Annotated in this window: 88 protein-coding genes and 1 tRNA gene (2 of these 89 cut by a window edge); 40 read left to right on the top strand and 49 right to left on the bottom strand. The window is 56.1% G+C overall.

The features are described from left to right. Nucleotides 1-726, top strand: partial view of an RNA-guided endonuclease InsQ/TnpB family protein gene (locus tag ACZA91_RS09305; protein ID WP_463186415.1) — the 3' portion only. 453 nt of this gene lie to the left of the window's left edge; only the last 726 of its 1179 coding nucleotides appear in the window; its start codon lies off the left edge, out of view; its stop codon occupies nt 724-726. Nucleotides 727-855: 129 nt separating this feature from the next. Here ACZA91_RS09305 and ACZA91_RS09300 read toward each other — a convergent pair. Then, nucleotides 856-928: transfer RNA gene (locus ACZA91_RS09300), tRNA-His, on the bottom strand. 181 nt (nt 929-1109) lie between these two features. Between ACZA91_RS09300 and ACZA91_RS09295 the strand changes: the two genes are divergently transcribed. Continuing rightward, nucleotides 1110-1529: a DUF4359 domain-containing protein gene (locus ACZA91_RS09295; protein ID WP_190534051.1), complete on the top strand. Its 420-nt coding sequence runs from the start codon at nt 1110-1112 to the stop codon at nt 1527-1529. Nucleotides 1530-1620: 91 nt separating this feature from the next. Here the strand turns inward: ACZA91_RS09295 and cobS are convergent, their stop codons facing one another. Further along, the gene (cobS, locus tag ACZA91_RS09290; protein WP_099531652.1) at nt 1621-2508 is read right to left on the bottom strand and encodes an adenosylcobinamide-GDP ribazoletransferase; all 888 of its coding nucleotides are present in this window, start codon (nt 2506-2508) and stop codon (nt 1621-1623) included. 558 nt (nt 2509-3066) lie between these two features. Between cobS and ACZA91_RS09285 the strand changes: the two genes are divergently transcribed. Continuing rightward, nucleotides 3067-3519: a hypothetical protein gene (locus ACZA91_RS09285; RefSeq protein ID WP_099531653.1), complete on the top strand. Its 453-nt coding sequence runs from the start codon at nt 3067-3069 to the stop codon at nt 3517-3519. A gap of 308 nt (nt 3520-3827) precedes the next feature. Here the strand turns inward: ACZA91_RS09285 and ACZA91_RS09280 are convergent, their stop codons facing one another. The 8 genes from ACZA91_RS09280 to ACZA91_RS09245 form a co-directional block, all read right to left on the bottom strand. Further along, entirely contained in the window at nt 3828-4598 is a 771-nt protein-coding gene (locus tag ACZA91_RS09280; RefSeq protein ID WP_242028009.1) for a response regulator transcription factor, read from the bottom strand. Nucleotides 4599-5298: 700 nt separating this feature from the next. Beyond that, nucleotides 5299-6201, bottom strand: coding sequence for a Tab2/Atab2 family RNA-binding protein (locus ACZA91_RS09275; RefSeq protein ID WP_099531654.1), 903 nt, complete (start codon nt 6199-6201; stop codon nt 5299-5301). A 223-nt stretch (nt 6202-6424) separates the two neighbouring features. Further along, on the bottom strand, nt 6425-7288 hold the full coding sequence (locus ACZA91_RS09270; RefSeq protein ID WP_463186262.1) for a carbohydrate ABC transporter permease: 864 nt from the start codon (nt 7286-7288) through the stop codon (nt 6425-6427). A 16-nt stretch (nt 7289-7304) separates the two neighbouring features. Next, nucleotides 7305-8156 (bottom strand): heme ABC exporter ATP-binding protein CcmA, encoded by an 852-nt coding sequence (gene ccmA / locus ACZA91_RS09265; protein ID WP_463186414.1) that lies wholly within the window; start codon nt 8154-8156, stop codon nt 7305-7307. A 143-nt stretch (nt 8157-8299) separates the two neighbouring features. Continuing rightward, on the bottom strand, nt 8300-8806 hold the full coding sequence (locus tag ACZA91_RS09260) for a cupin domain-containing protein (protein WP_463186260.1): 507 nt from the start codon (nt 8804-8806) through the stop codon (nt 8300-8302). A 113-nt stretch (nt 8807-8919) separates the two neighbouring features. Next, nucleotides 8920-10413 carry a glycosyltransferase family 39 protein gene (locus ACZA91_RS09255; protein WP_463186258.1) on the bottom strand — a complete coding sequence of 498 codons (1494 nt, stop codon included), beginning with the start codon at nt 10411-10413 and terminating at the stop codon, nt 8920-8922. Nucleotides 10414-10745: 332 nt separating this feature from the next. Continuing rightward, nucleotides 10746-12422 (bottom strand): glycosyltransferase family 39 protein, encoded by a 1677-nt coding sequence (locus tag ACZA91_RS09250; protein WP_463186256.1) that lies wholly within the window; start codon nt 12420-12422, stop codon nt 10746-10748. Between the two features lie 102 nt (nt 12423-12524). Further along, on the bottom strand, nt 12525-13349 hold the full coding sequence (locus ACZA91_RS09245; RefSeq protein ID WP_463186254.1) for a hypothetical protein: 825 nt from the start codon (nt 13347-13349) through the stop codon (nt 12525-12527). A gap of 491 nt (nt 13350-13840) precedes the next feature. On the opposite strand from ACZA91_RS09245, the gene ACZA91_RS09240 reads away from it, so the two are divergent. Continuing rightward, a complete protein-coding gene (locus ACZA91_RS09240; RefSeq protein WP_099531661.1) occupies nt 13841-16252 on the top strand; it encodes a ribonuclease R family protein in 2412 nt (803 codons plus the stop codon). Nucleotides 16253-16287: 35 nt separating this feature from the next. Further along, nucleotides 16288-17187, top strand: a complete 900-nt coding sequence (locus ACZA91_RS09235; RefSeq protein WP_463186251.1) for a carbonic anhydrase — start codon at nt 16288-16290, stop codon at nt 17185-17187. Between the two features lie 10 nt (nt 17188-17197). Here the strand turns inward: ACZA91_RS09235 and ACZA91_RS09230 are convergent, their stop codons facing one another. The 12 genes from ACZA91_RS09230 to ACZA91_RS09175 all read right to left on the bottom strand — a co-directional run bounded on the left by ACZA91_RS09230 (nt 17198) and on the right by ACZA91_RS09175 (nt 32039). Then, nucleotides 17198-18619 (bottom strand): PAS domain-containing sensor histidine kinase, encoded by a 1422-nt coding sequence (locus tag ACZA91_RS09230; protein ID WP_463186249.1) that lies wholly within the window; start codon nt 18617-18619, stop codon nt 17198-17200. Nucleotides 18620-18752: 133 nt separating this feature from the next. Next, nucleotides 18753-19355: a cysteine hydrolase family protein gene (locus ACZA91_RS09225; protein WP_463186247.1), complete on the bottom strand. Its 603-nt coding sequence runs from the start codon at nt 19353-19355 to the stop codon at nt 18753-18755. A 295-nt stretch (nt 19356-19650) separates the two neighbouring features. Next, nucleotides 19651-20838, bottom strand: a complete 1188-nt coding sequence (locus ACZA91_RS09220) for an AI-2E family transporter (RefSeq protein ID WP_463186245.1) — start codon at nt 20836-20838, stop codon at nt 19651-19653. Nucleotides 20839-20960: 122 nt separating this feature from the next. Next, nucleotides 20961-22091: a PepSY-associated TM helix domain-containing protein gene (locus ACZA91_RS09215; RefSeq protein ID WP_463186243.1), complete on the bottom strand. Its 1131-nt coding sequence runs from the start codon at nt 22089-22091 to the stop codon at nt 20961-20963. Between the two features lie 45 nt (nt 22092-22136). Beyond that, nucleotides 22137-22874 carry a hypothetical protein gene (locus ACZA91_RS09210; RefSeq protein ID WP_463186241.1) on the bottom strand — a complete coding sequence of 246 codons (738 nt, stop codon included), beginning with the start codon at nt 22872-22874 and terminating at the stop codon, nt 22137-22139. Between the two features lie 121 nt (nt 22875-22995). Beyond that, complete coding sequence (locus ACZA91_RS09205) at nt 22996-25521, bottom strand: TonB-dependent siderophore receptor (RefSeq protein ID WP_463186239.1); 2526 nt, start codon at nt 25519-25521, stop codon at nt 22996-22998. Nucleotides 25522-25635: 114 nt separating this feature from the next. Continuing rightward, on the bottom strand, nt 25636-28158 hold the full coding sequence (locus ACZA91_RS09200; RefSeq protein WP_463186237.1) for a TonB-dependent siderophore receptor: 2523 nt from the start codon (nt 28156-28158) through the stop codon (nt 25636-25638). Nucleotides 28159-28324: 166 nt separating this feature from the next. Further along, nucleotides 28325-29725: an energy transducer TonB family protein gene (locus ACZA91_RS09195; RefSeq protein WP_463186235.1), complete on the bottom strand. Its 1401-nt coding sequence runs from the start codon at nt 29723-29725 to the stop codon at nt 28325-28327. Nucleotides 29726-29775: 50 nt separating this feature from the next. Beyond that, complete coding sequence (locus ACZA91_RS09190) at nt 29776-30192, bottom strand: ExbD/TolR family protein (protein ID WP_463186233.1); 417 nt, start codon at nt 30190-30192, stop codon at nt 29776-29778. Beyond that, nucleotides 30173-30847, bottom strand: a complete 675-nt coding sequence (locus ACZA91_RS09185) for a MotA/TolQ/ExbB proton channel family protein (RefSeq protein WP_463186231.1) — start codon at nt 30845-30847, stop codon at nt 30173-30175. Before ACZA91_RS09185 ends, ACZA91_RS09190 begins: the two co-directional genes overlap by 20 nt. Before the next feature lie 236 nt (nt 30848-31083). Continuing rightward, complete coding sequence (locus ACZA91_RS09180; RefSeq protein ID WP_463186229.1) at nt 31084-31206, bottom strand: hypothetical protein; 123 nt, start codon at nt 31204-31206, stop codon at nt 31084-31086. A 200-nt stretch (nt 31207-31406) separates the two neighbouring features. Continuing rightward, on the bottom strand, nt 31407-32039 hold the full coding sequence (locus ACZA91_RS09175; protein WP_463186227.1) for a helix-turn-helix transcriptional regulator: 633 nt from the start codon (nt 32037-32039) through the stop codon (nt 31407-31409). Nucleotides 32040-32128: 89 nt separating this feature from the next. On the opposite strand from ACZA91_RS09175, the gene ACZA91_RS09170 reads away from it, so the two are divergent. Continuing rightward, complete coding sequence (locus ACZA91_RS09170) at nt 32129-32251, top strand: hypothetical protein (RefSeq protein WP_463186225.1); 123 nt, start codon at nt 32129-32131, stop codon at nt 32249-32251. Nucleotides 32252-32276: 25 nt separating this feature from the next. Here the strand turns inward: ACZA91_RS09170 and ACZA91_RS09165 are convergent, their stop codons facing one another. Continuing rightward, nucleotides 32277-33980, bottom strand: coding sequence for a glycosyltransferase family 61 protein (locus ACZA91_RS09165; RefSeq protein ID WP_463186223.1), 1704 nt, complete (start codon nt 33978-33980; stop codon nt 32277-32279). An 813-nt stretch (nt 33981-34793) separates the two neighbouring features. Here ACZA91_RS09165 and ACZA91_RS09160 point away from each other — a divergent pair. Together ACZA91_RS09160 and ACZA91_RS09155 are read left to right on the top strand one after the other, a co-directional pair. Continuing rightward, on the top strand, nt 34794-36008 hold the full coding sequence (locus tag ACZA91_RS09160) for an ABC transporter substrate-binding protein (RefSeq protein WP_463186221.1): 1215 nt from the start codon (nt 34794-34796) through the stop codon (nt 36006-36008). A gap of 97 nt (nt 36009-36105) precedes the next feature. Beyond that, on the top strand, nt 36106-38169 hold the full coding sequence (locus ACZA91_RS09155) for a sensor histidine kinase (protein ID WP_463186220.1): 2064 nt from the start codon (nt 36106-36108) through the stop codon (nt 38167-38169). Nucleotides 38170-38227: 58 nt separating this feature from the next. Here ACZA91_RS09155 and ACZA91_RS09150 read toward each other — a convergent pair whose 3' ends face one another. Continuing rightward, a complete protein-coding gene (locus ACZA91_RS09150) occupies nt 38228-38407 on the bottom strand; it encodes a hypothetical protein (RefSeq protein ID WP_190355843.1) in 180 nt (59 codons plus the stop codon). 121 nt (nt 38408-38528) lie between these two features. Between ACZA91_RS09150 and ACZA91_RS09145 the strand changes: the two genes are divergently transcribed. From ACZA91_RS09145 to lptC, 4 genes are all read left to right on the top strand, one after another. Beyond that, nucleotides 38529-38996, top strand: coding sequence for a hypothetical protein (locus ACZA91_RS09145; protein ID WP_099535313.1), 468 nt, complete (start codon nt 38529-38531; stop codon nt 38994-38996). 303 nt (nt 38997-39299) lie between these two features. Then, nucleotides 39300-40913 carry a methionine--tRNA ligase gene (metG, locus tag ACZA91_RS09140; protein WP_463186216.1) on the top strand — a complete coding sequence of 538 codons (1614 nt, stop codon included), beginning with the start codon at nt 39300-39302 and terminating at the stop codon, nt 40911-40913. 205 nt (nt 40914-41118) lie between these two features. Continuing rightward, nucleotides 41119-41724: a LabA-like NYN domain-containing protein gene (locus ACZA91_RS09135; protein ID WP_190533997.1), complete on the top strand. Its 606-nt coding sequence runs from the start codon at nt 41119-41121 to the stop codon at nt 41722-41724. 279 nt (nt 41725-42003) lie between these two features. After that, nucleotides 42004-43719: an LPS export ABC transporter periplasmic protein LptC gene (gene lptC, locus ACZA91_RS09130; RefSeq protein ID WP_158234545.1), complete on the top strand. Its 1716-nt coding sequence runs from the start codon at nt 42004-42006 to the stop codon at nt 43717-43719. A 59-nt stretch (nt 43720-43778) separates the two neighbouring features. Here lptC and ACZA91_RS09125 read toward each other — a convergent pair whose 3' ends face one another. Continuing rightward, the gene (locus tag ACZA91_RS09125; protein WP_190533992.1) at nt 43779-44048 is read right to left on the bottom strand and encodes a hypothetical protein; all 270 of its coding nucleotides are present in this window, start codon (nt 44046-44048) and stop codon (nt 43779-43781) included. A 208-nt stretch (nt 44049-44256) separates the two neighbouring features. Then, the gene (locus tag ACZA91_RS09120; RefSeq protein ID WP_099535303.1) at nt 44257-45420 is read right to left on the bottom strand and encodes a pyridoxal phosphate-dependent aminotransferase; all 1164 of its coding nucleotides are present in this window, start codon (nt 45418-45420) and stop codon (nt 44257-44259) included. A gap of 458 nt (nt 45421-45878) precedes the next feature. Here ACZA91_RS09120 and ACZA91_RS09115 point away from each other — a divergent pair, with 458 nt between their 5' ends. The 4 genes from ACZA91_RS09115 (at nt 45879) to ACZA91_RS09100 (ending at nt 52598) form a co-directional block, all read left to right on the top strand. Then, nucleotides 45879-47018, top strand: a complete 1140-nt coding sequence (locus ACZA91_RS09115; protein WP_370567183.1) for a pentapeptide repeat-containing protein — start codon at nt 45879-45881, stop codon at nt 47016-47018. 91 nt (nt 47019-47109) lie between these two features. Then, complete coding sequence (locus tag ACZA91_RS09110; RefSeq protein WP_463186210.1) at nt 47110-48072, top strand: OmpA family protein; 963 nt, start codon at nt 47110-47112, stop codon at nt 48070-48072. A gap of 94 nt (nt 48073-48166) precedes the next feature. After that, complete coding sequence (gene fmt, locus ACZA91_RS09105; protein ID WP_099535296.1) at nt 48167-49180, top strand: methionyl-tRNA formyltransferase; 1014 nt, start codon at nt 48167-48169, stop codon at nt 49178-49180. Nucleotides 49181-49322: 142 nt separating this feature from the next. Further along, a complete protein-coding gene (locus tag ACZA91_RS09100) occupies nt 49323-52598 on the top strand; it encodes an ATP-binding protein (RefSeq protein ID WP_463186207.1) in 3276 nt (1091 codons plus the stop codon). 21 nt (nt 52599-52619) lie between these two features. On the opposite strand, the gene ACZA91_RS09095 is transcribed toward ACZA91_RS09100, so the two are convergent. Continuing rightward, complete coding sequence (locus tag ACZA91_RS09095; protein ID WP_190355827.1) at nt 52620-52967, bottom strand: hypothetical protein; 348 nt, start codon at nt 52965-52967, stop codon at nt 52620-52622. 174 nt (nt 52968-53141) lie between these two features. Between ACZA91_RS09095 and tmk the strand changes: the two genes are divergently transcribed. The 5 genes from tmk (at nt 53142) to ACZA91_RS09070 (ending at nt 57941) form a co-directional block, all read left to right on the top strand. After that, complete coding sequence (tmk, locus tag ACZA91_RS09090; protein ID WP_463186204.1) at nt 53142-53873, top strand: dTMP kinase; 732 nt, start codon at nt 53142-53144, stop codon at nt 53871-53873. Between the two features lie 95 nt (nt 53874-53968). Then, nucleotides 53969-54955 (top strand): DNA polymerase III subunit delta', encoded by a 987-nt coding sequence (locus tag ACZA91_RS09085; RefSeq protein ID WP_190529480.1) that lies wholly within the window; start codon nt 53969-53971, stop codon nt 54953-54955. A gap of 246 nt (nt 54956-55201) precedes the next feature. Then, a complete protein-coding gene (locus ACZA91_RS09080) occupies nt 55202-55888 on the top strand; it encodes a GerMN domain-containing protein (protein WP_190355825.1) in 687 nt (228 codons plus the stop codon). Nucleotides 55889-55931: 43 nt separating this feature from the next. Then, nucleotides 55932-56378: a GFA family protein gene (locus ACZA91_RS09075; RefSeq protein WP_099532875.1), complete on the top strand. Its 447-nt coding sequence runs from the start codon at nt 55932-55934 to the stop codon at nt 56376-56378. 210 nt (nt 56379-56588) lie between these two features. Continuing rightward, nucleotides 56589-57941: an MFS transporter gene (locus ACZA91_RS09070; RefSeq protein ID WP_463186201.1), complete on the top strand. Its 1353-nt coding sequence runs from the start codon at nt 56589-56591 to the stop codon at nt 57939-57941. Here ACZA91_RS09070 and modB read toward each other — a convergent pair. The 3 genes from modB to ACZA91_RS09055 all read right to left on the bottom strand — a co-directional run bounded on the left by modB (nt 57913) and on the right by ACZA91_RS09055 (nt 61155). Then, nucleotides 57913-58596 (bottom strand): molybdate ABC transporter permease subunit, encoded by a 684-nt coding sequence (gene modB / locus ACZA91_RS09065; protein ID WP_099533838.1) that lies wholly within the window; start codon nt 58594-58596, stop codon nt 57913-57915. The two genes, ACZA91_RS09070 and modB, sit on opposite strands and share 29 nt — an antisense overlap. Further along, the gene (gene modA, locus ACZA91_RS09060; RefSeq protein WP_463186199.1) at nt 58593-59456 is read right to left on the bottom strand and encodes a molybdate ABC transporter substrate-binding protein; all 864 of its coding nucleotides are present in this window, start codon (nt 59454-59456) and stop codon (nt 58593-58595) included. The genes modB and modA overlap by 4 nt, the downstream gene beginning before the upstream one ends. Nucleotides 59457-59658: 202 nt before the next feature. Continuing rightward, the gene (locus tag ACZA91_RS09055; RefSeq protein WP_463186197.1) at nt 59659-61155 is read right to left on the bottom strand and encodes a glycosyltransferase family 2 protein; all 1497 of its coding nucleotides are present in this window, start codon (nt 61153-61155) and stop codon (nt 59659-59661) included. A 334-nt stretch (nt 61156-61489) separates the two neighbouring features. Between ACZA91_RS09055 and ebsA the strand changes: the two genes are divergently transcribed. The 3 genes from ebsA (at nt 61490) to ACZA91_RS09040 (ending at nt 64737) form a co-directional block, all read left to right on the top strand. Then, nucleotides 61490-61864 (top strand): type IV pilus biogenesis protein EbsA, encoded by a 375-nt coding sequence (gene ebsA / locus ACZA91_RS09050; RefSeq protein ID WP_099533831.1) that lies wholly within the window; start codon nt 61490-61492, stop codon nt 61862-61864. Between the two features lie 970 nt (nt 61865-62834). Continuing rightward, a complete protein-coding gene (locus ACZA91_RS09045) occupies nt 62835-63911 on the top strand; it encodes a DRTGG domain-containing protein (protein WP_190355818.1) in 1077 nt (358 codons plus the stop codon). Between the two features lie 85 nt (nt 63912-63996). Beyond that, entirely contained in the window at nt 63997-64737 is a 741-nt protein-coding gene (locus tag ACZA91_RS09040) for a uracil-DNA glycosylase (RefSeq protein ID WP_463186194.1), read from the top strand. 50 nt (nt 64738-64787) lie between these two features. Here ACZA91_RS09040 and ACZA91_RS09035 read toward each other — a convergent pair whose 3' ends face one another. From ACZA91_RS09035 to ACZA91_RS09020, 4 genes are all read right to left on the bottom strand, one after another. Further along, on the bottom strand, nt 64788-65300 hold the full coding sequence (locus tag ACZA91_RS09035; protein ID WP_463186193.1) for an N-acetyltransferase family protein: 513 nt from the start codon (nt 65298-65300) through the stop codon (nt 64788-64790). Between the two features lie 104 nt (nt 65301-65404). Next, on the bottom strand, nt 65405-65869 hold the full coding sequence (locus ACZA91_RS09030; RefSeq protein WP_190405020.1) for a GNAT family N-acetyltransferase: 465 nt from the start codon (nt 65867-65869) through the stop codon (nt 65405-65407). A 644-nt stretch (nt 65870-66513) separates the two neighbouring features. Further along, complete coding sequence (locus tag ACZA91_RS09025; protein WP_099533826.1) at nt 66514-66759, bottom strand: DUF6761 family protein; 246 nt, start codon at nt 66757-66759, stop codon at nt 66514-66516. A gap of 280 nt (nt 66760-67039) precedes the next feature. Then, nucleotides 67040-68077: a hypothetical protein gene (locus ACZA91_RS09020; protein ID WP_463186191.1), complete on the bottom strand. Its 1038-nt coding sequence runs from the start codon at nt 68075-68077 to the stop codon at nt 67040-67042. Between ACZA91_RS09020 and ACZA91_RS09015 the strand changes: the two genes are divergently transcribed. From ACZA91_RS09015 to ACZA91_RS09005, 3 genes are all read left to right on the top strand, one after another. Next, nucleotides 68067-68246: a hypothetical protein gene (locus ACZA91_RS09015; protein ID WP_099533823.1), complete on the top strand. Its 180-nt coding sequence runs from the start codon at nt 68067-68069 to the stop codon at nt 68244-68246. The two genes, ACZA91_RS09020 and ACZA91_RS09015, sit on opposite strands and share 11 nt — an antisense overlap. A gap of 46 nt (nt 68247-68292) precedes the next feature. Beyond that, nucleotides 68293-69369, top strand: a complete 1077-nt coding sequence (gene bchI, locus ACZA91_RS09010) for a magnesium chelatase ATPase subunit I (protein WP_099533822.1) — start codon at nt 68293-68295, stop codon at nt 69367-69369. Nucleotides 69370-69582: 213 nt separating this feature from the next. Beyond that, nucleotides 69583-70632: a glucokinase gene (locus ACZA91_RS09005; RefSeq protein ID WP_463186188.1), complete on the top strand. Its 1050-nt coding sequence runs from the start codon at nt 69583-69585 to the stop codon at nt 70630-70632. A 451-nt stretch (nt 70633-71083) separates the two neighbouring features. Here the strand turns inward: ACZA91_RS09005 and ACZA91_RS09000 are convergent, their stop codons facing one another. Both ACZA91_RS09000 and ACZA91_RS08995 read right to left on the bottom strand, forming a co-directional pair. Further along, nucleotides 71084-71518, bottom strand: a complete 435-nt coding sequence (locus ACZA91_RS09000; protein WP_099533819.1) for an FHA domain-containing protein — start codon at nt 71516-71518, stop codon at nt 71084-71086. A gap of 71 nt (nt 71519-71589) precedes the next feature. After that, nucleotides 71590-73995, bottom strand: a complete 2406-nt coding sequence (locus ACZA91_RS08995) for a heavy metal translocating P-type ATPase (RefSeq protein WP_463186186.1) — start codon at nt 73993-73995, stop codon at nt 71590-71592. Nucleotides 73996-74192: 197 nt separating this feature from the next. Here ACZA91_RS08995 and murJ point away from each other — a divergent pair, with 197 nt between their 5' ends. Continuing rightward, complete coding sequence (murJ, locus tag ACZA91_RS08990; RefSeq protein WP_347343157.1) at nt 74193-75890, top strand: murein biosynthesis integral membrane protein MurJ; 1698 nt, start codon at nt 74193-74195, stop codon at nt 75888-75890. Between the two features lie 42 nt (nt 75891-75932). Continuing rightward, nucleotides 75933-77315, top strand: a complete 1383-nt coding sequence (locus tag ACZA91_RS08985) for a D-alanyl-D-alanine carboxypeptidase (RefSeq protein ID WP_463186183.1) — start codon at nt 75933-75935, stop codon at nt 77313-77315. Between the two features lie 24 nt (nt 77316-77339). Here ACZA91_RS08985 and ACZA91_RS08980 read toward each other — a convergent pair whose 3' ends face one another. Further along, entirely contained in the window at nt 77340-77876 is a 537-nt protein-coding gene (locus ACZA91_RS08980) for a DUF4112 domain-containing protein (protein ID WP_463186181.1), read from the bottom strand. Nucleotides 77877-78030: 154 nt separating this feature from the next. Here ACZA91_RS08980 and ACZA91_RS08975 point away from each other — a divergent pair, with 154 nt between their 5' ends. From ACZA91_RS08975 to ACZA91_RS08965, 3 genes are all read left to right on the top strand, one after another. Then, nucleotides 78031-79101 carry a glycosyltransferase family 2 protein gene (locus ACZA91_RS08975; protein WP_463186179.1) on the top strand — a complete coding sequence of 357 codons (1071 nt, stop codon included), beginning with the start codon at nt 78031-78033 and terminating at the stop codon, nt 79099-79101. Nucleotides 79102-79578: 477 nt separating this feature from the next. Continuing rightward, complete coding sequence (locus tag ACZA91_RS08970) at nt 79579-82386, top strand: bifunctional acetate--CoA ligase family protein/GNAT family N-acetyltransferase (RefSeq protein WP_190355813.1); 2808 nt, start codon at nt 79579-79581, stop codon at nt 82384-82386. 103 nt (nt 82387-82489) lie between these two features. Next, entirely contained in the window at nt 82490-83527 is a 1038-nt protein-coding gene (locus ACZA91_RS08965) for an ADP-ribosylglycohydrolase family protein (RefSeq protein WP_190533942.1), read from the top strand. 55 nt (nt 83528-83582) lie between these two features. Here the strand turns inward: ACZA91_RS08965 and ACZA91_RS08960 are convergent, their stop codons facing one another. Together ACZA91_RS08960 and gloB are read right to left on the bottom strand one after the other, a co-directional pair. Then, complete coding sequence (locus tag ACZA91_RS08960; protein WP_190533939.1) at nt 83583-84386, bottom strand: winged helix-turn-helix domain-containing protein; 804 nt, start codon at nt 84384-84386, stop codon at nt 83583-83585. 365 nt (nt 84387-84751) lie between these two features. Continuing rightward, nucleotides 84752-85534 carry a hydroxyacylglutathione hydrolase gene (gene gloB / locus ACZA91_RS08955; protein ID WP_463186175.1) on the bottom strand — a complete coding sequence of 261 codons (783 nt, stop codon included), beginning with the start codon at nt 85532-85534 and terminating at the stop codon, nt 84752-84754. Between the two features lie 106 nt (nt 85535-85640). Here gloB and ACZA91_RS08950 point away from each other — a divergent pair, with 106 nt between their 5' ends. The 3 genes from ACZA91_RS08950 to ACZA91_RS08940 all read left to right on the top strand — a co-directional run bounded on the left by ACZA91_RS08950 (nt 85641) and on the right by ACZA91_RS08940 (nt 89632). Next, complete coding sequence (locus tag ACZA91_RS08950; RefSeq protein WP_099532592.1) at nt 85641-85841, top strand: hypothetical protein; 201 nt, start codon at nt 85641-85643, stop codon at nt 85839-85841. Between the two features lie 117 nt (nt 85842-85958). After that, nucleotides 85959-87167 (top strand): glycosyltransferase family 4 protein, encoded by a 1209-nt coding sequence (locus ACZA91_RS08945; RefSeq protein ID WP_463186173.1) that lies wholly within the window; start codon nt 85959-85961, stop codon nt 87165-87167. Between the two features lie 221 nt (nt 87168-87388). Then, nucleotides 87389-89632: an ABC transporter ATP-binding protein gene (locus ACZA91_RS08940; RefSeq protein ID WP_099532593.1), complete on the top strand. Its 2244-nt coding sequence runs from the start codon at nt 87389-87391 to the stop codon at nt 89630-89632. A 96-nt stretch (nt 89633-89728) separates the two neighbouring features. Here ACZA91_RS08940 and ACZA91_RS08935 read toward each other — a convergent pair whose 3' ends face one another. Then, nucleotides 89729-90130: a response regulator gene (locus ACZA91_RS08935; protein WP_099532594.1), complete on the bottom strand. Its 402-nt coding sequence runs from the start codon at nt 90128-90130 to the stop codon at nt 89729-89731. Nucleotides 90131-90280: 150 nt separating this feature from the next. Between ACZA91_RS08935 and ACZA91_RS08930 the strand changes: the two genes are divergently transcribed. Continuing rightward, on the top strand, nt 90281-92791 hold the full coding sequence (locus ACZA91_RS08930) for a DNA gyrase/topoisomerase IV subunit A (RefSeq protein WP_463186169.1): 2511 nt from the start codon (nt 90281-90283) through the stop codon (nt 92789-92791). A gap of 192 nt (nt 92792-92983) precedes the next feature. Here the strand turns inward: ACZA91_RS08930 and ACZA91_RS08925 are convergent, their stop codons facing one another. The 3 genes from ACZA91_RS08925 to infC all read right to left on the bottom strand — a co-directional run bounded on the left by ACZA91_RS08925 (nt 92984) and on the right by infC (nt 97427). Then, nucleotides 92984-93472 (bottom strand): Crp/Fnr family transcriptional regulator, encoded by a 489-nt coding sequence (locus tag ACZA91_RS08925; RefSeq protein WP_099532595.1) that lies wholly within the window; start codon nt 93470-93472, stop codon nt 92984-92986. A gap of 209 nt (nt 93473-93681) precedes the next feature. Next, nucleotides 93682-96819, bottom strand: a complete 3138-nt coding sequence (locus ACZA91_RS08920; RefSeq protein WP_463186167.1) for an Npt1/Npt2 family nucleotide transporter — start codon at nt 96817-96819, stop codon at nt 93682-93684. A 65-nt stretch (nt 96820-96884) separates the two neighbouring features. Next, entirely contained in the window at nt 96885-97427 is a 543-nt protein-coding gene (infC, locus tag ACZA91_RS08915; protein ID WP_099532596.1) for a translation initiation factor IF-3, read from the bottom strand. 468 nt (nt 97428-97895) lie between these two features. Here infC and ACZA91_RS08910 point away from each other — a divergent pair, with 468 nt between their 5' ends. Both ACZA91_RS08910 and ACZA91_RS08905 read left to right on the top strand, forming a co-directional pair. Then, entirely contained in the window at nt 97896-98873 is a 978-nt protein-coding gene (locus tag ACZA91_RS08910; RefSeq protein WP_463186165.1) for an alpha/beta fold hydrolase, read from the top strand. A gap of 117 nt (nt 98874-98990) precedes the next feature. Then, nucleotides 98991-100007 (top strand): sulfate/molybdate ABC transporter ATP-binding protein, encoded by a 1017-nt coding sequence (locus ACZA91_RS08905; RefSeq protein WP_463186413.1) that lies wholly within the window; start codon nt 98991-98993, stop codon nt 100005-100007. A gap of 125 nt (nt 100008-100132) precedes the next feature. Here the strand turns inward: ACZA91_RS08905 and efeB are convergent, their stop codons facing one another. Both efeB and efeO read right to left on the bottom strand, forming a co-directional pair. Then, nucleotides 100133-101380: an iron uptake transporter deferrochelatase/peroxidase subunit gene (gene efeB, locus ACZA91_RS08900; RefSeq protein WP_463186163.1), complete on the bottom strand. Its 1248-nt coding sequence runs from the start codon at nt 101378-101380 to the stop codon at nt 100133-100135. Between the two features lie 78 nt (nt 101381-101458). Further along, complete coding sequence (efeO, locus tag ACZA91_RS08895) at nt 101459-102508, bottom strand: iron uptake system protein EfeO (protein WP_463186161.1); 1050 nt, start codon at nt 102506-102508, stop codon at nt 101459-101461. Between the two features lie 310 nt (nt 102509-102818). Between efeO and ACZA91_RS08890 the strand changes: the two genes are divergently transcribed. Continuing rightward, nucleotides 102819-103490, top strand: coding sequence for a Fe2+-dependent dioxygenase (locus ACZA91_RS08890; RefSeq protein ID WP_463186159.1), 672 nt, complete (start codon nt 102819-102821; stop codon nt 103488-103490). Between the two features lie 846 nt (nt 103491-104336). After that, nucleotides 104337-106331 (top strand): MASE1 domain-containing protein, encoded by a 1995-nt coding sequence (locus tag ACZA91_RS08885; protein ID WP_463186156.1) that lies wholly within the window; start codon nt 104337-104339, stop codon nt 106329-106331. A gap of 89 nt (nt 106332-106420) precedes the next feature. On the opposite strand, the gene ureG is transcribed toward ACZA91_RS08885, so the two are convergent. The 4 genes from ureG to ACZA91_RS08865 all read right to left on the bottom strand — a co-directional run. Further along, nucleotides 106421-107041 carry an urease accessory protein UreG gene (gene ureG / locus ACZA91_RS08880; RefSeq protein ID WP_190533918.1) on the bottom strand — a complete coding sequence of 207 codons (621 nt, stop codon included), beginning with the start codon at nt 107039-107041 and terminating at the stop codon, nt 106421-106423. 114 nt (nt 107042-107155) lie between these two features. After that, nucleotides 107156-112546 carry a trifunctional serine/threonine-protein kinase/ATP-binding protein/sensor histidine kinase gene (locus ACZA91_RS08875; RefSeq protein WP_463186153.1) on the bottom strand — a complete coding sequence of 1797 codons (5391 nt, stop codon included), beginning with the start codon at nt 112544-112546 and terminating at the stop codon, nt 107156-107158. A gap of 359 nt (nt 112547-112905) precedes the next feature. Beyond that, the gene (locus ACZA91_RS08870) at nt 112906-115011 is read right to left on the bottom strand and encodes a hydroxysqualene dehydroxylase (protein WP_190355801.1); all 2106 of its coding nucleotides are present in this window, start codon (nt 115009-115011) and stop codon (nt 112906-112908) included. A gap of 137 nt (nt 115012-115148) precedes the next feature. Beyond that, nucleotides 115149-115343 carry the final stretch of a hypothetical protein gene (locus ACZA91_RS08865; protein WP_463186151.1) on the bottom strand. The gene runs 201 nt beyond the window's last position, so only the last 195 of its 396 coding nucleotides appear in the window; its start codon lies off the right edge, out of view; it ends in the stop codon at nt 115149-115151.

Here is a 115343-nt window from a genome sequence, read left to right as displayed (position 1 = left end):
TCAATTCCTGATGGCTTCAGTGATGGTCGGTTGACACTTGCCTATGGTGAGTATTACCTGATTACCTCAACAGAAGTGCAACCCATTCAGTCCGAAAACCAAGGGCGAGTGGTTGCCTTAGATCCCGGTGTCCGCACATTCATGACCTTCTTTGCTGAGTCATCCTACGGATGGATTGGCAATGACTCGAACTTGCTGATTCAAAAGCTGTGCTTCAAGCTGGATCGCCTGATTTCCAAAATTACCAAGGCTCAATCAGCTCAAAAGCGCCGCTTCAAAAAAGCCGCCGATCGCCTGCGCTCCAAGGTGCAACATCTGGTGAAAGAACTTCACCACAAAACCGCACGGTTCCTGACTGAAAACTTTGATGTGATTTTGTTGCCCAGCTTTGAATCCTCTCAAATGGTGAGCAAATCACGTCGCAAGATCAAGTCGAAAACCGTGCGACAGATGTTGACCCTATCGCATTACCAGTTCAAGAAACATCTAGAGTGGAAAGCTTGGGAGTTGGGCAAAATTGCTTTGACCAACATTAACGAAGCCTACACATCTAAAACTGTTTCGTGGACAGGTGAAATCGTGAAGATTGGCGGCTCTCGGGTCATCAAGTCGAAGGTTGATGGGCGATCAATGAATCGGGATCTAAATGGTGCTCGTGGGATTTTCCTGCGGGCATTGGTTGATACGCCTTGGTTGAGAGACCATCTCAACTTATGTATTTGTTAGCATCCGTTAGCAAAAAAGTATCGGTACAAAATGGAATGTACCCCTTTGTTTTCAATGCCTCCAGACTCTCAGGATCCGGCTTTCCGGGAATTTGAGAGTTTGGGACATTGGATATTGAGTTTTGAAGAGGGCGAACGATGGGACTTGAACCCACGAATGGCGGAACCACAATCCGCTGCCTTAACCCCTTGGCTACGCTCGCCACTGTAGTGGGTCATTATAACAACTTTGCGCTGAAAAGCATACCCGCTATAGACAAATTTCTTGGGAGCCTGATTTTGGCGGGGGCGATCGCACCGACAACGGCCGCTCGATAGGATGGAAGCCAAGGGCCAAGATCATCCAGATTGACGGATCGAATTCAAAAGCGGAATTCAAGATCGGTGGCCGTCGAATTGTTCTTCAAGGTGGCGGATGTGAAAGCGATTGTGGTGGTTAGCGGTGTGATTGTGGCGATCGGGGCGGGTCTGGCCGTCACCAATCCCAACCCCGATCGCTATGCGGATTTTGCTGCGGACTACATCAGTCGAGAGGTACAGGAGAGCACTTGCCAGGACGCTCCCGGCTTTTTGCAGGTGGCTTGCCAGGGAACCGTGGGCCAACTGCGGCCCGCCATTCGCCAGGTGGTTTTGCAAAACACCGATCGCCAGAATTTTTGGCTCTTCAGTCTGTACCGCACCGAGCTGAGCCTTCAGGAGTTAGTTCCTGCTCCCTTTGGCGACAAGCTCCCCAGCTACGAGGCTGAAAGCTTGGCGATCGGGACGCGCATTTTGCCCTATCGCACCGAAACCCGCAAACCTTGATCGCATCGATCATTCAAACTTTGAACCCATTGAACCTTTGAACCATTAGCCATTGGGCATCAGTCGCTGGATATCTATCACCCATTGGGTATCAACCATTGGGGGGCTGTTGCAGTGTGGCCATCAAACACAGCAGCAGCGCTTCAGTCCATTCCACGATCGCCCCGTAGGTGTCGCCCGTTTGGCCGCCCAATTGCCGGTTAAACCAAGCACCCGTCAGCAGGGCGATCGCCCCGCCTCCCAAGGCCAGCCCCACCGCTGGCAACCAACTGCCCGGAAACAACACCCCATACAGCGCACTGAAACTGAGGGCCAGCACCCAACCGGGCAACAAATTCCAGGGCGATCGAATCGCATCCTTGTGCATTCGCCCCTTCCCCCTGGGTCGTAGGTAGGGATAAGACAAAATGGCCACCACCTGCCCCCAGCGGGCCCAGGCCGCCACCGCCGCAATCACCAACCAGCGGGCCTGCGCCAAATCCGCCAGGGCCACCGTTTTTAACAACAGAATTGCGGCCGCAGCCATGGCCCCAAAGGCTCCGGTGGTGCTGTCGGCCATCACGGTCAAACGGCGTTGGGGATCTTGCACCGCCAGCCCATCGGCCGTGTCGATCGCCCCATCGAGGTGCAACCCTCCCGTCAAAGCCAGCCACCCCAACACCGCGATCGCACTGCGCGTCAGAATTGGTACTCCAACCCAGCCCAACACACCATCTCCCAACCCCACCAACAGACCCAAAAACGCCCCAATCAACGGCGCAAGGCGAGCAATGCCCCGAAAGTCCAAGGATCCTTGCCAGGGAACAGGCAACACCGTATAAAACGCCAACCCCGCCAGCAGGTGCAAGCCGGCCGATCGCCAGGGCTGCCACCAGGGGTCACGGGGCGATCGGGGCGGTGATGGCTTAGAAGAAGACTTAGGCACAGGGTTAGACGAAGAATTAGCTGCCGATTTAGCCGATCGTCGGGGTTCCGTCATAGGGAGCAATCTCCATTTATTTCAACTCCGTTGCGGCTCTGGGAGCCAACTTTGAGCCATCGACAGTCAGGCTGGGGAGTGGGCCATTTCCCCGGTTCGTCCATCAGGTTACGCGCTCGGTAAGTGGTAAGGGCCCGTTGGTAGTTGTTACCCTGGAAATTACTGAGTGTTTTTGCCCCTTTCTCTCTCCGTAGAACTACGGTTCCATTTTGATTGAAACTGTCGAAATGGATGAATCATCATTCCGATTTGGTTTGAGATTGGGTTCGATCGGTTCCAATCGCTTTCGATGGGCTTTCGATCAGTGCGGGTCACATATTTCTTTGGGGGGGCATCATTCTTGGGCATCAATTTTGCTGCTGCTTCTCGCGGGAGAGCAATGCTGAGATCGGCCCATCGATCGGTTCAATCATCCTGATTTTTTGCCAGTTGGCGATCGCTCTCGATCTGAGTTAATCTCAAGCCAACAACTTCAGTAATTTTCTCAGCGCACAAGTGAAGACCTTCCGATAAGATCGAGCAAGATATCTTTAGGCGTGCGCCTCAGCTTGGGTTGTCATGAACAAACGTCCATCTACAACGCAATTACCGGCTCCCTGCATTGTCGATCGTGGCATCATTGCCAACAAGCAGGATATGCAAAAACTGCTCGCTGGGCTGAATCGGGTGCGCTACACGCATATCCAGGACGGCACAACCACGAGCACCGGAGAAGGTCTCGTCCTTGATGTCTTTGCCGATGAGCATCAGGCAACGTTGGTTGCGAACCGAACGCTCTACCTGAATGTTTGTAGCTTTGACTATTTAGAAATTGGCCAAACAACGGATTTGGAACCCTATTTCTATTTAGTTCAAGACCGTAGACAACTACAGCTCTATCCCCTATCGAATCCGTTGCAAGAGCAGCGATCAACGGACTTTGACGATGCGGCCCTTGATGCTGTCTTCGATCGAGTCTTGCTGCGAAACTTTGAAGCGGTTGATGACGATGAAGAGCGTTTTTATCTGTAAGGTTGATCCATCAAGAAGATCAGCCTTTCAGTAAACGCTTTTGCACCGATTGTCGATTTTTTTCGAACTACGTCTTCATCATGTCTTCATAATTGATGAGCCTCCAACCCACTGACCGATTGAGTTAGTGTGCGAGCCATGGCCTCGGAGCGTCAATCGCTTCACGACCAACGTCTCCGAGTTGAGCCGCTCAATTGTTGAATCAGAGCACCAATCCCCGGGACGAGGGGGGCTTTTGTCCCGGGCTTGGTAGCTTGCCCGCAAAATTGACTGGTAACGAGCTGGCTGCAAAATGGGCTGGTTGGGTTTTAGGGGTCGCCGGTCGTGAGGCCGAATCGATAGCCCTTGCCATAGACACTGTGAATCACTGGGGGTTCGCCCACGGCTTCGATCTTGCGTCGCAGCAGGCGAATTTGGGCCGCCAGGGCATTGCTGCTGGGGCGATCGCCCGTGGGCCACAAATGGCCATAGATCTGGTCATGGGTCAGCACTTGCCCCGGATGGCGCATCAGGTATTCCAATAGACAGGTTTCCTTGTCAGAGAGTTCAATGAGCCGATCGCCCCGATAGGCCAACTGGTTATCGCAATCGAGGCCGAGATCCTGCCACTGCAATCGGCCGGGGCGATCGGTTCCCGTGGGGGTTTCTGGGGCCTCGTCCGGGGTGCTTCGGGGCCGTCGCAACAGGGCCCGCACCCGCGCCAGCAACTCCCGCAACTCAAAGGGTTTCACCAGGTAGTCATCGGCTCCGGCATCCAACCCCGCCACCCGATCGTCGATCGTGTCCTTCGCCGTCAAAAACAACACCGGCACACCCTGACCCATTTGGCGCAGGCGTTGGCAAATTTCCACCCCGCTGATTTCTGGCAACATCCAATCCAAAATCAGCAAATCGTAGGTGTTTTGGCTGGCCAGTTGATAGCCCGCTTGCCCATCACTGGCCACATCAACGCTGTAGCCCTCGCGGGTCAAAAGCCGACTGAGCGGATCGGCCAACGCTTGCTCATCGTCCACCAGCAAAATTGTGGCAATTTCCGCCTTCGGATCGCTGGTTGGGGGCATGGGGGTGATGCGTTCCATGGTTGTTGCCAGTTAATGCTTGCCAGTTGATACTTGCCGATTAATGCTTGCCGATTAATACTTGCCAGTTAATGCTCGATTAATACTTGCCAGTTGAAAATCACTGCCTGAAGAAGGCCAGTGGCCAACGCTTGCTAGGTTAATCGGCTCTGCCAGGTTGCTGCCTTCCTGAAAAACGTGCTAGCTTGAATGGCAATCAGGCCTAGTCCGCCATTTAACGCGAAACAGCGGGCATTCAGCCTTCGGGCAATGTCCAAGTTTTAGCAGTTGGCTCAAGGTGATTGAGGCCCTTTGAATAAAGCAGGAGGTGATGCCCATGGGTAGTAGCAGTAGTATGTCTCAGGGTTTTCAAGTTGGAGGATACTGGCTGTGTACCGGGCTGGTTGCCTAGGTAAGCCCTCCCTCTTCAAAAAGGGTCACGTCACTCGACGGGGCGGTTAAAGCTTTCGCAATACCCGGCAGTTGAGTTTCAAGTTGATAACCCGCTAGACCGCTCCTATCCGTTGTTTCGGGTAGGAGCGGATAGTTTTTGGGGGGTTTGAGCGTGTTTTTTTGAGCGTGTTTTGATGGAGGGCTGCGGGGCGATCGCGCTGGGCGGATTCCCAGTTGCCTTGGATTCTTGCGTTGTTGAGGTTGAGCTTGAGATTTAGTTTGAAGTTGAGCGTTTGAGGTTTAGCGTTTGGGGTTTAGCGTTTGGGGTTTAGCTGTCGCGGCGATCGCGCATGAGCCAAAAGCCCGCAAAGCGCTCCTCATCGGGGTTCGTTTGCACCGCCAGAAAATGCACTCCTTGGGCCCCTTGCTTTTGGGCTTCAAAGGTTTGTCCCTCGGCTTTTTGGGCCGCATTGGGCAAGGTCGAGAGCACCCAAGCATCACCAATGCCGGTTTCCAAAATCACCCGATCGGGAAATTCCTCCCGATCGCTCGACAGGCTGGAAGGCTTCACCTGTTGTTCAATCCGCACAAAACCCATTTCCAAACCCGACATCCAAGCGGAGATGGCCATGGCCCGAGGCGAAAAAATCAGCAACCCGGGAATTGGCGTATCGGGCGCTAAGTTGACCATGGACAAGGGAAACGCCTCGCCAAAGTCGATCGCCCATTCATGCAGCTCGCCAAAGGCCGACGCTTCCAGGGAAACAAAGGCCCACTTTTGCCCCAACAGCGCATCGGGCAAGGGCTGGGCGGCCGGTGGCGGCATGAACACGCCTGCCGTTTGGGCAGTGGCTTGGTAGCCCGGTTCTTGGGGATAGACCGTTTCGAGCCGATCGGCAATCCAATCCTTGATGGCGTGGGTGCGGTGGCTGAGGGCGCAGGGCAACTCCGCATCCTGGCAGGCTTTGACGATCATGTTCTTCATGGCCTGCCGGAAAAAACGAATCCGGCTGGGGGCCTGGCCTGCCTTGACGATCGCCTCTTCGATCGCCTGCATCAGGGTCACGGAATTGACCTCGCTGTTGGAGCAATATTTGCTGTAGCGAAACAGGGATTGCCAATCGGCCCGCGAGTCAGTGGGACTCTCACAAATCAAGATTTCCCAAACCTTTTTTTGGTCTGCATCTAAAATCGGACGCGAGTAAAAATCCAGTTCCCAGATAACGGCCATTGCTAAAAAATTTGCCGGACGGCTAAGTTGAGGCTTGCGGTTGGGCAGCGACCCGGGCAGAAGCTGGGCGATCGAGCGATCGGCCCCATGCCAAACCCCAGGACACTAAAATTCCAAACCGTCTCAACTGTACCGTTCCGTTGAAACGGGCGATCGCTCAAAAACCGGTGAAATCATCCATTGCGGCATGGGCTGAACCCAAGACAACAGCCCTAACCGTTGACTAACCCTTCACGCCACTGCCCGTTTCGCTGGGCACAATGTAGTTTTGCATCACCAAAAAGAAAGCCAAAATTGGGGCGATCGAAATGACCGAACCCGCCGCAATCAAGCGCCAATCTAGGGAAAACGTACCCGACAACCGCGCCACCCCCAGCGGCAATGTGTAGTAATTCGGGTCATCCAAAATCAGCAGCGGCCAGAGAAAATCGCTCCAAGCCCCAATAAACACAAAAATTGCCAGGGTAATCAGCGCCGGCCGCACCGATGGCAACATCACATGCCACCAAATTCCCAACTCAGAACAGCCATCAATTCGGGCCGCTTCTTCCAAGTCCTTCGGCACGCCCCTGAAGGCCTGGCGCATCAAAAAAATGCCAAAGGCCGAGGCGATCGCCGGGAAAATTAAGCCAATAAAACTATTTCGTAGCCCTAAATTCACCGCCAAAATATAGAGCGGAATCATCACAATTTGGAAGGGAATGGCAATGGTGGCCACGATCGCGCTAAAAATCCATTCCCGTCCCTTAAACGACAACCGCGCCAAAGGATAGGCCGCCAAGGAACAGATCAATAAATTCAACGCCACGGTTAACCCCGCCACCAGGGTGCTGTTGAGCAAATATTGCGCAAAGGGGGCGCTCGTCCAGGCTTTGACAAAATTTTCCAAGGTCGGCGCGGCGGGAATCAGCCGAGGCGGAAAGGAAAAAATATCTTCCGTGGGCGACTTCAAAGATGTGCCCATCAGCCAGAGCAAGGGCAACAACATCACCAGGGCGATCGCCCCCAAAAGCACATATTGAGCCAGGGTTTTCCAGGGCGATGCTTTGGAGCCGAAAGTCTGGTGAGTGGTTTGATCAATTTCCATGCGCGGTTGCCCCCAGTTAATCCAGTTGGCGGCCTGTCAGCTCCACAAAGATATCCTCTAGGTTCGATGGACGCACCATCAACCCGGTTTTTACCGCCTGGGAATCTAGATATTGATTCGCTTCCAAAAGGGTGGGGAAGAATTTGTAATCCCAGCGATCGGCCGTTTGTTTCATGACCAATCCTTCCCCATGTTTGGTGCGCAAATCTTGCAGCGTTCCCAGCTCAATCAGTTGGCCCGCGTCCATAATGCCGATGCGATCGCACAGATACTCCACTTCGTCCATGTAGTGCGTCGTCAGCAGCATCGTCATACCACCACGATTGAGGTCGCGAATAATTTCCCACAGGCGGCGGCGCGTTTGCGGATCCAACCCCACCGTTGGCTCATCCAAAAATAAAATTTCCGGCTCATGCAACAGGGCGCGGGCAATTTGCAACCGACGCTTCATCCCGCCCGACAGGGTTTTCACGAGACTATCGCGGCGATCGCCCAGTTCCACATAGTCCAACCAGCGATCGATCCGCCCTTGGCGCTCTTTGGCGGGAATGTGGTGCAGCCGGCCGTGGAATTCCAAATTTTCCCAAACGGTTAAATCGCCATCCACGCTGGTTTGTTGCAACACCACGCCAATTTGTTGCCGCACCTGCTGCATTTGGCGAGCCACATCAAACCCAGCCACCTGAATTTGTCCAGCGGTGGGGCGAGTGAGGGTGGTGATCATCCGAATGGTGGTGGACTTGCCCGCGCCGTTGGGGCCCAGCAGCCCAAACATTTCTCCCGCTTGAATCTCAAAGCTGAGATCGTTCACCACGGGGCGATCGCCATAGATTTTTTGTACGTTTTGCAGGGAAACCGCCACGCCCATTGTTTTCTTGCCTGTGAATTGCCCAGCCTGTAACAGCTTTGTAACACTGGCTTCTACTGTACCTGTTTGGGTTAAACAACGGTTTCCGAATTCCACGGGCGGCGGCTCCCATTAACGCCAATTAACGCGCCAACTAACGCCAATTAATCCGTATCCTGATCCGCCGCCGGGTCATAGAGCACCACGTTTTCCTGTTCGTTGGGGTCATTGCGGGCCACCAACGCCTGGGCCGGTTCGCTGGTGCTGAGGTTATGGGGCTGGTGGGGAACGCCAGCGGGAATGAAAATAAAGTCGCCCGCTTCATGGATGATCGATTGTTTCAGCCCTTTGCCATAACGAGTTTCAACCCGTCCTTGGAGCAGATAAATCGCTGTTTCATAGTCCCGATGGAAGTGGGGTTCGGCTGCCCCCCCGGGCGGAATAATCACCAGGTTCAGGGAAATGCCCCGGGATCCTGCGGTGGCTTCTGAAATGCCCACAAAGTAGGGCAATCGCTGGCGCGTGAGGGTTTCCGCGTCGGGGCGAACGGTCACAATTTCACCGTCAATGGCTTGATCGACCGGTTCCGGTTGCGTGGGCTGAGCCACCGAATTGAGCCGATCGGGCATAGGGGCCGATGGTGACGACTCGATCGAGGCAGTAACGGGCATCCCTGATTGATCCATGGTTCCGAAGCCGGCTCGGCCGGTTTGAACGGGTTGAATTTGAGCGGGTTGAGCGAGACCAGTCCAGCAACTTCAGCGCGATCGACAGTGGCTAGTGGCTAAGTTGAGGGACGATCAGGCGCGGGGCGATCGGGGGTGGAGGATTCCAAACGCCACAGATTCCACCAACTGGCCCCAAAGGGAACCAACCGCTGACCCCGCTTCTCGATCGCTTTGGGCAGTTTCTTGCCGGGAACGAGCACAAAGGTATTGGGGCGATCGGGCCAGTTCAAGTTTTGAATGCTGGGAGCTAACCAAAAGGTGATGTTACGAGCCTTCAGGCGATCGCTGGCATAACTCAAAGACAGGGCCGAGGAAGAATAGCCAGGAACCGCTGTCATCACGATTAACGGGCGATCGACCTCTTTCAAGGCCTTGGCAACTTCCACCCAACCCGGACCACCCTTGTTCCACCAGGATAATTGCCAGGAGCGGGCTGTTGCCGCATTCAAATTAGCCACGACCAACAAAATCGCCAAGCTACTCGCAACAAGTTGAGGCATCCAACGCCAACGGCGGAGATAGAACCACAGAGGTTGGGGCAATGCCTGATCAGGCTCGGGGGGAATCCGATCGCAAAGCGTGGCAATCCAATCGGCTAAGGCCACTTGCACACCAATGATCAGCGGCAATTGATAGCGAATGATGGTGGCCATGGCGCGATCCATCACGATGGCTGGCAACCAAAGCAACAGGAAAAACGGGGCAATGGTGCTAAAGACAAATCGCTTAACCATTGGTTCGCTCGATCGCCCACAATGCACCAGCGCCCCCACAGACAACACCAAGACCCCTAGTCGAATTGAATCCACAACCCTGGAAACTGGGATCCAAATATTCGGCTGGTTATCCCACAGGGTGGCCGCAAACACACGCATGGCAGACCAACGCTGCATCCCGGGTTGGTAGGTTTGATTCAACCAGTCCAGAGATATCACAGCCCCCTCTCGCACTTGAAACAGTGTCCATAGCCAAGGGGACATGGCCAAAAGGGTTCCACTCGCCGCGATCGCCCAAGGGATAACCCGTCGCCAATGCCGATCGCCCGATCGCCACCACCAAACCCCAACCCAAAGGCCATGGCCCAGCAACACCAACCCCCCAAGCAAGTGGCTGTACCAATTGAGGGTGAGGGTGATGCCATACAGCAACCAGTGAACTCCAGTGGACTTTTGCGCAGAATTACGCAGCGATCGGGCTAAAAATCCACTGGAAAGCACCACAAAAACCAGCCAAATGGCATATTCTCGCGCCTCTTGGGCATAGAGAATTTGTAGCGGTGACAGGGCCACCAACACCGTGCCAATCCAAGGCAAACTGGGGCGATCGCTCAATTGGCGTAAGAACCAAAACACACTGGGCAACAATGCAACTCCCATCAGAGCCGTCACCGTGCGGAGGCTGACAATGTTATTCCCAAACCAGTGGGCCCAACCTCGGGCTAGCAAGTAATAGAGGGGTGGGTGATGGGCATTGGCAGCAGCCAAAGACTGAACCGTATCCCAAGCCGTTTTGCCCGGTTTTGCAGCAAGACTGCGCCAGAGATCGGCCATGACCTGCTCGCGGCCTCCCCATTGTTGAAGGAGTTCAGGATCCGTCTGGTTCGCAATATGCCGCAGGGTCGAAAATTCGTCGTACCAAGGGAGGAACTGTCCTAGATGAGAAAATCGCAGCAAGCAACCAATGGTGATTAGTCCGATCGACCCCCAAACTAGCCAACGTGGTGCTCGTGCGTTTGGATCAGCCATGTTTTTGTCAATTTTTCGCCATTTTCCTGGTTATAGCCCATGACGCATGGAACCAATTCGTACCAGTTCAGTGCGAAAGATCTACACAAGAAATCTGCGTTGTTCGCTCTAGAAAAGCGATCGGCGGTGGCTAGTGGCTAAGTTGATGGGCGATCGGGCGCGGGGCGATCGGGCGGGGCGGATTGCAATCGCCACAAATTCCACCAACTAGTTCCGAAGGGAATCAACCGCTGACCCCGCTGCTCGATCGCCTGGCGGAGATCGGGGGATGGACTAAACAAAAAGGTGTTGGGGCGATCGGGCCAGTTCAAGCCTTGGAAACTGGGAGCCAGCCAAACAGTAACACCGCGAGATTTCAGGCGATCGCTGGCGTGGCTCAAGGCCAAAGCGGAAAGGGAATACCCAGGGATATCGGTCATCACCAACAGGGGGCGATCAATTTCTTTCAGGGCTTTGGCAATTTCGACAGAAACGGTTCCCCCCTTGCTCCACCAGGACAATTGCCAGGAGCGTGCTCTGGCGGCGTTCAGGTTAGCAACCAGCAGCAAAATCGCCAACAGTGCCGCAAAACAGTGGGGCATCCAGCGCCAGCGGAATAAATAGAACGATAGGGGCTGGGGCCATTCTTGGACAGGCTTTGGGGTAATTTGCTCGCAGGTCGTGACAATCCAGTTGGCCAACACCACTTGCATTCCCAAAAGCAAGGGGAACTGGTAGCGAATGATGGAAGCCATCGTTCGATCCATCACAATCGCAGGCAGCCAGACCAGCAAGAGGAACGGGGCCACGGCACTGAGAACAAACCCTTTGAGCAAGGGTTCTCCCGATCGCCAACATCCCACCAAGGCCACAATCATCCACAGGGTCACCAGCAGGCAGGGAACATCGGTCGCCGTTGGGAAGGAAGCCCAAAGATTCGGTTGGTTATCCCACAGGGTGGCGGCAAAGGCCCGCAGGGCTGCCCAACGGTGAATTCCTGGGGGGCCCGCCTGACTGAGCCAGGCCAGGGAGGCGGCTGATTGGGTTTGGACTCGATAAAGCACCCAAATCCAAGGAGAAATGGCCAGCAGGGTTCCAACGGCGGCGATCGCCCAAGGGATTGCCCGTCGCCAGTTCCGATCGCCCGATCGCCACAGCCAAACCCCAACCCAAAGGCCATGGCCCAGCAGCACAAACCCCCCCAGCAAATGGCTATACCAATTCAGGGTGAGGGTAATTCCATACAGCAACCAGTGGGGCCAGGTGGAATGACGCAGCGATCGGGCTAAAAATCCGCTGGACAGCACAAAAAAAATCAGCCAGATCACATATTCCCTCGCCTCCTGGGCATAGAGAATTTGCAAGGGAGACAGGGCAACCAACGCCGTGCCCACCCAAGGCAGGCTGGGACGCTGACTCAGTTGCCGCAGGAGCCAAAAAACACTGGCCAGCAGGATCACCCCCATGATCGCCGTGGCGGTGCGGAGGCTGACGATCGTGTTGCCAAACCAGTCGGCCCAGACGCGCACAAACAGGTAATACAGGGGCGGGTGATGGGCATCGTGATTGGCGAGGGATGTGACCATATCCCAGGTGGTCTTTTGGGGTTTTGTCGATAGGCTGTGCCATAGGTCGGCCAAAACCTGTTCGCGCCCCTGCCACAGTTGGGTGAGATCCAATTCCGATTGGGCGGCGATGTGCTGCAATGTCGCTAGTTCGTCATACCAAGGCAGGAACTGGCCTAAACCGGAAAATCGCAGCAGGCAGCCAATGGTGATTAGCCCAATCGATCCCCAAACCAACCAACGTGATGCTCGCATTGCTCGATCGGTCATGGTTTCTGGGTCGTGGTTTCTGGGTCATGGCGTTGTCGATGTCTCGCCAGTTTCCTGGTTATAGCTCATGGCCTTTGGGCCCCAAGCCTTGCCAGTCGGGCCCTAAAAGTCCGGGTCGTCGGCTAGGGTTTGCAGGTGCTGCAAGAACTGCAACAGTTCCCGATCGGTCAGTTGGGCCCGGGTGCGCTTACCAAAGGCCATTTGTAAATATTCCACGCCCTGTTGCTTGTTCCAGCCCAAACGCTTCATCAACACGTCTGTTTGGGCGATCGCGTCGGATAAGTCCGTGGGTGCGGGCGCGGGCGCAGGGGCCGGCGTGGGCACAGGGATAGGGGTGGGCGCAGGCGGGCTGGCGGCACGGCGTGATCGCTTGGGAGCAGGAGCCGGGGCTGGCTCTGGTTCCGGCTCTGGGGGCCATTCTGGTTCCATGGTGGGCAAGGGGTCGCTCGCCCCATGCTCAACCTCGTAGAGATCCTCATAGCCGGGCGATGTGGATTCCAGGGTTGGATCCAGGGTTGGATCCATGCCCGATCGACCATCAAATCGATCGGGCGATCGATCATCAAATCGGTCACTAACCACATCAACCATCGGCGCGGCCAGGGGAGCCGGAATCGGGGTCGAGATGGGGGCTGCAATTGGGGTCACCACCGACAAGGCGGCCGGAAGCTGATAAGCAGGGGTGCTGCTGATCAGTTGGGCCTGCCCCCGATCGGCTGGTTCCAAAAACAAACCCACCGCTTCCAGGGCCCGCAACCGGGCCCGATCCTCGGCTTCCTCCAGTTGCTCCGAAGCGCCAAACCCCGTGGCCAACACCGTGCCTTCCAGGGTGACGGCCGCCCGCACAATAAACTTTCCCTGATTCACTTCAATGATTTCGGATGTGAGGCTGCCGTTGGGATAACGGGCACGGAATTCGGCAAACATGGCACAAACCGATCTCGGTTAGGTGGGCGGGCTGAGCAAACGGGGGGATGGCGGCGATCGTGCGGCTAGGGTAACCCGCGTGTCAATGATTGACAAGGTGCACGCCACGCTCTAGCGTAGATGGGCCCGAGCGCAGCCGCTCCCTCCAGTGTGTTCCTGCATTGATTTGGTGTTTGGAGTGTCTTTGGACGAGGGTTCCCATCGACCACCCCCTCCCAATGCCACAACGCTGCAACTTCGATCTTGCCGGTTCAAGATCTTGCAGCACCCAATGCGGAACCCTTCCGGCCCTAGCTCGAGTGACGCTTGTGGATTTCCCGCCCGATCGATGCGACGGGCCCCGACCAGCAACGCTCCAGAGGCATAGGGATCGTCGTCAGTACGGTTAATGTTCATGGCATTCAACAATGCTGTTCGCAGCACTGTGATGGCTGTCGCTCGCGCCTCATTCGCCCCATCCCATTCTCTGTGCCCGGAGGTTGACGCGCTTCATGGAATTTTCGATCGCTTCCCTACTCGCGAGCTTTACCTCAGAAAAGTCGCTCACGCCAAAGGTTCTTGAACAAAAGTTGGGCACTCGCGAAGGACGCGGCAATCGCCAGCTTCAGATTGCCCTGGACGCACTGGAAAAGTTGGGGATTTTGAATAAGGAGCGCGGTCGCTATCGCCGGTTGGAACAGGAGGGCATGTTTGAGGCCAAGCTGCGTTGCTCTAGCAAGGGGTTTTGCTTTGCCATTCAGGATGACGACGACGCGGAAGATGTCTATGTGCGGGAATGTCACCTGAATCATGCCTGGAATGGCGATCGGGTGTTGGTGAAGGTGATCAAAGAGGGCGGCGGTCGCAGTCGGCGGCGCAGTCCCGAGGGCCATGTGGAGCTGGTGCTCGATCGGGCCAATTCGTCCCTGTTGGCCCGGGTGGAAAAGGGCGAGGACGGGATTTTTCGGGCAGCTCCTTTGGACGATCGATTGCTGTTCCGGGTGGAACTGGACACCAGCGGGGTGGACTTGGACGCGATCGTCAACTACCTGGTGAGCGTGGAAATTGTCCGTTACCCGATCGGGCAGTTGCCGCCCTTGGGCCGTGTGATCAAGGTGTTGGGGGCCGATGCGGACGCGGCGGCTCCGGCCGACATTGTGGTCTGTAAGTATGGGCTACATGAAAGCTTCCCGGAGGAGGTTTTGGCGGCGGCGGCGGCGTTACCAGCTCCGGCGGACAGCTTGAAGGCGAGTGCCATTCAAGGACGGTTGGATTTGCGATCGCTGCTGACGGTGGCAACGGTGACCGCCACGGCCGGAGAGCTGCCCCCGGTGATCGATCGGGCCATTACCTTGGAAACCAACCCGGCGGGCCATATGCGGTTGGGGCTGCATGTGCCCGATGTGGCTCACTATGTGGAACCGGATTCACCGCTCGATCGCGAAGCCCGGCGGCGGGGTGTGGCAGCCGACTTGGGGGCCCAATGGTTGCCGCTGTTCCCGGCGGATCTTTACGCACGCCATGGTTCCTTGGGTCTAGGGTGCGATCGCCTGGCCACTTCCGTGCTGCTGACCTTTAATGATCAGGGTGAATTACTGGAGTTTGAAATTCATCCCAGCGTGGTGCGGGCCGATGCCACCCTGACGGAAGCCCAGCTCGATGCGTTCTTGGACGGTAACCAGGCGGATCCGGAGTTGCCCCAAGCCCCCGCGATCGGGGATTTGTTGACCCAACTGAAAACCCTGGCGGCGGCCCTGCGGGGACAGCGCCTCAGCCGAGGCGGGTTTGATCTGAGCGGTTACCGAGGGCTAACCTCGTTCGATCGCGAGGATGTGCCCGGTGCGCCGATCGCCCCGATCGGGATTGCCCCCACGGCCCGTGTCCTGTTAGCGGAAGTGACGATCGCCGCCAATGCCGTGGTGGCCAGCCATCTGCAAGCCCTGCAAGTGCCCACGCTCTACCGAGTGCAAGCGGCCCCCAGTCCCGGGGATGTGCAGGAAACCCTGCGGTTGGCCGGCAACCTGGGCTTGGAGCTGACCCTAGAGCAGCCGGATCAGGTGACCCCCCGCGATGTGCAACAGTGGCTGCAACAGGCCACCGACGGCGACACCCGCAAAATCCTGAATCGTCTGTTGGTGGAAGCCCTGAAGCCAGCCGCCTACAGCCACGAACCCCGCTCCCACTTTGGTTTGGCCCTGCCGGTTTACACCACCCTCAATGCGCCCACCCGCCATTACGGAGACCTGTTGGTGCAACGGAGCTTGAACACCCTCTTTGCCAAGGGGCGCGATCGACGCACGGCCCGCAGCAAAGAAGGCGTGAATTTGCACCACAGTTCTTGCCATGGGGCGATCGGCTGGAACCTGTTGCCCACGGAAGATCAACAGGAGTTGGAAGCCTCGATCACCAGCGCGGCCTGGCTGCTGAGCGATCGGGAACGATTGATCCAAGAAGCCGCCGCCGACAGCCACGGCCTCCGCAAAACCGCCGCCATGCGGGCCCGGATTGGCGAAACCTTCAGCGGCCCGATCGTGGGCGTGCAGTCCTACGGCTTCTTTGTGGAGCTAGAGGCCTTGGGCATTGAAGGGCTGGTGCATGTGTCCTCCCTGAAGGACGACTGGTACGAGTATCGATCGCGCCAGCAAATGTTGATTGGTCGCAAGAGCCGCCGCCAATACGCCCTCGGGGGCCGTGTGGAAGTGGAAGTGCGCGGCGTGGACTACTACCGCCAACAGATTGATTTGGTGGCCGTCAGTGGCGGGGCCGAGTCCAACTTTGATGCGCTGGTGGACGATGAGGACGAAGCCGATGATTCGGATCTGACCTTTGGCTACGGGGCTGAGGAGCCGGAAGAATCGGATCTTGTGGATCTCCGCGAGCCGGACGATTTGGAAGCGCCCCTCGACGAGTTCGACGACGACTAGATCCGCTGCCTATCCTAGAAGGAGCGATCGCCCCGGTGATCGCTCCTTTTGCTTGGGAACTGGTTCCTGAACGTTGGTTCCTGAAGATTGGGAATCGGGAACTAGAAATCGGGCCATTCAGAAGTCAAGAGCAAGCCATGAAACGTCGTCAGTGGTTGTGGCAAGGATCCCTCGCGCTGGGCGGGGCCCTTGGGGGTTGGGCCGGATTTGGCGATCGCCCCGTTCGGGCCGCCACCCGTTGGAGCTATGACGGCCCCACCGGCCCCAACCACTGGAGCGAGCTGGATCCTGCCTTTGCGGCCTGTGGCCTCGGTCAGCGCCAATCCCCGATCGATCTGGCTGCCCAGAAACAGCTTGGGCCCGTGGATTTGCGGCTAGATTACCAATCCGTACCCCTCACGGCTCGCAACACGGGGCGATCGATCTTTGTGGACTGCCCGCCCGGCACTTGCACCTTGCATCTGGGCGATCGCCCCCATGACCTCTTGCAATTCCACTTTCACCACCCCAGCGAGCATCACCGCGCCGGTCGCACCTTTCCCGCAGAAGTGCATTTTGTCCACCGCGATCGGGCCGGATCCCTGTTGGTGTTGGGCCTTTGGTTAACGGCCGCGCCAACCCAGGCCACCGCTTCCCAGCTCGATCGAGCCGCCCCCCAACTGTTGCAAGACTTATTAGCCCGCGCGCCGATCGCCCTTGGAAGCAGCCTCGATCGTGCTTGGCAAGGAAACCCCGCCAACCTGTTGCCCCCCATCCCCCGATCGCTCTACCACTACCAAGGCTCCCTCACCACGCCCCCCTGTTCCGAAGGGGTGACTTGGTTGCTGTTTCCAGAACCCCAGGCGATCGCCCCCGCCCTGCTCACCGAGTTGCAAACCCGATTAGGAACCAACGCCCGCCCCCTCCAGGCCCAGCTTGCCACCCCCAAAGCCTAGGCCGAACGTTCTAGCGTTGGGAATTCGCCGACTCCTGCGCGGGTGAATCCGCCAAATTGATTTGCTGAATTGGAATTTGGATCGTGAAAGTTGTGCCCTGGCCGTATTGCGATCGGAAACTGAGTTTCCCTCGATGTTTTTCCGTAATGATTTGATAGCTAATGGCCAGTCCCATTCCAGTTCCTTTACCTACATCCTTAGTAGTGAAGAAAGGATTGAAAATTTTGCCCTGAATCAGCAGCGGAATCCCGATCCCATTATCAGCAATTTCAATCGCAATCCATTGGCTATCCAGAACAAAGGTACTAATTTCAATTGTCCCAAAATAGGTGGAACTGCTGGGCATAATAATTTTCGAGTCTGCTTTTTTAACAGCTTCCCCGATCGCATCGATCGCATTTTCTAAAATACTCATTAACGCTTGATTTAGATATCGAGGATAACATTCAACTAAAGGCAATTGACCATAATTTTTGGAAATAGAAATTGATTGTAGCTTGGCTTTTAGTTGGTAATTTAAGATTTTGAGAATTCCATCAATATCCTCATGTACACTGATGGTTTTTAGCTCAGATTCATCAATTCGCGAGAAATTCCGTAAATCTAAAACAATTTGCCGAATGCGATGAGTCCCCGTTCGCATCGAATTGATGATTTTTTGAGAGTCCTCTTTCAAAAACTCTAAATCAATGGTTTCGGTGAGTGATGGAATCATCGCAGCCGTTTTCAAGTCCTGGGGTTGATGAATCTCTAAGGCTTGAATTAGCGTTTGTAAATATTCTTCTAAATATTCCAAATTTCCATGAATAAAGTTCACGGGATTATTAATTTCATGGGCAACCCCAGCCACAAGCTGCACCAAACCCGACATTTTTTCAGACTGCACCAAATCGCATTGGGTTTGCTGAAGCCGCTCGATCGTGGCTTGTAACTTTTGATTAGCTGCATTCAGAGCTTGCGTTCGTTGGGCAACCCGTTTTTCGAGTTCTGTGTTCATCCGTTGCAGCAATTGCTCAGCCTGGTGGCGATCGGTCACATCTGTTAAAGATCCTGAAAATTCACCATCAGCGCCACGGGGCTGAATCGTAATTTCTAACCAAACTGTCTTCTGAGTATGATCTCGAAAGTGAAGCTCCTGTCGCAAAGTGGCGCAATGATCTAAGTTAGCCATCATCGTTTGCCAGCCCGCTTGCTCAGTTTCATCCATAAACTGGGCCAGGGATTTGCCTAAGCACAAATCAATCGGAAAGCCGAGAATCTTCGTCCAAGCTGGATTTAAAAAGGTAATTTGACCCAAGTGATCAATCTTGAAAACAATTTCACTCAGGTTTTCCACTAGGGTTCGATAGCGGCGCTCTGACTCCGCGAGTCTTTCAATGAGTCGGTATTGAATTTGGGTGTTTAGCTCATCACTTTTACTAAAATCAGTCATTATCCTGTTTTACCTAAGAGGATGTCTGAAAAGCCCAAATGGATACTCTGCAAGCTCCAGTCACCGGCAAACACAGGATGCGCAAACTCCTTTGCCAACTGCTAGCCCCTAGCTCGGTATCTCAAAACACTTTTCAGACATCCGCCAAAGACTCAAGAAAAGACTCAGCGGAAATTACATTGGCATAAAGGGGAAACACATTTTCTAAGTAAAATTCCTGCTCAAATTGGGTTCTGGCACAGGTGCAATCGGCCAAAACTGACACGCGATAGCCCTTTTCGTGGGCCGCCCGACCGGTGGAGTCAATGCAAACGGAAGTGACCGCACCGGCCAGCACAATATGGGTGATTTGATGTTTTTGGAGCAGCTCATGCAACGAGGTTCCCGTGAAGGCATTTAAACCCCGCTTTCCGGGCACGACCCAAATTTGATCGTGAAAGGGCAGGAGGGCCTCAACCATTTCCGCACCTTTTTGCCCTGCTTGGAAGGCCCCCACGTCGCGGACGGTTTTAAGGATACCAACGGGATCCAGCAATTCCTCATAGGTGGGGGTGAAAAAAATTGGGGTTGCAATGGTGGGAACCCCATGGGCGATCGCCCCGCGCACCACTTGCACCGTACTGTCCAGGATGCGATCGACTGGAACAGCCTGGTCAATCACAGACCGCAGGATCCCATCAGCAGCAAAATAGTCGTTTTGGAACCCAATCAAGATCAGGGCAACTGAACAGGACATAACAAGCTTGGCTATTGGTCTTCTGTTCAGTTTTACGATCTCAATCTTGAGAGAGCAAGCAAATTAGCCTACCCGACTTCTTCACGATCGATGTTATTGAATGGTGCTCAGAACCGTTGCTTTTAAAGCGACTTAGATTGATGAATTTGATCTGAGAAATGATGACTTACAGCCTTTACCTAAAATAATTGGCACGCCATGTCGCAGATGCCATGAAGCAATGGTTCGGTGGGCAGTGCCTACCCTACGGGCTTACTGTGCTTAGGAAGTGAGGTAAGGGCCGTCATTCAAGGCATCAATCGCATTCCGCGATCGGGGAAGGAGCCGCCGCCGCAATACCCACAGATGGGGATTCCGGTTCCACTTCAGGCAGAGATTTCACAGCCCCGGGGGTGGGATCTTGGGCCCGCAAATTCGCCAAGGCTTCCTTGAGCAACACAGCCATGGGCACAGCCACCACCACGCCCAACAGGCCGCCCACACGCACGCCAGTTAGGATGGCCACAAACACCCAAAAGGGGTTCAGGCCCGTCACACTGCCCAACACCCGAGGAGCCACCAGGTTTTCCACCACTTGCTGCACAATCAGGGCCGCGGCCAAGGCTTGCAGGGCCAGGCCAATATCTTGGAGGGCAATCAGGGAGATGACCGTGCCAATGCCCACGGAGCCGCCAAAGGGAACCAGGGCCATCAACCCGATGGTTAGGCCAAAGAGCAGGCCAAAGGGAATTTTGAGCAACACAAACATGGTGGTTAGCCCCAGGCCCAAGCAGGTGGCCGTGAGGATTTGCCCAATGAAGTAGTTTTGGAAGCTCGATCGCAGGGTGCGGGAAAAGGGCTGTTGAACCCGATCAGGTAGCCAAGCAATCAAGCTCTCCCAAATTTCTTCGCTGTGTTGCAGCAAATAGAAGGTGAGGACGATGGTTAGCACCACATCCAACAGCCGAACCACCGTCACCACCGTGACATTCAGGGCCAAGTTGAGGGTGCGGCCGGCAATGCTTTGGAGTTCGGTTTTGAGGCGATCGTTGAGCTGGGAAATCACCCCATCTAGGCTGATGGGCAAACCAAACAAGTCGGCTCGCTCATTCAGCATCATAAGTTGGCGCTGGCCCGAGTCAATCCATTCCGGCAGCCGCGCCACCAATTGTTGCGCCTGGGCCACCACCAGCGGAACCAGGGTCACGCCCACGCCAATGACGATCGACAGGGCCACCAAAAACACCACTACGGCGGCCAGCCCTCGCTTCACCCCTTTGGCCGCTAGCCAGTTGACGGGATAGTTCAGCAAAAAGGCCAGCAAAGCCGTGACCAACAACACCCCCAGCAATGATTGGAAGTAGCCAAAAATCGTGGCCAAGGCCCAGGCATTGAGCACGGTCAGGGGAGCAGCCAGGGCAAAGAATAGAAACCGTGATAGCGGCGAGAGCGATTCCCACCATTGAACCAGCTTGCTTGCGGGAAGTGGCTCAGTGTTGCTCATGCGGGCGCGGCTCCTGCGCTGAGTTAGCAATGGTTTCCCCATTATCGCCAACTTGGGCGGGAAGCAACCCTTCTTTGGGACAAAACTTTTGCAAAGGGGGCGTTCGGGGCGGTGGAAGGGGGTCAAGGGCTAGGGCGATCGCTTGGGAGGATTGCCATAGCGGGCGATCGCTTGCGATGTTGCCACATCTTCACGCCCGTCCAAAACAGGGCGATCGGGGACAGGCCCACCAGCACATAGAGCCAGCGCGTCCACAAACCACCAAACGTACCAAAGTGCAGCGGCCCGAAGCTGTTCAAGATGCGATCGCCCAAGGCCGCCTGCCGACTGTCATTCACCCGCAGCACCTGACCGCTGTAGGCATCCAGAATCACATTGCTCTGGCCGTAGGAACTGGGTTCGTGGGTTTGGCGCTTGCCAATCCGCACCGCCCCATCTGGTGTTCTGGGCAGTGCGATAAAAGTTGTGGCAGCTCCGGGTAATGCTTGGTTCGATCGCGCCAACAGTTCCGACAAAGGCAAGGATTTTTGATTGGGCAACACCTTGGATTGCCAAATCGGCTCCGCAGGGGTGAAGGTAATCGCTTTGATCACCGCCGTTGATTGGGCATAGAAATTCCAGCAAAACCCCGTGAATCCAGTCAGCACTAAAAAAACAGCAGCAATGATACCCACAACCTTGTGAAGATCAAAATTCAGTCGCTTCGGGTGCGCATCCCACTTAATTTTGAAACCCGCTGCCAACCGTCGCCAACCGGGCCAAAGTGCAATGCCAGTGATCCCCAAAATGGTCATGAAAAACCCTGAAATGCCAACAATAATCAGCCCCGTTGTGCCGGACAACAACTGATAATGCAGTCGCAAAATCCAGTTCATCCAGCTATCTTGCTCTGAGAGGGTTCCTAGCACCTTTCCGCTATGAGGATGGATAAAAAGCTGGATCAGTTGATCACCTTTCCAGAGACGAACTTGGTAAGGTTGACCGGGATGTTGGGGAAACAAAATGCCATTCATGCTGGAGCCCGGTAACTGTTGGGCAAAGGCTTGGGCAGCGTTGGACACTTGGTCAATGCTGACGAGGGTTGATTGGGGGGAGATCGCGCCAAATTTTTCAACAATCAGCCGATCTTGCAACTCATGGGAAAACACCAGCAAGCTCCCCGTCACTCCCACAACGATCAGAATCAACCCAACAACCAAGCCCAAGTAGCGATGCAACGGAAACAGGATCGATCGAATCTGGCGAGCTTGCATAGTCCTCTCGGATTCCAACCCAGTTGAAAAACCAATTTTGAAAATCTACTTGAGGATGAAAATGCCGTAATCGGCCACGACATCGCCTACCGTGAGGCGATCGACCCCTTGCACGATCGCCACCAAATCGCCACTTTTAGTTGAAATGCGCAGGGTTTTATCCTGAGGTTTTAGGCTGTAATCTTCCGGCTTCCCTGCGAGCAAAATCGTGTCCTCGCCGGGTTTGAAATTATCAATTTGCGCGTAGTCTGCATCCCCCTTGCCCACATAAAAAGGCGCAGACTTGGGATTAGCCGGGGTGATCAAACTACCCACGATAAATTCATCCTCGGAGCCGGGTTGACCCACCAGGCGATCGACCTCTCCTTGACCCAAGGTTTTGGGGCGAATGGGTAACTCGCCGCCCTTGCCGGTCACAATCTCAAAGGCCACGCCCGAGATATGAGGGTGATGGCCAAATCCGGAAATGGTATCGTTGCCGCCTGTGCCCATAAAAAAGCCCGCGATCGCCTCGCCGTTGGCATCTTTTCCAGACTGCCCAACCGCTTGATAGTGGGCGAGCGGGGAAGCAAACTTGCCAGCTTTTACTTGCTGATTCACTTCGGGATAAGCCAAAGCATAAAGGGCTTCATCAAAATGCTTGGCACTCGGAGGGGCGATCGGGCTGCTGCTAGGGGCAGTTTCTGGCGTGTTATTGCTAGCTGTGGATTGGTTGGCTGATCCCGACTGGCAAGCGGTGACCAGACTCAGACTCAGCAGGGCGATCGCGTAGGTTTTATTCATGATCCTGGTTGGGGTTAAAGAATGGTTTGCGTTGTGGTTGAACTGTGAGTTCAAGCATGGGTTGGGACAGAAAAAGGGGAGATTGCACAATGGCAATCAACCCCAAAATTGCGACCCAAAACTAGAACCGGATGGAAGCCGACCCAGTGATGGTGAAAGGCGCGCCTACTTCTAGACCGGTGTTGCTGCCCACTGTGGATTTGATGTAGGTTTCATCGGTGAAATTCCGGAAATTCAAGGCAAAACGGTAGTTATCCCGTTGATAGAAAATGGCAGCATTCCCAATGAAGTAGTCCCCGATTTTGTAGTCGTTGGCGAGGTTGCCGTAGCGATCGCTCGCATATTCAAAACCCACCCCAAAGCCCAGCCCTTTGAAGGAGCCAGACTGAATTTCATAGGTTGTCCAAAGGGTGGCTTTATGCTCAGGAATGCCATACAGTCGATTCCCAATCAGAGACTCATTTGTATCTTCAGTAACTTCGCTGTCGATGTAGGCGTAGGATCCCAAAATCTTCCAACCGGGCAACAGTTCACCAATCAAGTCAAACTCAATGCCGCGATTGCGTTGCTCTCCTGAAGAAATCGAAAACAGGAGATTATCTGGATCAGTCACCGGCACATTTTGCTTGGTGATATCGAAGTAGGTGAGGGTGGCCAGGAGGCGGCGATCGAACAATTCAGTCTTCACGCCCACTTCAAATCCTTCACCTTCTTCAGGCTTCAAGATTGAACCATCCGCACCAGTCGAAGTTGTGGGGCGAAATGATTGCGAATAGTTGGCAAATAGTGATAGCTCGGGAATGGGGCGATACAGAATTCCGAGGCGAGGTGTCCAAGAGTTGAGTTCGGTATTGTTGCCCTCTCGGCGACCCAATTGATCTTCTGTTTCAATGCCGATCGTGTCATAGCGCAGACCAGCCACCACGATCAGATTTTCGGTGAGGTTAATCTGGTCTTGAAGATAAAATCCGAGACGATTGGCCGTGGTCAGGTCATCATTAAACGGTGGCAATGAGGATCGATCGGGACGAACCACCGCATCATAATTGCGATCAAAAATGTTGATGATGGACGGTTTTGAGCGATCAAACAGCGTAGCAATTCGCGATTCACTGCGATTCAAATCAAGACCAATGGTGGCTTGGTGGGCGATCGATCCTGTTTTGAAAGTACCCACAAGACTGGTTTGCAAGGTGTAGGATTTATCCTCACCATCTTGATCAGCATAGAAACGAGTGACCCGAGGGCCGTTGGCCGTCAGCGGCAGCGCTACCACGCTGTAGTCATAGTCATAGCTGATGTAGCGGAAGCCGTTGCGAATTTTCCAGTTATCGCTAAAGCGATGCTCGAATTGATAACCGGTGCTGAAATAGTCAGTCGTGACCGAATCTTCTGGATCAGTAATAATCAACTCGCGATCGACTGGCGCAACCCCATCTTCAAATCGGCTCAGACCAAAATCAGACGGCGCTTTTTGGTGAATGTATTCCAGGTTCAGCGATAAATCCGTTTGATCGCTAATTTTCCAAGCCAGAGCAGGCGCGATCGAAAAGCGATTGGTGTCGGTTTCAAAGTCGCGAAAAGGCGCTTGATGGAGATAGGAACTGTTGAGCCGATAGCGCAAACTGCCATCAGCAGTCAGAGGCCCCCCAAAGTCAATCCGAGGACGCACCAACTCATTAGTACCGCCTTGCAGTTCAACTTCGTAGAAAGGCTCAGCTAGGGGCTGCTTGGAGACCAGGTTAATAATGCCGCCCGGTTCAATTTGCCCATACAAAATCGAAGCGGGCCCCTTCAACACTTCAATTTGTTCAAGGTTGGCCACTTCCGGAATGGCTTGAAAAGAACCATAAAGCCGATAGCCGTCGCGCAAAACCGATACGGTGGCGGGATATTGGTTACCAAATCCGCGAATGCTCACCGTCGCTTCCCGGCTGCTGTTACTCCCGGCATAGGACACGCCACTGACATTGGTGAGCGCGTCTTCAACGTTGATCACCTGCTGATCGCGCAAGACGGCTTGGGGAATCACCTGCACTGAGAAAGGCGTTTCCAGAATCGGCGTATCTGTGCCGGTGGCGCTGGAAGCATTGGGAACCCGGTAACTGGGCGATCGCTGCCCCGTCACCACCAATTCTTCTTCGGGCGCATTGGCATCCACGTTCAGGCTGTAGGCCAAATCACCCGTGGCCAAGGTCACGTCCTGGGTGGGCAAACCGTTGCGACCCGTCACCACCACTTGAATTCGATCGGGCGCAATCTGCCAAACCCGCACCGAGGCCACTTCAGCGGTGGGGTCAGCTTGGTTGAACTCCGCCCCCTCCGGTAGCGCCAAGCTGGCGTTGCTGATCTCGGCGATCAGTTGGTTGCCCTCGGCCCGGAACTGGTTCGCATCAATCAGCAAGGACTGACCGGCTGGGGTTTCCAGGGCAATTTCCAGCTCATCAGCCAGGGGCGTGACCACCACGCGGGTGACGGTGGCCGGGCGATCGGCTTGGGCCAGCCAGGACTCCACCGACGTGGCGGGGGCGTTGCTGCGGAATCGATCGAGCGGCTCCAGCGGCACTGACTCAGCCCCGGCGGGAGCAGCCAGCGCCCCGATCGCCACCAACAAAACAGACAAAGATAGAGGAGATGCAGCGTTCATGGGGTGATGTTCTAAGGGACTTTAAGTTGTAATCGGGGAAAATTGCTCGGACATTGAACTGGTTAAAATCGGGGATGATATCAACACAATGATTGGAATCATTTCCTACGAAATTTAGAACCGAATTGAAGCTGATCCTGTGACTGTGAAGGGTGAACCCACTTCAATACCACCCTCATTTCCAGTGGCTCCTTTGATGTAGTTTTCATCAGTGAAGTTGCGGAAATTCAAAGCAAAGCGATAGTTATCTCTCTGATAGAAAATTGCTGCATTGCCAATCAGGTAGTCACCCAGTCGATAGTCATTAGCTAAGTTTCCATAGCGATCGCTCGCATATTCAAAGCCCACCCCAAAGCCCAATCCTTTGAAGGAACCGGACTGAATTTCATAGCTTGTCCAGAGAGTAGCTTTATGTTTTGCCAGCCCAGCCGGTCGATTACCAATTAAGGACTCATCGGTATCTTCAGTAACTTCGCCATCGATGTAGGCATAGGAACCCAAAATTTTCCAACCGGGTAAGGGTTCCCCGATCAAATCCAGCTCGATTCCTCGGTTACGTTGCTCACCGGAAGCAACAGAAAAGAGGGGATTTTCGGGATCTGAAACCGCAACGTTTTGCTTGGCAATGTCGAAGTAAGTGAGGGTGGCAAGCAGGCGACGATCGAACAATTCGGCCTTCACACCCACTTCAAATCCTTCACCCTCTTCCGGGGGCAAAATTGCACCACTGGAACTGGTGGCCGTCGTGGGACGAAAGGATTGGGAATAGCTAGCAAAAAGGGCTAATTCGGGAATGGGCTGATATAAAATCCCGAGGCGGGGTGTCCAAGCATCCGCGTTAAAGCTGCTGCTTTCATCGGTCAATTTTTGATCGGTTTTGCTATCGATCGTGTCGTAGCGCAACCCGGTAATAATCATCAAGTTATCAGTTAGCTTGATCTGATCTTGCAGGTAAATTCCTAGGCGAGTGGTGGTTGTGACATCATCTTGAAAGGGCGGCAAATCCGAGTGATCGGGCTTGGGAACTCGCTCATATTCCGGATTAAAAATGTTGATTGTGCTCGGATTAGCCGTATCAAACAAAGTCTCGATCGCGAACTCGCTGTAGTTGAGATCGAGACCGATTGTTGCTTGGTGTTCTAGGGAACCAGTCTTGAAGTTTCCAATGACACTAGTTTGCGCGGTATAAGAGCGGTCATCCCCATCTTGATCAGCATAAAAGCGAGTGATCTCCGCATCATTCACGATGATCGGCAAGGCGATAACACTGTAGTCATAGGTGTAGTTGATGTAGCGGAAACCATTGCGAATTTTCCAATTGTCACTGAAGCGGTGCTCAAATTGATAACCGGTATTCAAGTATTCAGTAGTAATTGAATCATCAGGATTATTGATCACAAATTCCCGAGAAACGGGAGCAACACCATCCCCAAAGCGGCTAATGCCAAAGTCTGCTGGTCCTTTTTGGTGGATATATTCCAGGTTGAAAGACAAGTCAGTCTGATCGCTGATTCGCCAAGCTAAAACCGGCGCGATCGCAAAGCGGTTGATATCCGTATCAAAGTCCCGAAAGGGCGATTGATGTTGATAGAGAGCATTCAGTCGATAGCGCAGACTGCCATCACTGGTTAAGGGGCCGCTGAAATCAATGCGGGGGCGCACTAAAGCATCACTACCAGCCTGGAATTCTGCTTCATAAAAAGGTTGATCAAGCGGTTGCTTGGAAACCAGGTTAATGATGCCGCCCGGTTCAATTTGTCCATAGAGAATTGAAGATGGCCCCTTCAACACTTCAATTTGTTCCAGGTTGGCCACTTCCGGAATCGCTTGAAAGCCCCCATAAATGCGATATCCATCTCGCAACAACGGGGCCCCAGTGGAAAATTGATTGCCGAATCCGCGAATGCTGAAACTGGCTTCCCGGCTGCCATTACTGCCGGCAAAAGCCACGCCACTCACGTTGTTCAGCGCGTCTTCAATATTGATCACCTGCTGATCGCGGAGGACGGCTTGGGGAATTACCTGCACCGAGAAAGGCGTTTCCAGAATCGGGGTGGCTGTACCGGTGGCGCTGGAGGCATTGGGAACTCGGTAACTGGGCGATCGCTGCCCCGTCACCACCAATTCTTCTTCGGGCGCATTGGCATCCACGTTCAGGCTGTAGGCCAAATCACCCGTGGCCAAGGTCACGTCCTGGGTGGGCAAACCGTTGCGACCCGTCACCACCACTTGGATTCGATCGGGCGCAACCTGCCAAACCCGCACCGAGGCCACTTCAGCGGTGGGGTCAGCTTGGGTGAACTCCGCCCCCTCCGGTAGCGCCAAGCTGGCGTTGCTGATTTCGGCGATCAGTTGGTTGCCCTCGGCCCGGAACTGGTTCGCATCAATCAACAAGGACTGACCGGCCGGGGTTTCCAGAGCAATTTCCAGCTCGTCGGGTAGGGGCGTGACCACCACCCGGGTGACGGTGGCGGGGCGATCGGCTTGGGCCAGCCAGGATTCCACTGAAGTGGCAGGGGCGTTGACGCGGAAGCGATCGAGCGGCTCCAGCGGCACTGGTTCAGCCCCAGCGGGAGCAGCCAGCGCCCCGATCGCCACCAACAAAACCGACAGGGAGAGGGGAGATGCGGAGTTCATGGGGGTTTCCTAAAACAAACTCAAAACAGCAAGTTCAAAAACCAACATCAAAACGGGCAAACCCTTGAGCCAGCACGATCGCACCCGAATTCTGCCCAGCGCGATCTGAGAATCACGCCGAGGCAATGGTGGATTCGGGATAGGGCATCAGTGGTGTTCGATCGCGCTAGTCGGCGGGACTGCTGGCGGGGGCGGGTTCCGGAGCGCTGGGGGCCACGGGCGCGGGCGCGGGGGCCGCTTGGACGGGCGGGGGCGATCGGCGGGGCCGGGGCGATCGGCGGGGCCGGGGACTGCGCCGGACTGGGGCAACCGGGGCCTCGGCAGCGGGACTGCGGGCCGGTGGCTCCGCTGGGGCCACGGGCGATCGGGCAGGGGCGGGGGCCACCACTGCGGGGCGGGCCGGTTCCGGAGCTGCCGGCCGGCTGGGACTCGGATCGCTGGTGTTGCTGGGCGCAGTGGAGCGATTGGGGCGCGGTTCCCGATCAGCGGGAGCCGGGGCGGCAGGTGCGGCCGCTGGGGAAGAGGCCGCGGGTGTGGGGCTGGCCGGTTGTTCCGCCGTGCGTTCTGGGGCCCGTTCGGTGGGTCGCTCCGTGGGGCGATCGGCTGTGGGGGCAGGCTGTTCCGTGGGGCGATCGGCGGCCCGTTGCCGTTCCGCCTGTTCTGCGGCCTGGCGACGCTCGGTCTCTTCGCGACGACGGGCCTCGTTAGCCCGTTGGAACCGCGATCCCTCCTCCTCGTAGGTGACGCGCATGGGGCGGCGCAGGCCCCCTTCGGGCACGGTTTGCGGGTCAAAACGCCATTGCCGCATCGCTTCTAGGGTTTCGCGATCGACCGCCGGGTTGCCGCTGGATTGGCGCAACCGCACCTCCACGCTGCCATCGGGCCGAATCCGCAAATCCACACGGGGGCTGGCTTCCGTGCCCCGATAGCGCGGTAGGGGACAACTCACGCATTGGGGCTGGCCGGGCGATCGCGCGGGGGCGGGCGGCGGACTCGGGGGCGGGCTGGTCACGGGCGGCCCCTCCAGCGTGCCGGCCGGTTCCCCATCGCTCGATCCCGTGCCCTCGGGATCGCCATCCGGTGCGCCCGAGGTGAATCCGGTGGCTTGGCTGGCATTGCCGAACCCGTCCCCTGTGCCGTTGGGATCGCTAATCGGGCCGGTGCCCGTGGCCATGGCCGGCGCATCTCCTGTGGGGCTGGTGCCGGGGGCGATCGGGTCGCGATCGCCCGTGGGATTGGGGTTGCGAGTGGGCGCGTCTTCGCCCGCTTTCAAGGGAGCCTGACTCTGGGGAGCCAATGGAACCCGATCGCGCTGTGGATTGGTTACGGGGTCGGTTGGAGGGGGCGTGGCCAGGGGTTCCGACGGGCGATCGGGCGTGAGGTTGGAAATGGTCACTTCCATTTCGCTGTCGGTGGTCGCCGGGCGATCGCTCCACCAGTTGCGGACTTGCCACCCCCAGGCCAACCCATGCAGGGCGATCGACCCGCAAACGCTGCCAAACAGAAACCGTTTCAGCCACCGAGATTCCTTTTGGCGCTGCTGACCAATCAGTTGCGAGCTGTCCATAGGCGGATTTAAACCATCAAGCTATCGGGCAAAAACAGGTGAGCAATTCCTTAGGGCTGGGTGGGTTTTTGGGTGGCGATCGCCAGTTTGGCTCCCTCCACTTGGCGCACCCGATCCATCACCGCCACCACCCGATCGTGGGTCACAGAACCATCCGCATTCAGGACGATTGTTAAATCCTGTCCCGATTGTTGAAGCCCTCGAATGGCTGTGCTTAAAGACTCGATCGTCACGGGGGTTTTGTTCAGAAATAAACCGCCCTGTGGATCGAGGGTCACCGTGGCTCGAATCACCTTTTGGGGCTTGGCTGATTGGGCTTTCGGCAAATTCACCGCCAACCCTTCAAACCGCCCCAAAAAGAGCGTAGACATAATGAAAAAGGTCAAAATTGCGAAGATCACATCGATCATCGGCACAATTTCAATCCGAGGCGGCAAATCCGGTTCATCAATGGTTCGCCTGCGCATAGGTTGCTCCCTCCGTTGTTTTAATTCGCATCTTTTTCAAGTAACGCCGATGCCGCAATTCCAGTTCTGCTGAATATTCCTGAATTAGGGCAATTTGTCGGAGATAAAAGCCTCGGAACGTATTGGCAAAAAACAGCGTGAACAACGCCACCACCAAACCAAACGCCGTAGAAACCAAGGCTTCGCTAATTCCTGAGGTGACTGCGGTGGTTTTTGCACCGCCCACATCGCCCAAATTCAGGGAGCTAAAGGATTGAATCAAGCCCAACACCGTCCCCAACAATCCCAACAACGGCGACAGGGTGATGATCGTGTCAAAAATGTTGTTAAAGCGCTTTAAAACGGGAATTTCCGCTTGGGTTGCCCCATCGATCGCCAGGGCAATTTCATCGGGTTCCGCCTCATCTAAGGAAGCCGCTGCTAGGAAAATGCGCCCCAGGGGTAAATCCAAATTGCGCTTGAGTTTTTCCACCGCCAGCAGCGGATCAAATTCATAGAGATCCAGCACTTCCCGAATCGCTTTGGTTTGCCGACGATTCACCCGAAACCAAAACACCACACGCTCAATGATCAGAGCGATCGCCAACACCGAAAACAATGTGAGGGGAACCGCAACTGCTCCCGCCGCCACCAAAATTTCACCCAATTTTTGCATCGTTCCTTCACCCACCTGATTAACGAATCGCTTGCAAATTTTGCAAAAAATGCCAATAAATGCTCATTTAATGCTCATCAATGAATGGTTCATTTTTGATTTTCAAGGAGATTTTTCAAAAATTTATTCTGAGATGCTTGTCAAACCGAAACAGCAATGAAAACAAAGGGTTCAAGTTTCTTACTGGTTACGGCGGCTGGAGGCAAATGGATCAGGCTTGATGTTTCAGACGTTTTTTATTCTGAGCTGACGTTTCCACTGTTCAAGCGCCCTTGGTCATGGGTTTGCCAGTCATCAAATTTCAGTTCACGAGCCGCGCCAATTCCCTCGCGCCAGCCAGCGTGACGGTGGAGCGCCACCGCCGAACCTCTCAGTTGAGAACTACTTTCAATTAATGAGCGAGATGATCTTACGGTGTCATTTCCCGAAAATGGGGAACAAAAGTTTGCTGAAACGGAATTTTTCTTTGGCGAAACGGAATTTTTAGTGAAATTGGGGTCAAGGGGCGATCGCGCGGCAGTCCCTTGCTCGCCCCTTGACCCTCGGCCGGCCATCAGTTTCAGCCTTGTCGCTGGAACGATCGGGGACTGAGGCCAAATTTTCTGCGAAATGCCGTACTGAAAGCGCAAAGGTTGGTGTAGCCCACTCGCCGGGCCACTTCCGTCACAGACCACTGGCGATCGAGCAACCAACGGCGGGCTTGCTCCATTCGGTAATCGTGTAAATAGCCAAAGACGGTTTTGCCAAATACCTGCTTAAACTGCCGCTTCAGGGTGCAGTCATTTAGCCCCACTTGTCGCGCCAAATCCGTCAAGGACGGGGGAGTCTGGAACCGTTGCAGCAAAATATCCCGCGCTTGATAAATCCGATCGAGGTCAGATCCCTTCAGGGGCAGCGAGCGATCGGCGATGGGTCGATCGGCTCCCCCTTGGTCTTCCGCTTGAGCTAACCACAGGGTCAACAGTTCCACAAACTTACTTTCCAAATACATCTGCCTCATCGCGCCGTGGTGGGGGCAATGGAGCATCTGTTGCAGCACCACTTGCATCGCAGGCGTGATTAGGGTCAATGGATCGGTGGAATCGGGAGAATCTTGGAAATCGGGGGAATCTTGGGAATTGAAGGGGTGGGCCATCTGGCGGCTGGCTTGCCACAAGTCCCGCCAGTCACCGTCAGAGATGCCAGGAGCCATGTCAGATAAGTGATTTTTGGTGAAATTTAGGAATGGAATTATTAGGAATTGCTAGCAGTTTCAAAAGTTGGCATTTATTTTAAATGCAAATGACTTTCAAAAAGTGTCGCAGTCAACAACCGGATGCACCCGATCGGGGGGGGCAGGCTTGCGGAGGAAGGATGGGAAAGGCGGCAGAACGGCGGGAAATTGGGGCGATCGAGCAGTTCTAGGTTGGCGCTGGATTGGCGCTCTGGGTTAACCCTCGGTCAACAGGTGGTTGACGGCCGTTTGGAAGCGATCGAACGGAATCCAAATCCCATCAGCCCCGGGATCCGAGAAGCGATAGTTCAAAATCGCCTCCGGATCGGGATAGTGATCTAGGGGTTCACCCACCAGGTGATAGTGCGCTAGGCCAATCAGGTCGGCAATTTCCCAAAAATAGCTGGGCACATAGCGCGGTGAAAACAGTTCCAGGACGATCGTGCCCGGTTGGCAAAAAACCAGATTGGTGAGGCCAGCTCCGTGGGGCGCAATCACCACCTTGGCTTGGGCCAAAAGGGAAACCTGTTGGGCAAAGGACAGACTTTCCAGCAGCACGATTTTGAATCCATGCTGACGCACCAACCAATCACTGAGTTGGCGATCGTCCACGACACGGCGATATTTGGCCCAATCACGACTGATGTAGAGCCGATCGTGCGGGGCCATGGACTGGATAATGGCAGGTCGCAAAAACAGTTGCCGCAGGGTGTCGCAAATCCAAGGCGTGGCCCGATCGACCCGAGAGGGCACCACCAACCGATCGGCCACAATATGGCGATCGTCTGGATTGCTAATAATCAGCTTTTGGGGCGGAATGCCCAACAGTTCCAGGGTTTCCGTTTGGTAGCGATATTCCTGTTCATTTACCGCCACATAGTCAAACTGATCCAACGTCCAGCCCGCATCGGCCAACAGCCGCAACCGCGACAGGAGATTCAGCAACCAGTGACAAAACATTGACCCCCCGGCCACCGACAACAGGGCCACGGTTCCCGCCACCCGGCGCGGCGGCGGCAATTGCTCCGACAGGGCCACCAACTCCACACTCCCGAGGGAGAGTTCCTGAACCAATGCGCCCGTTTCGGTAAAAATGGCGCTGGTGTAATGATCCGTCCAGGCTCGGCCCTGGGGCAGGGTGACCACAAAGGTGGGATCAACTTCGTATTCAGTGGCGCAAAGGTCGGGATGGGGCGGCTCTCCGAGGGGCGATCGGGAGGCCCTGAGCTGCACCCGATCGGCCGGGTCGATCGGGCAATAGTCCAAGGTGGCGGCGGGCAATTCCTGGGGCACTTGCTGGCGATCGGCCAGCACCAGGGAGCGCGGAACCCACTTGCGCCCACAGGACAGGGCATCCTCAAAACGGCCAGCCCGTTGGAGCAACCGAAACAGGTGATCGTAGGGTCGGCGGTAGGTGGGGTTGCGATACAAGGCCTGAAGATAGGCGGCCAGGGCCCGATCGACCCGCTCCGGTTCCAAGGCTGGGTCGGGACAGTCTCGCCACCAATCGCCCAGGGCCGTCCAAGCCGTCAGGGAGTTGTGATCCAGGGCGATCGCCTCCTCCAAGGCCAGGCGGGCCCCCAACCAACAGTCCTGATCGCGCAGCCACAAGGCCAGTTGGTGATGGGCGTGGGCTTGCTGCTCGATCGCGCAGGTTGGCAGCAGATGATATTCCTGGTAGGCCAAGTCCGCGTCTTCCCAACCGGCACAAAGGGCCTGATGCAAAAACGCCCACAGGGCCGGCACTCGTCGCCCCAACATTGCCAGTGCTGCTCCCAGTTGGCCATAGCACACCGCTGCTTCTGGCCCGATCGGTTGCTGGCGCAGGGCCGATCGCAACTCAGCCACCCTGGCCAGGGCCGCTGGCTGCGGGTCAAGGTCAGCCGAAGACCAGGAAACTGGGAGTTGGGAAGGCGACAAGCTCAAAATCAAACCCGATACTGTTTTGCGAGTAAGCGCTCAAGAATACTAACAAACATACAAGTCGAGCTGGTCTTTCAACCAAGGCGCATCGACCAATACCCGCCGGGAGATCTCGCGAGCACCATTTTGGATCTCGATTCATGGAGCACCCATTCACTTTTTGGGGCTTGATGATTCGAGAGCCGCCGATCCTGACGATTTCACCTGTCCATCGAAAATCTCAGCCAACTTTTATCAGCTTGAAAAATTTCCTGATTTTAGCCCTGTATATTGCAAATTTACGACATTTCAGTCCATCTTCCAGCTCACAGGTCAGTATGGATACTAGGCCTGATATCGCACCCAATATCGCACCTGATATCCAACCTGTTGCTCATTGACTTTTTAATCATTTTCTGAGCACCTATTCAGATATAAGCTCTGAGACTCAAGAATGAACATCAACACCCGTCATTAGCATTCTGCGCCTGCCACGGTGATTAGCATTCCTTGACCCATCTTTGGGGAATTATTTGGGAAGTGACTAGGGAGCGTTGAGATCTCGCCTCGAATCATAGGGTTTGGAAAGCGATAATGGTTACGAGGCTAGACAACTTTGCCGGAGGATCAGTTTTCAGAGTGAAGTTAATGGGATTTTTAATCCTATTTCTCAGCCGCATCTCTGAGCCTTATTGCTCGGTCTCATTGCTTAACCCCATTGCTCAGTCCCATTGCTTAACCATAGTTCTTAGCAAGACTTCTGAGCCATTGGCCCCGATGGCTTGATTTGATCGCATCGTCTTTGCTTTCCCTTCAAATTTGTCCATTCCCATGGCCATTCCTGATTCTTGGACTCAACCATTAACCCGCCGTCAGTGGCTCCATTTAACTGGTTTACTCGCGACCTCCGCAGGATTAGCCAGTACTTTGGGTGGCTGTCAAACCGGATGGCTCGATCGGGCCTTGGGCACTCAAGAACCCCGCCTCAAAATTGGTTACTTACCCATCACCGACTCTTCCCCCCTGTTGGCAGCCCAGGAAAAAGGCTTTTATGCCTATGAGGATTTAGACGTTGCCCCCATTCAACGCTATCGATCGTGGGATGCGATCGCCCAAGCGTTTATGAGGCGAGAGGTCAACCTGATTCATATCCTGATGCCCACGGCCATTTGGATGCGTTATGGCTTGAAATTTCCCGCCAAAGTAATGGCTTGGAATCATACCAACGGTTCTGCAATCACGGTTTTGCCGGAAATCAATCGGGTTCAAGATTTAGCCGGGCGATCGCTCGCCATTCCCGCTTGGTATTCCTTGCACAATGTCATTTTGCAAATTTTGTTGCGAGATCACGGATTGCAGCCGGTTCATGGGACGGAGCCTCGCAAATTGGGCGATCGGGAAGTGGCGTTGCAAGTGTTGCCGCCACCGGACATGGTCGCAGCTCTCAAGGCTCAAAAAATCGCGGGCTATATCGTGGCAGAACCCCATAATGCAGCGGCGGAATTGACACAAACAGGCAAATTGCTACGTCTCACGGGAGATGTTTGGAAAGATCATGCTTGCTGTGTGGTGTTGATGCATGAAGCGGACGTTCGGCAATATCCCCAATGGACACAACGAGTGGTGAATGCGATTGCTCAAGCACAACAATGGTCTCAAATTAATCGATCTGAATTAGCCTATTTACTCTCTCAGGATGGGGGAAATTATATGCCCTATCCAGTGTCCGTTTTGGATCGTGTGCTGACCTATTCTGATTCAGAGTTTTATCGAATTCAAGGGGTCATTGAACATCCGGAATGGCGATCACAACGCATTGCGTTCCAGCCCTATCCTTTTCCGTCCTATACAACGGCCTTGGTGCGATCGCTGCAATCGACGCTGATCACAGGCGAAATTGAATTTCTGCGCAACCTCGATCCCCAAGCCATTGCGCAGGATTTGGTAGATGAGCGCTTTGTCCGACAGGCGATCGAGCAGGTGGGCGGGCCCCAATCCTTTGGCTTGGCCCTTGACCTTAACCGACAAGAACTCATTCAGGTCTAAGGCTTCTCAGTTCAAGACCATTGCCCTTAAACCTTGACCATCATTCACCCAATTCAGACCGGGTTCAAGGGATTTTTCCCTTTTTCATCACATCACTATGAAAGCAACCTTTTTCCGCCGTTTCTTTGCTCGTGAATATTCCCTGGCAATGTTAATGCGGGTGGGATTGGTGACCTTGGTGATCGGTAATGTGGTTTTAATTGGGGGTGCTCTTATTGGTTTGAGCTACCAGTCTTATATTGATCGCACTTTACAGCTTCAGCAAATTCGATCCCAATCAATCGTCAGTCGCATTGAGACCTATTTGGACGATATGCAACTCCATTTGAGCTATTTAACCAAGGTGCGTGGATTCAGCGAGCTACATCCTTGGGAACATCGCAATATGCTCGAAGGGTTGGTACGCGACAACCACAATTACGAGTCTGTTGCCTTGTTCGATCGCCAGGGCAAACTATTAACCACCATTGCCCCCTACGTGCGTGATGAAGCGGCGGCTATTGCCCTCACTCGTCCCTATTATTCCGTGGTGCAACGGGTGTTTCAATATCAATCTCGACAGATTACCCAAGTGGAACTGAATCCTAGGACACAAGTTCCCGCAATCACCATCGCCATTCCCGTGCATAACCAGCAAGATCAATTGGATGGGGTACTGGTGGCTCAAGTTAATTTAGAATTTCTTGATTTTATTGTTGCCCATAATCGAGTCGGCCAAACAGGCTATACCTACATTCTGGATCGACGAGGGATGTTAATTGCCAGAACTCGATCGCCCAACGAAGCCTATCAGCGTTTTCAGTTGCAAAAAGCGCCCGCCAATGTCACGCAATATGCCACGGAAAAACGAACCAATTCCAACCGAGTTCGCTCCTATCAAGGTCTAGCGAATGTACCAGTGCTTGGGGTCACAGATTATATGTCCAGTATCCAATGGTATGTGGTGGTGGAGCTGCCTTTGCAGGAAGTTTATGCCCCCGTCAGACAGTGGGGCTTGGTGTTGTTGGGGGCGCTATTGATTTCAATGATAATCTCGACCGCGATCGCGATGTTAGTCACGCGATCGCTCATTCAGCCCTTGACCTTATTAACGGTGGCCGCCAAAAAAATTCGAGAAGGCAACTATCACACTAAGGTTAAAGTTTCGCAACACAATGAGTTGGGAGCCTTGGCCGCTACGTTCAATAGCATGACAGCGGAAATTCAAACGGTCGTGGCTGACTTGGGCCAGAAAAATGATGATTTGGAAGCAACCCTGCTGGAACTCAAGCAAACCCAAAGCCAGTTAGTTCAGAGTGAAAAAATGTCAGGTTTAGGGCAATTGGTAGCAGGGATCGCCCATGAAATTAATAATCCTGTGAATTTCATTCACGGTAATTTGGTTCACGCCAAGCTCTACATGAATCAACTGTTGACTGTGATGGCTGCCTACCGCGATCGGGATGATCAGCCTTTGCAAGTGGAATCCGAAAGCGGCCCTATTGATGATGAAGAGTTGGACTTTATCATCGAAGACTTTTCCCAACTGCTGAGTTCCATGGAAGTGGGAGCATCACGCATTCGTAAAATTGTGATTTCTCTCAGAAATTTTGCACGGCTGGATGAAGCGGATTATAAACAGGCCGATCTCCATGAAGGAATTGATAATACCTTGGTGATTTTGGGCAGTCGCTTGAAGTCGGGTAAGGGGAGATCGGAAATTGTGGTGAAAAAGCACTATAGCGATCTACCTTTGGTCACCTGCTATCCGGGGCAATTAAACCAAGCGATCATGAATTTGCTCTCGAACGCGATCGATGCGTTAGAGGAATTGATGCTGGCTCCCCAGGAGCCGCGGATCCCTACCATCGAGATTTTCACGGCAACCACGCTCGATCGATGGGTCAAAATCCAAATTCAAGATAATGCCTTGGGCATTCCAGATAGCTTGCTTCAGCGCATTTTTGACCCCTTTTTCACCACCAAAGATGTGGGGAAAGGAACCGGTTTAGGCCTATCCATCAGCTACAAAATTGTGCAGGAAAAGCATGGTGGTCGCCTCAGTTGCCAATCGCAGCCGGGCCAGGGCACCACTTTCACGATCGAAATCCCAATTGATGGGCAGTTGCCTCTTGATGCCAAACTGCCATTGGCGTTCGTCGCCGCGATCGAACCCCGTTAGGACTGCTAGGACTGTGCGACTTTAAAAGCACCCAATTCTCGACACCCAATCTTCAACACTAATCCTCGCTCAGACACCAAACCAAAAAAGCCAATCCCCCAACGGCCGCCAACCAACCGGGCAACGGCAACACCCAACCCACCCAGCCGCGCACAACGGCCACAAAAGCCCCCACCACAGTCCAGTCCAAAAACAGCAGCAGGGCCACCGCCCCGATCGCCCCCAAAATTAACGGCATCTTTATCTCCGTGGAACTGCCACAGTCGGATCAAAAATAGGTCGAAACGGCGGGCCAAGGTCGCACCGCTGAGAATAGGTTGAATAGTACCCATTCAGCTTGCGATTGGAGACCTTGAACCGTGAAACCTGCCCTGATTTTGACCTTAGGTTGTGCCATGGTGAGCTGCTGGGCCACCCGCGCGATCGCCCAGACTTCCATTGATGGGGACTTGACCCTTTCCAACGGCAACCCCAAAGGTTCCCTCACCGGCACGGCGATCGGCTCCCATGACTTGCCCTCCACTGTTCTGGGGCGATCGACCGACCAGGCGGGCCACGATTGCCTTGGCTTCAGCTCCCTGAGTCCCAATCACCGCCTGACCCTGCAAACCCCGATCGCCAACTTGACCCTCAGCGTCAACAGCGGCCAAGACGACACCACCTTGGCCGTGCGCGGCCCCAATGGGCTGCTCCTGTGTGGCGATGACACCGTGGGCACGGCTTCCGCCCAAGTGACCGCCCCCCAGTGGCCGGCTGGCACCTACGAGGTTTGGGTTGGAACCTTCAAACCCGGGATGCGCAGCCCCTACCGGTTAACGGCAGAGTGAGTGCATTTTTAGGGCATCTCTGGGGCATTTCTGGGGCATCTTCCGCGCAAATCTGCACAAATCTATGGAAACCCCGATCGTTCTCTCCGCTTTTCCCCCTCATCGCCTAGGGTAAAACTGGCCCCAGTCCCCCGGTTTGGTTAACTTGAAGCCCAAAATTGGATCCCAAATTCCTGCAATCCTCCCAGACTCCCACCCCGTACTCCATAGACGGCAAGCTCGGTTCGGCCGTATTCTAAGAAGCTGTGAAAAAATACTCAGTTTTTCCGCTTAACAAATCCCCCTAATCTCGTCTGTCGATCCATGGTTGTCACCGAAGATTTGACCAGTTCCCCGCCTCCCCCGCAACCGTCCCCCTTCACGATCACAACCCCCCTCTATTACGTCAACGCATTACCCCACATCGGTAGTGCCTACACCACGATGGCGGTGGATGCGGTGGGCCGTTTTTATCGGTTACAGGGGCACCCGGTGCTAATGATTACCGGCACCGATGAGCATGGCCAAAAAATCGAACGGACAGCCCAGGAACGCAACAAAAACCCTCAGGAACACTGTGATGAAATTGTCCAGGGTTTCGCCGATCTCTGGCAAAAGCTGAATATCCGTTACGATCGCTTCATTCGGACAACGGACGAGCGGCATCGCGCCATTGTGGTGGAATTTTTTGAGCGCGTTTGGGCTGCGGGGGACATTTATTCTGGAAAGCAACAGGGGTGGTACTGCGTTTCCTGCGAAGAGTTTAAGGAAGAGCGGGAGCTAACGGAGGATCATCATTGCCTGGTGCATCCCAACAAGCAGGCTGAGTGGCGCGATGAGGAAAATTATTTTTTCCGGCTCTCCAAATATCAGACAGCGCTGCAGCAATTTTATGGAGACCATCCGGAGTTTATTCAACCGGAAAGTCGCCGCAATGAGGTGTTGGCATTTGTGGAGCGGGGGCTGCAAGATTTCTCCATTTCACGGGTCAATATTGACTGGGGATTCGCGCTGCCCAATGATCCCAAGCACACGCTTTATGTCTGGTTTGATGCGCTGTTGGGCTACGTGACGGCACTGTTAGAACCCAGTGAAGCCCCGACGCTGGAGAATGCCCTGAAGCATTGGTGGCCGATCAGTACCCACGTGATTGGTAAGGATATCCTGAGGTTTCATGCCATTTATTGGCCAGCAATGTTAATGTCGGCTGGGTTACCGATTCCCCAACGGTTGTTTGGTCATGGCTTCTTAACGAAAGATGGCCAAAAGATGGGCAAAACGCTGGGGAATACGATCGATCCGGTGGCGTTGATCGATCGTTATGGTAGCGATGCGGTTCGTTACTACTTTCTCAAGGAAATTGAGTTTGGCCGCGATGGGGACTTCAATGAAACGCGGTTTATTAATATCGTGAATGCGGACTTGGCGAATGATTTGGGAAATTTGCTGAACCGAACCCTCAAGATGGCCCACAAGTATTGCGAGGGTCGGGTGCCGTCGGTGACGGTGGCGGAAACGGATCCGTTGCGCCAATTGGGCACGACGTTGGGCGATCGCGCGGGGCGGGCCTATCGGGCCATGGCGCTGCACGAGGCCTGTCAGTCGGTGCTGATGTTGGCTCAAACGGGCAACAAGTACTTAGACGAGCAGGCTCCCTGGACCAAGTTCAAACAGGGCGATCGGGCGGCTGTGGAAGCAATCCTGTATGCGGTGTTGGAGTCGGTGCGGTTGGCGGCCTATTGGCTGTCCCCGATCGTGCCTCAACTGAGCAGCCGGATTTATGGCCAATTGGGGTTTGCGGTGGATTTCGATCGCGTGGATGCGGATCCGTCCCTGCGGGAGCAATTAGGGGGGCATGGCCATTGGGGTGGCCTACCGACAGGGCAAGGGCTGGCGGAACCGCAACCCGTGTTCCAAAAGCTGGAAATGCCGCAGTAACTTGCGAGCACCGATTGCACTGGAATTGACCACCGGAGCGATCGGGTTATCGTGAAGGGAGTTGCTAGAACTCTCCTGAAAAGTCCCGAGCTTTTGATGATCTTTTTCTTTCTTTTTGCTCTTTAAGAACCTTTGAAACCTTTTTCGATGGGCTGGCGATCGAGCGGGTTCCATCTCCTTCTTTAAACGACGAGGCATAACAATCATGAATAGCAACATGGAGCGAGATCCGATCTTTACGCCAGAGCAAGTTCTGGAAAATCGAGGGCGGGTGGCCATCTTTATTGATGGCTCGAATTTGTTCTATGCGGCGCTGCAATTGGGCATTGAAATCGACTACACCAAACTGCTGTGCCGCCTGACTGCCGGATCGCGGCTGTTGCGATCGTTCTTTTACACCGGGGTCGATCGCACCAATGAAAAGCAACAGGGCTTTTTGTTGTGGATGCGGCGCAATGGTTATCGGGTGGTGGCCAAGGACTTGGTGCAACTCCCCGATGGGTCTAAAAAGGCCAACCTCGATGTGGAAATCGCCGTGGACATGATGGCGCTGGTGGGTTCCTATGACACGGCCATTTTGGTCAGTGGCGATGGGGATTTAGCCTATGCGGTGGATGCGGTTAGCTATCGCGGGGCCCGGGTGGAAGTGGTCAGCTTGCGATCGATGACCAGCGACAATTTAATCAACGTGGCCGATCGCTATATTGATTTGGATGCCATCAAGGACGACATCAAAAAAAGCCCCCGCCAAGGCTACACCTACCATCCCTTACCCCATGCGGATGAAGAGCGCTTAGAGAGAGAGAGCTAAGCTTGCGCCCCATTGCAACCCTCAGTTGCGATGCGCATGGCAGCCCGCTGGGGCCCAACCCCGCAAGAAACTGACCTTGGCAATCCCGTCCCTGCCCGTTCGCCTTTAGAATTGCGGTTGACGATCGCGGTTTTTCGATCCCCAGCGATCGCCCATGGGCTAGCCCCCTCGGCCACGATCGAGCCGAATTCAACCCCAACGAATTCAGCCGGATCCAACCCAGAATCCAACCTAGGGGCCAACCCAAGATCAGACTCAGGATCAACCGCTGCTGCACCTATGAGCTTTCCAACTCGCGCTATTCGGGGACTGGTCGCCCTTGCACTGATTGCCGGCCTGAGTACGGCCTGTGGCAATCGCAACCGAGGGGAGGAACGAATTGCCGCCGACACGAAGGCCGCAGAGGATTTCCAAGGAGACTTGGTGTTTGACAACTTGACCCTGAACCGAGCAGACAAGCAGGGGCAGGTGTTGTGGGAAGTGCGGGCCAACCAGGCACGCTATTCTCGCGATCGCAAGCTGGCCAAATTGTCAGACGTGAAGGGCAAGCTGTTCCAGGATGGCAAGGTGGTCTATGAGATCACGGCCAAACAGGGGGAAGTGGAACAAAACGGGCAAGTTTTGAAGGTTTCCGGCAACTTACGCGCCAAGGATTTGCGGGAAAAGATGGAATTCCAAGGCGGTTCTGCCACTTGGGAACCCGCGAAGTTCCAACTGCAAATGAAGGGCGGAGTAACGCTGAATCATCCCCAAGCCAAGATCCAATCCCAGGAGGCGGTGGCGTTTAGTCGCGATCGCCGGGTGGAGATGGTGCAGGCGGTGAAGCTGGTCTCTAAGGATCGCCAGATGAAGTTGGACAGCGATCGGCTGATTTGGCAAATGAAGGCCGATGAGCTACAGGCGATCGGGAAGGTGGTGGCCACCGGCAGCAAGCCCGAGATGAAGCTGACGACCGATCGACTGGTTTGGCAACGCAAAAAACAAGTCAGCGAGGCGATCGGGAATGTGGTCGCCGTCCAGAACAAGGGAGCCAACCGGCTGACGGCCGATCGGGTGTTGTGGCAAATGAAAGACCAAGTGGCCCAGGCAGAGGGCAAGGCCGTTGCCACCGGCCAAAACCCACCGATGCAACTGCGGGCCGATCGAATCATTTGGCAAATGAAAGACCAAGTGGCCCAGGCGATCGGCAACGTGGTGGGGGTGCGCCAGGATCCCGCCGTGCGGGTGCAATCCCAGCGGGTGGTGTGGCAACAGAAACCGCAACTGGTCAGCAGCGACACCCGCACCATCATCGAGCGGTTTAACTGTGCGGGCGGTCGCTGTGTCATTTCCGATCGGGCCGTGGGCAACTTGGTAGATGTGAGCTTGAAGGATCGCGTTGCCTTTTTGCGTAACCAAGCCCAAGTCAGCACCGGAAATCCTGGGGTAGACGTGGCCAGCGATTCCCTGATTTGGCAATTCCAAGCCCAGTCCCTGACGGCCGATCGCCCCGTGACGGTCTACGAACGACAACAGCAGGTGGTGTTAAACGCCGATCGGGGATTCATGGATCTCAAAAACCAAAATGCCGAAATGTTGGGCAATGTGCGCGGTGTGTCCCGCCTCCGCAGCGCCAACCTCAGCAGCGATCGGCTGATTTGGTCCATGCGCGATCAGCAGCTCCAAGCCTTTGGCAATGTGTTTTATCAACAGGCCAACCCCTTCCTCATTTCCCGGGGTAACTATGGCGTGGGTTCCATGAAAGACGGCGCAATCTTCCTGCAATCCGGGGGCAACAGCCGCGCCCGATCGACCTTCTTCCCGGAAAATCTCCAGGCCGCCGCTTCCCCTGCACCCGCGCCCAGTCCCGTCGTTGGTGCGCCCGCGCCGGGGCCCGCTGCCACGCCCGTGGGCCCGCCCCCCATCCCCAGCACCTTGCCGCCTATTCCGCCGGCCCTGTTGGGGACAGAAACCGGCATTTTTGAAGATCCATTCTCGAACCTGTTTGGCCCTTAGGATCGATCCGCAGAATCCACGATCCTGGGTTCGATCGCCCGTTCAGGATCTACAAAATCTCAGGCGGGCCCATCCTCAGCCCGATCGCCCGATCGATCCACCAGCTCCCGCAACCTACCCAGCTCCCGCAACAGCACCGTCGTCGTCAACTGCTGTTGCGCCAAGCTCAACATCACAAAACCGGCAAATAAACCGATATAGAAGTTCTGAGAACTCAACTCAACACCCATCCCCATCGATAGGGCCAGCAGCAGTCCGATAGCAAACTCCCGCCGGTCTTTAGGGGTCGCCAACTGCCAAATTTGCAAAGGATTGGTGGTGCGGTTCATAGCTGTGTGGAAACTGAATGGTGTTCGGAAACTGAACTGTTGATTAATCCTGAAACGGTGAATCACGCGATCAACCCATCTCAAGCAACCGTCAAACATCCAGCAGCCCAGACAGCCAGACACTCAGCCGTTGATTCACCCTGGCGCTGAATCCCCCAATCAAGCCTTGACCGAAGATTCAGCGCCCTGATTGAACGCTGATGGCCGCCTACTGCAAAGAAGCCACAAACTTATCCAGTCGATCCATGCCCCGCAAAATCGTATCCAGATCCGTGGCATAGGACAGGCGGAAGTTGGCATCTGAGCCAAAGGGCAAGCCGGGAATCGTGGCCACTTGGAACTCCTCCAGGAGGCGCTGGCAAAACTCGATCGACCCGAGGCCCAACTGCGCAATATTCGGGAACAGATAAAACGCACCTTCCGGCTCTGAGCAGGTGATCCCCGGCAAGGCCCGAATCCGTTCCAACATCACCGATCGCCGTTTCGTGAAGGCCGCCAACATTTCCGCCACACAGTCTTGGGACTCTTCCAGGGCCGCCACTGCCCCAAACTGGGCGAAGGTACAAACATTGGAAGTGGCATGGCCCTGAATGGTGGCCACGGCGTTAATGAGGGCATGGGGCCCCGCCAGGTAGCCCACCCGCCAGCCGGTCATGGAATAGGCTTTGGCGAACCCGTTACAAACCAGGGTGCGATCGAACATGCCCTCCACGGCCGCAATGCTCAGGTGCTCGGCCCCGTCGTAGAGAATTTTTTCGTAAATTTCATCGGACACCACCGCAATGTCCGCTTCGATCACCACCTGGGCAATCGCCCGAATTTCGTCGGGGCTGTAAACCTTGCCCGTGGGGTTTGATGGCGAATTCATCACCAGCAGCTTGGTGCGCGGCGTAATCACCGATCGCAACTGTTCCGGCGTAATCTTGTAGCCCGTCTCCTCGGTGGTGGGCACAATCACCGGCTTGCCCCCCGCCAGCACCACCATTTCCGGATAGCTGAGCCAGTAGGGCGCGGGAATAATCACCTCATCGCCCGCCTCAATCATCGCCATCATCAAACCGTAGAGGGCATGTTTGCCCCCGTTGGTGACAATCACCTGCTCCGGTTCATAGGGCAATCGGTTATCACGGTTCAGCTTCTGGGCGATCGCCTGGCGCAGGGCCGGTTCCCCAGCCGCCGGGCCATAGCGAGTTTTGCCTTCATCCAAAGCCTTTTGGGCTGCCGCCACCACATGGGCCGGAGTGGGGAAGTCTGGCTCCCCGGCGCTGAAGCTACAGACATCCAGGCCGCTCGCTTTCATGGCCTTCGCCTTGGCAGTGATGGCGAGCGTGATGGAGGGGGTGACTTGTCCGACCCGCGCCGCTAGTTTCATGTTTCTCGGAAGTTCACATTAGGGATGACTGCCAGATCAGGCGTTGCCAAGGTTGCCGGTCGGCAGCGCTACAAGCTCGTGGCTGGCGTTAATGGTCTAGTCTCTCAGGGAACTGTAGCCTGCGTCAAAATCAATTGCTACCGTTTTAAAGAAGTTTTGGGGCCATGATTGGCCCTTGGCATTTTGGAAATTGCAGAGTTCAGCCAACATGGAAAATGTTTGAGCGTATTCCATGCGCTCTTATCGCTCGTACCAAGCTTGCGTCCGTAACTCTTGCTCAGGCGTTGGATAGAAACAATACCAATCAGCCTTTTCAGGCTTTTCAGCCATGACCTTACATTTCAATCCTTACATTTCAATCGATATATCGATATAGCGTAGGATGTCGAGCAAGGAGCCGTGGCATGAGCTTATCTGTTGAAAAATCGGAGGGGGGAATTGGGACGGGTGGTCGATCGATGCTGGTCGATCGCATTGCCTCACCCCTATCCCGCACCCTGACCACGGTGGTTGTTCCCACCACGATCGCCCTGTTAGCCATGGGGCTAATTTCCGGCAATCTCTGGCTGGGGTTAATGGGTGGCTTGGGAGCCTTGGGCACGGGTCTGTGGTTGCTCACGCCGTTTCGCAGCCAGCTCTGGACTCAACTGATCCCCGTCTCCTGGCGCGTGCCGATCGCGGGGGCCTTGGGGTCGATCATTGGGGTCTTTGGGTTGCTGCTGTTGTGGGGCACGGAGCGATCGCAAGGGGAACAGGGAACCCGCCTCAGCATCAATTGGGATGCGGTGGGAGCCATCAGTGAAGCCCTGGGAGCCTTGGGCCAAATTGCGATCGCCGTGTTGGCGGTCTATGTGGCCTGGCAACAATACGTGCTCTCGCGGGATTTAACCATTCAGCAAAACCGGATTACCCAACAGCAAACCATCGATGCCTATTTCCAAGGCGTATCCGACTTGGCCTTGGATGAGCAGGGTTTTTTGGAAGATTGGCCCCAAGAACGGGCGATCGCGGAAGGCCGCACTGCCGCCATCCTGGGCAGTGTGGATGCGGAGGGCAAGGCCAAAATTGTGCGCTTTTTGTCCCAAGCCAAGCTGGTTACGCCCCTCAAGCGCGATCGCCTGCTGGGTCGGCCCATCTTGGACGGTTCCGGCGGCTATGAAGAAGATCGGGCCCGGGGCGTGCGGGTCATTGACCTGGGCGTGATGTTGGCGGGGGCCGACCTTCAGGGCACGGATCTGCGCTGGGTTGACCTGGGGGAAACGAACCTGGTGCGAGCCGACCTCAGCGGTTGTAACTTAACCCGAGCCAACCTCAGCCGTACGATTCTATTTGAGGCCAATTTGCGGGGAGCCGACTTGAAGGGAGTCAGGCTGTTTTATGGCAATTTGGAAACCACCACGCCCCGATCGCGCGAGGACGACGAAGCCAACTACCAAACCGGCGAAGGCACAGGAGCCGTGATTGAAAATGCCGACTTGAGCGGCGTGGTTGATCTTTCCGAGGCCGATCGGGTCTATTGCTGCATGTGGGGCGGGGAACGCACACGCGGCACAATTCCCGGCGGCTGCGAAGGGATTGAAAACAAGCTCGGGCGCTAGGCCCAGCAAAGAACCAGCCTAGAATGGAAACAGTCCCGTCTGGTCCATCTCCCGGTCAACCTCAAGGTCAAGCCATAGGATGTTTTGAGTTTTGCAATCGCCGTTTGAACTACCGCCCACCCCAGATCCCCAACCCAATCGGAACCGATCGCGCCGGCCCGGCCGTCCTCCGGCTCGATCGCGCCGGCCGGGCCCTTGGGGTTGGCTTATCGCCCTGTTGCGGCTGGCCCTGCTGTTGGGACTGGGGATTGCAGGGGTTTTGGGCGGGGTAGCTGCCGCTCGCTGGGTTCCGGGAACGATCACCAGCACCCCACCGCTGGAATTGGCCCTGCGCCAGTTGGATCAATGGTTAACCCGTTGGCCCCGATCGCCCGGCCCGCTCACCTTACCCACAGTCCCCATTCCCAGCCCCAGTCCAACCCTGAGTGCATCGCCGGTTCCAACCACCCCCCTCAGCCCCGATCGACGCAAGGCCCTGCAAACCCAACTGCAAGCCCTCGAAGCGGATCTGAACGCCCTGATTGGGGAGGCCACGGCCATTGAAGGGGAGTTGGGCAATCGCAATCCCACGGGGCCGATCGAGCAACGGGTGCAGGCGATCGCCCAAGCCCTGAACAGCACGGGAGCCAATTCCCGCAGCCCGTCATCTCCTACCCAGAGCGTCCCGACCCAAACCACCCCCACCCAAACCGCCGGCCGCCTCACCATCGCTCTCCCGACGGATCTGTTGTTTCAGGACAATCACAGCAACCTGCAACCGGCGGCCGGAGCCATTCTGGATACCATTGCCGCCGACTTGCAAAACTACCCAGGCGCAACTGTGCGCATTGCCGGCCACAGCGACGCGATCGGGGATCCGGTGGCCAACCGAGAATTAACCCTGCGCCGGGCCAAGGCCGTGGGTCAATACCTGGCCGATCGGCTCACGGGCCCCTACCGTTGGGTTACGGCCGGCTTCGGGGCCAGCCGGCCCCTCACGCCTGACCCGGATCCCGCCAGCCAGCAACGCAATCGACGAATTGAAATTGTGATTGAACCGTTGCTGAACCCCTGATCGGCACCCCTGATCGGCCCGCTGGTCACGGTGTTTGGCTTGCGTTGGGTTCAGTCTCGATCGCCCCTCCGACCGTTTTGTTTTTCCTATCACCATGCGGCTTGTCTTTTTCGGTACTCCCACCTTTGCGGTTCCCAGTTTGCAGCGCCTGATCAACGAGCCAGATTTTGAAGTCTTGGCCGTGGTGACCCAACCCGATCGACGGCGGGGACGGGGCAGCGACCTGATTCCTTCCCCGGTGAAGCAACTGGCCCTGGCGGCGGGCATCCCGGTTTGGCAGCCCGATCGAGTCAAAAAAGATCCCGAAACCCTCGATCGCCTGCGTGCCACCCAAGCCGATGCCTTTGTGGTGGTGGCCTATGGACAACTGCTGTCGGCGGAAATGTTGGCCATGCCCCGGTTGGGTTGCATCAATGGCCATGGCTCCATCCTGCCGGCCTATCGCGGCGCGGCCCCGATTCAGCGGTGCTTGCAAGCGGGCGATCGCCTCACGGGCATTGTCACCATGCTGATGGATGAAGGGATGGACACGGGCCCGATGTTGCTGCGGGGCGACACCCCGATCGACCTCCTCGACAATGCCCAAAGCTTGGCGGAACGGTTGGCAGCGATCGCGGCGGATCTGTTGCCCCCCACCCTGCACGGATTAGCCGATGGGTCGCTGCAACCCCAAGCCCAACCGGCCGGAGCCACCCACGCCCCACCAATCAAAAAAGAGGAATGGGCGATCGACTGGTCGCACTCGGCCTTGGCCATCCATAACCAAGTGCGGGCCATGATCCCCAACGGCCACAGCCAGTTGCGCGGCAACGGCCTGAAGCTATTGGAAACGGCCCCTTTGGGTGCAGCATTTTGGTCTCAATTACCCGAGAGTTTTGGTTCCCTCGCCGCCCAATGGGAGAATTTACAGGCCCAGTGGCAGGCGATCGCGGGGCCACCCGGAACGATCGTTGGCATTCTCAAGGGATGGGGGCCCGTGGTGCGGACTGGGCAAGATTACTTGCTGTTGCGCCAATTGGTGCCTGCGGGCAAACGGCCGCAAGCTGGCTGGGACTTTGCCAACGGCCTGCACCTGCAACCTGGCGAATGTTTAGGCCCCGATGCTTGAGTTTGGGTGCGATCGATCAATCGCCTCGGCTGCAATTTCGGCCCCAATTTGGCCTCACCCAATTTGGCCTTACCCAAGTTGGCTTCAGCCTCAAATGCTGATTATTCCCTTGCTTGCGCCTCGGCCTTAGAGGAGAGCACGCTTGAAACCAACCGCCCCCGAGTCGCCACCCCAGGTTCGATCGCAGACCACCGCTCCTTCGGCGGGCGGCGGTTGGGCGGTCTCCCTGCGGTGGCTGATCATTGTGCCGTTCGTGATCCAATTGGTGCTGGTGGTGGGGGCGATCGCCTACTTATCCCTCCGCAGCAATCGCACCGTTGCCACCGAAAACACCAAGCAACTGCTGCAAATGAGCAGTCAGCAGGCCAATTTACAGCTCACCAACCTTTTTCGTACCTACAACACCGTTGCCCAACTGCAAACCAATGATTTTCTGACGGGGCAATGGCCCCAAGAGGATTGGCGGGCGATCGAACAATACCTCTGGCGACGGTTGCGGGAGTTTCCCGACTTGGGCCAGTTGGTTTATAGCGACCCCCAGGGCAATTTGCGCGGGGTGTCGCGGTTAGGGGGGTGGCGGCGCTTTGCCAACGGTCAAAGTCATAACCAAAGTGTCTGGCAATGGTCCGTGAGCGATCGGGGACATCCAGCCGGTCGCCCTCGGCTCTACTGGACCAGCGAACCCCAATCCCAGGCTTGGTTTAATGCGGCGGTGGGGGTTGGCCAGCCCACCTGGAGCAGCTTGGATCAGCGCCAGCAAAACCGCAACTGGCAATGGAGCGCCGATTGGATGATGCACTATGCCTGGCCGCTGTATGACGATCGCTCCGGCCGGTTGTTGGGGGTGTTTAGCGCCAACTTGAACCTGATGGCCGTGGGGCAATTGCTGCGATCGATTCCCCTACCGCCTCAGGGCCAGGTTTTTGTGTTCACCGATGAGGGGACGGTGGTGGCCACCTCCAGCGATCAATTGCCCTATCGGGTGGAACAGCGGGGTGAACTAAACCAACTGCACCCCTTGTCCTTGCAAAGCTTCCCCGATCGCGCCATCCAAAGCGCGGGCTACTACCTGCTCGATCGGTTCGGAGGATTTCGCTATCTGCCCGATCGCTCCAGCCAGCTCTATCAATTCCACGGCAAGCGCTACCTGCTGCACCTCAAGCGCTGCAACCACCCCACGACCCCCGATTGGTGGATTGCAGTGTTGGTTCCCGAATCGGCCTTTCTGAGCGATGTGCAAGAAACCGCCGAAATCATGTTGCTGTTGGCCGGCACGGCGCTGCTGTTGGCCATGGGGATTGGGTGGTGGACGGTGCAGCAGGTTTTGCGCCCCCTGGAGCAACTGAACCAAGCCACCCGCGCCGCCGCCCGCATCCAGTTTCAACCCGTAGACAGCAACACGGGGGTGCGAGAGTTTGATGCCTTGGCCCAAACCTTCAACGCCATGGCGGCCACCCTGCGTTTGTCCTTCAGCGCCCTCCAAGACAGCAAAAGTCACTTAACCCAAGTGCTGGAGTCGCTGCCGATGGGGGTGTTGGTTTTGAGCCAAGACGGTTCCTTGCAGTACGTTAATTCCGTGGCGGGGGGCCTCTTGCAACTGCCGATCGGGCTGCAACCGTTGGGGCGCACCTGCGAAACCTTGCATCACCGTCTGTTCTTGGCCGGTAGTGAGGCCCCGTTTCCCATACAACAGTTACCGGGAATCCTGGCCCTGGAGGGAAAAACCGTTGCACCCACGCGGCTGGATGTGCAGCAAACCCACGGCCGCCGCCTGCCCTTGGAAGTGTTGGCCGTGCCGCTGTTTGACAGTGAGCAGGCCGTGACCGGGGCGATCGTGGTGTTACAGGACATCACCGATCGCAAGGTGACTGAGGAATTGTTGGTGAGCTACAACCAAAACCTGGAACGACAGGTTTCGGAGCGGACGGCGGCCTTGGCGGTGGCGAATCACCACTTGGCGGCGGCCCGGGATGCGGCGGAACAGGCCAACCGGGCCAAGACGGTCTTTTTGGCCAATGTGACCCATGAGTTGCGCACGCCGCTCCACGCCATCTTGGGATTTGGGCAACTGTTGCGATCGCGCGTTTTGGGTCTGATTTCCGCCCCCATGGATCCGGCTCTGGAACATCTGGACGCGATCGCCCGCAATGGTTCCTACCTGCTGCAACTGATTGATGATTTGCTCTCGATCGCCCGTGTGGAAACGGATCATCTGGAACTGGAGCCGATCGATTTTGACCTGTTGGCCCTGCTAAACGACTTGCATGAAATTTTTGAGATGCGATCGCGCAGTGCCCGTGTCCATTTCCAAATGGCCGTGGCGGGCACGATTCCCCATTGGGTGAAAGGTGATGGCCGGCGGTTGCGGCAAATTTTAACCAACTTGCTCGATAACGCCTTCAAATTCGTTGGAATGCCCGGCCAAGTCACTCTCTCCGTTGATTTAGGCGAAGGTGACCTGCTTGTTTTTGAAATTAGCAACACCGGAGAGGGCATTCACCCCGAAGAAATGCCTGACATCTTTGAGCCCTTTGTGCAGGCCAAGGCCGGCCGTCGCCTGCGCCAAGGCACGGGATTGGGCTTGGCGATCGGGCAGCGGCTGGCCCTGCTGATGGGCGGTTCTTTAGTGGCGGAAAGTCGTCCGGGCATCCTGACCATTTTTCGGCTGCAAGTGCCCTTGCCCCGCCTGGATGGCCTGTTGGCGCATCCGGAGCCACCGGTTCGTAAACCCCTGGCCCTGCTGGAGTCTGCGTCGCCTGAACCCTGGATTGGGCGCTTGTTAATTGTGGATCCCCTGCGCGATCGGGGCCAGGCCTATGTGAACTATCTGAAGCAGGTGGGTTTGGAAAGCCAATGTGTTCATCACGGGTGGGATGCCTTGCGCCAATGGACTTCCTGGCAACCGCGACTGCTGTGGGTGGATCTGCGGCTACCGGACGGGGAAGGGCTGGCCACGGTTCGCCGCATCCGGGCGATCGAGCGCAAGAACCTGGTGCATCGTCCCTGTGCGATTGTGGCCATTGCCCCCAGTCCCCAAGATCACCATTGTTTGCAAGAGCTGGACTGCACCTTGCTGCCCAATTCGCCCCCGCTCTGTCCTCTGCTGTTGGATCTGATTCGCGGCCTGCTGGCTCCCCAGGGCCCCATCTGCCCGATCGCCGTGCCCGTGGCTCCGCATTCAGTGCCCGATGGCGAACCCAGCCTGAACCTGCGCGATCGGTTTGCGGAACTGCCGATCGAGTGGCGCTTGGCGTTGGACTTAGCCGCCCGCAGCGCCGATGAAGATCAGGTGCGCACGCTGCTCACGGAGTTACCGCCCGACTATCACGACCTCTGCCAGGCGATCGAGGACTTGCTAGAAAATTTCCAATTAGAACAAATTGCCGATTTGGCGCAACCGCCAACTTTCGCTCCTTAACGGCGCGATCGCCTGGATTGCCTAGCCCGTGACACTACTCAGCAGTTCCAGCAAACCGCTGTCCTGTAAGGTTTGGCCAATTTGCTCGGACATTTGCCGACAATGATTATTTTGCTGAAGGGCCAGCTCTTCATTCTTGACAATCAGGTTTAAGCGAGTGCGATTGCGAACTTCATCGGCGCGATCGATCACCAATTCCACCGTCACCAAACGGTAATAGGACACTTTGCCCGGTCGTTCACGCGCAAGGAGATAATCAACGGTTTTGTGGACGACGTTGAGACCGCAATCGGTCAGCGAGGGTTCAAGCTGGCCAAGCAGTTGATCTGACGGCTGTGAAAAGGAAAATAGACAGGTATAACGAGCCATGAAGATTCGATTGCGTGAAACTGCGTAGAACCGCGTCCAACCCTATAATACCCAAGCGCTTTTGCTCTCGACTGTGGACTTGGGGCCCGGAACCAAGGGATCGTTAGCAAAACAGAACCAGATCCCAAGGGTTTTGCTTAGGGAAGCTGGCGATGGGGGACGGAAACAGTTGTTATGGGATTGGACACCATGCCGCGATCGGGTCTGTCACCACTGGATTTATCACCGACAGTTCCGACAAATCCGGGCCGGTTGGTCACCTTTGAAGGAATTGACGGCGCAGGCAAAACCACCCAACTGGAGCAGGCGGTGGATTGGCTCAAGGCCAGCGGCATTCTGGGCGATCGCCCCTTGGTGGTGACGCGGGAGCCGGGAGGCACGGCCTTGGGCCAACAAATTCGCCACTTGCTCCTGTCGGGCGATTGGGAGGTAGCCGATCGCACAGAGCTGTTACTTTACGCGGCCGATCGGGCCCAGCATGTGGCGCAGGTGCTGCAACCGGCCTTGGCCGCCGGGGCGTTGGTGGTGAGCGATCGATTTGTGGACTCCACCGTGGCCTATCAAGGCTTTGGCCGCCAGCAGGATTTAATCCTGATTGAAACCCTGAATCGAATTGCCACGGCGGGCTTAGCCAGTGACTTAACCCTGTGGTTTGATGCCTCGATCGACTGTTGCTTGGCCCGGCGGGCGGCGCGGCGGGGCCCGGCCGATCGCCTAGAACGCAGTGCGATCGAGTTCCATGAACGGGTGCGATCGGGGTTTGCAGCCTTGGCTACTCAGGATCCCGATCGAGTGGTGCGAATCGTGGCCGATGGAGACCTGGCCGCCACCTTTGCCCAAACCCAAGCGGTGTTGACCAAACGCTTGGCCCGTTGGTGGCCGGTTCCAGTGCAGCCCGCGTTCTAATCGAACAGCCAGGGGAAGGCAGGTTGTTCATGCAGGTCATTGCGGCCGAGATCACAGGACGGGAACAAGGGGCCATGGGGATGGAGGCCGGTTAGATGCTGGAGCCAGCGACGATTCGGGCTGGGTTTGGGCCCCTGGTGGGCCAAGATTCGGTCATTGATTTTTTGACGATGGCGATCGCCCGCGATCGAATTGCGCCGGCCTATCTGTTTGCCGGGCCCGATGGGGTGGGGCGCAAGCTGGCGGCAGAATGCTTTGGCCAATGGATTCTTTGTCCGCCCGATCGCCCGGAATTGGCGGCCAGTTTGGGACGACGGGTACGCGAGCGAATGCACCCCGACCTGATTTGGCTGGAGCCAACCTACCTCGATCGGGGACAACTGATTTCCATCAGCCAAGCCCAAGCCAGCGGTCTGGAAAAGAAAACACCGCCCCAAGTTCGCCTAGAACAAATTCGCCAATTGGCCACCAGCCTCGGCCGGCCACCCATGGAAGCGCCCCGATCGTTTGTGGTGATTGAAGCGGCCCAAACCATGGCCGAAGGGGCCGCCAATGCCCTTTTAAAAACCCTCGAAGAACCGGGCCGCGCCACCATCATTCTGTTGGCTCCTGGCCCCGAAGCGATTTTGCCCACCTTGGTTTCCCGTTGCGCGCGGGTTTCCTTTCGCCGGTTGGCTCCCTCGGAGTTGCTCCAAGTGCTCGATCGGGCGGGCCATGGCGACTTGCGCAACGCTCCCGAAGTGTTGGCCTTGGCCCAGGGCTGTCCCGGCCAGGCGATCGCCCATTGGCAACGGTTGCAAACCCTGCCACAGGACTTGCTCATGGCCCTGCGCCAACCGCCCCAGTCCGCCTTTGCCGCCCTGGATTTGGCCCGGCAGCTTGATAAGGCGATCGACCTGGAGCAGCAACTGTGGCTCGTGAACTATTTGCAACAAACCTGGTGGCAACAGGGCGATCGGCCTTGGCCCCAGCGCGATCGAACCCTGCGCCGTTTGGAAGCCCTCCGCAAGCAACTGATGGGCTATGTGCAACCTCGCTTGGCCTGGGAAGTGGCCCTGATGGAACTGGCCCAAGGAGCCTAATTTCAGGGGAGCATTCACGCCGACTTTTGAGGAGCGGCCTAGAATGGCCGTAACAGCCCGATCGCCCACTGCTGAACCCGATTGCCGACTCCCAAGTCGCCCCCAAATCACCACTATCGAATGATCCGGGTTTCCATCCCCCCACCCAGAACAAGAGTTCAAGAGCCATTGCGCTAACAGTTTCCAGTGCGGTTCCAGGCTGGCTATGGGCCTTGCGTTTGCACCGCCTCAGGAGGTTTTGTCACCATGTCCGATCGTCCCCGTCGCAATCTACCCATCAGTCTTGTGGCCGCCGTTGGTTCAACGGCCGTGGCGGTGGGGGCCGGCGTTGCCTGGTGGAACGCTTCCATGGCCCCGGCCCCAACCCCCAGCCCTTCCGCCGCAACAACCATCCCCAGCCCCAGCCCTTCGGTGGCGGCCAGCGTTGCCCCCACGCCGCCCCCCAGCGCCGTGCCCCAATCACCAAAGGCAACTCCTGCCCCTGTGGCCACCGCCCCGATCGCTGAACAGTCCCAGGTCTATTGGCTGAAGGACACGGGAACCCATTTTGCGATGGCGGGTCAGCCGGCCAAAACCGTGGCCAGCAGTGAGCCAGATGAGGTGTTGCGCGGGGCGATCGAGCAAGTTTTGGCCGGGCAACCCACCGACAACAACTTAAGCAGCGCCATTCCCATCAACACCAAGCTGCTGGACGTGATGATTGCGCCGGAAGGAGTGCGGGTGAACCTGTCGTCGGAATTCACCAGCGGCGGCGGTAGTGCATCGATGATGGGACGGTTAGGGCAAATTGTTTACACGGCCAGCACGTTGAATCCCGCTGCGAAGGTTTGGATTTTGGTGGAAGGTCAACCTTTGACGGTGTTGGGAGGCGAGGGTTTGGAAGTGCCGCAACCGATCGACCGGGCCACGTTCGATCGACAATTTAAGCCCTAATTCAAGCCTTAGTAATTCGTTTTTTCTCGATCAACCATTCGCCATGACCCAAGAACCCAACCCCACAGCGGAGACTGAATCCAACCGTGACTCCGCCGTCACCTATGAGGGCGGTTGCCATTGCGGAGCGGTGCGCTTTCAGGTACAGGGGCCATCACCCTTACAGGTGCAGTCTTGCAATTGCTCCATTTGCGACAAAACGGGATTTTTGCATTTGCTCGTTCCCCGATCGCGCTTTCAACTGTTGCAGGGCGAAACGGCATTAACCACCTACACCTTCAACACGGGCACGGCCAAGCATTTGTTTTGTCGCACCTGTGGCATCAAGTCGTTTTATGTGCCCCGATCGCACCCGGATGGCTATAGCGTGAATGCCCGCTGCCTGGATGGAGTTGATTTGGCCGATCCGTCGCAGGTGTTGATTGAACCCTTTGATGGGCGCAATTGGGAAGCCAATATTGACACTTTGAGAGCGGCCACGGCGAATTAGCGCCAGAATTCAGCCCCGACGTTGAGGAATCAGTTAAGTCCATTGATCCAGGATCCATTGATTCAGGATTCTTGTTGCTGTGGGACTGATATGGGGCTGATGTGGACGATCGCCCGGAAAGGTTCGCCAGGGGCCGAATCGATCGGTTAGACCGGAACTATCCGCGCGATCGCCCCCCGAGGCGATCGGTCTTTGCCCTGGCCCCATCCCATGACCCAATCACCCGAGCCTGTCCCGAATCCCGAGCCAAAAGAGCCTGGGTTCGCTCAACCAGAATCCAATCAGCCTGAATCACATCAACCGGAACGCAACCTCCTGTGGCGGCCCGTGTTGGGATTGGCGGGATTGCAAGGAGCCATTTCCCTAGCTTGGGTGCTGTATCGGTTCTATTTACCCCAGTTGTTGGCGGCCGTGGGGTTGCCGGGGGTCGATCGGGCAGTGTTGATTTTGGAAGATGGCCTGGCCGCAGTGTTGGAGCCGGTGATTGGAGGCTTGAGCGATCGGGCGCGGTTGCGCGTGGGCAGCCGCTATCCCCTGGTGGTGGCGGGGGTGGGGCTGACGGTGTTGATGTTTGGGGCCATGGTGGCGGCGGCGTTGGGGCGCGGGGCAATCGTTCAAGGCCTGTTGATGGTGACGGTGGTGCTGTGGGCGGTGGCCATGGCGGTGTTTCGATCGCCCGCGATTGCTCTCATTGGTCAATACGCCTTGAGCAGTCAACTGCCCCAGGCCAACAGCTTGTTGGTTTTGTCGGCGGGCTTGGTGGGGGCGGTGGCTCCCTTGGCTCGCGATCGCGTTTTGCAGTTGGGCCCGGCCTATGCCTTTGGGTTGGGATCGTTGGCCCTGGTGGCGGCGGCGGGAGTCTTGCAATTGGCGGGGCCCGATCGGGTCTTGGGAGCCAGCACCGTTGCCCAACATCATCCTGGGCCGATTCGGTGGGGAGAAGTGGTGCGGCTGTTGGGATTGGGGGCGGCCGTGGGTTGGGGGTTGCGGCTGTTTTTTGGCATTGTGCCCGCTGCCTTGCAAAGCCAGTTGCCCCAATGGCCCGGCAGTGTGATTGGGTTGGGGGTGGGTCTAACGGTGGCGATCGGGGCGTTGGTGATGGGGCTGCTGGCGGGCCGGTGGGGCAATCGATCGGTGATGTTGGCGGGGGCGATCGCCTTGGGGATAGGGCTGCCAATGCTGACGCTGCCGCAATTGGGAATCATCACTTGGCCGCTGGCGTTGGTGATGATGGTGGCCTGGGCGGGGCTATTTAATGGGGGCATTCCGCTGGCGATCGACCTGATGCCCGATCGCGTGGGATTGGGAATTGGGTGCTTTTTTGGTGGTTTTGCGGCTGTCAATGCCCTGCTGAGTGCCACGGGGTTGCCGCTGCATCCTGGTCAGGCGGCGGGTTCCTTTGCGGTGGCGGCGGGTTGGTTAATCTGGTCACCCGCAGCGACGGGGCCGATCGAGCCGATCGAGTTCATCGAACCGATCAAATCACCGAATTCTGCAACCCATTCTGTAACGAACTCAGAACCCAACAATCCCACTACCAAGGGCGACGGGCCGCTTGATTAAGCCCCACAATTGCCAACAGGGCCATCGCGATCGATACCCACACCCACAGTTGGGCCCGGGGCCAGTCACCCGCTTCCACGGCGGCAAAAATGGCACTGGGAATCGTTTGGGTGCGGCCGGGAATGTTGCCCGCCAACATCACCGTGGCCCCAAATTCTCCGAGTGATCGCGCGAAGGTGAGCAAGGCCGCCGCCACCAAGCCCGATCGCGCCAAGGGCAACCGCACTCGCCAAAAAATTTGCCAACCATTCAGGCCCAAGGTGCGGGCCGCCCGCAACAGGTCAGGATCCAATTGCTCAAAGGTGGAAAGCAAGGTGCGATAGGCCAAGGGAAAGGCCACCACCGTGGCCGCCACCACCGTGCCCAGGGGCGAAAACACCACCGACACCCCGATCGATTCCAAAGCCAACCCGATCGGCCCCTGGCGACCCAACAACACCAACAGCCCAAACCCCACCACCGTTGGCGGCAACACCAGCGGCAACACTAACACCGTATCGATCGCACTGCGCCAGGGTTCCCGACAGGACAGCATCGCCCAGGCAATCAGCAAGCCCAAGCTCACGGCCAACCCCGTGGCCCACAGGGCCGCCCCCACCGACAAACTCCAAGGCGACCAATCCCACTGGGTCACCCCACTGGCAAGGCTGGTCATGAGTGGGCGGGCGATCGCTCAGGGGCAGCCACCGGATGCGGCAAGGGTAAGGAACTCCCCAAGCTCAGGGGCACAAACCCATAGCGGACAAAGATCGATCGGGCGGTGGGTTTCCCCAACCAGTCAGCAAATTGGCGAGCGGCGGCCGGTTGGCGCGTTTTGGCCATCACCGCGATCGGGTAAGTGATGGGCGGATGGGATCCCGGCGGCGCATCTCCCACCAACACCAAACCCAGTGGCGACTGAGTTGATCGACGCACATCGGAGGCATACACCACCCCCGCATCCGCATTGCCGGTCACCACCGCTGTCAACACCTGTCTGGCATCCTGGCCCAAAACCAACTTCGGTTGCACGGCTTTCCAAAGATCCAAAGACACCAACGTGGCGCGGGCATAGCGACCGACCGGCACTCGTTCCGGATCCCCGATCGCCAAAAATTTCACCTCCGGCCGAGCCACGTCTTGCCACTTGCGCAGGGGAACCCCGGGCCGGGCCACCAAGACCAACTCATTGGAGAGCAAATCTCGTTGGGTTGCCGGATCGACCAGGCCCGCCCCCGCCAACTCCGCCATGGTTTTGGCATCGGCTGAAATGAACAGATCCACCGGGGCCCCTTGCAAAATTTGCTGCTTGAGCGCGCCGGAGGAACCGAAATTGAGGCTTAACTGCACCGTGGGTTCCACCAGGCGATATTCCGCTTGCAGGGTGGTGAGGGCGGGTTGCAAGCTGGCGGCCGCGGAAACGGTCAGGGTTTGTTGGGGTTTTGCTTGGCCATTGGAGCCGTTCCAGTCCACACGACATCCCGCCACCATTCCCACCATCAAACCCATGACCCAAAAGCGCCAATTTGCGAGCATATGCCCTCTTTTAGATGTGCTTTTTGATGTGCTGACCAGTCGCAAGGCAAGCTTAATTTTGATCGGTCAACTCATCGGTTAATTCATCAGTCAATTCCAATGGCGGCTCTTCCCAGATCGTTAGGTAGCAAGGGGCTTAAGCCCCTTGTTATGGCGACTGATTCCGCAACGTTGCCCCGATGAATTCAGACTGCTGCGCTGCCTAGGAATGGTCGGAGTCGAGATCATCTAGCTCGATCGCCAGTTCCCCGGAACCGGCGTGGGCCGTTTTCACCCATTTCAACTGCTTGGGCCGCACCGCAATCCGCAAACCCATGCTGGCAATGACGGGGAACCAGTGCAGCATATACACCAAACCCAAGGCGGTTTTGCTGAGGGTGCGCAACCAACTGACCAGGCGATCGCCCCAATGGGTGGGAGATTCGATGCCCGCCGCCACCAATCGCAACCCCAAAACCATCCCCAAGGCCGAGAGCAACAGCCCCGCCGTAGCCAGCGGAGTCAGCACGGGCCCATCGCCCCGAATGCCGGCCACAACCCAGTCAGCCACAATCATTTGGGGAACGAGGTATTGGAATAGCAAAAACACGGCTAAATCCAAGGTTTTGGCGGCTCCACCGCGATTCCCGGCGATCGCCCGCCAATAGTCGAGATAGCGTTGGTAGCCCCCTTCGGCCCAGCGGTTCCGCTGATGCCACAGGGCCTTGAGGCGGGTCACACCTTCTTCCAAAACCGCCGGGAACATTAAGCATTCAATATCCCAACCGTTCAGGTGCAGCCGCACGGCCAAATCCAAGTCGTCGGTAATGGTGGCTTCGTTGAATCCGCCGCATTGTTCGAGGGCAGCACGCCGAATAAATTCACCATTGCCCCGCAGCTCACCCACGCCACCCAAGCGGGCCCGTTGTCCTTGGAGGTGACTGTCGAGGGCCATTTCTGCCTGCTGACCTCGAATCCAAAAGTTGTCGCGATCGGGATGAACATCAAGGGCTTCCGCTTGCACGATCGCCTTGCGCAACTGCACCGCGCCAACGCTCGATCGGGCAAAAACTGGAACCACCTGCCGCAATAGATCCGGCTGCATTTGAGCATCCGCGTCAAACACCACCAGAATTTCGCCCCGAGCCTGGGCCACGGCCGCATTCAACGCGCCGGACTTGCCGCCCCCGGCCCCCGGCGGCCGCCGCAAAACGCGCAATTGCGGATAAACCGTTTGCAGTTGTTGCAACACCTGGGGCGTGCGATCGCTGCTGCCGTCGTCAATAATCCAAACTTCGTAGCGATCGGCCGGATAGTCGATCGCGCAGAGGCGTTTCACCAGCGCCCCAATCACCGCTTCCTCATCCTTGGCTGACACCAACACCGCCACCGAAGGCCAAGCATCCGCCGCCCAAGCAACCGACGATCGGGAAAGATCTGGGGCGATCGTCGCGCGTTGGTCGGTCGATCGCGCGGTCACCGCCGCCTGGGGAGCCGCCATCACCCGCAGCACATAGGCCCCCGCCAACACCGTCACCACCCACACAAAGGCCGGCCCCCAAGCCGCATAGTGCAACATCACCACCGTGGACCAAAGGGCGAAGAGAGCGGTGGCCGCCTTGCGCCGCCGCCCTTCGAGGCCACCGCTCCAATCCCACTGGTCGCCCGATTCCGCCGTGGTTCGATCGAGAGCATCCCGGTCAAGAAGTGGTTCCGTCATATGATTCAGGAAGATGGTGCAAGTAATGAGTTGGGGTTAATCAACGGCAATCTTCCCTAGCATTAGACCGCTTGCGGCCAAATCACGCAAGCGATCCATCCTACCAATTGGTGCAGTTTGGGCCCGGTGAATCAACGGTATTCTTACGACATTCTTGAGGAGTTTTTGAGGAGTTCTTGAGACCCCAACGCCCCTTGTTGAAGGGGTCTGGCTTGGCAATAATGGCAAATACGGCAATTGCCGATGGTTGACGGCCACGGCGCGATCGCCCCAATACTGTCACCACCCCCCATCGTCTCGTCATCCTCTCACGGGCCACAGGAGGCCACGCCACATGTCGTTGGACAAACTAGAACCGGCTGCTAAGGGAGCCGTTGGCGTTTATCTGCCCTACTATCAGGGCGCAAAACGCAACGTGTTGCCCTTTGCGATCGGGCTATACCAAAAGGGATCGATCGAAGGTAAACGTCGCATTGAAGGCGGCGACGATATTCCCTTTGTGGCCACCTGGCGTGTTTCCACCCTGCCGGCCGACCTAACCCGCTGTCGAATTCAGTTTGATGGCAATGCAGAATTAAGCTACGAAGTGTCCATGGCTAATTTTGAATTTATTAGCTTTCTAATTGATGTGTTAATTGACTATAAAAAAACGCGGGTGACGGATTTTTCAAAGGCCTTTTATCGCAAGCTTCTGAGCCATTTGGAATAGGATCAAGCGAGCTAAAATATTCCTCCCGATCGGCCCTTGCTGGGCCCTTCGGTCTGGCCCCTAGATCGGGCCTTGGATTAGCCCTTAGATTGGGGCGATCGCTGGTTAGATCCACTCTTCAGCCTCTGACCAGCGAAACCCGATCAGGCTTTGGCCAAATCAAAATCAGACCGAAATCAAATTCCAGCACCAAATTCCAGAACCAAATCCCGCATCAGGCTCAACAGTAAGTTCGGCATTCAACCGAAATCAGGCATTAAATCAGGCATTATTTTTTTGGTAATGTTAGGAAACGATCGCATAATGCCCCCTTTAGCCCCATCGTCCGCCAAATCGTTCGGGAAACCCTGAATTGGGTTGCTTCGGAGTTGCCCATGGGCGGGAAATTTTGGGAATGATTAACCCTAGAGGGGCGATCGGGTCACATCGGCGGCCGGTCGTCGGTTTCCAAACCCATTCTCAGACCCGGCAGAGCGATCCCCAAACACCTCAGCCCACCCGGACTCAGGGCGCAAAACTGCGGAAACAATCCCTAACAACTTGTTACAATCGTTACCCTTCCATACCAGGTGTAATGGACAGTTGCAATCGCTGCAATACACATTAATGATTTAATTGCATTAACAGGATTGCTATGTCTGGTATCCCTCCAGATTTGATGGGTCGATCGCACCTGAAAATCGCCCCTCAAATCTGACGACATCTGAAAGTCAATTCACGTTCTGAATCACGTTCTGAATACTGAAGACCGCCCACGGTTCTGGGTTGCGGAGTTTCCCCCTCGCAAAGGCCGATGGATCTGTTGAACGGGTCTGTGACGCAGCGAGAGACCCCCGCCGGTTCTGCCAACGATCGCTAACCTTTTCGATCGCCCTTCGATCGAGCCACGGTTCCCCGATTTCAACCGATTTCCCCCAACCGCAGACGGTTCATTTCGCCCCAGTTTGTTGCACAACACAGGAGTTTTAGCGTGCCGTTTCGTCCCAGGCATTTGATCGTCGGTTCTACGGAAGAGTACAGCGGCAAATCAGCGGTATTGCTAGGGCTGGCTCATCTGTTGGCCACCAAGGACATCAAGATCGGTTACGGGAAGCCGCTCGGTGGCCTGATGACGGCCACGGATGGCGAAGATGCGGATGTGCGGCTGATCCGCGAGACATTAAACCTCCCGAGCGATCGACTGCTGCCGACGCTGGTGCAACTAACCTCCGATGCGGTGCTCAAGCGGTTGCAAGGGGAAGACCCCACCAACTACAGCGCCCTGCTGGAGGATTATGGCAACACCAGCGCTGAGTTGGTGCTGATGGAGGGGCCCGCCTCCTTACAAGAGGGCAGTTTGTTTGAACTATCCATGGCCCAAACGGCGCGAACGCTGGATGCATCCGTGTTGCTGGTTTGTTCCTATGAACCCACCCTGACGGTCGATCGGCTGATGGCCGCTCGGGAGCTGCTGGGCGATCGGCTGGCGGGCGTGGTGCTGAACCGTTTGCCTGCCAAGGAACTGGACGCGGTGAACGGTGTGGCGCGGCCATTTTTGGAGTCCCAAGGCATTCCCGTTTTGGGGCTGCTGCCGCGCAACTCCCTGCTGCGAAGTGTCAGCGTGGGTGAACTGGTGCGCCAACTGGATGCGGAAGTGCTCTGTTGCCGCGATCGCTTGGAACTGATGGTGGAAGACCTGAAGATCGGGGCCATGAACGTGAATTCGGCCCTCAAGTATTTCCGCAAGGGCAACAACATGGCCGTGGTGACCGGGGGCGATCGGGCAGATATTCAATTTGCAGCCTTGGAAACCTCAACCCATTGCTTGATTCTGACGGGGCAAGTGCCGCCGGATCCGACAATCATCGCCCGCGCCGAAGAGTTGGAAGTTCCGGTACTGACGGTGGATCTGGACACGTTGACCACGGTGGAAATTGTCGATCGGGCCTTTGGGCAAGTGCGTTTGCAGGAACCGATTAAAATTCAATGCATCCGCCACTTGATGGGTGAGCATTTCGATCTCGATCGACTGCTGGCCCGCCTGGGAATGGAACCCGCTGCCGTCTAGGTCAGCCCGACCAACAAAAACGGGTTGCCACCGGACTCTAGCCACCGGACTCTAGCCACCGGAAGAAAAAGGAAGTTGTTTGATCGTGTCCGCCACTGATCCCGTGAGCGAGCAAATTAGTCTGTTCGATTTTGGGGGCATTGCACCGCCGGACCCCCCACCTCCGCCCCCGATCGACCTCGAACGGATTCCCCTAGACGGTCGGCAACCCATTCCGCCGGGAACCTACAACAGCCTTGAAGCGCTGTTTGCCCATTGCCGCCAATGCCAGCGTTGCGAGCTGGCTGGCGGTCGCACCAATGTGGTGGTCGGTCGCGGATTGCCCACGGCCCCGATCATGATCATTGGTGAAGGGCCGGGCCAAACGGAGGACGAAACCGGGTTGCCCTTTGTGGGGCGATCGGGACAGTTGCTCGAAAAAATCCTGGAATCCGTGCGCATTGACCTGGCCACGGAAGTCTATATCTGCAACGTGGTGCGCTGTCGGCCGCCCGGCAACCGCACCCCCACCCCCGAGGAAGCGGCGGCCTGCCGGCCCTACCTGATGGAGCAGATTCGGTTAGTGGATCCGAAAATTATCTTGCTGACCGGAGCCACGGCGGTGCGCGGCGTGACCGGTCGCAAGGATGGCATCACCAAAATTCGGGGCCAGTGGCTGGAATGGGAAGGGCGGCTTTGTATGCCCATCTTCCATCCCGCTTACCTGTTGCGAAATCAGTCGCGAGAGAAGGGCAGCCCCAAATGGTTGATGTGGCAAGACATCCAGGTGGTGCGGGCCAAGCTGGATGAATTTTTGGGTCGATCGCCCATTGAGATCCAGGACTAATTGGCCGATCGCTCGAGACAATTTGCCGGGGCGAGCTGGCGGGCAGATTGTCAGGCGATCGCTTCAGGCAACAGCACCCGACAAATTCGCCAGTCGGGCAAAACCGTTGCGCCCATGTGCTCATAAAACGCGATCGCCGGAGCATTCCAGTCCAGCACGCTCCACTCCACCCGCCCGCACTGTTGCGATTTGGCCCGATCGATCACCGCTTGCAAGAGTCTTTTCCCCAAACCCTGGCCCCGATAGGCCGGCAACACAAACAGATCTTCGAGATACAAGCCCGGCCGGGTCAGAAAAGTTGAATAGTTATAGAAAAACAGTGCCATCCCGACGATGCTGGCCGCGCCGCCCGCTGTGGGCTGGGCTTCGGCCACCAGGGCTTCGGCAAAGGGCCGATCGCCAAACAGGTGCGATCGCAGGGCTTCCGGGGAACCGGTGACCTGGTGGCTGAGTTTTTCGTAGGCGGCCAGGGCTTCAATCAGGTGAAAGAGGGCCGCCACATCCGCAGGCTGGGCCGATCGGATCTGGACGGTGGCCGGTTGGGGATTTTCGATGGAAATCACAGGGCTAAATCACAGGGCGAATCAACAGGGCGAATCAACAGGGCGAATTAACAGTGGCTAGGGATGGTGCGGCAGTCTGAAAGCAGACCGCTTCAGCCCGGCCCTCAGCCGAGGCGCTTAGTCCAAAAGTCGCGATCGAGATCCTGGAACCCCAAGGATTGATAGAGCGATCGGGCAACTGTGTTCGTTTTGCCCACTTCCAACCGCAGGGCCACCAGCCCTCGATCGCCACAGAACTGCTCGATCGCCGTCATGGTTTTGCGCCCCAACCCTTGACCGCGCCAGGCTTCGCTAATCCACAGCTCATCGAGCAGCGCCACCATGCCGCCAAATTCGAGGCTGTAAAGGTAGGCCAACAAGGCATAACCGGCAATGGAGGGGCGATCGGGCTGGGGATCACTTTCCGGCTGAATCAAAAGCACCGTGCCCCAATCCGGTTGGGCCAGGAGCCGATCGAGCGCGGGCCCCACCCGATCGAGCGCAAATTCAATGGACTCATGCTCATAAAGCTGACTAATTAAGGGCAGCACCAAATCCCGATCGGGCGATCGGGCTGGTTTTAAGGTCACCACATCCATGCGCTTTGTCTTCCTGCTTAAGCCACCCAAATCAAACCACCCCAATCAAGCCATCAAAATTTAGCAATCAAAATCAAGCCGTCAAAGTCCAGCCATCAAAGTCAAATCATCAAAATTTGGCCATCAAAATCCAACAGTTAGCCACTGCATAAACAAGCAGCTAGCTGGACTCACCAAATTTTCATTCAGCCCACAAAAAAACTGACCAGGATCCCCATTTTGCATAGGATGCCCCAATCAGTCTACCAATTTTTAAAAACACCATGCTAGAGCAAGGACAAGGAGAAACTTGTTACTCCAGATTCTTGAGCCAACCTGATTTCAGTCCCATGGGCTGAAACATCACTTGACTACGAAAGCAGCACGCTTATTTCTATGAACCCAATGACTTGGGCTATCGAGTTCTCGAGTCAACAAGAGATGAAAAAATGAATTTGAACACCTAATTTGACTGACAATCGATTGAGAGAAGTTGCAAAAGGGGAGTTGCAAAAGATTTGAAGGGAATATGATGCCAGCAACGTGATTAGGAACAATCTCCTGAGAACGTGACTGCAACAATCCAATCACTGATCAAATGACCCATCAAATCGTCAAAACATTGGATCGTGGACATTGGAGCGCGGTCAGCGGCGCTATTCAACCAAATCTGGCTGAGGTTGCACCATGTCGTAGTTGGATGGGTCGTAGAGATAGCGCGTGGCTTCCTCTTCGAGACGATTAATCGAAAACGCTTCCAAGGACTCGGTATAACGCAGGGCTGCCAAGTAACCGTCAAGGTACATCCGCATATCGTCAAAGCGGTAGCCCCGATTCCACAGTTCAGCGATCGTATCGGCGATTTTTTGAAAGTGGCGGACGGCTCTAGGGTCTTGAAGCATAGGCCTCCTTTGGTGCAAGGCTTAGAACTCGGGAATCGCGTGCGCTTGTTGCACCCTGGCAACGCGATTGAAGGTGACCCCGATGGAAGTTGGTATTTCTATCTTAACTGGTTGCGATCGACTGCCAATGTGGGCTGGCCGCGATCTTCAGGAAACGGTAGCCCATGAAACCTTAAACACGAACTAGGTACAATTTTCTCAAATTTTCTAGTTTTCTCAAGAATTCGCTGTTACACCCGGGAAACTTCCACCCCGATCCCATCAGTTTGGTCGCTGGGGATTAGGGTTGGCGCGATCGAACCGTGACCCGAGGCAAGCGCACCAAAACGGGTTGGGTTGATCGTCCCGATCGGGCGATTCCGGGTTCTGCGCCCACTGGTTCCAGCACCGCCAAGGTATCCCAAGCGGCTTCATGGACGGGGCGATCGCAGCCCTGTTGCAACAGCAACCGCACACAGTCGGCGGCGGTGCGGGTTTGGGTGGCATCCAAGTGCCCCCGATCGGCCAGATGGCCCAGTTGGCGGGCGGCGGCCAGTTGGGAAAGGGGATCGCGATCGCTCAATCGCTCGATCGCCCGATGGAAGAGGCGATCGTGTTCGATCGTAGGTTGGCCGAACCAGTGGCGCACCAGCAGGGCCAATGCGCCCAGGGTTCCGAACCCTTGAAGCACCGTGGCCGCCCCCAGCCAGCCGGTCGATTCTCCCAAGACAGCCGCGGCCACGTAGGTACTCAGCATGGCTGCACCACCGCCCACCAGGGCCAGGGTCAGCTTGCCGTTTTCGCCCCGGTTCAGTTCTCGCAACCAACCTTGAATCTGTCGATCGAGGGCTTGCCAATGGCGCGGCTCGGTGCGGTAGACCAGCCAAACCACGGCTCCACCGGCCGCAGCGGCGGATCCTAGCTGCCAATCCGACAGCAGGAGCAGGCTGCCACCGGCAACCCAAGGCAACCAACGCCGGGTAATGATCGATCGGGCCGCGTAGCGATGGCGGAGGCGTGTTTTACGGGGATGGTGGCTGGGGCGTGGCCGGCGATTGAGGGATCGATCGCCCGACTGGTCTACGGGGCGATCGACATGATCATCGACACGATCAACATATCGATTCGCATATTCATCCACGTAGCGATCGGGGTCATCGGCCCAAGGATCATCCAGCGAATCGCGCCGGGCCGGCTGGGGGCGACTGGGTTGAGAATTCAGCGGCGAGCCGGCCGGGCGCGACGATCGCCCCCGTCGGGCCGCCGGGCCCCGTGCCGCCGGGCCTAGGGTGGCCCGGTGGCGAGTTGAGTAGAGCAGCTCTTCCACCATGCGTGCCACCGAGACCCAAGGAGATGAAGTTGCAGCCACAGCCCAGCCCTTGCCGAAATTTTTGAAAAGTTACCAGTCCATGGTATCAGCCTCCCCCAACGGGCCGATCGCCCGTTGGGAGCGCAACCCCTATGGCAAAATGAAAGACGGCCGGCCGCAAGGGCCCGCCCAATTTTGATCCCATAAGATCCAACCCTTCAAAATCGACCTTACCTGAAACGCCCGTGACCGCAACCGTTGTCAGTTCCGAAACCCGCCGCCGGCCCGTGTTTCCCTTCACGGCGATCGTCGGTCAAGAAGAAATGAAGTTGGCGTTGATGCTCAACGTCATTGACCCCAAGATTGGGGGTGTGTTGATCGTTGGCGATCGGGGCACGGGCAAATCCACCACGATTCGCGCCCTGGCCGACTTGCTCCCGGAAATCGATGTGGTGGACGGCGACCCCTTCAACAGCGACCCCCGCGACCCGGAATTGATGAGCGACGAGGTGCGCGATCGGGCGTTGGCGGGTCAGTCCTTGCCCGTGGTGCAGCGCAAGGTGCAAATGGTTGACCTGCCCTTGGGAGCCACCGAAGACCGCGTTTGCGGCACGATCGACATTGAAAAAGCCCTGGCCGAAGGGGTGAAAGCCTTTGAGCCGGGCCTGTTGGCCAAGGCCAATCGCGGCATCCTTTACGTGGATGAAGTGAACCTGCTCGATGACCACCTGGTCGATGTGCTGCTGGATTCGGCAGCCTCGGGCTGGAACACGGTGGAACGCGAAGGGATTTCGATTCGCCACCCGGCGCGATTTGTGTTGGTGGGTTCCGGCAACCCGGAAGAAGGGGAACTGCGGCCCCAACTGCTCGATCGGTTCGGGATGCACGCGGAAATTCGCACCGTGAAGGAGCCGAACCTGCGGGTGCAAATTGTGGAAGAGCGATCGGCCTTTGACAGCAGCCCCCAAAGCTACCTCGATCGTTGCCAAACGGAACAGCAAGCCCTGCAAGCCAAGCTGGTGAACGCCCGGAACCTGCTGCCCTCGGTGGAGCTGGACTACGATTTGCGGGTGCAAATTTCCCAGGTTTGTTCTGAGCTGGATGTGGACGGGTTACGGGGCGACATCGTGACCAACCGGGCCGCCAAGGCGATCGCCGCCCTCGAAGGTCGCACCCAAGTGACCGTCGATGACATCCGCCGGGTCATTGTGCTCTGCTTGCGTCACCGGCTGCGGAAGGATCCGCTGGAGACGATCGACTCGGGCTATAAGGTTGAGAAAACGTTCTGCTCGGTCTTTGGCTTACCCTTCGAGCAAAATTAGTCAACTCGATCAGTCGGGGTGCAAGCGATCGAGATCGCAAGCATGAGCATCGGGGGGTGCAAGCGTTGCGCCCCTACGGGATGGGTTGTTATGCCCTGGCCGGACGGATGGGGGTGTGATTGGGTTGAGATCGTTGAGATCATTGACTTGTGGGCGGGCCAGAGTTCCTTGGCCTGCTGAAGCTCTAGCAATCTGAGAACGGGAGGCGAAACCGTGGCGCTGCTGTTGGCCGGTGATGTGGGCGGAACCAAAACGATTCTGCGGTTGGTGGAAACCGACAGCCGCACCCCCCAGGCGGTGGAGTTGCAACCCCTGTATGAAGCCCAATACGCCAGCCGGGACTTCACCGACCTGGTGCCAATGGTGGAAACCTTTTTGGGGGCTTCCGGGCTAAATCGCCGACCCGATCACGCCTGTTTTGGCATTGCGGGGCCCGTGGCCCACGGCACATCACGACTCACCAACCTGGGCTGGTTCCTGGAGGTCGATCGCCTAATCCAAGCCCTCGAGATTCCCCATGTGGAACTGATCAACGACTTTGCCGCCGTTGGCTATGGCATCCCGGTGCTGGAAGCGGTGGATTTGAAAGTGTTGCAGCCGGCCAAGGCCGATCCCCTGGCCCCGATCGGGATTTTGGGGGCGGGCACTGGCTTGGGCGAAGGATTTTTGATTCCAACGGGCGAGCCGGGCCGCTACCGAGCATTCAGCACCGAGGGCGGTCACACAGACTTTGCGCCCCGATCGGCCCTGGAATGGGAGCTACACAACTATTTGCAGGAGCGATATCAGATCGATCGGGTCTCCGTGGAGCGAATTGTTTCCGGTCAAGGGATTGTCGGCATCTATCAATTTCTGCGCGATCGACAAACGGGCCACGAAAACAGCACCGTCGCCCAAGCCATCCGCACCTGGGAACAGGAAATGGGCCGCAGCGAAAAGAGCATCGATCCTGGCGCAATCATTGCCCGTGCTGCCTTGGAAGAGTCCGATGCACTCTGCGAACAGGCCATGAACTTGTTTGTGGCGGCCTATGGAGCCGAGGCGGGCAACTTAGCCTTGAAGCTCTTGCCCTACGGCGGGCTATATGTGGCCGGAGGCATTGCCGCCAAGATTTTGCCCTTGCTCGATCGGGGACAGTTTCTATTTCACTTTGGCAGCAAGGGCCGGGTGAGCGAGCTGTTAGAGAATGTGCCCGTTTCGGTAGTCTTGAATCCTCAAGTGGGCCTGCTGGGAGCGGCGGTGTGCGCGGCTCAATTGGGCTAGGGTGCGATCGATTCATTCATCGATTCATTCACAGGGCAATTCACCCGCGCATTGTCCGCGCATTCATGAACCCACAGCTTAAAAAGCCAAAACTAAGAAAAGCCAAAACCGAAACGGGGCCAAGACCTGCAACTTTCCTAAGATTCTCAATGAACTTGGTCAGTGACAGCGGCTGGCTCAGGCTCGGTTTTAGCTTTTCAGAAACTTTTTCAGTAGATGCTTTGTAGATGCTTCGTAAATGCTGAATCAATCAGTGCTGAACTAATCAGTGCTGAACTAATCAGTGCTGAATCAATCAGTGCCGAGTCAATCAATGCCGAAAACGATAGGAAAGCGCATAGGATAATGCTTAAACATGACTCCAGAAGCCTTGAGGGATGATTGATTAAACAACAGCATCTTCAAACGCTCAGATTCTGGAGTCTCCTATGGGTTCTGATTAACACAAGGGTTAATCATCATCCGTGTCTTCCGGGTCACCCACCATGTTGGGGCTAATCAAGGTGATATCAAACTCGTCCGGCGGCCCGATCGAGAGCGTATCTTGCTTGAGGGTGTAGTAAATGGCCCGAACCTGGGGCCCAAAGACAATTTCGTCCTCGTTTTGTAAATCGTGGACTTGCAGCTTACGACCGTTAATTAGCAGCCCATTGGCACTGGGTTTGCCCTTGAGGTTGCCATCGACAATTCGGTAATAGGCTGTACCGTCGTCATAGGACAGACGAACGAGGGTGGCGTGCCGACGCGACACAAATTGAGAAACAAGGATGACATCGCACTTGGGATCGCGTCCAATGGAGTAGACGGGATTTTCGAGAATGACTTCCCGTCTCCCCTTGTCGTCTTCAACGATTAAGAGGTGATTTTGCCTGGGTTCTGCGGGCATGGGCTGATTATGCGGACTGGATTAACTGTGCTCCACGAAGTGTGGAGACTCTTGACGTAGCTCGGTTACGGCTAATTCTGACATGTCTGGTTTTGTTCAGGCAGCGCACTAACTGCCGATCGGGCGCTGACACGCAAGAGCAGGGAATTACTCACCACACTGACAGAACTGAAAGCCATCAGAGCGGCAGCAGTGGCAGGACTAAGCCCCAATCCAACGGAGGGTAACCAAAGGCCCGCCGCGAGGGGAATGCCAATCGCATTGTACGCGATGGCCCATAACAGGTTTTGGCGAATTTTACGGAACGTTGCGCGGCCGAGCATGATCGCGCTCGGCAGGTCGAGCAGTCGATCGCGCGTCAAAATGACACCGGCAGTTTCGAGGGCAGCATCGGTGGCCGATCCCAGGGCAATGCCAACGGGAGCAGTGGCCAAGGCGGGTGCGTCGTTGATGCCGTCACCCACCATGGCCGGATGGGGCAATTGGCTGATGATTTGGGCTTTTTGGTCGGGTCGCAACTCGGCAACCACGGCCGATCGGGGCAAACCAACCCGATCGGCTAGGGCGTTGGCCACCTCAGCCCGATCGCCCGTCAACACCCGAATATCCAACCCCAGTTGCTGGAGCCGCTGCACGGTGGCGATCGCATCGGGTCGCAACTCGTCGGCGGCCGACAACAGCCCCACCAGTTGATCGCCCTCCGCCACCAAAATTGGCGTTTTCCCCGCCTGGGCCATCTGCTGCAAGGCCAATTCCACCGACTCCGGCAAGGGAATTCCCCCTTGAGCCAGCCAGGCCCGATTGCCAACCCAAACGGGGCGATCGGCCACTTGGGCCTTGGCTCCCAAGCCCGGTTCCGTCACGAAGTCTTGGGCCGGGAGGGCGGGTAGCGCAGCGGCCGCTTGGGCGATCGCTTGGGCCAGGGGGTGGCGAGTGCCCCGCTCCACGGCCGCCGCCAACTGCACCAGGCGATCGCCCGTCATATCAGCCACCAGGGGTTGGCGATCGACCAACACCGGTCGCCCCGTGGTGAGGGTTCCCGTTTTGTCAAAGACCACCGTGGCCACCTGCTGGAGCCGTTCCAGCACATCACCACCCCGGATCAAAATCCCCTGTTCTGCGCCCCAACTGGAGCCAACCAAAATGGCCGTCGGCGTGGCCAAGCCCAAGGCACAGGGACAGGCCACCACCAGCACGGAAATGGCGAGCTTCAGGGCCAGTTGCCCCGGGGTCACCGGCTCCGACACCATGGGGGCGATCTCGGCCATGGCTAGGTGGGCGGTGTGGTTAGCGTGGGCGGTGGTTTGGGCGGCCGCTTGCAACACAGTGGGGAATCGATCGCCCCAAAGGTCCCAAAAGCCAAAGGTGAACCCGGCGATCGCCATCACCCCCCAGCAAAAATAGCCCGCCACGCGATCGGCCAAACGCTGGATCGGAGCCTTGCGCCCCTGGGCTTCGGCCACCAATTGCACAATGCGGGCCAATTCCGTGTCGCGGCCAACCCGCTGGGCCCGAATCACGATCGCCCCCGATTGGTTGAGGGTTCCCGCCAACAGGCGATCGCCCGGCTGCTTGATTACCGGCTGCGATTCCCCCGTCAACATCGCCTCATCCACCGTGGTTTTACCCAACACCACCACCCCATCCACCGGCAACCGATCGCCCGGCAACACCAACAGGGCTTGGCCCACCTGCACCGTTCCCACGGGAATCGATTCCGTTGGCAGCGCTTCTCCCAATTCCGTGGGTTCCTGGGTCAACCGACGCGCCAGGGCTGGCTTCAGGGCCAGCAGGGCCGTGAAGGATTCCCGAGATCGCACCCGCACCCGGGCCTCGATCGTGCGGCCCAACAGCACAAACCCCAACAGCATGGCCGGCTCATCAAAAAAACAAGCCCAATCCCAACTGGGGTGAACCAAGGCCACCACACTGGCCAGATAGGCCGCACCGGTTCCCAAGCCAATCAGGGAGTTCATGGTGGGAATGCCGCGTAGGAGCGAGCGAAACCCTTCTAGCAAAATTTCTCGCCCCGGAAACAGCAGGGCCAAGGTGGCCACCGCAAAGTGAAATTCCACCCGACTGATCAACGGGATGGGCGGGCCCCCCAGCCGATCGAGGTGGCCCAAAGTGGAAATCAGCAACAGCACCCCGGCAATCACCAGCGGCCGCCACCAATCGCCCGCCGTGGCCGGGGTTTCCGGGGCGATCGGGGTCAAATCTGCCGAAGTTTGCACTTCGCTGGGAAACCCTGCCCCCGTCAAGGCCGCCGCCAGGGCGGGCACGGTGGCCTGCACATCGGTTCCCGGCAGCAAATCCACCACCGCCAAGCCCGTCGCCAAGTTCACATTGGCATCGGCCACCGTGGGTTGGCGTTTCAGGCGATTTTCCACAGCCGCCACACAGCCCCCACATTTCATGCCCGAAACCGTGAGAACGGCCGTGGGTTTGGGGGATGGGGAAGGGCTGGTCAGGGTCATAGGATTCACGGGCGATCGCGGCGATCAGGGAAAACGTTGGAATCTGGAATCGGAATCTGAAAGTTGGCTGACGGCGATCGGGGGAGCCAATCGACGCAGATCGACTATAGCGGTTTGGCGAAAGGGTCGATCGCTCCCCGGCTCGGGTATGCTGCAAACCAGCCTTTTTCGATCGGGTTCTCGATCGCCCCTCGACCGTGACCGACTCTCCGCCTCCTTCCTCCGCTTCCGAATTGCCGCCCCCCTCGCCCGCCGAGCCGGCCGCCAATCTCGACCCTGAACCCCCGCCCCCGGCGGCCCCGGAACCAACCCAGACCGGGCGATCGATCCTGTCCATTGCCAGCATCGTGGCCGGGGCCACCCTCCTGAGCAAGGTGGCGGGCCTGGTGCGCCAACAGGTGATCGCAGCGGCCTTTGGAGCCGGGCCCGTGGTGGATGCCTTCGCCTATGCCTATGTGCTGCCGGGCTTTTTGTTGATTCTGTTGGGCGGCATCAATGGCCCCTTCCACAGCGCCATGGTCAGTGTGTTGGCCAAGCGCGATCGATCGGAGGCGGCGGTGATTGTGGAAACGGTCACCACGGTGGTTTGTGGAGCCTTGCTGCTGGTGAGTGCGGCCCTGGTGGTGTTTGCGGAACCGGCGATCGGGCTGTTGGCTCCCGGCTTGAGCGTCCACAACACCGCCGCCGCAGTCCAAACCCGTGAGCTGGCGGTGTTGCAATTGCAGGTAATGGCCCCGATCGCCTTCTTGGCCGGGGCGATCGGGATTGGCTTCGGCACGCTGAACGCTGCCGATCTGTATTGGCTGCCCTCGATCAGTCCCGTTCTGTCCAGCATCGTCACGATCGGGGCGATCGGCTGGTTCGCTTGGCAACAGGGCGGCTCTGGCCCTGAAACCCTGGCGCTGGGTGGGGTGCTGTTGGCCGCCAGCACCACGGCCGGGGCCCTCTTGCAATGGTTAGTCCAACTGCCCGCCCAAATCAAAGCGGGCATGGGGCGGTTTCGGCTGCGTTGGTCGCTGCGCCACCCAGGCGTGCAAGCGGTGCTGGGCGTGATGGGGCCCGCGGCCCTCTCCTCCGGCATGTTGCAGATTAATCTCTACACGGATTTATTTTTTGCCTCCTTTGTGCCCCAGGCGGCGGCAGCCCTCAACTACGCCAACTTACTGATCCAAACCCCCTTGGGCCTGGTTTCCAACGTGGTGCTTGTGCCCCTGTTGCCGGTGTTGGCCCGGTCAGCGGACGATCGCCCCGTATTTATTGATCGGCTTCGGCAAGGGTTGTTGGTTTCCGCGATTGCCATGTTGCCCCTCAGCGGCCTGACGATCGCCCTGGCCGACCCGATCGTTCAAGTGATCTACGAGCGGGGAGCCTTCAACAGCAACGATTCCCAACTGGTGGCCAGCGTCTTGATGGCCGCCGGGATTGGCATGTTTGTTTATCTTGGGCGGGATGTGATGGTGCGAGCCTTCTATGCCCTGGGTGATGCCAATGCGCCCTTTCGGATCAGTTTGGTCAATATCGGGTTTAATGCGCTGCTGGACTGGTGGCTCGTGCCTCGGTTTGGCGCGGCCGGCATTGTGTTGGCCACGGTGGGGGTGAATGCCCTGGCCATGGCGGCGTTGCTCTGGTTGCTCGATCGACGCATTGGCGGCTTGCCCTGGGGCGATTGGGCCAAGCCCTTTGGCGGTGTGCTGTTGGGAAGCTTCCTGGCTGGGGGCGTGGCCTGGGGGGTGCGCTGGGGGCTGGCGGGATCCTTGGGATCCTCGCTGCTTGAGCAATTGCTGTTGTTGGTGTTGGCGGGTTCAGCGGGCTTAGGGGTTTTTGGGGCCGTAGCTTGGCAGTTGCGCCTGCCGGAATTGCAGATCCTGCTGCGACGGTGGCGACGCAGCGAATAGGCAACGCAGCAAATCAGAGAACTCATCAGGGCATTCAGAACAGTGCAAGGATTCATCGGTACGGGACTCGCAACGCTGCTCACCCTCTCACCCGGGGTTGACTTGCTCCACCAGGGAGCCGTGACTTATCTGAACCGCGTTGGCAGCAGTTGGTTTTGGGGGCCAAACCAGGCGGAACCCCGAGCACAGGCAACGGTGCAGCAATATCTCGATCGCCTGAAGGCGGCCGGCATTGACCCCGCTGAACAGGGCCTTTGGTTCCAAGCCAACTGGCGCGTTTTGGCCCAACATCAGGGCGATCGCCCCCTCTCCGCCGCATCCTTGACCAAGGTGGCCACGTCCTTAGCGGCCTTGGAAACCTGGGATCCGAACCATCAATTCATCACGGAAATTTGGGCCGACGGGCCGATCGCCCAAGGAACCCTCCGGGGCAACTTGATTGTGCGCGGCGGTGGCGATCCGATGTTTGTTTGGGAAGAGGCGATCGCCCTTGGGAATGCGCTCCAGCAATTGGGCATCAACCGGGTAACCGGCGATCTGGTGATTGAAGGGCGCTTTGAGATGAACTTTTTGCCCGATCCAGAAGACCCCAACCCGCCGGGGCCAGCCCTGGGCGGAACCTTACTGCGCCAAGGGATCAATGGAGCGGCTTGGTCGCCCTTGCTCACCCGTGTCCATGGAGCCATGCCCCCCGGCACAGCCAAGCCCCAGGTGGTGATTGCGGGAACGGTGCGACCAGCGTTGGATGCCCTGCCCTCGGCTTCGCCCAACCAACTGCCCAACGCCACCGCCACACCAGGCACGACCACACCCGTAGCAGGCCGGCGCTTGTTGATTCGCCATCGATCGCTGCCGTTGTTGAGTTTGCTGAAGCAAATGAACCTCTACAGCAATAATTTCATGGCCGAAACCCTGGCCCGCCAGATGGGCGGCGGCGTGAAGGTGGCGCAACAGTTGCGATCGCTCACGGGCCTGTCAGAAACGGAGTTGCGATCGCTCAATGGCTCCGGTTTGGGCCAGGGCAATGCTTTCTCTCCCAGGGCGATCACCGCGATCGGGATTGCCTTGGAACGGCGCTTGCAAGTGCTGGGCATTCCGGAGGGCGTTGCGGCCCTGTTGCCCATGGCCGGGCGCGATCGGGGAACCATTGCCCGGCGCAAAATGCCCGCCGGTTCCGCTGTCAAAACCGGTAGTTTGTTTAACGTCAGTGCCCTGTCTGGGTTTTTGCCCACGCGCGATCGGGGCTTGGTTTGGTTTTCGATCCAAAACCGCAGCACCAAAGTCAACAGCCTGCGGGCGGAGCAAGACAAACTCCTCACGGACTTACAAACTCAATGGGGTGGCCCACCGCAACCGGTAATAATACCGCCCCCGATCGAGCCGTTTTTGGGCGACCCTAGCCGCAACGAACCCATCCAGACCTAGGGCCGATGCTCCAATTCCCGAAACCTATGCACCAACGAGAGTCCGCCAAGCCAGTTGCAGCAACCACAGGCTGAGGCTAGCCGTGGCGATCGTCAGCAGCAGCAGGCCCCCAATCAACAGCAACACAAACCGTTTGGACACGCGCCCCGGCCCCCGATCGGGTGCGTGCAAATGGGCTTCCAGCAACTGCAAATTTTGAGCATTGGCCTTCCAGGCCACATCCACCAAGTCCCCGAGGGCCGGAACCGCGCCGGCCAGGGTTTCCAACGCAATATTCACAGTCATGCGGGTGAGCAGGGCGGGCGGTGTGCCCAGGCGGGCCGACTCCCAAACCAGATAAACCGACAGCAAAAAACTCACCAGGTCTCCCCCGATCGGGAGCAGGCCAATCACGGGATCGAGGCCCACCCGGTAGCGCACAATCGGCAGTTCGATCGCGTTGTCCATCAGGGTGGCGATCGCCCGAACCCGTTTCAAGCGTTGCCAATCTTGGCTAGAAAACTGCGGCGTGACCCCGGAAATGGCGATCGGGGTGGAAGCGGCGGACGATCGGCGGTTCATGGGTGGCTGGGCAGTGGGGCCCCTTGCAGCATTGCCAAAATTGTAGGCGGCGATCGCGAAAGTTCCGTTTTCGATTGCTGTTTTTGAGGCGACCTGTCGTTATAACCCAATGTCCGAAGCAGCAATGCCCAACGCCACAAGATCGGATTCAGCAATGCCCAACCCAGCGATCTCAGTGATCATTCCGGCCTACAACGCAGCGGCCACCCTTTCCCAGACGATCGCCTCTGTGTTGGCCCAAACCGACCCAGATTTTGAAATTGTGGTGGTGGATGACGGGTCGATCGACCAGACCTGGGATTGCTTGCAAGCTTGGGCAGCGCGGGATGCTCGGGTGCGGCCATTCCAGTTTGCCAACGGCGGCCAGGCGATCGCCCGGAACCGAGGCTTAGCCCAAGCACGGGGCCAATGGATTGCCTTTCTCGATGCGGATGATTGGTGGACTCCGGACAAATTAGCAGCCCAGAAGGCGGCCTTGGCCGCCAATCCCCAAGCCGCCTTGGCCTATAGCTGGACGGATTACGTGGACGATCGGGCAACGTTTTCCCACCGAGGCAGCTATGTCAGCCTGGAAGGGGCCTTGCTGCCCGCTTTGTTACAGCTCAATTTTTTAGAAAATGGCTCTAACCCGCTGATCCGCCGATCCGCCCTGGCGGCCGTGGGCTGGCCGAATCCCACCGATCCCCGCCCGATCGCCCCCTTTGATCCCACCCTGGTTCCCTCGGAGGATTGGGATTTGTGGTTGCGGTTGGCGGCCCGGTTTCCCCTGGTTTGCGTACCCCGGGTGCAGGTGCTCTATCGGATGGCAGCGGGATCCCAGTCGGCAAATGTGGCCCGCATTGCGCGATCGGGGTTGGCCTGTTTGCGGCAAACCATCGCCCAGCATCCCCACCTGGCCATTCATGGGCCGATCGCCTTTGGCAATTTCTATAAATATTTGCTCTATAAATATCTGGCCCCGCGCTTGGATGCTGTGACCCTGCGACTGAACCCGCCCGATCGCCAAGGGCTGCTCGGTTGGCAATTGGGTTGGCATCTCTTGGGCCATGATCCGGCCTTTGGGCGATCGCCCGGAGCAGTGAAAGCTTTGTTGGGATTACTGTTGATTGGTTTATGTTCCCCAAGGCTGCGGGCTAACCTGCTCGATCGGCTGGGATCTCGCGCCCGCTGGGTGAATCCCCAATCCCTACTGGGCTATATCCGCCGTCCTTCGGGGCCCCATTGATGGGCATCTTGAGTGACACCAAACTTGTCAGATTTTTTCAAAGTTCGTTCAGATTTCTTGGAATTCCCCTTTCCTGATGTTCCCAATGTTATTGATGAGGCAATATCAGGGCGCTGCATCAATAACTCTGAATCAATAACTTTGAATCAAAGATTCTGAATCAAAAACGCTGAATCGAAAAAACTGTATGCGATTTAGGGAATTCCCCATCAAGTCGGGTCAAGATCGGATCAAGACTTCACGATCGACAGATTCCCTAACCTCCGAGCGGCAGCCAGCCCCATGGCCTGCATCCCCGCAAATGCCGTCAATTGAGATTGCGGCGATGGTGTCAACCCCAAACGAACGCTAGGGCCGGGATGAATTGCGACCTTGGGGCTGCCTGAGCGGTGTTGCGTTGATCTGAACAATTGGGCCATGGGCCCGGCATTGCCCCTTTGTCTTCTTTACCTATTGCATTCACGTAGGTCGCTGGCTATGACAGTTGCTTCCATCGCCCTTGAAGTCTCTCCCGATCGCCATCCTTTGGATGCAATTTTTGTGCCTCGGAGTGTGGCGCTGATTGGCGCAACCGATCGTGAAGGGAGTGTGGGGCGCACGCTCTTGACCAATTTGTTGCAAAACCCCTTTGGGGGCACGGTGTTTCCCATTAATCCCAAGCGATCGAACGTGTTGGGAGTCAGGGCCTATCCCTCGATCGCGGAAGTGCCCGAAACCGTGGATTTGGCGGTGATTGCCACCCCAGCGGCCACCGTTCCGGACTTGATTCGCGATTGTGGCCAGGCAGGGGTACGCGGGGCGATCGTCCTGTCTGCGGGCTTCAAGGAAATTGGCCCCGCTGGCATTGAACTAGAAAAACGACTCCTGACCGAAGCCCGCCGCTACAACATGCGGGTGGTGGGCCCCAACTGCTTGGGAGTGATGAATCCGATTTCCGGTTTGAACGCCACCTTTGCCAGCGCCATGGCCCGGCCGGGAAATGTGGCATTCCTGAGCCAAAGCGGGGCCATGTGTACGGCGATTTTGGATTGGAGCTTCCGGGAACAGGTGGGCTTCAGTTCCTTTGTGTCGATCGGGTCAATGCTGGATGTGGGCTGGGGCGACCTGATTGAATACCTGGGCGATGATCCCCGCACCCACACGATCGCCATTTACATGGAATCGGTGGGGGATGCGCGGGCCTTCCTGTCGGCGGCGCGAGAAGTGGCGCTGCAAAAACCGATCATGGTGATCAAGGTGGGACGCACGGAAGCGGCGGCCCAGGCGGCCGCCTCCCACACGGGATCGCTGTCGGGTAGTGACGCGGTGTTGGATGCGGCCTTCCGGAGATCGGGGGTGTTGCGCGTCGAGACAATCGAAGACCTGTTCGACATGACCGAAGTGCTGGCCAAGCAACCTCGCCCCCGGGGGCGCAAGTTGATTGTGCTGACCAATGCGGGCGGCCCTGGGGTGTTGGCGGCCGATGAGGTGGTTTCCGGCGGGGGCGACTTGGCCGAGCTGTCACCGGAGACGATCGAGCGGTTAGATCAAGTGTTGCCGCCCAGTTGGAGCCGCCGCAACCCGATCGACATTTTGGGAGATGCCGACCCCGATCGCTATTCCCAGGCCTTGGAAATCGCCGCCGCCGATCCCAACGGAGACGGGCTGCTGACCATCCTCACCCCCCAGGCCATGACCGATCCCACCCAAATTGCTGAGCGGCTGCGGCCCTATGCCCATTGCGGGAAGCCGATCTTGGCCAGTTGGATGGGCGGCTCGGCCGTGGCCGCTGGCGAGGCCATTTTGAACCAAGCGGGCATCTTCACCCTCCCCTACCCCGACGCGGCCACCCGGGTGTTCAACTACATGTGGCGCTACAGCTACAACCTGCGGGGACTGTATGAAACCCCCAATGCGGTCGCGGGTAGTTTTGCCGCCGAACCCGATCGAGCCGCCGTCACTCGGATCATTCAGCAAGCCCAAGCGGTGGGCCGCAATCTACTCACGGAATTTGAAGCCAAGCAAATCCTGGCCGCCTATGGAATTCCCGTGGTGGAAACCCGCATCGCCACCAAGCTCGAAGAGGCCGTGGAAATTGCCAACGACATTGGCTATCCCGTGGCCCTCAAGCTCTATTCCGAAACCATCACCCACAAGAGCGATGTGGGTGGTGTGCGGCTGAATTTGCAAAATGCTAATGAGGTGCGCTGGGCTTACCTGGCGATCGTGGCCGGCGTGGCGATCGCCAACCGTCACAAGTCCCCACAAACCAGCAGCTACACCGAAGAAGGGGATGCAGATCCCCAACGGCGCGTCCTCACAGCGGACTTTTTGGGGGTCACCGTGCAACCCATGCTCAAGTTAGATGGCTATGAGCTAATTCTGGGCAGTAGTGTGGATCCACAATTTGGCCCCGTGTTGCTGTTTGGGTTGGGCGGTCAGTTGGTGGAGGTGTTCCGCGATCGCGCCCTGGGCCTGCCCCCGCTCAACACCACCCTGGCCCGGCGGATGATGGAACAAACCCGGATTTACAAAGCCCTGCAAGGGGTACGCGGTCGGGCCCCCGTGGACTTGGCCGCCCTGGAGCAACTCCTGGTGCGTTTCAGCCAACTGGTGGTGGAACAGCCCTGGATTAAGGAAATTGACATCAATCCCCTCCTCGCCCGCGAGGCTGGCCAGGCCGTGGCCACCGGAACCACCAGTTCGCTGATTGCCCTGGATGCGAGGGTGGTGTTGCACCCGCCCATGGATCCGGCAACGTTGCCCCGGCCGGCCATCCGCCCTTATCCCATTCAATACGCGACCCCCTGGACCCTGCGCGACGGCACAACGGTCAATATTCGCCCCATTCGCCCGGAGGATGAACCGCCTTTGGTGCGTTTCCACGAGAGTTTGTCGGAACAAACGGTTTATCTGCGCTATTTCCACGCCCTGAAACTGAGCCAGCGGATTAGCCACGAGCGTCTGTCGCGGATTTGCTTCATTGACTACGATCGGGAAATGGCCCTGGTGGCGGAGGGGCGCGATCCCAGTGAAGAACGGGAAATTTTGGGAGTCAGCCGCATTAGCAAGCTGCATGGCTCCAATGAAGCGGAGTTTGCGATGCTCATTCGCGATCGCTACCAAAATCAAGGGCTAGGCACGGAACTTTTGCAGCGGTTGGTTGCCATTGCCCGCGACGAAAAGATCGATCGACTGCGGGGCGAAATTTTGCCCAACAACGCCCCTATGCGTCATCTGTGCGAAAAACTGGGTTTCCAAATCCAACGGGCCGCCGATATCACCTTGGCCGTGCTGGAACTTTGAAGGGGCCCACGCTGGCAGGCACGGGGAACCTGAACCATCGGCAAAAACTGGCTCAGCCTTGGGTATGTTGAGGACAAATTCTACGTCTTGAGGTTCTCTCTTGATGTTGATTCCCAGTCCTGATCAGTTTGCCGGCAGTTTGGTGGGGCAATGTTTGGCTGATGCGGTGGGTTGTCGGGTGGAGGGCTACCCACCGGAAGTTTGTGCCAACTTTGTGGCCCAAGAAGTCCGGCTTCAGCAAATTGGCGATCGGGATCGATTTCCCTTCCCTTTTGGTCAATATACGGACGATTCCCAACTGGCTCGCGAGTTGGCACAAAGCTACGTGGCCCAAGGAGGGTTTGATCCCGCAGATTATGCGGCCAGAATTGCCGCCATCTTCGCGGAAGAGCGAATTGTGGGCCGGGGACTAGCCACCGAATCGGCCGCCGAGCGGTTAATTCAAGGGGTTCCCTGGCATGAGGCGGGGGTTCCAGCCCCTTCCGCTGGCAACGGCAGCGCCATGCGAGCGGCCCCGATCGGGTGGTTCTTTAGCCATGATCCCGACAAACTGATTGCCGCCGCCTGCGACCAAGGGTACATTACGCACCAAGATCCGCGTTGCTCTGCGGGAGCCGTTGCCATTGCTGGCGCGGTGGCTTTGGCCCTGCGCGGTGGGGCGATCAATCCTCCCGATTTTCTGGGTCAGCTCAGTACTTGGGTGGCTCAGGTCGATCGCCCCTTTGGTGAATGGGTGCAAATGCTGACCGATTGGGTCTTGCTTAGCCCCACCGAAGCCGCCGTCTTGATCGCCAACGCCGGCCGATCTCCCGATCAGGAGCGCAGTTGGCCGGGCATTTCTCCCTTTGTTATTCCCAGTGTTTTGTGGAGCCTCTACGCCTTCTTGCGATCGCCCGCAGATTATTGGGAAACTGTTTGCACCAGCATCACCGTGGGCGGAGATGTGGACACCACCGCCGCCATGGCCGGGGCGATTAGTGGAGCTTATTTGGGATTAATGGCACTGCCCCAAGCCCTTGCGGCACAGGTCAACGATCGAGGGAGTTGGGGCTATCAGGACTTGGTAAACCTCGCTCACCAATGCCATCAGCAACGGTTTGGCAAGAACCCACCAACGGATCGGTCATCCAAGGAACTTTGAGGTTAAGAGCCAAGTTGGCATCAGCAAACCTTGCATCCATCCGGCAGGAGAACCCCTAGCCCGAAGACACGGACAACATCGATCGGGACAAGGCCCCGCCACCGGAGCCAGCCGGCCCACCCCCCACCGGATTTGGCGGCGGGCCGTGGCCACTGGTGGGTTCCCGGTGCAATTCCAAGCGCTCCAAATTGAGGCGATAGCCCACATTGCGGACTGTTTGGATGGTGCTGGGTTGGCGGGGATCGGCCTCCAGCTTTTTGCGCAGGGACAGCACATGGGTATCGACCGTGCGTGGATTGTCGATCGACTCAGGCCAAGCCCGCTGCAAAATTTCCGCCCGACTGAGGGGCACGCCGCCCGCCTGGGCCAGGGCATAGAGCAGGCTAAATTCCTGGGGAGTCAGCTCGATCGCCCGTTCAAACAGCCAAACCCGCCGCTGAATTAGATCAATCCGCAACACGCCACAGTCCAGCAGGGCCGGAGCCGATCGCGATCGGCCCCGACGCACCAGCGCCTGCACCCGCGCCAAAAACTCCTGCATCCCAAAAGGCTTACGCAGATAATCATCGGCCCCTGCCCGCAGGGCCGCCACCGCGTCCGCCTCGCCCGATCGCGCCGAAATCATCAGCACCATCGGCTGCTGAACCCGTTGCAACCAGGCACAGAATTCCAAACCATCCCCATCGGGCAAATCGGGATCCAGCACAACCAACATTGGCCGTTGGGCCTGGGCCACGTCCCGTGCTTGCTGAAGCGTTGCTGACGGACAAACCACGTAGCCCAGTTGTTGTAAGTGCCACCCCAACAACGAGCGTAGGTGTGGATTCGTCTCAATAATCTGAATGCTAATAGGAGCCACAGGCTTGATTCAACTCGTTGTTGCCCAATGCGGCAGCAGATTCGAGAATTACCCTGTAGCCTAGCAAGGATTTTTTGGACTATTTGTAGCCGAAACTACGCAGATTTAAACTTCATCGTCAATCTGCCTTTTCCAGGAGCGTTGTTAGGAAATCGTTCAGCCCCCTTAGTGATCGAAATGATGGCTCAATTGCCCATCCCCAAACCACTTTCGCCATTGATAGCAATGATCGTTTGGGTTGATGCCTAGGTCAAATTGACTCAGGGGTTACCAATTTTCATGCCCCTTGGATGATCAAAGGAGCGGACTGGGTTTTCGATGGAGAACGCCTTAGGAGGCGACCTCTTGCCGACATCTTGATCTTGCTACCAAAGATCTTTTTTGCCCCGCAGACGGGTAAAGGTACGGACGGGATCATCTGTGGCCATAGCCGCTTGGACGGCAGGACTATCCCAACGCAGAAAAGGGTTGGTTTGTTTTTCTTGGCCCAGGCTGAGGGGAACGGTGGATTGCTGGCGCGATCGCGCGAGGCGAGTTTCCTGGAGGCGTTGTTGCAGCGCGGGGTTTTGGGGTTCGATGGTTTGGGCAAATTCCAGGTTGCCCAGGGTGTATTCATGGGCACACCAAATCCGGGTGCTGTCTGGCAGTTGGCGCAGTTGATCGATCGACTGGAGCATTTCGGCCGGTGTGCCCTCAAAGAGGCGACCGCAGCCGGCCCCAAAAATCACATCCCCGGAAAATAAATCGCCCCAACCGTCGCTGTCGGGGCCATTGGCGGGAGCGAAGTAATAGGCCACATGGGCGCGGGTGTGGCCGGGCACAAAGAACACTTGAGCGGTGCGATCGGCAAAGGGAATCGTCTCACCCCCTGCCAAAAACACCTGTTGCGCGGGAATTCGCCCCCGATCGCGCGCGCCCCCATAGACCACCAGCTCGGGAAAGGCCTGCAAGAGGGCCGGTGTGCCCCCCACATGATCGCGGTGGTGATGGGTGTTAAAAATTGTGGTGAGGCGGCAATTGAGGGCTGCCAGCCGATCGAGCACCGGTTGTGCTTCCGCCGGATCCACCACGGCGGCCTCTTGACGAGCGCGATCGACTAACAAAAAGATATAGTTGTCCAACAGAGCCGGAATGCGTTCGACGTACATTGGGGTGCGAAATAGAATTAACAACAGACCCCCCACCGCGCGAAGAGCGCGCAAGCGGCGAAAATCGCGGCGGATCGGCCTTGCGACCTCTTCGACATCAGCGTCAATGGCGACGAAAGCGACAGAATTCGACCTTCAGCCAATTCTCGATCGCTTAGATGGAGTCGAGGCGATTCCCCGGCAAGATTACCTGAGCCTGGCCAACTGCCTGCTCAGTGATTTTAAGATGACTGACGATCAGCGGCGGCAAGTGTCCAGGCTCTTTGACCTGGTGAAGTTGGGGCGGGTGCGAATTGTGCATCCATAGGCTGGTCTGGCCATAAGTTTGGACTGGCCGAACGATCTAGACCGTCAGAACCCTTGAGCAGATTGGCGAATCGGCTGATCTGCGGTGGTTCCTCGCCCTTTTGCTGCTGTGCCGCTGATGTCTGTTTTTTCCAAGTCTCAACCCTCGGCCCAACCGCGCCAAGTCACCATTCTGGTGAGCGATCTGTCCACCAAGGGGGTCGGCCGTTGGGGCGGTGCGGTACGCACGTTTTTGTTGGCCCAAGCGCTCGATCGCCTAGGTTATCGAATCCAGATCGTGGGGTCGGTGTTCGGGGAGTTGGGAACGTTGCCCGCTCCGCCCCACTGGCAGGTGGTGACCGTGCCGGGTTGCCCCTATCCCGGCTACTTTCGCTCGATCGCCCGGCTTTGGCCCCAAATTACCGGCGACATTATCTATGCCCAAAAGCTGAAGCCCAGCAGCTACGGCTTGGGGCTGCTGAAGGCGATCGCCCATCGACGGCCGGTGATTGTGGATATTGATGATTGGGAATTGAGCTGGCACGGGGGCGATCACTATCGCTATCGGCTGCGGCCGCGCAAATTTCTGCGCGACTTGTTGGGCAAAGATGGAGAACTGCGCCGGCCCGATCATCCCCTCTATCTCCAGGCGATCGAGTCTTGGGCCCACCACGCCACGGCGATTACGGTGAATACCTTGGCGTTGCAGCAACGGTTTGGTGGGGTTTTGATTCCCAGCGGCAAGGACACGGCCCTGTTTGATCCCGATCGATTCGATCCCGTCGCCGCTCGATCGCGCCAAGGCTGGCAAGACTACAAAATTTTGATGTTTCCAGGAGCCACCCGCCCCTACAAGGGCGTTGAAGACTTGCTTGAGGCCTTAGATCAGCTCAACGATCCACAAATTCGACTGGTGATCGTGGGGGGCAGTCCCTACGATGACTATGACCAGCAACTACAGGCCCGCTGGGGCCGATGGCTGATCTATTTACCCAAGCAACCCGCCTCGGAGATGCCAGGGGTGGTGGCGGCGGCCCATGCGGTGGTGGTTCCCCAGCGGGACACCCCGGAAACCCGCGCCCAATTTCCCCTGAAGCTGACGGATGGCATGGCCATGGGCAAGCCGGTCATTGCCACCCGCGTGGGTGATATTCCGCAATTGCTGGGAGATACGGGGCTGTTGGTGGAACCCAGCCAGCCTCCCCAACTGGCCCAAGCCATTCGCCAGGTGTTGGATGATCCGGAACAATCGGGGGCGATCGGGCGGCGGGCCCGACAGCGCTGCATTGAACACTACAGCCTGGAAGCGATGGCCACGGGTCTGCACCAAATTCTCGATCAATGCTAGGGCAGCGAGGCGGGGCTGCTGCGGGCCGGTGGCCAAGAAGCGGTGGCGGTCGCCCCCCATCGGGCCAATGCCCGGCCTAAAATTCAGATGCGCATTTCTCCAGATCCCCGGGGCGATCGCATCAGGATATTGCATCAGGTTCTGCCTGATGGGTTCTTGGCTGGTTTTTGGCCACCGCTGCCTCTTTTGGGTAGACCCCGTTCCTCTTTTCTTGTGATCCAATGGCCCGACGCAAATTCCTTTGGCAACTGATTCGGCGCTATCCCCGACAAGCCGCTTGGACGATGATCATGGGCTTCTCGGGGGCCCTGTTCAACGGGGTAAGCACGGCGCTGATTGTGCCAGTGGTGCTGCGCTTTCTGGGCCAGGAAATGGTGCTGTCCGGCGGGCCGCCCATTTTGCGCAAACTTTTTTCGCCCTTTGAGGGACTGCCCTTGGCCTACCAGCCGATCGCCATGGCCGTGGCGGTGGTGGGCACGATCGCCCTCAAAAACCTGGCCACCTACCTCAGCGCCTTGGCCGTCGGAATTTTGCAGCGATCGCTGGCGGCTGACCTGCGAATGAACGCCATTCAGTTGCTGCTGGATGTGAATCTCAGCTACTTTGCTCGCACCCGTGTGGGCGACATCAACAACCGCCTGGGGAATGAAATTGGGCGGGTTTCGGCCACGGTGGCCAATTTGCTGCAATTGGTGGCCACCGTGGTCTCGATCCTGGTGATGGTGGGGCTGTTGTTGCTGCTGTCTTGGCAACTGACGGTGGTGGCCACGGTGTTGTTTGCGGGGGTGGTGTGGATTAATCAGCTTTATGTCAACCAGTCCCGCCAACTGGGGAAGGATGTGTCCCAAACCTCCAAGGACTATTCCGTGGCCCTGCTGGAGATTTTGGGCGGGATGCGGTTGGTGCGATCGGCTGCCATGGAGGCGCGGGAGTTCGATCGAATGCTGCGGCTAACCAAGGCCCGGGAGGCCGCGGAGTTTAAATCCCAGGCCAACTCGATCGCGATCGCCCCGGTCACGGAAGTGGTGAGCGTGGTGATGCTAATGGCGATCGTGGGCATCAGTCGCTGGTTGTTTGCGGATCAGCTCAGTGCCCTGTCCACGGTGCTGCTAACCTATCTGACGCTGCTGTTTCGGCTGCTGCCTCTGGTGGCCCAGCTCAACCGGTTGCGGGGCCAGTTGGCCAACACGGCCGCCAGTGTGGATGTGGTGGAAGACTTTTTGCGATCGAGCAACAAGACCTTTTTGGCCAATGGTTCCACCCCCTTCACGGGACTGCACCAGGATATTCGGTTTGAAAATCTCAGCTTTGCCTATGAAGGCAGCAGCGAGCTGACACTCCAAGACATCACCCTCACCTTGCCTCGGGGCACAACCTTGGCCCTGGTGGGCAGCTCCGGAGCCGGGAAATCAACCCTCGTGGAGCTAGTGCCTCGGTTTGCCGATCCCACGGCGGGGCGGATCCTCATCGATGGTCAAGACTTACGCAGCTTTGACGTGCGATCGCTCCGGCGATCCTTGGGCATTGTCAGCCAGGAAACCTTTCTGTTTAACGACACCATCCGCAATAACATCGCCTACCCCATGCCCACGGCCACCGATGAGGAGGTGATTGCCGCCGCCAAATTGGCCAACGCCATGGAATTTATTGAGCGAATGCCGCGCGGCCTGGAAACCACCATTGGCGATCGGGGTGTGATGTTGTCGGGGGGGCAACGGCAGCGGCTGGCGATCGCCCGGGCCTTGCTGCAAAATCCCCCAGTTCTGATTTTGGATGAGGCCACCAGCGCCCTGGATACGGTGTCTGAGCGGTTGGTGCAGGAGGCGATCGAAACCCTCAGCCGCGATCGCACCGTGATCGCCATTGCCCACCGCCTCTCCACCGTGCAGCGGGCCCACCAAATCGCCGTCCTGGACAAGGGGCGCGTGGTGGAAGTGGGTAACCATGCGGAACTGCTGGCCAAGGGCGGAGCCTACGCCAAGCTCTACACCATGCAGTTTGGCAATGCCCGGGTGCAGCAACCGATGGCCACCGCCAGCGAAACCTTCAACCGCACCTCCTACGAAATTCGCACCCGGCTCAACATCACCGTCGGCTCCCTGCAATTGCTGGTGGATGACCTGGTGGACAGCAACGAGGAACGCCAAGAACTCCTGCGCGAATCCTATCGATCGGCCATTCGGATGTTGAGCACCATGGAGTTGTTTGAAGACGCGCTGCAAGTTCAACGATCGTTCTATAGCGACTCGGGAGGTGGGGGCATGGATCGCTATGAAACCTTTGCCCAAATTTCCTATCAGGTGCGATCGCGCCTCAGCGAAATTATTGGGGCCCTGCGGCTCATTTTGGATGACTTGACCGATGATCCCGAAGAGGACGAACGGATTTTGAACGATACCTACGCCGCCGCCCTGGAAATTTTGAACATCCTCGAATCCCTAGAAGCCACGGGCAATCAAGCCTAGGGGCCGATCGGGCAATGGGCCACCCTCCCAACGGAAGATGGCCCAAACAGCAATTGGCGACCCGTGAACGATCTCTCCAGCCGTCGATCGCCCGCCCTAAGCGTCCGTGGGCAGCAGGCTGACGATTTTGTCCACAAAGGCTTGGTGATCGACCACGGGCTTGGAAATGTAGTCATCCGCGCCACTTTCGGACAGGAAATTTTCCCGATCGCCTTCCATGGCGTGGGCCGTCACCAAAATGATGGGCAGCTTGGCCGTGGCCGGATCCCCCTTCAACATTTGGGTGATTTTAATGCCATCAACCGATTTGCCCTCATAGGTGCTGTGGGCCAAGGAAACGTCCATCAAGATGATGTCCGCTTCGCCCGCCCGGGCAATCTTCACGACCTCTTCCACATCTTCTGTGTGCTGCACGGCCAGGCCGCCCCGCTTGGTCAAAATTTTGGAGAAGACGCGTGCATTAATTGGGTCGTCTTCAACGATCAAAACCGTTTTCATCGAGCAAGTTGCGCCAAACGCGAGGCTGTCTAGTTGTTATGCTATGCCTCATTGCTCTTTCCGTGCAAGCGACTGCTGATTAATCCTCGTCTTTCTTGCGATTTTTAATTTCGCTCACCCCTTGGCCGTTTTTTGGACTGGACTCGCCTGATGACCGCGCAACTCAACCTTCTTGGCTCTGGGCAAATCATTCCGACTTCGCTGCATGGGGAAATGCAGCGATCGTATTTGGAATACGCCATGAGTACGATCGTCGGCCGGGCCCTGCCGGATGCGCGGGATGGCCTCAAGCCGGTGCATCGGCGGATTTTGTACGCGATGCATGAGTTGGGGTTAACGCCCGATCGCCCCTTTCGCAAATGTGCCCGGGTGGTGGGGGATGTGTTGGGGAAATATCACCCCCACGGAGACAAGGCGGTTTATGACGCGCTGGTGCGGATGGTGCAGAGCTTTTCCATGCGCTATCCCCTGTTGCAGGGCCATGGCAATTTTGGCTCGATCGACGACGATCCACCGGCCGCCATGCGCTATACGGAAACCCGATTGGCGGAAATTGCCCAGGTTTCAGCCCTGGCAAACCTAAGCGAGGCCACCGTTAACTTTGCGCCCAATTTCGACAGTTCCCAACAGGAACCGGTGGTGTTGCCGGTGCAGTTGCCCCTGCTGTTGCTGAATGGCTGTTCGGGCATTGCCGTGGGCATGGCCACCAATATTCCCCCGCACCACCTGGGCGAGTTGGTGGATGGGTTGGTGGCGCTGATCGATCGCCCGGACTTAACCGATGCGCAACTGTGGAAACTGATTCCGGGCCCCGACTTCCCCACCGGGGGCGAAATTATCGGCACCAAGGGCATTGAGGATGCCTACCGCACCGGCAAGGGCAGCATTGTCCTGCGGGGGGTGACCCATGTGGAGGAAATTCCCGGCGGGCGGGGTCGCCAAAAACGGACGGCGATCGTGGTGACGGAGTTGCCCTACCAAACCAACAAGGCCAGTTGGCTAGAAAAAATGGCCGAGTTGGTGAACCTGGGCAAGCTGACGGGCATCAGCGACTTGCGGGATGAGAGCGATCGCGACGGAATTCGGGTTGTCATTGAACTGAAGCGGGAGGCGGAACCGGCGGCGGTTTTGAAGCAGCTTTATCGCCAAACGGATTTGCAGTCCACCTTTGGCATGATTCTGCTGGCCATTGTCGATCGCCAGCCCCAGCAGTTGAGCCTGAAGCAGGCCCTCCAAGTCTTTTTGGCGTTCCGGGAAGAAACCCTGACCAAGCAATTGACGGCCGATCGCGAGCAAGTGGCCGATCGATTGGAGTTGGTGGAAGGGTTAGTGCTGGCCCTGGATCATTTGGATGAAACGATCGAGATTTTGCGGTTTGCCCCGGACGGAACCACCGCCCAGGCACAGTTGGCCGTGCGGCTGGGCATGAGCGATTCCCAGGCCCAGGCGGTGTTGGGAATGCCCATGCGGCGACTGACGGGACTGGAGCGCCAAAAACTCTTAGAGGAACGGGAAACCCTGCGATCGCGCCTAGCAGAGCTGTCGAATTTGCTGGACGATCGACAAGAACGGCTGAAATTCCTGAAAAAAGACCTGCGATCGTTCAAAAAGAAATTTGCCGATCCGCGCCGCACCCGAATTTTGGATGAAGCGACGGTGCAGGCGACCACGGAATCGCCAACGGTGGCGGCTCCCACGGCTCCAGAACCGGCGATCGTGGAACTGAGCGATCGGGGTTATGTGCGGCGGGTTCCGCCCAAGCGACGGCGCAGCGAACCCACACCGGGCGAGCTGACGGAACGGGACGAGGCCGCCGTACAGACCTTTAATACGCAAACCGATCGGGAATTGTTAGTGCTCACCCGATCGGGCAAGGCCTATAGCCTACGGGTGGGCGACATTCCCCCCATCAGCAAAAAAGCGCCCCGAGGATTGCCCCTGGTCACCCTCCTGCCGGAATCGGCCCGATCGACCGCCCTGCAAAGTGCAGATGATTCGGTGGCGGCCCTGGCCCGGGAAATTGTGGCCGTGTTGTCCTTGGACTTTGCCGATCGCCCCAATCCGCCCCAGGATTTGATTGTGCTCACTCAGCAAGGGCGGGTGAAGCGCTTGGCCCTGGGGGAATTTGAGCGAATTACCGGGCGGGGCCTGGTGGCCCTGAAGCTGAAGGAGGGCGATCAGTTGGTGGCCGCCGCCTTGGGATCCGAGGGCGATCGGCTGGTGGTGGCCACTTCCATGGGCCGAGGCATGATTGTGCCCCTGGACGTGGTTACCCTACCGGTCAGCAACCGCAACACCCAAGGAGCCTTGGCCACGAAGGTGAGCCGATCGGAACGGTTGTTGGGCTGTTGCACCTTAAGCCCGGGGCAAACCCTGGCCCTGATCACCGAGCGGGGCTATGGCAAGCAACTACGGGTGGATCGCCTGCGCCTGAATGAATTGGGCGAAGCGGGCAGCAATTTTCTGACCCTAGCCCGGGGCGATCGGCTGGCGGCCATGGCTCCGGTGGCCGATCGCGGCCTGTGGTGGATCAGCACCAACACGGGTCGATCGGGCGGCTTAGCTTGGGCCGATTTCCCCGTTCTGGGCCGCGAAGATCAGGGCGATCGGCTGGTGAAACTGGCCAGCACTGAGGCCATTAGCGGGGCGATCGCCCTGTAGTTCAAGATCTTCACTGGGCGCTTTGTTTAGGCTCGGGCGCGGTTGGCCCTAGTGGCGTGGCTGCCTTAATTCGCTGGGTTAAATTACATGGCTGTTACCGTCACCTGATCGCTAAGCAGCAAGGGGCTTAAGCCCCTTGTTACCACGACTGGCTCCACAACTTTGACCCAATGTATTAAGCCTGTCGCGCTACTAGCTGTTTTGGGAATTGGACGGTAAGAGGGTTGATCCGGATCCTTTGCCGTCCAATTCGCGACTGGCATTCAGTTTTTGATTCAGCTCCCGAATCCGACGAGAGAGCAGCCGAATCACATTCACCGCAATATCGGGAGTTTCGTCGATCGCGTCGTAGAGCTGCTGTTGGGTCAGCATCAAACATTCGCAGGGTTCGATCGTCGTGACGGAGGCCGATCGGGGTTCCGCATCAAACAGCGACATTTCCCCAAAAAAGGATCCTTTCCCTAGATGGGCCAAATCTCGATCGTTCAGATGCACCCGCACCCGTCCCGACACCACAATGTAGAGCGATCGCCCCTCTTGCCCCTGCGTGAAGATCGTTTGCTTGGCAGAAAACGATAACTCATCCATGCAGGAAGCCAACCGCACGAGGAACTCGTCGCGCAGTTCTTTAAAAATCGGGACTTCGCGGATAAAGAGCAGGCGATCGACGCTAGTGAGCATGAGCGGCTAGGCGCGGTGGGTCAAGCAGCAGGCCCCAGGCGGTCAATGACTCAAAGCTGGTTGATGCACCGCGAGGGCAAGGCTGGAGGTGAAACGACATGATGAAGGCTCAACACCCCGCTATCTTATCCCGCTTTGTGGGAGTGGCGAGTGCTGGGCTGGGGGTTCTTCACGGGCAGAGTTCAATCAACCCGGAGCCACCCCAGTTCCTAGGCAGGGCCCGAAGCCTCGGCGGACTTGGTGGGCAGGGCAACGCCCAACCCCTGGGCCAGATGTTGCACCTGGGCCAGAACCAGGCGATCGGGATCATGCACCATCCGGGGCAAAATTTCCGCCAACATCCGCTGAGAAGCCAACTCCAAATAGGCTAGCACTGCTTCCCGCACAAAGCCGCGTGGGTGACGCAAACAGGCCAGGGTTTGATCCGTCGTTAAGCTCCAGCGCAAAGACCGCGCCACGTGGAAGCAACAGGCCAAGGGCCAATCGGACAGGAAATAGCGCAAATCCAAAAGCCGCCGCACCCGATCACGCGGGGGCATGGGTTGGTAATGCATCAGCTCATTCACCGCCGCCAGCCGATCGCGATCATTGGCGGAGTCAAAAATTCCCAACACCGCCCGCTTACTGGGAATATCCAGCGTATTATCCAAAATCTCCAAGCCCCGAGCCACGGACTCCCGCGACCCCGATCGCAAATTAAAGGAAGCCGCTTGAATCGACCCGATCGGGTAGAGGAACTTCATCAGGGAAAAGAGCCGTTCATGGGCATCCTGAATCGAATCGCGCAGGGACTGACGCAGCAAATCCGCCTCCCGCCCCGTGAGGGACGCTTCCGACAAATCCACCAGCGCCGCCGCCAGTTGCCCCACGTAGCGCAACTCCTGGTCGATCGCCATTTCCACCCCACTTCGCCCAATCCGCCGCAACACGCCCTCAATCCCCGCGTCATCGGGCAGCTTCAGCAGGGTGCGCATAATCGTTTGGCGGGTGGCTCCCCAGGACACCAACAACCGCGACACCAAAATATCCAAGGCTTCTGAGGTGCTAATGCGCCCGATCGCCCCCCAGGCCTGCATCCGCATCAGATCTGGCTTATGGCAGTCCTCCGCCATTTCCAACAGCATCGGCAGCACCTCATGCTCCAGCTTGGTCAACCCGCGCAGGGCCGATTCCCGGGTGCTCTTGTAATTCAGCCCCCGCAACAGGGCCGGGTAATAGTCTTCCAGCCGGGCCGAGGCAATCACTTCCAGCAGGGCACAACGCACCTCTACCGATGAATCTTGAAGCAAATCCGGCACATACAACCGCAGGGCCTGGAGATAGGCCGCCTCGCCCAAGGCCCGACAACCCATCACCCGCTCTCGCACATCGCCGCTGGTGAGCATTCGGCGCAAACTGTTGGTGGCTTCGGCCTTTTGGCTTGCAGATCCACGGCGCATGATTAACGAGGCCGCCGTACCCCGCACCATGGGATCCACCTCCGGCCGCAGGTAGGGCTGCAAATGGCGCACATCCTGATCGGATTCCGTAATCCAGACGTAGCGCAGGGCCGCCGCCAGCACCTCCGGCGGTGGTTGCTGGACAATCAGGGCCCGCACTTGCGCGAGATAGTCCGTTTGGGGTCGCTCCAGCATCACTTCCAAACATTGCTTTTGCAGCACGGGCGGAAACCCGGTCAGCAGGGGAGCCAGCACTTCACTGGCCCGCTCGGGGTCAATGCGGCTCAGGAGTTCAATGCACGATCGCTTATCTTCGGGGGTGGTTCCCGGTTGCACCAGGGCCTCAATCACCGCCTGGCGCAGGGTGGAAGAGTCCACATCCATCGTGCCCAGCCGGCCCCGCTCGGCGCTGATCACCAACAGGCTGATGTAGCGCGATCGCAACCCCAACACCGCCACCACCCAGAGCACCGCCAAAATGACGATCGCCCCCAGCACAATCCAGCTTTGGGCTTCCAGGTAGTCCGGTGGTAAAAAGTGCTTGCAAACAAACACCGTCCCCAAAATCAGCAGCCCCGCCAGCCCCGTGGAGAGCGACTCAAACACACCGCGAACCCGGGCTTGGATGCTGCCCCGCACGCTGTCGGGAATGGGCTGGAACAGCACTGGGTTGGTGCTGGCAAAGAGGGTGTAGCGCAGCAGCTCATCCATGAACTTCAGGCCGATCGCCCCGAGGAACGCGCCCGAAAATCCATGGGCCGCTAGCGGAATGCTCAGCAGGGCCAAAACCCCGGAAATCAGCACCGCCGTGGGCAAAATGGCCGCCGATCGAAACAGGCCAATCCGCTCGATCGCCCGACTGGACACCAGCCATTGGGTCAGCAACTCCGCCAACCCCAACACCCCGTTAAACAGGCCCAAAAAACTGGCAATCTCGCTGGCCACGTCACCCCCGGTGCCCGTGCCCGCCGTCGTTTTGCTCTGCAACTCCAGTCGATCAAAAAACTGAAATTCCACCAGCAGAAACAACACCTGCGCCAGCATGAAAAAGGCCACCAGCCAGCCCGCATAGCTGCGCAGGGGCCCCTGAAGCCGGCGATTGGAATCCGCCTGGGACTCTTCGGTGTAGCGACTGGGGGAATCGGGGAAGGCCTGACTGTAGGCCCGGCCCAGATAAAACAAAATGCCGCCCCCAAAGGCGATCGTGGCGGCTGCCAACAGCAACACATTCGGCAGCCCCACCCAATCCAACAGCACCGGCAGCGAAAAACCGCTGATCACATCCGCCACCAGCACACCACTGCTGATGAGGGGATAGGTGCGCTTAATTTCCCGAATGTTAAAAAGCTGGTTGGCGGTGATGGAGGTGTTGATGTCGTTGAGCACATAGGTCACATCCAGCCACAGCCGCATCACAAAAACCGTGATCGCCGCCAGGTGCTCAATGCCCAGTCCCGCCCGAAAGGCCACCAGGGGCAGGGCAATCAAAATTGGAATCAAGACGATCGTCTGACGCAGGGGAATAACCTTCTGCATCAGGGAATAGGCAAAGCCCATCAAGGCCCCGATCGCTGCGTTGCCCAAATAAATGAGCGGCAGGCCCACGGCCCCGTAGCGATCGACAAACAGACCCGCCGTGCTGTTATCCAGCCAACTCAACCCCACGGTGGTGGTGGTGTAGAAGGCGAACATCAACCAAGTGCGTTCCCCTTCTTCGGGCCGAAGGTTCAGCCAGCGCAGCACCTGTTGCCATGCGCCGCCTCGGGTTCCCTGATAGTTGGCATCCATGGGCGATCGGTCAATCAAATGGAGTGGGCGGACGGGCAAGGGCAGAGGGGCGCGCGATCGCACGCCCCCCACCACACAAGGGTGACAAAACCATGGACGGCTCGTCAATCTAATGGTCACGGTTGGGCCCAGGGGCCCCCGTGTGCCATCACCCAGTTTTCACCCCTGGCCATCCTTGCCGAAGGTTACTTTTCCCGCTTGGGTGACAGCAGCATCATCATATTGCGGCCTTCCCGCTTCGGTGCTTGCTGCACCTCAGCCACTTCTTGCAGATCCTGCATCATTTGATTGAGCAAGGTTTCCGCCAGGTGGGCGTGCTGAATTTCCCGCCCCCGGAAGGTGATCGTAGCCTTCACTTTGTCGCCGGCCTTGAGGAAGCGTTCAGCGGCGCGGATCCGCACTTGGTAATCGTGCGGGTCGATTTTGTAGCGCATCTTGACTTCTTTCACGTCAGCCGTATGCTGCTTCTTCTTGGCCTCGCGCGCCTTCTTTTCTTGCTCAAACTTATATTTGCCGTAGTCCATGATCCGGCAAACGGGCGGCACGGCCTTGTCACTAATCAGCACGAGGTCTAGTTCCTTTTCCTCGGCCATGCGGCGTGCGTCGTAGGTGGGGATGATTCCAACCTGTGCGCCGTCTGCATCAATCAGGCGCACTTCGGGAAAGCGGATGTTTTCGTTGATGGGGGGAAGATTCGCGGGTTTGCGTTTGTCGATGACTGGTGGCATTGGTGAAATGGATTCTGGGGTAGCGCGATCGCTGTGAATGGAGCTTTTGAAGTTTGTTTAGGCTGGGCCAGCGTTGCTAGGGCGGGAAACAGCCGATCGCATGGGGCGATTGAGGCGATTTGCTTCCGTCTTAGCACGATCGAGCAATCAATTGAATGGTGTCGAACGGTATTGAACCATTCAGCGTCTGGCTGCTGCGGGACAGACTTGGCCCAAAACAACAGAGACTGCCACCTATTTTACTCTGTGCCAGGGGTGGATGGGATGAGGGACTTTTCGGGCGATCGCGCCTTGGAAATAGGGGGTTTGATCGGCTAAGGTGCAGCTAAGGATGTCAATAAACTCGCAAGATTTCTTAGTATTTGATCCAGGCAACTGAATCATGATGGTCTTTGTGATCCAGTGCCTCGATCGAGGCCGTTCGATCATCAAGGCCGCTCGATCAAAAGTATTCGGCCACAGCACCCCATGAACGCAACTCCACTGGCCACAACCGACCCGGAACCCCCAGTCCCTCAACGCCCGGCGCGATCGTGGGTCGATCGCGTGGGCGATCGGCGTGATTGGGTTTGGCGCGGTTGGTCAACCCGCTACAGCTTCCTGCCCGGCCCGGCGGTGAATGGTGGGCCGCCCATTTTGTTGCTGCATGGGTTTGGAGCCTCGATCGGCTATTGGCGCTCCAACATGGAAGCCCTGGCGACTCACCACCCGGTTTATGCCCTCGATTTGGTCGGCTTTGGCGCATCCTGCAAACCATCGGTGGCCTACGATGCCTACTTTTGGGCGGAGCAGGTGCGGGAGTTTTGGCAAACCTTCATTGGGGTTCCGGCGGTGGTGGTGGGCAACTCGATCGGCTCGGCCATTGCCCTCACGGTGGCGGAATGCTACCCCGAAATGGTTTGTGGGGCCGTGGCCATTAGCTTGCCCGATCCATCCATGCGCGAGGAAATTATTCCCAGGGCCCTGCGCCCGCTGGTGCTGGGGCTGGAGGCTTTGGTGGCTTCTCCCTGGCTGTTGCAGGCTGTTTTTTATGGGGTGCGCCGGCCGGCCGTGGTGCGGCGCTGGGCTGGCTTGGCTTGGGGGGATCCCGGGGCGATCGATCCGGAGTTGGTGGAAATTTTGACAGAGCCGGCCCGCGATCGGGGGGCGGCCCGCACCTTTGCCCAAATCATCCGGGCCATGGCCAGCAGCCGGTTTTCGCCCCCCATTCGGCGGGTGTTGAACCACATCCAAATTCCGGTGCTCCTGTTGTGGGGCACGCGCGATCGGCTCATTCCCTTCGCCCTCTCCCAACAATTTGTCGGTTGTTCACCGCGTTTGGAATTTGTACCGATCGAGGGAGCGGGCCATTGTCCCCACGATGAAGCGCCCGATCGAGTGAATGCCCTCTTACGCCAATGGCTCGATCGACTGGGGCGATCGGCCGACGCGGCAGGAGAAAACTAGGCTGCGAACCAGACAAAACCCCGGTAACACGACCGAGAAAGCGGGGTTTAGGGCATTGATCGGCCACCTATCCATTGCATAATGGGGTCAACCTTTCGCATCGGGAGCAACGGCATCGTGGGCATCGTCGTAGAAAACGTCACCAAACGCTTTGGCGATTTCCTGGCCGTCGATAACGTCAGCCTTAGTTTAGAGTCCGGTTCGCTGGTGGCCCTGTTGGGTGCGTCGGGATCCGGTAAATCAACCCTGTTGCGGTTGATTGCCGGCCTCGAAAAGCCGGACAGCGGGCGAATTTGGCTCACCGGCAAAGATACCACCGACCAAACCGTACAAGAGCGCAACATCGGCTTTGTGTTTCAGCACTACGCCCTGTTTAAGCACATGAACGTGCGCCAAAACATTGGCTTTGGGTTGGAATTACAAAAGACCGATCGCGCCAAGGTGCGCCAGCGCGTCGATGAGCTACTGGAGTTGGTGCAGCTTTCGGGGTTGGGCGATCGCTACCCCTCCCAACTGTCCGGCGGCCAACGGCAACGGGTGGCCCTGGCGCGGGCGTTGGCTGTGGAACCGAAGGTGTTACTGCTGGATGAACCCTTTGGAGCATTGGATGCGAGGGTGCGCAAGGATTTGCGGGCCTGGTTGCGGCGTTTGCACGATGAAGTGCATGTGACCACGGTTTTTGTGACCCACGACCAAGAGGAAGCGATGGAAGTGGCCGATGAAATCGTGATTGTGAATCATGGGCGGATTGAACAAATTGGCTCGCCCGCTGAAATTTACGATCGCCCCGCCACGCCTTTTGTGATGAAGTTCATCGGGCCGGTGAACATCCTGCCCAGCGATTCCCAAATCTTCCAGGCTCACGGCATTGATTCCACGGAGCCGGAAATTTTCCTGCGGCCCCATGATGTGGTGATTGAACTAGCACCGGACAAGGCCACGGCTCCGGCCCGCGTTAGTCGGCTGGTGCATTTGGGTTGGGAAATTCAGGCGGAATTGGTGTTGGATGATGGGCAGGTGATGACGGCCCATCTGACGCGGGAACGATTTGATGAATTAGATCTTTCGCCCCAGCAACGGGTTTACGTCAAGCCCAAGGGAGCAAAGGCGTTTCCACTGCATTATTCGATCTAATTCTGTCCAATTCGGCCTGAATCACCTTGCTTAGTTAATTCATTTGATCGATCGATCGATTGATTTGATTGATCGGTTGGGTCAATGCGCCTTAAGCTGCGCCGTCTAAATTACACCGATTGCCATTACACCGATCGCAACAGAGACTGACCCAAGTAGCTGTCGCGATCGGGCACGCCAGGCAGGGCAAAGAAATAGCCGCCCCCGATCGGCTTAATGTATTCCTCCAAGGGTTCACCATTCAGCCGATTTTGAATGGCTTCAAAGCCAGTTTTCACATCCTGTTGAAAGGCTAAAAAGAGCAAGCCCATGTCCAACTGACCGGCGCGATCAATATCGCGGGAATAGTGGAATCCTTTGCGCAAAATTTGATGTTCTCCCATGCCGGGATTGCGCGGATTTGCCAATCGGATATGGGAATCGGGGGGAATTGCTTTGCCGGCCCGTTGATAGTTTGGAATCTCTTCCTCGTGGCGGTAACCCAAGGGCGCACCGCTACTGCGCGATCGCCCCATCACCGCTTCTTGCTCATCCAAGGGAGTTCGATCCCAAAACTCCACAAACATCCGAATAATTCGCACCACGTGATAGGAACCGCCGACCGTCCAGGCCGGTTCTGGGCTGTTGCGAGAAACCCAAACCAATCGGTTCATTAACTTCTCGTCTTTCGGGTTCGGGTTCACCGTGCCGTCCTTGAACCCCAACAGGTTGCGCACGGTGGTGCGGCGGGGATGGGGGTCGCGATCGGGCTGTTGGAAACCGGCCATTTGCCAACGCAAAACCACCAACCCCGACAATTGCTTCAGGATGTCGCGCAGGGCGTGGATGTTGGTTTCTTCGTGGTTGGCGCAAAACTGCAAGAGCAAGTCGCCATGGCAAAGCTGGGGATCGAGGCGATCGTTCGGGAAATTGGGCATTTCCGTCAAATGACGCGGTTTGGCGGCGGCCAGGCCGTAGCGTTGGTCAAACAGAGAAGCTCCCACGGAAACGGTGACCGTGAGCCGATCGGCGGGAAATTCATCGCCCAAAATACCGGAGCCGCTGGGGGGATAGCGCTGATCCAAGGGCTTCAGGGCACCACCGGCCATCAAATAGGCAATGCGATCGGTCAGGGTTTGAAACAGTTGAGTCAGTTCCTGGCGATCGCGTGCGGTCACGTCCAAAGCCACCACCAAAGCAGCGGCCACATCCGGTGTGGCGATGCCCGGTTGGTGAGGGCCCCAAAAGGGAATCGCCTCCGCCAGGGCAGCGGCTTCGGAGCGATCACCCCACCAACGCTGACCTTGCCACAGGCCCAGGCCTGCACCAACGGCGATCGCCAATCCCCGTCCCAGGAGTTGCCGCCGACTCCAGGAAAAGCGTGGTTTTACCATGAATCTTCCCTCAGAAATTTCCTCAAAAACGATGTTTGCTCCGTTGGTATAGCAGGCAGGAATAACGGTTATTTAGCCCTAAACACCGATTACGCCCCGTAGTTTGGAAATGTTTTCCGCAAGCTTGGCCAAATCTGCCTGTAAGCGCTTTTTGTCGGCGGCCGAAAGCTTGTCGTAGGTCATGAAGTCGCCATTGGGCAGCTTATATTTCTCCAAAACCTGATTCACGGCCGCAAAATCCCGATCGACCCGTTGCAGCACCGTGGGCTGAATTCGCTGCACCATGGGCCGCACCAAATCCACAACCTTTTGGGAGCCTTCCAAGTTGGCGCGGAAAGACCAAAAATCCAAACGGCTGTAGCGATCTTCCTCGCCGGTAATTTTGCCCAGGGAGACTTCTTCAATCAGTTCCGAAGCCCCGCGAACCATATCCCTCGGCTCAATTTCCAAAGAAGCCACGCAGGTTTTTAGCCCCTGAAGATCCGTCATTAGCTTGCGGGCAAAGGGTTCATAGCCTTTGGTCGTGTTGTACTTAAACAACCCCATTTCAATGCGGTGGAAACCTGTGAATGCCGGGTCGTCTTCCCCTTTAAAGTCATCCACCCGCGCATCGATCGCCCCATCTAGGGCCGCAAAGGACGAGGCGATCGGCTCAATGCGTTCCCAACCCAACCGCGATGAGCCATACACCGCTTTCGCCCCCGCCACATCTCCGGCAATTACCCGATCGGTAAACACCTTTGTATCGGTCACCAGGCGATCGACCTCTTGCACCACATAGGTCTTGTAATCGGCCACCGCTTTCTGAAGTTCCTCTGGCTTAATGGCCGGGTTCGGTGTGACCGCAGCGCTGCTGTCTTCGGCCCCTTCACCGCCTTCACCGCCTTCGCCGCCTTCGCCCCCTTCACCCCCTTCACCGCCAGCGCCCCGCCGACAGGGATCCAGTTCCGAAGCCACCGCCCCAGGCGAGGCCGTTGCGGAAGCCACGGGAGATTCAACCCCAGGCGAGGCCGTTTCTTGGGTTGAGACCGCTGCAGTTTGCTGAGGGGCAACCGCACAGCCCGTGGGACTCAGGGCCGTTAACAGATATGCACCAATGCCAACCCAAAGTTTTGTCTTATTTTTCATGGCTGCTGAAGTCTGATGGCTAAAGATCCGATCGCCAGGGGCAACGATTGCTGGGCAGAGGGTGCTTGGGCGCGCCGATTGGCCCCTCCAGAAATTGGAGCGGAGATCAAAAATTGCGAATTACTTGCAAGAGTATAACAGGTGCTTGTCCCGCTTCCTGGAACCAGACTAGAGCAGCCGCGATCGGGAAAATGCTTGTATTTCTTGAAGCTGAGCATTTTTGGAGTTCACCCTGCTCCAGGGACTTCAGCCGTTTACTGCCAAACTGTAGTAATTTTTCTAAGAAAAAGATCTGCAATTAAAAAGACTAATGATTATTTCTATTGCTAATGTGCTGAGCGCGGCGGAACTGGCCACCATTGAGGCACAACTGGCAGGCGCAACATTTATTGACGGCCAGGCCACCGCTGGCTGGCACGCCAAGCTCGTGAAGCACAACACCCAACTGGCCAGCACAGACCCCGCCTTTGGCCCCTTGCGAACGTTGGTGCAACAGGCCCTATGGCGCAATCCGTTGTTTCAAATGGCCGCGCTACCCAAGGCGATCGGGCCGATTTTGTTCAGTCGCTACGAAACGGGCATGGCCTACGGCAGCCACGTGGACAACGCTTTCATGGGCAGCGATCCCAAGATTCGATCGGACTTGTCTCTCACCCTGTTTTTGCGATCGCCCGAAACCTACGACGGTGGCGAATTGGTGATTGAAACCACCAATGGCGAAGAAACCTTCAAGCTCGCAGCCGGAGCCATGGTGCTCTATCCCTCCTCCACCCTGCACCGCGTGGAGGCGATCGCCCAAGGCGTGCGGCTGGTGGCCGTCACTTGGATCCAAAGTCTTGTTAAAGATCCCGCCGAGCGAGAGCTGCTCTTTGACCTGGACACCGCCCGCCAATCGCTATTTGCCAAAACCGGCAAAACGCCCGAGTTTGACCTCATTGCCAAAACCCACGCCAACCTGCTTCGGAAATGGGGAGAACTTTAGCCACAGCGAGGCAAACACTAGACCTCTTGCATCAATCAAAACCCTCACCCTAAATCCCTCTCCCAAGTCGGGAGAGGGACTTGACAACCAACAACGAAATCGCCGTTATTCCCGATTTCTGGCTCCCCTTCGCCCGCCTTGGGAGAAGGGGTTGGGGGATGAGGGCTGTTAGCTGATTCGCGCAAGAGGTCTACTAACCAGACCCAGCGCCGTGAATGGATTCTGTGCAACGCGCCCAGGGGCCGGCCTGGCCCGATCGATTCCAGGGGCTGACTTGATCGATCGGGCGCTGAAATGTTGAAATTCCGTTGAGGTCACATAGGTTTACGTTGATTTTTGTGTAGAATTTTAAACGAATCGTACAATTAATAATTTTTTAAATTTAAAAAATCACGCTCGATATCTTATTCGTTGAATGCCATTTAAGTCACCAAATCGATCAAATTCTTCTCACCTGCCATCTATTTCATAGCATCAAATTGCAATTCAAAGGATTCATGAAGCAACAATTCAAAATAATCAAAAGGAGCTGAAATTGATTTATTTGTATAAATAACAACGCGAAATTAAAATTTAAGAATCTTATTAACCAACAAAAGATAATTGATTAATAGAGACTTGAACCTCATACAAATATTTTAAAAGCTCTAACAATTACTCAACCACCTCTAAAAATTGACTGATTGGGATTTGTCTGAAGCTTAGACTACCAAAAGGCTTGTATTTAGGGTAATTAATGGGAGCAAGCCCTAATTTGTCTGGATTTCCACAAATTTGCTGAATATTTTCACGACTTTTTCATTGATCGACGTAATACTCAATAGCTCGATCGTCCACTGGAAATCTATGGAACAGATCATCAACGTCATCACAGCTCGCAAATCCCTAGCGTGGCTGCAAAAGTTTCACTTCGGGTCAATCTTGGCAACCGCCTTGGTTTACGATGCCCTGGCAGAGCTGTCCCGGGCCGTCGCTTCCACGCCAAACTCAGTCACCCCAGTTTGGCCACCGGATGGATTTGCCGTTGGTATTGTCCTGCTCTGTGGCAGAGGCGTGCTTCCCGGCGTTTTTTTAGGATCCTTAGGGGCTAATATTCAAGCCTTTTGGGGCGATCGCAATCTGATCACCCTGCTGTTATCTACCGTAGCCGTACTGGGCATTGCCGCCGGAACTACTGCGGGCACTCAATTAGGAACCTATTTATTTAAACAGTCAACCCGCAGTCGATATCCATTTAGCCAAGTTTCTGACACCATTCGATTTTTGGTTTACGCAGGATTGCTGGGCCCCGTTGTCAACGCAACAATGGGCGTAGGCATGTTAGCTGCTGCTGGGAAAATCGATTTTTTTGAACATGCTCCTAGCACTTGGTTAACCTGGTGGATTTCTAACGTTGCCGGTATTTTTATTTTGACACCACTCATTTTGAGCGGATATCGCTACCTAAAACTGAACCAACTGAGTTGTTGCAACCTATCACAGCTTATTTTTCATGTCTTAAATCGCAAAATTGTGAATCCACATTCTTTTCAAGGTGTTTTATCACGATTAGGAATCAAGGTGATTCCAAGCAAAGAAATTGAATTTCTATTTTTATGTTTAAGTGTTTTCTTGATCAGTTTTTCTGCTTTTTGGAATGGACAATCCATCGCCTATGTTTTGATTCCCTTGTTAATTTGGGCTGTTTTCCGTTTTGGAGACTTGGGCGCTAATTTCACAGCTTTCTTGATTTCTTTGATGGCTATTTTGGGCACGGTGCGCGGGTTGGGCAGTTTTGCCAGCCCTCACCTGAATCAGTCGTTGATGGGTTTACAGTCTTTTATCGTGGTGGTAGTTTTTACATCGTTAATTTTGACGGCAACTTTGGCTGAGCAAAACACTGCTAAGGTGAAGCTAGATCAAGCATTCGCAGATTTAAAGGTTGCCAATCATGTTTTGGAGCATCAGGCCAGAACGTTAATTCAGCAAAATCGAACCCTAGAGCGAACTCTTGAGGAGTTGAAGTTCACTCAGGCTCAAATGGTTCAAAGTGAGAAAATGTCTGCGTTAGGAAATTTAATTGCTGGAGTCGCCCATGAAATTAATAACCCGATCGGCTTTTTAAATGGCAGCATTGAAAATGCGAAAGAATATGCCAACTATTTGTTGGAACATATTCGGCTTTACCAGAAGCAATATTCTGAACCTGGAAGGGATATTGTGGAACATGCTGAGGATATTGATTTAGAGTTTTTAGAGGAAGATTTTCCTAAATTGTTTGAATCCATGCACAATGCCACCGATCGGGTGACTGGAATTAGTAAAAGTTTACGAGCATTCACGAGATCGGACACCGATCAAAAAGTCAGGGCCCAACTGACAGAGAATTTGGAAAGCACGATTCTAATCTTAAAATATCGCCTGAAGGCTACGAATCATCGCTCTGAAATCCGGGTGATTCGTAATTATGAGAAATTGCCTGAAATCTACTGCTTTCCAGGACAACTAAATCAGGTATTTATGAATATTTTGGCTAATGCCATTGACGCGATCGACGAGTTCGCCATGGAGCAGAGCCTTGAAAATTTACCAGCCCGCTCCTATCAAATTACCGTAACCACAAAGTTAGAAACGAATCAGATTGTGATTGGCATTGCTGACAATGCTAAGGGAATGGATGAGGCAACGATCGCTCGGGTTTTTGATCACCTCTTTACGACCAAGGGAGTGAACCAAGGCACAGGAATTGGTCTATCGATCGCCCAAGAAATTGTGGTGACCAAACATGGCGGGTCGATCGATGTGCAATCCCAACTCAATCAGGGAACTGAGTTTTTGATTCGTTTGCCCATTGATTCATAAGGAACCCACGGATTAACCTGCTGATTCATCGTGAAGTAAAATCAGGCAATTGATAGGCTCTTGATGGGCTTTGGTTGTTCAAACATTCCCTAGGAAACTGGGGGCAATTGCTGTTCAATAAAGCCAATAATTTCTGGCAACCCATGGCCCGTTTTCAGATTGCTGAACAGAAAAGGGCGATCGCCTCGCATTTTTTGGGCATCCCGTTCCATGACCGCTAAGTCAGCACCCACATGGGGAGCCAAATCGATTTTATTAATCACCAAGAGATCAGATTTAGTGATCCCTGGCCCCCCTTTGCGAGGAATTTTGTCACCGGCTGCCACATCAATCACGTAAATCGTTAAATCAACTAACTCCGGGCTGAAAGTGGCGGCCAAGTTATCTCCCCCACTTTCAACAAAGGTGATTTGAATGGGGCGATCGCCCTGCGCAAATTTAGCCTCTAATTGCTCGATCGCCACCAGATTAATGGAAGCATCTTCTCGGATGGCCGTGTGGGGGCAACCGCCGGTTTCCACACCCACGATTCGATCGGGGGAAAGAGCAGCACTCCGAACTAAAAACTGAGCATCTTCCTGGGTGTAGATATCATTGGTCACCACCGCCAGACTATATTGATCGCGCAATTTTTTACACAAAGCATCCACCAGGGCTGTTTTTCCAGAACCCACTGGTCCGGCCACCCCGATTCGTAATTGACTGGTCATGGTAATGGTTAATCAATGAACTCAAATGAACTCATGAGATGGACGCATAGCCAACTCATTCAATTGAAGAAATTCTGGCAAAGGCTCATTGGGTTTGACAAGATCTTCAACCACTTAAGCGGGGCCATCAATGGGTAATTCAATCGTTAATGTTGCTCCCTGTTGGGGGGCAGACTGACAAGATAGTCGTCCGTGGTGTTGTTGAGTAATGATTTGGTAGCTCACCGATAGGCCCAATCCTTTGCCTTCGCCCACTGGCTTTGTGGTGAAGAAGGGATCAAAGATTTTTTGGCGCACACTGTCTTCCATGCCTGGGCCGTTATCGGTGATGGAAATTTGCACAGTTTGATCGCTAATTTTGCGAGTTTCAATGGAAATTTCGGGCATGGGCTGCAAGGCAAAACCGGCGGGCGATCGCAAGGCATCGATCGCATTGGTCAAAATATTCAAAAAGACCTGATTCACCATACTGGCGTAGCAATTCACCAACGGAATTTCGCCATAGTTTTTTAACACGCTGATTTCTGGCTGTTGGCTTTGCACCTGTAATCGGTGCTGCAAAATCAGCAGCGTGTTGTCAATTCCTTCATGCAGGTCTACTTGTTTTTGATCCGATTCATCCAAACGCGAGAAATTTCGCAGTCCGAGGACAATTTGCCGCACCCGATCGACCCCATTTTGCATGGAGTGAAACAAATTGTTCAGATCTTCTTTCAAAAAATCCAACTCCATTTCTTGCATTCTTGCTTGAACAATTGGATGAATTTCAGAGGAATGCTGCTCATGGAGTGTCAACAAATCCAGGAGGTCTAAAAAGTAAGACCGAGCATGAGTAATATTACCCATAATGAAACTAATAGGATTATTAATCTCATGGGCAATACCGGCCACCATTTGCCCCAAGCTCGACATTTTTTCCGCTTGAATCAGTTGCGCTTGGGTTTGTTGCAGTTCTTGGAGCGTAATCTTCAACTGCTGGTTTCTTTCGGTTAGCTCCTGAGTGCGAGCGGCCACTTTCTTTTCCAGATTGTTGCTGTAGTCTTCCAAGTTTCGGTAGAGGCGCGCATTTTCAATGGAGATCGCCGCTTGCGCCATCAAAATTTGCAACACTTCCAGGCGATCGGGCGTGAATGCATCGATCGCCAAATTATTCTCCAAATAAAGAACGCCCATCAACTGTCCTTGTTGAGTAATGGGCATACAAATCACCGATTGAATTTGCTGGTTTGCAATGTAAGGATCATTGGTAAATAATCCTTCAGCCATGGCATTTCCCAACACCACTGATTCTTGAGTTCGTTGCACGTATTGAATCAGGGAAACCGGCAAAGATAAACTCGGAGATAAGGGGCAATTTAGGGGAACATCTACAGCCGTTTGCCCTTCCACATGGCTGGTGGCCACCACAGTTAGCCGATTGTTTTGTTGGGGATCTTTGAGGAGCAAATAGCCCGTTTGGGCCCCCGCATTTTCAAGGGTTAGTCGCGTTAGTTGGGTTAACAATTGCGACAAGACAATTTCCCCCGAAAGGGCTTGGGCCGCTTTAATCACGGTGTTAATATCCAGCACCGTGCTGGCGGTTGTGTGGGGATGGGTGGAATGCTGAGTGCCCGTGGGCGGCAAGGTGGGCGGCCGACGTGGCGACAGATTTTGTAAGGGCAGCGATTTGGCCTGGAGCGCGGCAACTTTAGCTTTAGCTCCCCAGCGATCGTAAGCATGAGCTGCATCCAGCCAATATTGCTTAGCAATTTTGTCGCGCCCAGAGTCGTGATACAGCTCAGCGGCACGCTCGGCCGCGATCGCCACTTCAGGCCAGCGACTATGGGCTTGGGCCGTGTTGATGGCGCGATCGTAATAGTCCATGGCGCGCAGAATTTCCCCTTGCCAACGGGCCGTTTCTGCCAACACCAATTCATATTTACTTTGATAGTTTTCTGGTGCGTGATGTGCCCAATTTTCCAACTTTGCCGTCAAAAGTTCTAAGGTGGAAGGCCGATCTTGTTCTTCTTCATTTAGAGCAGCCAAGTCACTGGGTTGAGTGGTTTTGAGATAAACCAATGCGGCATAAAATGTGAAGCCACCAGACAACATCGAAGCGGTGGCTGCTGCTTGGTACTGGTCAGCCAAATTCGCCTTGTTTTTTGCTGCTTCCCAGTCATTCATGACATAGGCCAGAATGGTTTCTGCAAAATAGATAAAGAAAAGCAGCATTTGGTTTTCAGAAGCTTGAATTTCTGAAACCAATTGGCGATTAATATAGCGGCCTTCCAGTTGAGAAGTGGGTGTTTCTGGCGACTCCAAGGCTTCCGTGAGTTGTCGCCAAGTCATGGCTGGATATAAGCCATGATCCTGTTTAATTTTCTGGAGCAATTCGATATACAGTTGTTGCTCTCGGGCCACTTCTGCCAAGGGCGTTCCCACCAACATCATGTAGCCACAAGACCACATGGCGCAGTAGGTGGCATAAACCACATCACCCGTTTCCATTCCCATTTGCACTGTGCGCTCAAGGAATTGAATCGTGTTTTGATGGGGTTCTTTCCAATGAACCACAAAGGAATTGAAAAGCATGTGGATTTTGCATTTCAGAGCATCCGAGGGATATTGCTCCAAAATTTGCAAAGAAATTTGTCCCGATCGATAGCCCAATTCAATTTGATTTAAGGGACCACACAACAACAATCCATACATGCCATAGGCGTAGGCGGCGAGAGCTGAATGGCCCAGCTCTAGGCACATATTCACCATCAGAAAAACGATGAAGGGCAATAAATCGGGTCGCACTTCGTAAGAGGGGCCCGTGATGATGATCAGAATTTCGAGGGCAGCCAAAGCAGCCCGATCGCTCATTTCTGGGTAATCTGCCAACTGATCCAACTCCGGCAGCGGCTGATTTAGTTGCAACAGTTGCGAATCAATCACCAAGGGATAGCCCAGTAGTTCCAAAACAGGCAAAGCTGTTTCGATCGCACTGTGCATTTGGTTTTCAGCGATCAGAAATTGAATTTTTAGCTCATAAATTTTTGCGCGGTCAATCAGCGAGCATGAGCGCTCTAAGGCAATTTCTGAAAGAGTATATGCCTCTTTAAATTGAGCCAATAAATATTCAACTTCCACACTCGTAGTATAGAGGTTAAATGTTAATTCATAATCCATTTCCCAGGCATTTCCCGGCAGCAATCGACGGCCCATTGCAAAGTATTCTTGGGCCGAACTGTAGGCCGCCGCAGCCTTAGCCTTTCTACCTGCTCGATCATTTAGCCGCGCCAAGAGTAACTGTTCCTGGGGATCCGAAATGAGGGCAGAACCCACATTCATCGCATTCACCACATCAAACAGACAATCATCTAGCCGATCGGGTTCAATACTGTTGAGCAACAAGCGACCCACCGTTAAATGGATGAGTTGCTTTTCCTCATTAGGAATCAGAGAATAGGCCGCTTGCTGCACACGATCGTGCAGAAATTTGTAGGTAATCGTGACTGTTTTACAATCTTCTAACACTTGCGGAATTTCATAAGCTGCATTCAGCGGAATAACAAATTCTGCCTGAAGAGCTTGCCACAAATCTGCGAAAGTCTCCGTTGTAGATTTTTCATGAACAATAGCCAACATATCCAAACTAAATTGGTTACCAATGCAGGCGGCTAATCGCAGCGCCCGTTGCACAGAAACATCCAATTGTTGGATCTCATGAACCATCAAACTAATCACATTTTCGGTGATCTCAATAGGCGGCAAATTTTGAAAACTCCATTCCCATTGCCCCGTTCCCGATTCAAACCAAATGACCCCTTCAACATAGAGGTATTTAAACAACTGCGTTAGGAAAAATGGATTTCCCTGGGTTTTTTGCACCAACAATTGGGCAATGGGTTCCACGGTTGCCAACGGTCGGTGCAAGGTGTCTCCCACCAAAGTCAACACATGATCCAGCGTCAGGGGCTTGAGGGTAATGGTTTGCAGTTTGGCTCCCTCCGCTTCGATCGCCCCGAGCATCCGTAACAGGGGATGCATAGAGTCCACTTCATTATCGCGATAGGCTCCCAACATCAACAGGTATTGCCCATCAGGATCAGTCATTAACTGTTCAATGAGTTGCAAAGAAGCCGCATCAGCCCATTGCAAATCGTCTAGGAAAATGACCAGCGGTTGATCGACCTGGCAGAACACATGAATGAAGGTGCGAAAAACCAAGTTGAAGCGATTTTGGGCTTCGGAAGGGGGCAACTCCGGTACTGGAGCCTGGCGACCAATGATCGATTCCAATTCGGGAATCACATCGGTAATGATGGATCCGTTGCTGCCTAAAGCTGCGGTCAATTTTGCGCGCCAAACGGCAATTTGCTCATCCGTTTCAGTCAGTAATTGCCGCGCCAGTTCACGAAATGCTTGAATGGGTGAAGCGTAGGGAATATTGCGTTGAAATTGGTCAAACTTGCCACTGATGAAGTACCCACGCTGGCGGGCGATCGGCTTATGCACCTCATTCACCAAAGCCGATTTGCCGATGCCGGAATAACCCGCCACCAGCACCATTTCCGTATTTCCCGCGCTGACGCGATCGAACACATCCAAAAGCTGTTGCACTTCCATTTCCCGCCCATAGAGCTTTTGGGGAATGCTGAATGTGCCACATTGATCGCGCTCCGCCAGAGGAAACGGGGCGATCGAACCAGACCGTTGCCACTGGCTCAGGCATTCCTCCAAATCCCGCTGAATGCCATAGGCACTTTGGTAGCGTTCTTCTGCCGTTTTGGCCATCAGCTTCAAAATCACTGCTGACACTTGAGGCGGAATTTGGGCATTGAGGTAGTGAGGCGGAACGGGCGACTTTGCAATATGGCAATGTACCAATTCCATGGGATCGCTGGATTGGAAAGGAAGCTGGCCCGTTAATAACTCATAGAGCGTGACACCCAAAGAATAGAAATCGGTTCGATAGTCCACCGTACGGTTCATGCGTCCCGTTTGCTCTGGCGACACATAGAGCAACGTTCCCTCTAAAAGATTGGGACTACTGAGGATCGGGTGTTCCTTGGAAAGGCGAGAGGCGATCGAAAAGTCTGTTAGCTTTAATTGCCGAACCTTAGGTTCAAAGATTAGATTATGTGGCTTAATATCCTTGTGAATAATCTGGCAGTTATGCAGCCGTCCTAAAATTGCTGCCAACTGGCAACCAATCCATAGAATATCATCCAGTGAAAGCGACTGATTTTGGAGGCAAGAGATCAAGTCACACCCTCCAAAATCCTCAAGCACTAAAAAGGGTTTGCCCTGGATTTCATCAAGTCCATAGGTTTCCACAACCCCTTCTAGATTTAAATCTCTGAGCACTTCATATTCATGTTGAAGCTTAGCCAAATCAGCCCGGTTGGGATAATCAGAGGCCACCGTTTTTAAGATGACTGGCTTTTGCTCTGGTTGTTTCAATGCCCGATAGACAATTGTCCGCTCGGTTGTTGAAAGAACTTCCGAAATTTGATACTGAGCAAACACGTCCATAACAATTTAGTGGCAGCGTAACTTACAAACAGAAACAGAATCAGGGCAGAAATAAAATCGGAATATGATTAATCTTGAAGGCTGTAAGTCAACCCTGAACATAGATTCACATGAATTTGTAATTATTGCTTGATTTTGTTAAATTGTCATGCTTTTACTAAATTTTCGCTCTTATTCCCAAAATCAATTGATCTTGGTTCACCAACTAAAGACCTGCCCACTGAAGCGATTGGCTGTGTCGAATTTAGATTGGTAATCAATGTTCAAATTAGATGTTATGACATCGATCACGATTAGACATTAGTAAAGTAATATTAACATCAAATCGTGATCGACGACGACTCCATCGCAGGCAAACGCTAGCTAAACCAACGATTTATTAATTGCCATAGGGCAATAAAGGGAAAGAATAGCCGCAAATACCAGGGCGAAACTTTTCCATTCCAAGGCAGTCCCCGCTTGTAGCGTAAGTAGTCTGACCAACGGCGAACTGCAAACACAATTGGCTCCTTTAATTCCCAAATTTTGCAATAGGGAGCCTTGACTTGATAAGCGTCAATGATGGCGTTCACGGCCCGGCGCGCTGCTTCATTGGCTCCTTCCATGGTTGCCAAGTCCGTGTTGGTGCGCACATAGTCTGAGGCCAAGAAAAAGTTGGGAATCTTGGTATGGGCTTCCGGACGCAGCACCCAGGTATTCACCAAGTTAACCAACAAGGGTTCGCCGTTGACGTTGGCGTTAGGGTCACCAATGCGGCTCTTATAGAGCAGCCTTTCCCGTCCCAATCGTTCATGGAAGCGCTGGGATAGCGGCGAGGACTCCAGGTGCAGTTTCTCGTTAGGCACTGGCAGCGGAATCGGCCCGACAAATCCCTTCGCCACTAGCGCATTCACCGCCAACCGGGCTTGGCTTTGATCCACATTGAGATATTCAGCAATCTCCTCCAAGTTAACTTCGCGGTTCTGATGATGAATCCACAAAAATAGATCCTTGAAGAAGTCAGGTAATGCACCATTCAGGACTTCATCGAGTTTTTCAGGATCGGTTGCTAAGTCACAGCAGTTGTGAACGATATCGGGATCCAAAAACCAGCTATGAAGATCCTCATCTTTCAGGAGTGGTTTCCCCTTTTCCTTCAAGGAGCGCTTCATTTGCTCCCACACTTCTTCCTTAATCTCCTCAGGGTTGCAAATTTGGGCTGGTTTGGGAATTTTCAGCCCCAACGTACCGTTAATTGCGCCCACTTCATCGGTGTTTGGGTTGATGAAGTAACCCCAGTTGGAGGGGATGGCGGAGATGATGCCCCGAACTTGCCCATCGCCAAATTGTTCAACGGGAAACTCTGGCCAAAACTTGGTTTGGGAAATGGACGTTAAGGCCCAAGGGGAATCCACATACAGCACGTGACCATGGGTGACGGGCACATCTCGGTTGAGATAGTACTGAATGCCGTTCATCCAAGCGGTGCTGGTTCCCAGGCGCTTGAGGTTGGCGAAGGTGGGGTCGCCTTGGATCAGGTCATCGGAGATCAGTCCAGCGATAATTTCTGCGGGCAAGGCAGCAATGTAAACATCACCCGTGACAAAGCGATCGACCTTGGTTTCTAGGTCAGTGACGATCGCCCCCGAAATTTTGGTGTTGCCTTGGGCATCCCGTTCCGTTTGGATGGAACGCAGGCGGCTGGAAAAATGATAGTCCACACCCCGGGCCTTGAGGTATTTTAGCCAGGGATCAATCCAAACGTCGTTGGTCGGGCCATTCAAGACGCGATCGGCGCTGCTGTTGCTGGGATCTACAATGCCCAACAAAAGCTGCAAGAAGATATCGCCCATGGTCTTGGTGCTGGCCAATTCAGCCCGGGAAGCCACCAGCGAAGTGGTTAGGCCGCGGGCCAGTAAATTTTGATAGGCGATCGACTTGTTTTGGGCATCCAAATAATCCCACCAACCAATTTTTTCGTATTCTCCCAGGCGGCGTTCTGGGCAGGAGGTTAGGAGTTGGAAAACTCGCTCCGCAAAGAACTCCAATTCACCCGGTAAGAGGTCAGCGGTTGCCCCTTGCAGCAAAGCCTGAAAAATGAGGATCAGGTCTCCTAGGCTCTGGGGAAAGCGATCGGGCAGGATAATGAGGTTTTTGTGGTCTTCATATTGGGCCAATGCTAGCCGAGTTGTGTCTACCAAATTGTCAAAAACCCTGCGCACTTTTCCCCCCTGAGGAGGCTGGTAAGGAATGCGCTTCATGGTATCGGTCACATGCCGATAAAAGCTGGGAAAGAAGCGAAACCCATGCTCACCCGGCAGGGGCTGTTTGCCTGGAGCGGCGCTGTCTGGCACTTTGATGCTGCGCGCCTTTCCACCTGCAATGCTTTTGAGTTCATACACTTCAACGGCAAAGCCCCGCTCAACTAACTCGTGGGCGGCGCTCATTCCAGCAATACCACCACCGAGAATGACAACTTTCACCATGCTAAAGCTTCCTTAAGATGCCTAAGAGCCAACAAGTTTGCTTGGTTTGATTTGGATTCCCCTGTTTAGGATTGTTCCCAATCCGATACATAATCATGCCAAACTTCACTTGGGCTACGATCCCGAATGTTTCCCATCTATGGACTGTTGTCCATTAAATCTATAGTGCTTTCTCTTTCCGGAGATCGCAAGAGAGGATAAGGGGTAATTAATGAAAAAATAGTCGATGATTCAAGACAGTTCGCTTCAAGCTGGAGTGGTCTGAAACGGTCATTCAAATCCTTTTTCATTAAATGTGAATTTAAAAGGTGATTGAATTCAACTGGATTTTT

The sequence above is a fragment of the Limnothrix sp. CMB-01 genome (assembly GCF_055193175.1).
The sequence above is the reverse complement of the archived record's forward strand: the minus strand, read 5'-3'. Positions and strand labels throughout refer to the sequence as shown.

Bases quoted from the DNA above. Each gene is read 5' to 3' on its own strand.
- cobS (WP_099531652.1), bottom strand. From the start codon at position 2,508: ATGACGGAACCCCGACGATCGGCTAAATCGGCAGCTAATTCTTCGTCT.
- ACZA91_RS09285 (WP_099531653.1), top strand. From the start codon at position 3,067: ATGAACAAACGTCCATCTACAACGCAATTACCGGCTCCCTGCATTGTC.
- ACZA91_RS09280 (WP_242028009.1), bottom strand. From the start codon at position 4,598: ATGGAACGCATCACCCCCATGCCCCCAACCAGCGATCCGAAGGCGGAA.
- ACZA91_RS09275 (WP_099531654.1), bottom strand. From the start codon at position 6,201: ATGGCCGTTATCTGGGAACTGGATTTTTACTCGCGTCCGATTTTAGAT.
- ACZA91_RS09270 (WP_463186262.1), bottom strand. From the start codon at position 7,288: ATGGAAATTGATCAAACCACTCACCAGACTTTCGGCTCCAAAGCATCG.
- ccmA (WP_463186414.1), bottom strand. From the start codon at position 8,156: ATGGGCGTGGCGGTTTCCCTGCAAAACGTACAAAAAATCTATGGCGAT.
- ACZA91_RS09260 (WP_463186260.1), bottom strand. From the start codon at position 8,806: ATGCCCGTTACTGCCTCGATCGAGTCGTCACCATCGGCCCCTATGCCC.
- ACZA91_RS09255 (WP_463186258.1), bottom strand. From the start codon at position 10,413: ATGGCCGATCTCTGGCGCAGTCTTGCTGCAAAACCGGGCAAAACGGCT.
- ACZA91_RS09250 (WP_463186256.1), bottom strand. From the start codon at position 12,422: ATGACCGATCGAGCAATGCGAGCATCACGTTGGTTGGTTTGGGGATCG.
- ACZA91_RS09245 (WP_463186254.1), bottom strand. From the start codon at position 13,349: ATGTTTGCCGAATTCCGTGCCCGTTATCCCAACGGCAGCCTCACATCC.
- ACZA91_RS09240 (WP_099531661.1), top strand. From the start codon at position 13,841: ATGGAATTTTCGATCGCTTCCCTACTCGCGAGCTTTACCTCAGAAAAG.
- ACZA91_RS09230 (WP_463186249.1), bottom strand. From the start codon at position 18,619: ATGACTGATTTTAGTAAAAGTGATGAGCTAAACACCCAAATTCAATAC.
- ACZA91_RS09225 (WP_463186247.1), bottom strand. From the start codon at position 19,355: ATGTCCTGTTCAGTTGCCCTGATCTTGATTGGGTTCCAAAACGACTAT.
- ACZA91_RS09220 (WP_463186245.1), bottom strand. From the start codon at position 20,838: ATGAGCAACACTGAGCCACTTCCCGCAAGCAAGCTGGTTCAATGGTGG.
- ACZA91_RS09215 (WP_463186243.1), bottom strand. From the start codon at position 22,091: ATGCAAGCTCGCCAGATTCGATCGATCCTGTTTCCGTTGCATCGCTAC.
- ACZA91_RS09210 (WP_463186241.1), bottom strand. From the start codon at position 22,874: ATGAATAAAACCTACGCGATCGCCCTGCTGAGTCTGAGTCTGGTCACC.
- ACZA91_RS09205 (WP_463186239.1), bottom strand. From the start codon at position 25,521: ATGAACGCTGCATCTCCTCTATCTTTGTCTGTTTTGTTGGTGGCGATC.
- ACZA91_RS09200 (WP_463186237.1), bottom strand. From the start codon at position 28,158: ATGAACTCCGCATCTCCCCTCTCCCTGTCGGTTTTGTTGGTGGCGATC.
- ACZA91_RS09195 (WP_463186235.1), bottom strand. From the start codon at position 29,725: ATGGACAGCTCGCAACTGATTGGTCAGCAGCGCCAAAAGGAATCTCGG.
- ACZA91_RS09190 (WP_463186233.1), bottom strand. From the start codon at position 30,192: ATGCGCAGGCGAACCATTGATGAACCGGATTTGCCGCCTCGGATTGAA.
- ACZA91_RS09185 (WP_463186231.1), bottom strand. From the start codon at position 30,847: ATGCAAAAATTGGGTGAAATTTTGGTGGCGGCGGGAGCAGTTGCGGTT.
- ACZA91_RS09175 (WP_463186227.1), bottom strand. From the start codon at position 32,039: ATGGCTCCTGGCATCTCTGACGGTGACTGGCGGGACTTGTGGCAAGCC.
- ACZA91_RS09170 (WP_463186225.1), top strand. From the start codon at position 32,129: ATGACTTTCAAAAAGTGTCGCAGTCAACAACCGGATGCACCCGATCGG.
- ACZA91_RS09160 (WP_463186221.1), top strand. From the start codon at position 34,794: ATGGCCATTCCTGATTCTTGGACTCAACCATTAACCCGCCGTCAGTGG.
- ACZA91_RS09155 (WP_463186220.1), top strand. From the start codon at position 36,106: ATGAAAGCAACCTTTTTCCGCCGTTTCTTTGCTCGTGAATATTCCCTG.
- ACZA91_RS09150 (WP_190355843.1), bottom strand. From the start codon at position 38,407: ATGCCGTTAATTTTGGGGGCGATCGGGGCGGTGGCCCTGCTGCTGTTT.
- metG (WP_463186216.1), top strand. From the start codon at position 39,300: ATGGTTGTCACCGAAGATTTGACCAGTTCCCCGCCTCCCCCGCAACCG.
- ACZA91_RS09135 (WP_190533997.1), top strand. From the start codon at position 41,119: ATGAATAGCAACATGGAGCGAGATCCGATCTTTACGCCAGAGCAAGTT.
- lptC (WP_158234545.1), top strand. From the start codon at position 42,004: ATGAGCTTTCCAACTCGCGCTATTCGGGGACTGGTCGCCCTTGCACTG.
- ACZA91_RS09125 (WP_190533992.1), bottom strand. From the start codon at position 44,048: ATGAACCGCACCACCAATCCTTTGCAAATTTGGCAGTTGGCGACCCCT.
- ACZA91_RS09120 (WP_099535303.1), bottom strand. From the start codon at position 45,420: ATGAAACTAGCGGCGCGGGTCGGACAAGTCACCCCCTCCATCACGCTC.
- ACZA91_RS09115 (WP_370567183.1), top strand. From the start codon at position 45,879: ATGCTGGTCGATCGCATTGCCTCACCCCTATCCCGCACCCTGACCACG.
- fmt (WP_099535296.1), top strand. From the start codon at position 48,167: ATGCGGCTTGTCTTTTTCGGTACTCCCACCTTTGCGGTTCCCAGTTTG.
- ACZA91_RS09095 (WP_190355827.1), bottom strand. From the start codon at position 52,967: ATGGCTCGTTATACCTGTCTATTTTCCTTTTCACAGCCGTCAGATCAA.
- tmk (WP_463186204.1), top strand. From the start codon at position 53,142: ATGGGATTGGACACCATGCCGCGATCGGGTCTGTCACCACTGGATTTA.
- ACZA91_RS09085 (WP_190529480.1), top strand. From the start codon at position 53,969: ATGCTGGAGCCAGCGACGATTCGGGCTGGGTTTGGGCCCCTGGTGGGC.
- ACZA91_RS09080 (WP_190355825.1), top strand. From the start codon at position 55,202: ATGTCCGATCGTCCCCGTCGCAATCTACCCATCAGTCTTGTGGCCGCC.
- ACZA91_RS09075 (WP_099532875.1), top strand. From the start codon at position 55,932: ATGACCCAAGAACCCAACCCCACAGCGGAGACTGAATCCAACCGTGAC.
- ACZA91_RS09070 (WP_463186201.1), top strand. From the start codon at position 56,589: ATGACCCAATCACCCGAGCCTGTCCCGAATCCCGAGCCAAAAGAGCCT.
- modB (WP_099533838.1), bottom strand. From the start codon at position 58,596: ATGACCAGCCTTGCCAGTGGGGTGACCCAGTGGGATTGGTCGCCTTGG.
- modA (WP_463186199.1), bottom strand. From the start codon at position 59,456: ATGCTCGCAAATTGGCGCTTTTGGGTCATGGGTTTGATGGTGGGAATG.
- ACZA91_RS09055 (WP_463186197.1), bottom strand. From the start codon at position 61,155: ATGACGGAACCACTTCTTGACCGGGATGCTCTCGATCGAACCACGGCG.
- ebsA (WP_099533831.1), top strand. From the start codon at position 61,490: ATGTCGTTGGACAAACTAGAACCGGCTGCTAAGGGAGCCGTTGGCGTT.
- ACZA91_RS09025 (WP_099533826.1), bottom strand. From the start codon at position 66,759: ATGCTTCAAGACCCTAGAGCCGTCCGCCACTTTCAAAAAATCGCCGAT.
- ACZA91_RS09015 (WP_099533823.1), top strand. From the start codon at position 68,067: ATGCGTGCCACCGAGACCCAAGGAGATGAAGTTGCAGCCACAGCCCAG.
- ACZA91_RS09000 (WP_099533819.1), bottom strand. From the start codon at position 71,518: ATGCCCGCAGAACCCAGGCAAAATCACCTCTTAATCGTTGAAGACGAC.
- ACZA91_RS08995 (WP_463186186.1), bottom strand. From the start codon at position 73,995: ATGACCCTGACCAGCCCTTCCCCATCCCCCAAACCCACGGCCGTTCTC.
- ACZA91_RS08980 (WP_463186181.1), bottom strand. From the start codon at position 77,876: ATGAACCGCCGATCGTCCGCCGCTTCCACCCCGATCGCCATTTCCGGG.
- ACZA91_RS08975 (WP_463186179.1), top strand. From the start codon at position 78,031: ATGCCCAACCCAGCGATCTCAGTGATCATTCCGGCCTACAACGCAGCG.
- ACZA91_RS08970 (WP_190355813.1), top strand. From the start codon at position 79,579: ATGACAGTTGCTTCCATCGCCCTTGAAGTCTCTCCCGATCGCCATCCT.
- ACZA91_RS08965 (WP_190533942.1), top strand. From the start codon at position 82,490: ATGTTGATTCCCAGTCCTGATCAGTTTGCCGGCAGTTTGGTGGGGCAA.
- gloB (WP_463186175.1), bottom strand. From the start codon at position 85,534: ATGTACGTCGAACGCATTCCGGCTCTGTTGGACAACTATATCTTTTTG.
- ACZA91_RS08950 (WP_099532592.1), top strand. From the start codon at position 85,641: ATGGCGACGAAAGCGACAGAATTCGACCTTCAGCCAATTCTCGATCGC.
- ACZA91_RS08945 (WP_463186173.1), top strand. From the start codon at position 85,959: ATGTCTGTTTTTTCCAAGTCTCAACCCTCGGCCCAACCGCGCCAAGTC.
- ACZA91_RS08940 (WP_099532593.1), top strand. From the start codon at position 87,389: ATGGCCCGACGCAAATTCCTTTGGCAACTGATTCGGCGCTATCCCCGA.
- ACZA91_RS08935 (WP_099532594.1), bottom strand. From the start codon at position 90,130: ATGAAAACGGTTTTGATCGTTGAAGACGACCCAATTAATGCACGCGTC.
- ACZA91_RS08930 (WP_463186169.1), top strand. From the start codon at position 90,281: ATGACCGCGCAACTCAACCTTCTTGGCTCTGGGCAAATCATTCCGACT.
- ACZA91_RS08925 (WP_099532595.1), bottom strand. From the start codon at position 93,472: ATGCTCACTAGCGTCGATCGCCTGCTCTTTATCCGCGAAGTCCCGATT.
- infC (WP_099532596.1), bottom strand. From the start codon at position 97,427: ATGCCACCAGTCATCGACAAACGCAAACCCGCGAATCTTCCCCCCATC.
- ACZA91_RS08910 (WP_463186165.1), top strand. From the start codon at position 97,896: ATGAACGCAACTCCACTGGCCACAACCGACCCGGAACCCCCAGTCCCT.
- efeB (WP_463186163.1), bottom strand. From the start codon at position 101,380: ATGGTAAAACCACGCTTTTCCTGGAGTCGGCGGCAACTCCTGGGACGG.
- efeO (WP_463186161.1), bottom strand. From the start codon at position 102,508: ATGAAAAATAAGACAAAACTTTGGGTTGGCATTGGTGCATATCTGTTA.
- ACZA91_RS08890 (WP_463186159.1), top strand. From the start codon at position 102,819: ATGATTATTTCTATTGCTAATGTGCTGAGCGCGGCGGAACTGGCCACC.
- ACZA91_RS08885 (WP_463186156.1), top strand. From the start codon at position 104,337: ATGGAACAGATCATCAACGTCATCACAGCTCGCAAATCCCTAGCGTGG.
- ureG (WP_190533918.1), bottom strand. From the start codon at position 107,041: ATGACCAGTCAATTACGAATCGGGGTGGCCGGACCAGTGGGTTCTGGA.
- ACZA91_RS08875 (WP_463186153.1), bottom strand. From the start codon at position 112,546: ATGGACGTGTTTGCTCAGTATCAAATTTCGGAAGTTCTTTCAACAACC.
- ACZA91_RS08870 (WP_190355801.1), bottom strand. From the start codon at position 115,011: ATGGTGAAAGTTGTCATTCTCGGTGGTGGTATTGCTGGAATGAGCGCC.